An 84,328-nucleotide genomic window follows, 5' to 3' on the forward strand; every position below is an offset into this window, starting at 1 on the left:
AATATGCATCAACGCCCCATAGACCACTTCCCCATAAACCACTAGCAGCATCTCCTTGTCCAGCTACTACACTTTCTATTGGATAATACTCTGATTTATTCCCGTTTTCGTACAGGAAAATAATTTTATTATCATCATTTATGGAGAAGACTTTCCCGCCATTTAAAACCATTTTAATATTAAGCTGAATAGTCCCATTAATCTTAACGAAACCGTAATTGACAGTTGATTTATTTTGAAGCCAAGAACTACCTTTACTAATTAGTGTGTTAGAATTAGTCTTAATAATTTTATCTCCGGTAAATTCATCAACTTTATTTTCTATTATCTTTTGAGCAGCAACAAATTGAATAAGGAATATTAAAATAGTTGATATGAATAGATTTTTTTTCATTTTACATCTGTCTTTTGATAATTCGGAAAATTTGATAAACCTCGTTCAGATTTATTGAAAATTGTTTTACAAACTCCCTATTGTTATTTCTGCTTTCGCAAACTATATCTCCTGATTCCTTATTAAAATCTACTATGTCTTTATGATAAATACTGTCTTTGCATAATATAATGAATCCGTGTTTTGCATCGTGAAATCCATCTTTCCAGTGATGTCTCCCTATTTCCCTAGCTAAAACTAAAGCTCCATCCGGGACATCGTCAATCATCCCACTATTCATACTTTCTCCTTTAATTTTAAATGCTTTATAATTTCCTCTACCGTAGCGATCAACGTTGAATACAACTTTCTCGAAATCTTCATGAACACTCGCTTCCTCTAAACTCTCCAAATAACTAGCGTAAGCATCAAAGGGTATTAGGTTTACTTCTATATCAAAACTCCCATCAGGTTTTTCAAAAAACTTGTTACCGTTAGAATTTACTAACTGATCATATAAGGAACTATTATTATCAGAAACAGAATAATTATCAGCATTACTGTCTTTTTCAAAATAAGACAGCAATAGGTCAATAGTTTTTTTCCTTGGATTTTTAGAAACACCGTTCAAAATTTTTCCAATCCCCGATTCTGTCAACCCTGTAGCTTTCGCTACCTCATAGGCTGAAGTATCAGTATTATTGAAGTAATGTAGAATCCTTTCTAAATCAGACTTCACGAATTTTACAATTTAGAATTATTACAAATAGACAGTATATACTAAACTTTAACAATTTTACTGTCTTTTAATACTGTCTAGTACAGTATATTTGCTAGACAAAACAAATAACACAACGAGACAAATATACTTTAAATATTAGTCTTAAGCATTAATAGATAGCTATGATAGACCCTCAGACAAAAGATTTATTTACCGATACCCTAGGGCACGGTTTCCTTCAAAAGTTAGCTGATTACGCTCAAGAGAAAGAATTGAAAAATCGCAAAGGTGAGTATTACACGGTACATACTTTCTCTAAAGTTCTAAATGGTGACAGAAATATGCCAAAAATTGAAGACATCATAGTTGATTGTGTAGACCATTATCGCCAAGAAAATGAAAAGCGCGAAAAAAGAAAAACTGAATTAGCTAAGAAGCTACAAGTCGCATAAAAAAGCCCTGTAGCTGTAACTACAAGGCCAACACATAAATCTCAATTATTCACAATTAAAATTTCAAGTTATGCACCACAAAAGTACTACAACCGGAAACTTACCACAAGCAGTTGTTGCAGGGTTAGATCTTAAGAACCCAGTAGATTTAGAATTCGTCGGAATCAAAAAGGATATGACCGTCAGATTTTTTCAAGGAGGTAAATGCTTTCCTTTTAAAAAACTGCAAGCATCATATTTCGCTTTAATTCTTAATGAGTTTTACAAAGATAAGCCGGCTCAGAACTTCTTCAGAATACTTGAAAAAGAGGAAGGGGTAAAATTAAGCACTACACGAAAGGTTGAATTGTACACATACTATATGTGGGGCGGATTGGACCATCAACCAGATATCAAAAACGGAGAGCTTCAGCCTTCAGAAAACTTCCGCCACATTGAGAATTGCCCTTCTCTTGCTTTTGCAAATAAAAGTCTACGAATTAACGGTGCCGAACTCAACAGCAGAGATCTACTGATCATAGATATGTCTGCCAGAGGATGTACAGATTATGAAATAGCTGATGCTTTAAACATCACTGTTATAACTCTAAACCATCACAAAAAGAACCTATTTACCAAGACCGGCACCGACTGCAAATTAAGTCTGGTTTCAGCCTCTTACAAATCTCAAATCCTAGCATAATGAAAGCACTACATATCAAATATCAATTTATGACACCTTCTGAGATAGAAACTCAGATTGAGAAAACAGCCATCGAGGTAATGAAGTTTATGCGCGTAGGATATGCAGATGCTCTTCACTACGTAGAACGAGTTGTTGAGGCTGAAGCTAAAGGAATACCAGTTCAAAATGTTATTGATCTCAAAATAGTAGAAACTCTTCGATCAGAAAACTATAGCAAAGCGATGAGTGCCAAGTCAGCCTTGGAAAATCACAAAATGTACAGAGCACAAGCATAATGAATCCTTACCTGCAAATAGCAAAAGATCATTTATCTATCGAGGAATTACAAGCCTTGTTAGACGAAAAAGCAGGTAAGCCAAAAACAATGTCTTATGAGCAACAACGCGCAGCTTACTACTGTGAGCAATTCAAAAAACTTTCAAGGGCTCAAGTTAGAAGCAACAAAGGAAAACGGAAGATGGCTGGTTAACGGTAAAAAATTAGCTGACGCATCAGATATAGAAAAGGAATTTATGAATCAACTCTTCTGTGAGTTTAAAACTAAAAACAATGAACAAGCCTAAAATTGATCCAAAAGACTTTAGTGAAGACAGCTACAACCTAGGAGAATCAGCCGGTAAACAACTTGGTGTAATTATGGGTTTCTCGTTCGCGGTTTTTTTGTTCGCAGTCTACTTATTCTTTCAACTATGAAGGATTCGATATTCAATAACCTACTAGCTAAAGCAAAGCTTGACACTGGTAATGATCTCGAAACAGTTGGCTTCACCGCTAAACTGAATCAATACGAAATGAGCTTCTATGCAGAAATGGTAACCGGTCACAATGTTACCATAGAAGATTTCGGTCACAATTATGGCAGCAGCTGGAATCAGATGGAGCCTACCCAGGAGCAACGACTGGCCTTACAGCTATTAATGAATGAAACGGTTGAAAAACTTGAAGTGCAAGAAGATCAACCCGAATTAGAATACTGCGATCCTTATACAGAGTTCGGAGTATCAGAATCAATGTTTTTTAACCAAAATCAATTTTAAAATGAGTACAGCAGTAGCAGAAGTTCAAGTAATCGATCTTGACAATTTAGAAGCAAATCTTCTACCGGAATTACAAGGATGGAGAGAAAAACAATTGGCCATCGTAAATGATAATCCCTATGTAGCAATCGAGGATAACTCAACCTACGAGGAAGCTAAAAAGGCCCGTACCGCTTTGGTAACAGCACGTACAGATGTACAAAAGCAGGAAAAAACCATAGCATCAAAATTAAAGGCATTCAGAACTAAGGTTTCTGAAGCTTCACAAGAGCTTATTGATATCACACTCCCTCACGAAGAAAAACAGCAGGATGAAGTTCGACGATATGAGGCGATCAAAGAAGCCGAAAAAGCAGAGAAGGAGCGTATAGAGCAGGAGCGGAAGGATAAAATATTGAGTGGTATTGATGCCTTTTATCAGAGTTGGAAGCAGAAAATATCTCAAATGACTTTCAATCAGCGAGGAGATGTAGGAACCGGTTTTGAGACCCAAGCGCAAGAGTTTTCAGAAAAGGAACTGGAAGAATTTGAAATGGATTTTGCTGAGAAGAAAAATCTTCTTGAAAAGCAACTTGACGAACGTGTAGCATTCCTAACTGAGCAGGAAGAAGCTCGTGTTGAACGTGAACGCCTTGCTGAAGAACGTGCAGCGTTTGAAAAACAACAGGCTGAAGCTCGTGCACAGGCTGAAAAAGAAGCGAAAGCAAAAGCAGAACAGGAAGCTAAAGAGCGTGAGGCTCGCGAAGCGGCAGAAGCTAAAGCAAAAGCTGAGAGAGAGGCCGCAGAAGATAAATTGCGGAAGGAACGCGAAGAACTTGAAGCTGAAAAGAAGCGTATTGCAGATGCCGAAGCTAAACGTGTAGCTAAGATTGAAGCAGAACGAAAAGCCGCTGAAGAAAAAGCCGCTGCTGAGAAGGCAGAGCAAGAAGCTAAAGAACGTGCAAAAGCTGAGGCAAAACGTCTGGAAGAGTTGAAGCCTAGCAAGGAAAAGGCCGTAGCGTTTATCGGCAAAATGGAATTTCCAAAATCAGTACCTGACTTCGGCAAACCAGAAGTAAATGATTTGGTTCAGGAATTCTTCAATGAGGTCAAGGAAATGCAAACGGAGTACTTACAACGCTTAAACGACCTTAAATAATGTATTTCACAGCAGCCAATGTAACTATCGACAAGAGAATGGAAGAAGGCAAAACACTTCTATTCCCAGTAACAGATCCTGACTACCGTCAGAAGGCGGAGAAGTTCGCAAAGCAAATCAGAAGCTATTGCTATGATGCTTTCAAAATTGAAAATAAAAAAACGGTTCTCGCAGGAATCGCGGTGCCTAGATAATTAACCATTTAATATTAAAACAATGTCACAAGAAAAACCAGAATTGAAACCAGTAAACGGCGAAGTAACTTTTATGATGCCTTCAACCAATGCACTAGGAGCATTAAAAAAGGCTGAAAAAGGACGTCAGCTCACTGTGAGCTATAAAAAGAAAGAAGAGTGGCTCGGTCAAATTGGGCAACCAGTTAAATGTTTCTTCTTAGGTCTTAAAGAGGCTACAGATGGAAAAGGTGACACCTATTTCATTGCAAAGCTTCACGATGGTGAGAAAGCGTTCGTATGTGCACAGACTGTACTTGTACAATCATTAATGAGTACAGAACTCGGACAAGGTGTTGAAATCACCTGTACAGGATCAAGTAAAACCAATGGCAACGAAATACCACTTTTTGAAGTGGTTGAGTTAAACATCAATATTACCAAAGGTGATGAATAGTGCACTTGCAGAAATCACAATTCAAGCTAAGGCGGAACACGAAGCCGCCTTAGCTAAAATTCAGGAGATCCAAAAAGAAGAGCAGTGGCGCCAAGATCGCAAAACTCGATTTACTTCTTCTGAGTATGGAAGGCTTATGGGTTATGAAGATGATCCGAAGTATGATAAGGTACTGACCAAGGGCGGAATGAGTTACGCTTATGCTAAATATCTGGAAGAGATCAGTACAGAGCACAAAACATTTTCAACCGGTTCCACTGATTGGGGTAATGAAAATGAAGCTGGAGCAGCAGAACGCACAATGGAAGAAACCGGACTTGTAATTACTAATTACGGGAAGGAACAGGAATTTATTGAACTAGGTAATGATTTAGGATGTACGCCAGATGGTTTGATTGGCAGTGACGGAGGGTTTGAAAGCAAGTGCCCAGACAGTAAAACACACGATACGTATTTGAATACTATCCGTGACGTGGAAAGCTTCAAAAAGACGTGCGCAAATTACTATTGGCAAGTGCAAGGTTCAATGTATATCACAGGTCGAAGCTACTGGCTATTTGTCTCCTATGATCCAGCAATGAAGCGTGAAGAAGATCAGATACTCATTTTAAAAGTGCCTCGCAATGATCAAGATATTGAAAAACTAAAAACCAGATTAAGACTTGCAATTGCTTATAAGAATAAGCTTTTGAAGCAACGTGAAAACCGGAAACCTTTAAGAATAGTATAGATGCCACTACCTAAAAAAATTGACATACGATCAGAAATACACAACGGCAAATTTACACGTAACCGTGATGTTATTGTTGATGCTATTGCTCAATATGAGGGTAAAGAGGTAACACTTTCGATCAAGCGCTATTACAAGAAGCGAAGCAATGATCAAAACGCGTACTATTTCGGGGTAATTGTCGAGCACTGGAAAAACCTTTTAAGAACTGAATGGGGGGAAGTTTTGACTAAAGACCAGGTACACGAATTTCTTAAGCAGAACCTAAGCTTCGAAGAAAAGGTAAACGAGGAAACCGGCGAACTGATTTTTAACCCGATTAACGGAAGGCCCATAGTAAAACAGAAGTCCACCACTTCAAACGACACTTGGGACCAAGAGCAATATCATAAAGCAGCCCGGGATCTTGCTTATGAAATGTTTCAATACGAGATCCCGCTACCAAATAAAGAACTAAAAGCAACTTATTAAAATATTCCAATGATACAATTTGAAAATGCAATAAGCAGATATAACAAAATAATACTTGAAGACCTAAAAAACGCAGGGGTTAAGTGTTGGATAGCTGGAGGCGCTCTTCGCGATTACTTTATGGGTGTACCTATAAAAACAGATTATGACTTGTTTTTTCCAGATGAAAAGGAATACGATAAGTGTTCAATTTACTTCAAGTCTAAAGGGGCAGAAGTTAAATGGGAATCTGATAACGGAATGAAGGTAAAGATTGAAGGTAGAACATTTGATTTAGTTAAGAAATTCTTTTCAGGTCCTCAAGAAACCATCAACGCATTTGACTTTACTGTATCAATGTTTGCGGTGGATAATAAAAATCTGTATCACGGTGAATCAACCTTCATAGACTTGGCTAAACGTCAATTAATGATCAATCAAATCACTTTTCCCGCTTCTTCAATGAGTAGGGCATTCAGATACTACAAAAAAGGATTTTGGATGTGTAAAGGTGAAATGAAAAAGTTGGTAGAGGCTATTCAAGAAATGCCTAAGCCAGATTCTGAAAATCCAAACCAAGAAGAAGAACCTCCCTCTGGTGATGATGGTTTAAATGAATTTTTTAGAGGAATAGATTAATAAATCAAATAATTAAACAATGGCAGGAACATTAAACAAAGTAATGCTAATCGGTCACACTGGAGATGATGTAAAGATGCACTATTTCGAAGGTGGTGGCAGCGTTGGTAGATTTTCAATTGCTACTAACGAAGAGTACACCAACAGGCAAACTGGAGAGAAAGTAAGCTCTACAGAATGGCACTCTTGCATAGTGCGTAATAAAGGTGCTGAGATATGCGAGAAGTATCTTAAAAAAGGAGATAAGGTTTACGTAGAGGGCAGGATCAAGACCAGAAAATGGCAGGACACTAACGGCACTGAAAGATTTTCAACCGAAATAGACGTAAGCGAATTCACTTTTTTAACACCGAAAACATGACACCACGAATCAAAGCATTACTCGATCAGGTAAAATCAGGAAAGCTTCAAACAGATATGGCCAGAGTCCTCCACCACATTAAAACTAAGCCATACACAACGCTTTCTGAATTGGAGCGCAAACTTAATATGAAGCACCAGACAGCTTCAGCCAGAGTAAGTGATCTATTGGATATGGGATTGATTGAAGAGCAAGGAACTAAAAAATCACACCACAGTTTCCAGACTTACTTCAAGTATCAACCTAGCAGCCTAAAGCAAATCCATAATGCCCGAAAGCGCAAGAAAGCTAAATACGAACACTGGTTAAAAAAGGGATTGAGCCAGTTTGAAGAGTACATCAACCCATCACTAAAACAGGAATTATCAAAAACAACTTAGAATGAAAAAAGTAGCAGAAGATTACAGACCAAATGAAATTGTATTTACCGCGGAGTCAACACGAGTTCCGGCAGTATTAGGACAATTTGAAACCGAGGAAGATGCTCGTGTTTTTATGAGTTCTAACCTATTGGCAATGGGAACCAAGCTCACTACCACACGCTTTATGGATGATTTTGAACTGGAGCAGATCCGGGATGAATATTCCGAGGAGCTTGAAGATGTGCTTCCAAGATATAAGTCTGATCACATGAAAAAGCTTGAAGACCTAGAGCACGCAAAACAAGTTGAAAAGGAGGCTAAGGAGATGGTTAACGCCAGTTTAAATAAAATTCAGCAGTTAGCAGCTGAAGCAAACGAGCGTATTACAGAAATAGATCTTGATCCATCATTGACATGGGAAGTTCCTTATGACGGCAAGCGCTATTACTATACGCTTATTGATGCTGAATTGAAGCTTGCAAAAGTGCGTGAAATCCCGCAGTTCGAAATTGAAGATCTTCTTACCAGTTGCGATAAGAATGCTAAGTATTTCGACAAGCTAAAAAAGGTGGCTAACGAATAGTGGGCCGATTAAATCATCGCAGAGGAAGGCCTTCGAATTACCGAAAATCTCTTAAGGATAATCCCTACTGGGAAAAGGTAAAACGCAAAGTCAAAATCCGCGATAAATTCCAATGTATCATTTGTGCCGCAAAAATCAGACTGGAAACACACCATATCCGGTATGAAATCAACGGCACAAAGATATTTGGAAAAGAACTTGAATTTTTAGAATGGCTCTGCTGCCTTTGTGAAACCTGCCACCAACACGTTCACAATAATCCAAAGCATCCACTCAATCCGAATAACCCTAACAAGAAAAGCATCAACGATTTCAAATAACTATAAGGCAAATGTAGCCCAGAAATCGAGGTAGCGCAATAATAGATACCTATGAAGATTTATACAGGAATAATTGTCAATATATCAGAATTAGATCCGGATGGAACCGGTCACCAGAAAAAGAAAGTACAACTAGAAGAAGAAATAAATCAAACATCATTTATTGAATTTAACGGCTCTAGAATGCTCGCGCTTCTCTCAGAGTTCAAAGAAGGAGACAACGTCCTTATAGGTGCCGTAAATAAAGGAAGTATATCCAGAAGCGGCGCGAAGTACAATAACATCATCGCTAAGTCAATTCAAGCGGTGAAAAATCAAATAGCATGAAAACAATTTTCAATTCAGAGTTTTTCCCAACACCGGCACCGGTAATTGAAGAAATGCTATTTGGTTTAGATCTTACAGGAAAAGTAATCCTAGAACCATCGGCTGGAAGCGGTCATATAGTCGAAGTATGTCAAGAACGAGGAGCGAAGCAAGTATTAGCCTTTGAAGAACTGGAAGACTTAAGAGCCATACTAGGTTCAAAATGCAAGGTGATAGGAGAAGATTTCTTGCAATGTAGACCGGAGCAGATCAGCCACGTGGATTTCATTATTATGAATCCACCATTTAGCAACGCTGACAAGCATATTCTAAAAGCTTACGAAGTAGCACCTGAAGGTTGCCAGATAATTGCTTTATGCAACTGGGAAACGATAAACAATTCATTCTCCAGAAATCGCAGACAACTTGAAGTATTAATCAAAGAAAATGGAAGCTCAATAAATTTAGGTCCTGTATTCACTGAAGCAGAACGAACCACAGGAATAGACATTGGTCTTATTAAGTTGATCAAGCCGGTTATTTCAGATCAGACCAAGTTCGAAGGCTTCTATTTGGATGCAGACGAAGAGTTTGGAGGGCAGGACGGTCTTTTACCATACAACGAGGTAAGAGACATCGTTATGCGCTACATAGGAAGCTTGAAAGAGTTTGACGAATTCGTAGAACGCGCCAATAGATTAGACGCATATATCAAACCGGTGGGAATGGGAGGTCAAATAGGAATTTCATTAACACATCGAAAGTCAACGCTTGACAAAGAGGAATTTTCTAAAGAGCTTCAAAAGAAGAGTTGGGAATGGATCATAGGTAAACTCAAAATAAAAAAGTTTGTCACCTCTCAGGTGATGAATGATATCAACAAGTTTGTAGAGCAGCAGACACACATCCCGTTCACCCAGAAGAACATTTATCAAATGATGGATATGATTGTTCAGACACGGGGGCAAACGATGAATAAAGCCATAATTGAGGCTTTTGATGCTATTACGAGTTACTACCACGAGAACCGCTATAATCTACCCGGATTCAAGACTAACAAGCATTATTTGGTGGGTGAGAAATTCATTTTTCCATATATGATTAAAGAGAGTTTTCACGGACAGCCAGAAAGCAATTGGAGTTCAGATAACAAAATGGATGACATCAATAAAGTCTTATGCTATTTAACTGGTAGAAACTGGGATGAAATGCTTAGTTATCATCAACGTATATCTGTAAGTAACTGCTACGTTTCTGTTGAGGGTAAAACGATCACAGATGCAATTTTAGCTAGGCTTAATTATCGTGAACCTGGAAGATATAACCACCCTGTTTCATTCACTACAAATGAAGCTTTGGAATTTATTGAAAAGTTCTATCCAGATAAACAATACAACTTGTTTAAGCGTCCTCAATGGGGGCAATGGTGCGACTGGGACTTCTTTGAATTCAAATGCCATAAGAAAGGCACTGTTCACTTCAAATTTAAGGACCGCGATGTATGGGCCTTATTCAATCAACGTGTGGCGGAAATAAAAGGTTTCCCGCTACCAGAAAAACTATAAGAATGGCGAAAAGATTTATTGAGACAGGCTTTTTTAAAGACCCTTTTGTAAGGGGCTTGAAAGGGGCTTACAAGGGGCTATATGTGTACCTTTTTTTGGATTGCTCAAGTGCCGGAATTTGGAATGTTGAATTAGATGTTGCTAAAATCCGATGCGGACTTGATCCCAACATATCAGATGAAGATGTCAGAGAAGTATTTAAAGATAAAATTGTTGAGATAGAAAATGGTGAAAAATGGTTTATAAAAAACTTTCTTAAGGTCCAGTATAACGGCGTTTTAAAGCAAAACAACAAAGCTCATACATCAGCTATTAATGAGCTTTTGAAATATGAATTAATTGAAGAGTTTGAATCAGGAGAATATCGTTTATCAGATAAAATAATCAAGGGGCTTCCTAGGGGCTTACAAGACCCTAAGGTAATAGTAAAAGTAAAAGATAAGGTAAAAGTAAAGGTAAAAGAAGAAGGTAAAAGCGAAATCGCAAAAAATGAAGAGCCCGAATTAGTTTTTCCGTTTGAAACCAAAAACTTCAAAGCCCAATGGGATCATTGGAAAGTCTTCAAGAAAAAAGAATTCAGATTTAATTATAAATCCCTCCAAAGTGAACAGGCTGCACTCACAGAGCTTGCAAACAAATCCAACGGAGACGAAAAGACGGCAATTGCAATTATGCACCAGTCGATGGCCAATGGATGGAAGGGATTTTTTGAACTAAAGAAAAATAAGAATGAAGCAGTTAGCAAAACCAACAAGCAAATCTTTGACACCGCAATGGAAAGCGAAATTGGAAAGAACTTTAGGTTTAAGTAGATCGATAATTCAGCAAGAATCTGGAGTTCTTGTTTCTCAAGAAATGAATTTAAGCATTCAAGACACTTTTTCAGAACCAAACATCAGAAGCGTTTTTAAAGGTGATCACGGAGGAATTGGCTTTAGTGTTGTGAATGTACTGGTAACCCGATTCATTGATTCTTTTGCTTTCAGCAACAAAATGAGTGCTTCTCAAATAGAAATGCTAACCGTGGATTGTCTCGAAAACTTTTCTTACGAAAGTCTTCAGGATATTATTCTGTTTTTCAAAATGGCGAGATCTGGAAAGTTTGGAAGTACTCACCGGAGCCCGGACAACAATTTAATTTTTGGTGAATGGTTTCCGAAGTATTTAGAAGAAAAGGCAATGATACGCGAACAGAATTACGACCGGCAGAAAAACGAACATAACAAAAAGCAGGTAAGCATTGAGGATGTAAAGAAAACTTACGCAGAAATTGAAGAAAAAAATCTGCATCAAAAGCGTTTGAACTACATCGAAAAAATCACTCAAGATATGGACCGGCAGATTTTGGAGGACACAATCACAGACTGGGAAAAAGATGAAAAGCGCAAGCCGTATGTGAAATATCTCAAGGAAAAGAGAAAAAAAGTTTAGAAGATGATTGAGTTAAAAACAATACTAGAAACGGTTGAAAATGAAACTGGTTTAAAAATAAGAACTCATAAACGCAATAGAAATTTAGTTTACGCCAGATATATTTATTACCGACTCGCAAAAGAAATCACAGACACCAGCTTGGATGAAATTGGAAAAGTAGTAAACAGAGATCATTCAACAGTTATTAACGGTCTCAACAAATTTGAGGAAACCATCTTAGTTGATCAGGATTGGTATTTAGTTTATTTGAGAATTAAGCAAAAATTTCAAGGACTTACGGAAGAAGAACGAGAAAAAATTGAAGTCAAAGATCAAGTAGCATTACTAAATCAAAATCTAAGAGCTGCACATCAAAAGATAATTGAACTTCAAAAGCTCACCTCCGATTCAGAAATTTTAAGGTGGATATCATTGCTTTCTGAAGAAGATATGGAAGATTTTAAAGCAAACAGACTTAAGCCTTATTTGATGATAAGAAAATTGATATGAGAAAGAAGCTCACAAAAAAAGATAGAGAATTCATAATCTCAAACAGAATCCAGCTTACAAGTGTAGAGATAGCTGAGAAAATAGGTTTTCATAAATCTACCGTGCAACGCGTTCTAAGAGAAGAAGGATTACAAGTATCAAAGAAATTGCGATACCAAAGAATGGCAAAGAAGATGACCGGCCGTACTTCATTTACACCTGAAATGGACGCATTTTTAATCGAAAACTATCTTAAGATGCCCGTTAAGCCTTTGGGCGAAAAAATCGGAAAGAGTTTCACCGGAGTTATGATTAGGCTAAAGCAATTAGGTCTTAAGATTCCTAGAGTAATAGTAGAAAAGCGCAAGAGGGAAAGTAGAATTCAAAAAGGGACCGTACCACCAAACAGGGGTAAACCTCAAAAAGAATGGCTATCTGGACAATCATTGAAGAATGTTCAAAAAACGCAATTTAAAAAAGGTCAAGATCCGCACAACACTAAATACAACGGACACGAGCGAATTTCTAAAGACGGATATATCGAGATCCGCATTAAAAAAGGAAAATATGTTTTAAAGCACCGACATATCTGGGAACAGGTAAACGGAAAAATACCGGATAAACATATTCTATCCTTTAAAGATGGCAACCCTTTAAACTGCCAAATCGAAAACTTAGAAATCAAATCGATGAGAGAAAATATGATCGATAACTCATTGATGCGTTATCCAAAACCAATACGTAAATCACAAAAATTAATCTGGGAGATATCCCATAAAATCAAACAAAATGGCAAAGAATAAATTATCAGATTTAAACGATCACCTTTTCGCACAATTAGAGCGTCTGAACGATGAAAATATCAAAGGTGAGGATATGGAGCAAGAGATCAGAAAATCTAAAGCAGTTACCGCAGTAGCCGCACAAATCGTAAACAATGCACGGGTAACTCTGGAAGCAGTTTCGTTAGCTGCCAGTGGAAAGTTTGACAGTCACAAGCTTCCGGAAAACTTTGGAGTTAAGCAATTAGGGAAATAACTTGAAACATTAAATTAATCGAAAACTTTTAAGCCTAAAAACTAGGAATAATCACAAGGTTTTCGCATCTTGCATACTCCTTACCAATCTTCCTAAGTCCTGTTAATCAGGCAACAATTTTCAAGAATACCACTTACCAATTTTCCGATTAGGCTAACGCCTTCAATATTCCTTTACGGGCATTTTGTGTCCTTTTGATTTTACATTTCTGCCAACTGGCAATTAAGATTATATGAAAGCGATAGCTAGCTTATTGATGTTGTTGGTCTGTATGATCAGCTTCACGGGATTCAGTAATACTACAACTGACCTGAGCGAGAATTCAAGCGCAACTGAAATCCATAAGGATCAATCTGTGCAAGTGGTAGCCGCTGTTTCTGTTTCTCAGGAATTGCAAGTGAATTTAAAAACAGAACCAGTTGATTTAACTCCGGTGCTTAATGATTTTGAAAAAGCCGAGAAATTAAAATCAACTCTTGTTCAATCCTATGCAGTAGCCCTCACCCCTGAAGTTTATAGGTCCGCAAGAGACGGGCTCAATTGCAGCAATGAATAGCACATATTAAAAATTGAAAGCCTCGCTTAGTAGGTGAGGCTTTTTAAATCGTGGGATAGAGCAGATGGTCAGCTCGCCGGGCCCATAACCCGGAGGCCGCTGGTTCGAATCCAGCTCCCGCTACGGAAATCCAACCTCTGAGTTGACGAACACAGGAGAAGGGTAAAATACGATGACGATTATTCTGCGGAAAAGCCCAATAGTCAATAAGCGTGTTCAAACCCAGATAAGGCTTGAGTAATTCAAAAATCAAGCCTCTGGGTTTTTAAAAAATCGAAAATGAAAATCTCACAATGCGAATTAGTAATAAATCTCGATAAGGCAATTATAAGCCACGAGAATATGATTCTAGGAAACGCAAGTGAGAAAGCAAAGCAACCATACCGCGAGCGGTTGGAGAAACTAAAGGGAATAGGGAAATGAAGAATCACGTCAAGATTTACTTTGAAGCCTTAGGCTACGAGAAAGGAGATTTCATCCCTAGCGAGATCAGCGGAGATAGAGCTGTTGATATAGCACACATAGTTTGCAGGGGTATGGGAGGGAATCCAGACGGAAACCTTGACCGAATCGAAAACTTAATGGCCCAGACAAGAGCTGAGCATTTAGAACTTGGAGACAAGAAGCACACAACCGCAGAACAGTTTAGAAAGCATAGAGATTTCCTTGAACTCAACGGAGTTTCTTTTGATTACGCTTGGATGGATGCTCAGATAGCCAAGTATGAAGTTTACGAAATGGATGCAGTATGAGCGCAGTATTAACCATAGTAGCCACAGGAATAGTTTGCGGAGGAATCGCGGCAGGAGCTTGGCACTTGATATTGATTAGGAAATGATTGTCTCCACCCTGTGAGAGAGTGAGACTAAAGCATTAATTATCAAATAAATATAAAATGAGCAGTTTAGAGGAATTAAGAGAAAATTATCCAGATCTAGTAGAAGAATATTCTGCTATGGATAAAGAGCAACTATTGGAGCAGATATGTGCGGAGGTTCTTGACTTGCATAGGATGGATGAAAGAGTTCAAGTGTTTATGAATGAGTGCACTTTGAACATGAGCAAAACTAACTACACTCCTGAGGTGATAAAGACTTTGATTTCTGCTAAGCAAGAACACGACATTAATGAGTTTTGCTCTGATATGTTAGCAGAATACGAAGATGATCCAGACGAAATGATTAATCAATTAGAGGCAAGAGCCGAAGAAATAATTCGATAGTTATGAAAATTAAAGTCACTGAAAAGTTCATCGATAAGATCACCGGAGAAACCATTCTCCCACAATCTACAATCGAGAGAAGCAAAGAGCGCGGAGAGGAAATCATAAACGCTGGAAAGGGAGTTGAGATAAAGCCGAAGGCTAAAAAGGAAAAGGACAATGAAACCAAATCAACCAAATAGCATTTTTGACGCTTAGTTGTCGCTAATCGTGGCCGTGATAATGATTGATTCAAAGCTTAGGGTATTTGGTTGAGAGTATATGCAACCCGGCAAATTATCACAAGACTGGCTTGGCAGTAAAAAGCAACTGCAAAATGAGAGAGGCTGCGAATAGGCGATCGCACCAGATACTGGCAGAACAATAAGCTATACGCGAGTAGCTGTTCTTTGAAGGTTCGATTCCTTCCCTCTTTCCGAAATAATTGAATTATGAGCTTAGATAAAACTGTTTACGTAGGCAGAAGAGAATATCCTTATGGAAGGATGCTTATGAGTCATATGGCAAGTGCAGATATTGAATCACTTCACAAAATGGCAGATGCTATTGGAGTTAATCGCAAATGGTTTCAAAACAAAAAGAATCATCCTCATTACGATGTTTCAAAAGGGATGAAACAAAAAGCTGTTGAGTTAGGAGCGGTTGAAGTGAGCGACAAGGAAATCATTAGAAAGTGCTATCCAGTCCTATCTAAATTAATGGATGAATGATGAGCAAACTCAATCACATAAAAAGCTATCCAGATACTCAAAGAGATAATCCTGTCTTGAAGAAGTTAGCTGATATCGTAAAAGATCATGATATGGCTGGGGCTATTTTGATAGTGATTGAAAAAGACGAAGAAGAAGATTTTCTGTTTCTGTCATATCACAGACCAGGATTCAGACACAGAGTAAGAACAGCAATTCAAAAAATAGATTCCTTCATTGGTTATTTGTGGACCAGAGGCGAAAGATTTAGATAATGACTAAAAAAACCTTTGAAAAATATAAAGCAGTTATAGACCAATGGTTCGTTAATGGATTTAACGGAGCAGAGGCTTATAGAACGCTTTATCCAAAGGCTAAAAGAGCAGATGACAGCTTTTCTAAAATCCAGAGAATACCAGAGGTTAAAGGCTATATAAAAGAAAAGCAGAACGAAGCTAAGAAGAAACTCAGGACAACACATGAGGTTCTACTTGAAGAATTAGAGAATTGGGCATATTCGGATATAACTGAAACTATTCTTTTGAGCCCTGAGCAAATAAAGGAATTACCAGAAGAAATGAGAAGGTTGATCAGCAAGTATAAGCTGACCTCAAAATCATACAAGGACGGGGATAAGGTTGTTACTGAAACTTTTGTAGAGTTATCATTTGTTAGCAAGGAGAAAGCAATGGAAATGATACACAAACACACTGGTTTCTACGAAAAAGACAACACTCAGAAATCAACTAACATCACAATGTTTGAAATACCAAACAATGGGAGAAGTAAAAAGGATTAGACCGCAAGAAGGTTATCAGATGATGGCTTTGGCTAGTCCTGCAGATATCGTGATTGGAGGCGGAGCCGCAGGTGCTGGCAAAACATTTTGTCTGTTACTCGATCCGCTTAGAGATGTAGATGATCCAGACTTCGGGGCTGTGATTTTTAGAAGACTTACAACCCAGATAAAAGCACAAGGAGGTTTATGGGATGAAAGCAATAAACTTTATCCATTAGCAGGAGCAAGTTCAAACAAAACTGAATTACAGTGGAAGTTTGATAGTGGTGCAAAGGTCAAGTTCTCGCATTTAGAGCACGAGAAAAATGTTACGAGCTGGCAGGGATCGCAGATTCCATTCATAGGTTTTGACGAGTTAACACACTTTTCAAAACAGACGTTCTTTTATTTATTGTCGCGTAACCGCTCAAACAGTAAGATTAAACCTTGTGTTAGGGCCACTTGTAACCCGGATCCTGATAGCTGGGTTTATGAATTGATAAGCTGGTGGATTGGGGAAGATGGATTTCCTATTCCAGAAAGACAAGGAGTAGTCAGATACTTTGTCAAGGATGGAGATACAATGATCTGGGGAGATACGGTTGAAGAATGCTTAACGAAAGCCGCATATTTTATTCAACCACTTGTGGAAGCTTCGGGGATAGATGCCAAACATTTTGTCAAATCAATCACATTTATAGGCGGTTCTGTTTACCAGAATAAAGAGCTTCTAAAGAATAACCCTGAGTACCTGGCAAACCTTGCTTCTCAAGATGAGGATTCTAAACGCCAATTGCTTGACGGAAACTGGAAGGTTTCAATCAATCCGGCTGATGTCTATGATTACAACGCTTTTAAAGATGTATTCACTAACAATTTCGTAAAAGGCGGTAAGAAATACATAACAGTCGATGTCGCAATGAGCGGTCAGGACAAGCTTATCATTTACGTATGGGATGATTTCAGGATTACTGATGTGAGCATTATTGATAAGTCCACCGGTAAAGACGTCACCGATGCTATTATAGCAATGCAGGAGAAACACGGAGTACCTAACCGTAATGTGGCGTATGATGCCAATGGAGTAGGAGCTTTTATCGGAGGAACGAATAACGCATTCATTCCTAACTCAATTCCATTTGATAACGGAAGTAAACCACGTGACACGAAAGACGGGAGAAAGTTTAAGAATCTGAAAACGCAATGTTTTATCCTGAGCGGTGAGCGTGTTGCAAAGAATGAAGTTTGGGTGATGCCTCAAGTGGCAAATAAGATGTTTGATGAAAAACAAACAGTTCGTCAGCGAATGATGGCTGAACGTAAAGCGATAAAGAAAAAGAAAAAATTGGATGAAGAGCCAGAGGCTTTGATTCCAAAAGCAGAAATGAAACAAAAGTATCTCAATGGGGAGAGTACCGATTTACTAGACCCGTTTATGATGCGAGAAATATTTGAACTGGTTGTACCTACGACTGTTTCAAAACCAACAAAACCCAAAGGATTAAACTTTGGATCATAGATTATGGAAGAAGAATTTGACTTTGATTTCACCGACGCGCAAAAGGTAAAAGATTACCTAGCAACTCAAGATGGGCGTCAGAAGAAAATAACCGAATACGCGAAGGAGTACAGCGGAAGCGACGAAGGCCGAAAGCTACGCGACCTGCAGATCGGAAAACGAGAAGATTATACGCAAGGCACCAAAGCTGTTAAAGCCGAGCGTATCAAAGTACAGCTACAAAAGAAGATCGTGAATACTGCGGTTTCTTTCTTGTTTGGTGACGCGCCAACCATTTCTGCTAATGACGCAGATAATGCGAACGCAATCGCAATCCTAGATGTGTACAAGAAGAACAGGATCAGCAACAAGCTTCAGGACTTTGCGGAGAGTGTAATGAGCACAACAATCGGAGTATTCATCTTCTCAATGATGCAAGGTCAGACTGGCAAAGAAATCAAGTCGCGATTCTATACGACCGAAAACGGAAAGTACACGCCTCAATACGATGTATATGGTGATCTGGTTGCTTTCTACTGGGAATTTGTGATTGATGAAGTAGAGCACTTATGGATTTTTACAGATAAGGAGATTCACAAGTACCAAGATGAAAAGTACCAAACATCAGATGCTCACGAGTTCGGTGTGATTCCAGTTGTGTTTGTCGAGCAGGAAGAGCCGGAATGGTTTATTGTTAAGGAAATGATAGACCGTTACGAGATGCTAAAATCAAAGCTTGCCGGATCAAACAACTATTTCGCATTTCCGATTCTAAAGTTGAAAGGCGGAACCGTGACGAATAAAGAAGGTGAGGAAGAAACGCTTATCGATATAACGGAAGACGGTAAATCTCTTCTACTAGGCCACGCAATTCACGACAACCAAGTTGTTCAGGCGGAAGCAGAATTCTTGCAGCGTGACACCGGCGTTCAATCAATCGAACTGGAAAAGGAATGGCTAAAAGAAGACATTCACAGTATCTCTCAAACTCCTGATCTATCCTTTGACAACGTTAAGGGAATCGGAGCGCTTTCAGGTCGTGCACTTGTATTGATGTTACAAGATGCCATCAACAAAGCTAAACGCAAACGTGGAGCTTATGATACAGCAATCAGCCGTATTCTATCAGTAATCAAAAACGGTTTGGGGATTAAAGATGATGATTTAAGCTTCGATATTGAATTCAATTACTCAATACCTGAGGATCTAGCGGAGCAAATACAAATGCTTTACAACGCGACAGGAGGTAAGGCGACAATGAGCCAAGAGACAGCGGTTCAGAATAACCCGCTCGTGAAGAACCCAAGTGAAGAACTGGATAAGATCAAAGCTGAGGGTGTAAGTAGTATTGGTGAAACTTTTAATGTAAGCTAGATGGTACTCAAGTTAAAAACAGTAACCGATAATCCGGGGGTATACAAAGATTGCTGGATTGAATCAGATCACATCATTGGTTTTTGCTGGACAAGCTCAGAAGAATTAGAGGAAGGAGAATGCATAAATCTATTCTTTACCGGCGACACTATCACAGTTAAGAACGAGAAGCATCTTCAAGATTTTTTAATGGAAAGATTTGTAGAACGAGCAATTAAAGCAAAATAGATATGAATATTAAACCATTTAAAGGCGAACAGGCAGAATCCTTAAAAGACGAAAAGCCTCAGTACAAAATGACCAGACGCGAAAAGCGAGATTTCAAGCGCAAACTGGCAAAGCCCAAGTATCAGAAAATCGCAAAGCGTATAATCAAAAATAAGAAGTAGGATGGAAGAATTTGAAATGGAAATGCCAACCCCTTGTGATAGATGCGGCGATTGGTTCGATCTAAATGATGGAGGTCCCAGTAAAGATGGTAAAATTCAGATATGCAGATCCTGTTCTGATAACGAAAGATACTAAACTATGAAAGCAATTGAATTCCAAGAGCACAACGTAAAAATAGCAGAACACCAACCGGAATACGAAACGCTTCCGGCACTTTACAACAAAGAAGAAGGTTCAATGACTTTCTGTTTTGAGTTAGATGAAGAGGAACTGGAGCAGGTGAAAGCTACCGGTAAGATTTACATTAAGCAACTAACGTTCGGAAAAGCAATGCAGCCAATAGGAGGGAGTTGTTTGAAGGAGGTTTTAATCAAGGAGTAATGAGAAGAAAATATAAATCAAACTTTGAAAGATTGTTTATCAATAATCGATGGAGGCAGAAAAAGTATATGAGAAATGGAGACTGGGTTGTTTTTGGTCTTTCTCAAAAGTATTTCAGCCCTTCCGAGTATTCTTTAAACGTTCACCTTTTCGGAATCGATTTTAGATTTTGGTTTAAAAAGATTTATTAATGCCAAACAACAATTGCGAAAACCGTCTCCTATCAATTCTAAGTGCTCAAGAATGGCACTTGGATAGATTGTATGCGGAATATTCGCGCGAGTTTGGTTTCATCTTTCAGAATTACTCAGGACGTGAAAGCAAGCTGCGAAAAAAACAACTCGACAAAGCCTTGCAGCGTTTCAATGATGATTTGGAGAAACTTCTTGAAGAGCAAATCGGCACCGGATTTCAAGCTTCAAATATTTGCAATGATGAATTTGTAAGTGATTATATCAAAGGTATAGAGGTGCCGGAATCACAGGTCAATCAACTATTCGCTAAGAATAACGGAGCGGCCAAAGCATTTATTAATCGTGCTGAAAAGGGGTTAAGACTTTCCGATCGGGTTTGGAACCTTACCCAGCAGACCGAAGAAAGCTTGAATGTAATTCTCGAAAGTGGGGTAGTGAACGGGAGAAGTGCGGCGGATATGGCTCGGGATCTTAAAACCTATCTAAAGGATCCAGATAAACGCTTCCGAAGAATCAGAGACGAAAATGGAAAGCTTCAACTAAGCACACCGGCGAAGAATTACAAACCAGGTCGAGGTGTTTACAGATCGAGTTATCGCAACGCATTACGATTAAGCCGAAACGAGATCAACATTGCGTATCGAACGAATGACTTTGAACGCAGAAAGAATATGCCGTTTGTGATGGGCCAGAGAATACAACTCAGCGCGGCCCATCCTGCTTATGATATCTGTGACGAAATGGTTGGCACATATCCGAAAAACTTCAAGTTCATAGGTTGGCACCCTAACTGCCTTTGTTTTTCAACCTCGATTCTATTGCCACGAGAAAAATTCAAGAACTATTTAGGCGGTGGTGACATTGATAGTCGACACACCATTAAAAACATTCCTGCAGCAGCGCAAAACTACCTGAACGCTAATGCAGACACTTTGCACAACTATAAATCAAAACCTTATTTCCTAGAAGAAAATTTCAAGTACAGAAACGGAATCTACGTGCCGAAAGTAACGGCACTGGCAAATTAAAAGATATGAAAAGCGTAACGGTCACCGTCTTAGAAACTATCGAGAAAACCCGCAACCGGTTCTTTGAAGAGCACGGCAAGAATGCGGAAGATGAAAAGCGCCTGTTTATTAATTGGTACGTTGAGAATCACAACGCGCCGCTTCGGGTCCTGATCAATGATCTATCCGATTACTATTTGCATATTTCCGAGAACCGCATAATACGCTATCTAAATGAACAGGAATAAGAAATTACTTGAAAAACGTGTGAAGCAGTCCGGAATGTTCTTTGAAATCAAAAAAGCTGCCGGATCAAGTTCTAAACGAGCTATTATTGAAATCTCTCAAGCGCTGGGGGTTTCTGTGAGTGTAACTACTAAAGATTTGGTAAAGTATCGGAAGGGTTTCCAGTCCATTAATAAAATTTTCATTAGTCTTTAATTTTAAAATGAAACCCCACATTAAAGCAGATAGGGACATTGATTTCTTTAATTATGATAATTCCATTTGCTGATAGAATTTTTAAGTTTGGATCAAGTTTAATTATTATATATTTTATAACTCTATTCGATAGTGAATTTAAAAACATATCTTGATTTATATTTATTCGAGATGAATCAATACGCTCTTGAATTTTTTCTGGGTTTAAACTTTTGTCTATAATATTTTTTAATGATAGAGAAGAATCAATAATTTTTTTATCTAAAATTAATCCTCCATCAATTACCATATTTTTTTGAATCTTAACTTTTATATTTTTATAGAGAACTTGGTAATCTGAACTTAAAAGGCCGTACCATTGGATTGAAGATTTGTTCACAATTCCTTTTCGAATTGCTGATAAATAAAGTTTACTCAGATGTTTCTTTGTATTATCTTCCTCTAGGCGTAATTTATAAGTTTCAACAAGTTTAATATCATTATTTTCAATAATAGAAGGGTGAATTGCCCAATTAAGACCATTTAAATTGCTTTCTACCGACGGGAAAACTATGATAGGAATATTAACGTCATCAGACGCATATAATATATTGTGGGAGTAGGCTGAAGTAATATGATATTTAAAATTACCCTTAGTACCATAAAGACTTCCCATTTTTTCGATTGAATACATTAAACTATTTTGATATTCTTGGGGTAAATTTTCAGATAAACTAAAAAACATAGTTTTTAATTTTTCTTGAATAAAACTAAGTTGGTTAGTTATAGAATAGGTTTTTGGATTTATTATAGCAAGTATTGGTGTGTTTTTTTCAACATTTAATTCCCAAATTGATAAATAGAATATTTCTTTTGTTCTAATGCATCCTTTCATTTCTTGAAAGGCTGTGAACGGATCTGACGCTCCGTATAAAACAGGGTAGCCTTCAAGATGGGCTCTTCCATTAGCTCCATCTTTGTTATAAGAAAAATCGTTAGGGTTATTTTCATCAAACGTTGACCAAGTTTTTGTAATTCTGTAAATATTAATTTTGGGCGAGTTAGGTTCTAATGTTATACACGGATAGACGGAATTATGAGTGATATCGCTAAATTTTTTAATTATAGTTTCGAATGACATTGATCCATTTATCTCTTTGTCAATTCTTTTAAATTGTTGATCTATCTCCTGCTTTGTGAAAAATTTCAAGTCTAAACTCTTGTTGTAAATCATAATTCATAAATATTAATTTTTTGTAATAGTTTCAAATTCCAATATTGTTAATTAACTATTAGCAATACCTAAAGTTTAACCTTTTTAGATTATACAATTTACTTCAATCACCTCGCTCATTTGAGTAATATATCTTTAAGAAAGATACTTTTGTAACATTTTCCATACCTTAGATAAATTTTGACAACCGAATTTCACTTGTTTAAAACAATTACGGTTAAGCCTGTCTATAGTTTTCATAAAAACCGGATACCTTGTAACTTTATTGTTGAAAAATTAATTGTTTTTGAGTTTTTTGGAATTATTCCTATTACAATGATGCCGGCTTTTTTATAGTGTAAACCTTGTCAATAATTCTCTTAAAGCCTGCCATATCGGCTTTGGTTATGAGCATTGAGGAGTTGGTCTTAAATTGCAATTAAATGAAAACCTCCATTTCATTTCTTTTTTGTATAAAAGTTCAATGTACTGAAAAGAATAAGTGATGTTTATTCATAAAGGATATTTCATATTAAAACTTCAATAATCGTTTTAACACATTAAAAAGCCTAAATGAGATTCTAAACTTGATAATGATATCGGGTACCATTTGTGACCATCTTCATTTAAAAATTTGAAATGTTATTTCAATTTATTGTCTCTTTTGAGTTGTTAGATATTTTTTTTTTAAAAGCATACCACCTACGCACACCAACCTTTGGTTTTCTAAAATACTTCATCTCACCTAAATATTTTTACGATCTAACGTATTAATCAAAACGATCGTAAGATGACATTAAAAGAATTTATTAAGAAACTCAAACTAGCGGCCCAAGATAAGGAAGCAGCCGAGGAGCTTAAAAAATTTGGCATAGAAGCCGAAACCATTGAGGAATTTGAAAGACTCGATGTACCTACTACTCTAGACGAAGCACTTAAAATTAAAGGAGTGCAGAGCGAATTTGACAAAAGACTTGCAAAGTCTGCTGATACTCGTGAAGCAAAACTTAAAAAGAAGTATGGCTTTGGCGAAGAGGAAGAGGAAGAAGAGGAGGAAGAGGAAGAAATCCAAACGAAAGATCCTGCTATGAAAGCATTACTTGCAAAGCTTACCAAAATGGAAAAGGATCTGGAAGCTCAAAAAGCTGAGAAGCAACAACAAACTGCGGCTCAGAAAAAAGAAGCAGCTCGTAAGTTCCTCAAATCAAAAGGCATTTTACCTGGTTACGCCAGTGAATTGGACTTAGAAAAGGATTTTGAAGAGCAATTTGAAACCGTTAAGGAGAAATTCGAAGCAGACGGTGGTACAATTGTAATCGAAGATACTGATCCGAATCCAAGGCATACTCAGCGATTACCAGTTCCTAGAAACGGCGGGGCTAAAAAACCATCGAAAGAGGAAATATCCAAAATCGTAGGATAATCACTAAAAACCATTACCAATGGCAGTATTAGATTTAAGCGTCGAAGATCAAAAGGAATATTCTGAAGGTATCGACGGCGTTGCTATCAAAAAATACGTTCACGGCCTTGAAGGTGGAGCAGTACTTAATACTACTGGCTTTGCTGACAAATTCATTTTTGAAGGTCATGGCGTAATCAGAGAAGACGGCGAATTTAAGCCGCAGCCGACAGACGGCTCAAAACACACTTTACTCGTTGGGGTTGTTCGTTCTACTACAAGAACAGCAAAACCTTCTACCGGTGTAATGACCGGAGGGTACATCAACAATGAAGTTGTAAAGTATAAGTTTAACCAGAATTCTTTAGATGCTTTAAAAGCTCTTGGAATTTATAATCAACCAGACTACTAATGGCAACACAATCCATATTTAAAGATCTGATTGATGAGTATATGGAATCAGTTGTACTTGCTCAATACGAGAAAGTAAACGGATCTAAGGATGCTCCCAATTATCTGCATGAGCAGTTTCTTACCCCTGAGTATAGTGCTGATATGACTTACAGCTCTATGAGTGGTGATTTTACCCGAATTACGGCTGATATTGTTGCTTTCGATTCTCCTTTACCGGTGAAATCAAGAGCGCGTATTAAAAGTGCTTCCGGAGAAATCCCTAAGATGGGTATGAAGTTCTTGCTCAATGAAAAGGAAATGAATACGCTCCGCATTTTGCGTAGAGATACCGGACGCAAGACCGAATTGGCTCGAAAGGTTTTCAATGATTCTGAAAATGGAATTTTCGGGGTTAAAGAAAAGATCGAGCAAGCAATGTTGATGGGATTATCAGGTGGAGTAGCTCTTGTACCTGAAGAAGAGAACACTGGAACAGCAGTTCGTGTGAACTACGACATTCCAGAAGGAAACCAATTTGGTGTAACTGGTAAATGGAGTGATCCAGATTCAAAACCTTTGACAGATTTACGTAGAATCGTGAAAGCTGCAAAAGGAAAAGGAGAATATCCAAACACTATTTGGATGAATACCGATACTTTGAATAATCTTTTAGAGAATAATCAGATTAAAGCTCAGTTCGCTTGGAATCAGAATTTCTCCGGGGATAATCCAAATATTCCAACCTTGGATCAGGAGCAGTTAACCGCATTATTTACAAGAACAATGCGAATGAATCTTATTGTTATTGATAGAACTTTTGTTCATCAAAAGAACGGCAAGAAGATCGTAACTGAAGGATGGACTCAGGATATGGTTGTCTTAACCACAGGAACCAACATTGGATCTTTGGTATATTCAACTTTAGCAGAGGAAGAATTCCCAGTTGAAGGTGTTCAGTATTCTAAAGCCAATGATTATATCTTGGTTAAAAAGTGGGGTACTACAGATCCAGTTAGTGAAGCAACAGGCGTTGAAGGGATTGTATTTCCAATCCTTCAGAATGTAGAATCTATTTTCTACATCAACTCAGAAGAAGCTACTGCTGCTGAGGATGCACAAACTGAAGGCGATGCAGTTTATACCTACAATGGTACTGACTACACCAAGGCTTCTGTAGTAGCGGGTATTAATGCTGCGGACGAAACTCCAAAAGCAACCGAAGCGCAAACAGACGCAACATTAGCTAAGAAAATCGATAGTCTTTCTGAGGAAGGAGTAGCGAAGTTTGAAGCTGAACTTGTAGAATCTGCATAATGAATAACACTGACTGGCTTAATGAACTCGTTCCTGAGGTTAGTCAGGGCATAAAAACTGCTGTTATGACGGCCAGAGGGGTAGACCCTTTGGCTGTTTATAATGGTAGCGAATCCGTAGAATTAGCTGAAGCTGATTTGTATATGCGGATTTTAATAATGCCAGAATTCTCCGAAGGGAGCCTAAGCATTAAATACGATGCGAGTTCTTTGAAAGATGCTGCGAATAGAATATACCTTAAGTATGATGATGATCGCTATTCAAGCGGTCAGCCAACGATCAAAAGGCAAAAGCTATGAGACGCTATCCGCATACCGCAAAGATTAAGATTGAGACAACAAGTGATGGTCCTATACCAGAGGTAACTACAACTACTATTGATTTAAAGGGTCGATATGAACCAAACAGCCAATCCGGAGGGAACACCTCGCTCGATTATTCGGCTAAATGGTATTGCCCTGTAATTACCGAGGTAGATGTAAATGCAAAAGTTTTAGATGGGAACAAGCTTGAATTCAATGGTTCATTTATTGGTATTTCAAGAGCTTGGAACTATCAAACGCATTGCGAGATATGGCTGGATTAAAACCGATGTTCAACTTAGGAGCGATTAAGAATTATATGCAGGATCAAATTGATCAGATTGCAGATAAGTCTATTCAAGCACTTCAGTATGAAGGTGAATTGTTTGTGACAAGAGCCCGGCAATCGGGAAATTATTCAGACAGAACCGGAAACCTAAGAGCATCCATTGGTTATATCATCTTGCAAGATGGTAAAGTTGTCGATCAGAGCTTTCAAGGGAAAGAAGAAGGCGTTCAAAAAGGCCGAGCATTCGCAAATGAAGTGGCGTTAGATTATCCGAAAGGAATGGTATTGATAGGTGTGGCCGGAATGGGTTATGCAGCGGCAGTAGAAAGCCGCGGCTATGATGTAATTACCGGTAGCGCTCCAAACTCTAATGATATAAAAGATTTACTAGGTGCAATCAACATATAACATATTACTGGCTTTATATGAGGTGCTAAACGTGCCGGTTGTTACCGATGAAATCAAAACCATCAAGTTTGGACAGGTTTCAAAAATTACTCAATCGGAATTTATCGCGCTTAATACGATCAATAATCCGAATCAGTACTTGCAAAACGGATTTGCAAACGTGAACATTCACACGCAGAAACTTTCAGCAGGAGAAGACAATCACAGCAGATTTAAAAAGCTAATTGACATTATAATTCCATTACTGGATGAAACTCAGATCACAACCGAACACGGCACTTTCTATTTCCAGATTGATGACGATAAGGGAATTTTTGATGACCCAGACAGAGACGGAATGAGTTATTACAATTTAAGAATCGAATTTCAGACATTATGAAAACGAATAACATTTTAGGCTTAGCAAGCATTGCACTAGGAACACCTGGTGATGGTGTAATGGGAGCCGCACTTACTGAGTTCACCGATGTTGAAGTAGGCTCTGTGGTTATTGAAGGCGCAAACTCCAACGAAACTACAATTGCTACTGAAGCAGAGGATAGCTACTTGACAGTAGATGATACCGCAGATCCAACCTCATTAACCTTCCGCTTATTTGGAGTTACTCCAGAACAGCGCGTAATGCTTATGGGAGGAAAAGTAGGAATCGCTGAAGACGGCGAAGATGAAGGGAACTATATGGCCCCCGCATCAAAACCAAGCATTTATCTTTCTTTAAAAGCTGTTGGCAAAGCAATCAACGGTAAAAAGGGAGTAATTAAAATCCCTTACGGAAAAGTAAACGCACGTGAGCAAGGTACAATTACAAAAAACGGTCTTCCAGCTGTTGATGTAACTGTAACAGCAAACACTCCTGTATCAGCGGCAGGAGATCAAGGCTCACCTTACATCTTAGGATTTGAGGACGTAGTTTAATATTTATTTTGGTTAATAAATTGAAAGCCTATGCTGTGACCGGTATAGGCTTTTTTTGACATATTGAAAATGAACGACAAACAAAAGCTTATAGCCGCCTTGATCGAACAACCAAGTCGCTATAAAATAGACGTGCAAGACAGCACAATGCTTCCCGACAATTTGAAGCAAAAGAAAGAAATAGAATTCGTGGTTAAACCACCCTCGATGGGAGTCCTTGCACTATGCGCAAGTGAAATCCAGAATTTACCTAACCACCTCACAAAACCAGAGGCACAAATATCTTTTGTAGATGCTTTGCCTTATGCTGATAATATGATCCGAGTGATCTGCATACTAGCACACGCAAAAGAATCAAAATACCCAAACTGGTACGAACCATTCATCAAGAATAATTGCACACCTAAAGAAATCTACCAGATCTTCCAAGAAACAACCCTTAAGATGCAATCTGATTTTTTTTTGCACTCTTTCCAGATTGCAAGTCAGACCAATCCAATGATGATGAATCTGACAAAGCGAAAAGATTAAATCCTTTTCAAACCATTGGGAGTGTGTCTCATTACTACCATTATGACTATCATAAAGTACTCTGGGAAATGAGCTTTCAAACTATCGTACTGTTAAACGCTTCTATCCCAAAATCCAAAGCAGACAAAAAAGAAGAAGAAACCAACGACTTCAATTCACTAATCGCTAAAGCAATGAAAAAATGAAACAGTTATTCAATCATATCTACTCAAGAATTAAGGAAATCAATTTTGAGGAAAATGAACTTTGCAAGCAGTACTGGCTAAAGATTGAGCGGCTCAATGCTAATTTCAGCGATCAAGATGCGATGGAATTATTGTTTGACAATATCGAGTGGCTTATCAATACTGAGGTAGTAACCGGCTTAGCGCTTAAGAAGCTTGGAAACGGATTGTTGATGAAGGAGGCTGGTATTTATTTTGGAGGTGAAGTCAAAATACACAACCGTCAAGCGATTCTTTTCGGAGATACCAAAGCAATAGTAACCGGTCATTCCCGAATCAGAGCGTTTGACAACTCCGAAGTCGAAGCTGATGACAGTACTTTTGTTTCTGTATATCATAATTCAAAGGTAGATGCTAAGAATTGCAAGATTCAAGCTTTCAATAAAGCTCAGGTGAAAAGCCGTGGTTTTTGTTTGATCGAAGATTACACAGATGGAGGGAAGATTGTCTCTGGGTCTAAGGATTTAGTTTATTGAACGATAAAATGTATTAAACGGTAATTATTAGAATATGAAATTTTAAGTTTAGACTAAATTTCTATTCTATGCGATTACTTCTACTTTTCATTGTGTTTATTATACAAACTCTAAGCTTAAATGCTCAAACGACTCTATTAAATATTCGGGTAGACTCAATATCGACTCGTACCCATACAGTCGAGCAAAATCAAGCCATAATTTTATCCGAAATACAAAACTTGGAATCTGAGTTTCAAGAAGTAAATAAAATTAATGATTCATTGAGAGTAGAGCTAGCCCATTATCAAGCTAAAGAAGATTACTTTGCCACTGCATTAGGAACTCAAGCGACGCGATTTAGTACAATGTTGGGCATTATTGTGGGATTAGCCGGTTTATTCTCCTTTGGTGTATTTAAATATGAAATGATTTCTCAAAAGAATCAATTTACAAAACTAATAAATAATCAAAACGAGCTGTTCAATAAGGAATTGATACGATCTCGTGAAATGGAGAAAAAGTTAAGTATTACAATGGCTAATTTAAACGTAACCATTGCCAAAACAGCTTATCCAAAAAGTAAATCTATAGCATTACTTTTCTACCTTAAATCTGTAAATAATTTTATTCAGCATGAAAGAATTAAAAATGATTTAGATAATGATAAATCACCAAATTATACTGTGGCATTGACGAACATCCAATCAGCAAAGAATATTTTGAAGTTATATGAAGAAAATAATTATAGTGATGATTATAAAACAGCTTTTTTAAATAATTATAGTAACTATATAGAAACAATAGGTTCAATGGAGTTTACAGGAAGTGATGATATGAATTTTGCTGTTTCTGAAATTAAAGTAGAATTGAAAAAGGTACAAGATAAATTCAAAAACTAATCATCTATTCTTTTATTAAAATTATCTATTTGCAAGTGTTTAATCTCAACTGGCACTTGAAGAATCTCTCCATTAATATATTTGTCAGCAAATACGGTCTCAAAAGTAACACTATCAGCAATTAAGAAGTCTGGTAGATTTCCTACTATAAACTGCAATTTGGTTTCATCAAAAAAAGGGCAAAGAGAAATTCCTTTATTATTAGCATAGGTTACCAGGTTACTGAAAATATCCTGCTTATTAATTATCCATTTTTTACCCTTCCATTCTCCAAATTGATACCAGTATTTATGCGATTTAAAAAATCCAGCCGGTAAATTGTATTTGACGTTATCCAGTTTCAAACACTCCCAACCGACACCACAACTTCTACCAAGCATTGCTTCATCATAACAGTCACCAACCCAGTGAGCCTGTAAAATGAATTGATAGGGAGCAACCGGTTTTCCGTTATAAGTTGCTGAAGTGCTTCTCCAATTCTGAATGATGCCGAACAGGGTTCTGATGTGCTTATAAGCGTTCAGCAAATCCGAAATCTCTAGCGTAACAGTTGTTCCATCATATTCCGCTCCGAACTCTTTAGCAAGCTTTAGAGCCTCCGGAAAGTGCTTCGATTTGGATTTGCGGAATTGCAAGACATACATAGCCGCAAGTTAGCGAATTATGTTTTGCGGTTGGTTGATAGATTGCTGTTATAAAAGTGTGGCATCTACGCACACTAAAGCTTTAAGTTGAAATTAAATAAGTGTTTGCTGAATAGATTGCTTAGAAATACGAAGCGCTGATAAATTACGAGTTTACCAGCGCGCCTAACAATCACAATAAAAAGCACTTATTATGACTACTTCGCCAAAAGTACAAAAATCTTCTATTTCTGAAATTTGGAAACCCGTAAAAGGTTTTGAAGGATATTATGAATGCAGTAGCTTGGGAAATGTCAAAAGCCTTATTAAGGATAAAATCCTGAGTGGAGGAGTTACTAATCGGAACAGAAGGGTTACTCTTTGTAAAAATGGGAAAAAGAAAGTATACTCTGTTTCTCGGTTGATTGCTTACCACTTCTTACCTGAAAACGTATTAGGCAATATCATTAAGTATAAAGACGGTAACTCTTTAAATAATGCAGCGAATAATTTAGAATGGATATATTCAGAAAGAGAATATCTAAAATCAATTAAAAAACCAGTGCCGCTTCAGTTTAATGGTGAAATTTGGAGAGATATCGAAGGTTTTGAAGGAAGTTATCAAATTTCAAATCTAGGTCGAGTAAAATCATTGCCCGTTCTGAGGACATCTCCTAAAACCGGATTAGTTTACAGAGCTGAAGAAAAAATCCTTAAGCAGCCAAATAGAGCGGGATATTGTTCTGTCAGTTTATTTTGCGAAAAGAAAATTCAAGTCATTATTCTTGTGCATAGATTAATAGCAAGTGCATTTATTCCAAATCCAGAGAATAAACCTCAAGTTAATCACATCAATGGAATAAAAACGGATAATCGAATTGAAAACTTAGAGTGGTGTACTCCTAAGGAGAATTGTGTACATGCTCACGAAACTGGCCTTTCAAATTACAGAGGTGAAGTACATCATCTAACACCTTTCACAAAAGAAGAAATTCTAAAAATAAGAGAAGAATACAAAAATAATGATATTTCACATAGGGAATTAGGTTTAAAATACGGGGTTTCAAAATCAACTATTGGTTGCATTATTAGAAGAAAAACTTGGAAACACGTTTAGAGTTGTAAACATCTAGCACCTACGCACACCCGAAGGCAAAAACAGTCATTTAGAAATCCTGTAATTCTACTTTGCATCAAAACAAAGTAATGGCAGTACGGGGTAGTAACAGCTTGTTTTTTGCAAGTGGATTAGACAATACGCAGCTTCAAAAAGGTGCGATAGATGCGGTAGGTATAGTTCAAAACCTCGCTAGTTCAATTGCTAGTATAAATCCGTTCGCCGCATTAGTTGTCGGTGCCGCATCCGCTTTTGCTGCAATAGCTAATGAAGGTTACAAAATGATGAAAGACTTTGAGTCTGCAATGGCTGAAGTCAAAACAATTGCCGGTCTTCCTGATGCTGCATTTGATGATCTTTCAAAAAAGGTGTTTAATCTCTACAAAGAACTAGGAACAGAGCCGCCAGACGGACTTGCTAGGGGACTTTATGATATCATTGGATCTGGTTACGAAGCTTCTGAGGCTCTTGAGCTGTTGGAGGTTTCCGCCAAAGCAGCAAAAGCCGGTGTGACTTCTACCGCAGTCGCTTCAGATGGTCTTACCACTATTCTAAATTCATTTCAGTTACAAGCAGAAGATGCAGCACGTGTGGCCGATGTGATGTTCGCAGCTGTTGATCGTGGTAAGATTTCATTTGAGGAGCTTGCCAGACAAATAGCGCAAGTGGCGCCACTGGCAGCTGCTTCCGGGTTTTCATTTGAAGAAATTGCCGGGGCGATTGCAACCTTAACCAAGCAAGGTACACCAGGAGCGCAAGCGATGACACAAATTCGTTCTGCAATTGAAGCATCAAACGAAGTACTTGGTGAAGGAGCTTCCAAATCGCTAACCCTTCAGCAAGCTTTTCAAAAGATGTATGACACCGCCGGTGGAAGTCAAAACAAACTTAAAGAGTTGACTGGTAGAGTAGAGGCTGTAAACGGCGTTCTTGCAATTGCTGGCCCTAACCTTCAAGGAGCTACTGAAGATATGCTTGCAATGAGTGATGCGGCTGGTAGTGTTGATAAAGCATTCGACATTATCACGCGCACAACTGCCAACCAGTGGGAAATATTTGGGAATAGACTTCGCGCAAAATCCGAAGAAATCGGTAATGCAGTATTGAGAATGAGCAATGGTATTGCTGAGGATCTAAACCGAATTATCGGCCCCACCGAAAGCCTTTCTCAGAAATACGAAGATCAAGCCAAAAAGGTAAGCGCCCTCTATGCGGAGTACAAAGATTTGAACACCGAAGAAAGTAGAAGAGTTGAAATACTCGAAGAGATACGCGCAATCAATCCATCAATTCTATCCGGAATAAATGATCAGACAGATGCTTACAATAGATTAGGCGATGCGGTGAGACGTTTTAATGATTATGCGCTTAACAAAACAATTGTAGATGAAAAGTTTGGTGATGACATCAACAATCTACAAACAGTCGTAGACCGATTTAGTAAGCAGCAGCGCGAAACTAGCGCCGCACTTTATAATGAATATGCTGAGTTCCTTACCAGCCTTCCAAACCTTACGGCTTCATATCAGAAGGAGCTGATCAAAATAATTGATAGCGAAGATGATCGTCTGGAGAAGATCAGGAAAATACGAGCGTTGATCATCGACAACAACGCTTCCGGACAACAACGACAAGAAATTCCATTTGCAGATTTAAAGCAGTATGACAACCTAGGTCAGACACTTGAAGGCCTTCGCAAAAGGTTAGTTGATACCAAAGATGCAGCGGATGATTTCGCAAGATCACTATCGGATAACGAAACGGATGCATCATTTGTAATTCAGGAAATCCAGAATATAAATTCGCTCCAAGAGCTTGCCCAGAAATACGGAGATTTCGAAACAGCATCTATTAAAGAAGCCGTTAAGGCTAGACGTGAATATCTGAATGAACGCATCAAAATTGAAGGAGTAATTCAGGAAATCAACAGCGTTACAATTGCTCAGTACAAAGAGAACAACGATGTTCTTAAGCAATATTTGCAATCCGATAATGAAGAAATTGTAAAAGCTGCCAAGGCCAGACAACGTGCGCTTAATAGTAATTACACTCCAACAGGAACGGGAGCAGGAGATACAAGCAAGGACGCTTTTGTCGAAATGCTCAAAGCTCAAGAAGAGAAATACAAGGCATATCAGGCAGTTGTGAATCAAATCGGTAAGGAAATAGCCGATAAGCAATTTGAATCCCTAATTAAGCAAGGTGCAGATTACGGGGAGTTCCTTAAAAATAAACTCGCTCAAACTAAATCATTTGCTGAACAACAAAAAATTGCTCTGGCTGCTGAAAACGCAGGTATTGATTTGAATAGAGAAAAAATTGTCTCAGCAAACACGTTGCAGCCTATAACCGTCCCGGTAGATTTTGAGATTGATACAACCTCTGTAATAGCAATTGAACGTGAAATAAATAGACTTCAAGAAAAATTTGACAAATCTCAGATTGATGATGATAAAAAATTATTAGCTGAAAGATTAAAGAACAAAAAGAAGCAGCTTGAGGAGGCTAGGAAATATTTAAAAGAAGAGGAAGATATTTATTCTGACCTAACTAGAAGACTAGATGATTTATCCTATAGAGAGCTGATAAATAGAATTAAGGATTTAAAAGCAAGGGTAAAAGAAGAACGCAAAACTGCAGATGAAATAATTAAAATACAAGGCGAGATCCAATCATCCGAAATCGCTTTAGGAGATAAATTACAAGATACTGCGCAGAGTATTTCATCATCATTTAGCGAAGTCGCTTCACTATTTCAAAAATTCGGAGATGAAGACACAGCTAAACTCTTGGATCAGCTTGCTGGTGTAGCTGCTGGGGCAGGTCAATTGGCTAAAGGAATAGCAAGCGGTAATCCTGCAGATATTATTGGCGGTGGTCTACAAGTCCTTAATTCAGCGCTTACCATAGAAGTAGAATCAGACACAGAAAAGTTTGAAAGAGCTATCAAAGAGCTAAACAAAGCTATTGATAAACTCGACTATGTCATTTCTCAAAGTGTAGGAAAAGAAAAGGTTAATAGTCGTTTAAGTCAAATAGAAGAATTGGCTGATCTCGAAAGACAAGCCAATCTTGCAGCAGAAGCCGAAAAAGAGGCTGAAAAGCAGGTTAAATTACTAGGTATAACTATCGGAAAGAAGGGTAAGGGGAGCGGAACAGATCAGGCAAAGCTTGAAGAATTAGCTGACCAGGCCGAAGAAGCTAGACGTAAGGCTCAAGAATTGCGAGAAGAACTACAGCAAATATATACCGGTACAACTGCTCAGTCAATCACAGATAGTATTATTGAAGGCTTTAGAAATGGAAAGTTAGCCGCTGAAGATTTTGCAGATGATTTTGGAGCCTTAATGAAAGATGCGCTTTTACAAGCATTTCAAATTAAGTATTTAGAAAATGAGGTTACAAAATTTTATGATGAATTTGCTGAAGCAGGTAAAGACGGAAAATATACCTCTTCAGAAATAGAAGCGCTACGAAACTTTTATTCAAGTCTTATCAATGGTGCTCAAAGCGATCTAGATGCAATCAACGCAATACTTGAGGATAGTGGTATTGGTGCGCTTGGTTCTGATGCGTCTCAAAAGCAAGGATTAAGCGGAGCCATTACAGCGATCACAGAAGATACGGCCAATATATTAGCTGGATATCTCAACGCCATGCGATTAGATGTTCGTCAAGGTCTTATTGTAAATCAACAAGCTGTCACCTATTTAGCTCAAATAGAGATTAACACAAGATACAACAGATACCTAGAAAGCATTGACGGGCGATTCGCAAGCATTGAGTCAGCAATTCTACAATTTCAAGCAGGAGGTTAAATGAAAATATACAGATACATAAACGAGGTAAAGACTGAGCTTGAAGATATTAACATCGACGGTCAGACAGAGTTACGTCAAAAAATAGGAGGTGAAGACCTGGTGACCTCACGCTTTACAATTGAAGGCAGAAAGCTTGATTTGCAAATAGGGGATTTTATAGAATTCAAGGATTCAGTGTACACAATTCTTGATGAACCACAGGTGAAAAAATCACAAAACACATTCATCTACAATCTGCAGTTTAAGTCAGATATGTATATCCTGAAAAATGTTCAGGTAATGTTGGATGATGACTCGGAGTTTTACTTATTTGGTGATCCTATTGATGCCATAAGCTTAATCATATGGAATCTTAATCGGGTTTATGGTGAAGGTGTTTTTTACGCTGACTATGTTGAACAGTTAGAAGGAAAGAATCTAAACTTCACCAATGAAAACTGTTTAGCAGCACTTCAAATGCTAGCCACTGAATTTGAATGTGAGTTTCAAGTCAAAGGAAATCAAATCACCTTTCGCAAGAAGATAGGATCTGAAGCGGATTTAAAATTTGAGTATAAGAAGGGGCTTCGGGATATCGAACGCTTAACCCTTCAAAACGCGGAGTTGCTTACTGTTCTATATCCAACGGGTAGTACGCGGAACATTACAAACGAATACGGCAGCAAACGTTTAAAGATACCCAAGCTTCAAAACAATGTTGATGTGTTTGGGACTATTGAAAGAAGTATAACTTTTGAAGATGTCTATCCGCGCTTAAACGGGGTAGTTTCTTCATCCTCCAGCATTTCAAAATTTCGAGATACAGCAATTGATTTCAATATCAACGATCAATTAATAGGCGGAGCTAAAGCAAAAGTAATTTTCAATACTGGGGATCTTGCCGGTCGTGAATTCGAAATTGCTAGTTATAATAATCAGAATAAAGAAATCGAGATAATTCCTTATACGGATGAAACTGATTATAAAACGCCAAACGAAACCTTCAGACCGCGCTCTGGAGATAAGTATGTTCTGGTCAATATCAAAATGCCTCAGGCGTATATCGATAACGCGGAAGCAGAGCTTTTGGAACGCGCAACTGAATATCTAGAGAAGTACAGTCAACCAAATGTGATTTACAAGGTTTCGCCGCATTACCCGTATTTACGCAGAAACCAAACAGAACTGAACATTGGGGATATCATAACGATAACCGATGAAGATTTCGGTATTGATTTTCAGGTTAGGATTTTAAGCCTGTCACAGAAGCTTAATAATCCTTTTGAATACTCACTAGAAATTGGTAGCCAAGTAACAGTAAGCTACATCGCTCAGGTTCTTTCAGATCAACGGAATATTAAGAATACAATTTACTTAAACGAGCAATATGTAAGTGAACAGTTCAACCGTATATATAATAACATCGGAAACTTTAAAGCTCCGCTTTATGTAAATATGGGAGAGTTCGATGCTGAAACCCTTTACCATAACTCTCAGAATCGAGTGGATTATGTTTTCCGATTAAATGAAGAAGGACAAAAAGAATGGTATTACTACATCGGTGAAGATAATCAATCTGCTCAATGGATAAGTGCCAACTGGCAGTTCATAGATGACAATTTTGAAATCATCGCCACTAATACAATACTTGCTGAAAACGCAAACATTGGAGACTGGTTAATTCAAAGCGGTCAGATAGTATCTCAGGCTATTGTTGAAAACGAAACTCCTGAGCTTGTACGGCCAAGAGTGCAATTAGATGGTGAAATTGGATTGGCACGATTCGAGAACAAAACCGTGCAAAACTTTGATGGTGTTCTAAGATATTATAATCAAAGGATCAGTATAGACAGTCAGTACCCGGCTATTAACTGTTTACGAGATGGTGACGAATATATGGAATCTGGTGGAGCTTCGGTAAGCAGTGACGGAATAAACGGTATTTACGCAGGACTGGACACCGTTGTCTTAGGTGGTGCAAAGCCAGTAGCAGGTTATGCAACTATTATTGGAAGGGGACGGGCAAAAGTAGCAAAAGGAAACCCGCAAGGCAGGGCATTTATTGCCGGGCTATTTGGTGTTGCTGAAAATACTGCAGCTGATGGGGTTGATGCTTTTGGGGCCTACGTGTGGGATCTCAAAACACAGGGAAGATTTAAAGGGGTTAAAAGAATTATTCAAAATGTAGACTACACTATCTCTCAGCACGACGAGTACATTTCTTGTTATAACACGGAAGCAATAAATATCTACCTACCTGATCCAACTACGCATCCTGAGGGAAGAGTTTTAAAGATTAAACGCACCGACGCTTCTGTCACCATCAACGGTAACATTTTCAAATCAGAAATAGAAACAGACCTATTAATAAATATAGGTGACGCTTGGGAATTCACAAATGACGGCGTCTACTGGCAAGCCAATGTAACACAAGGTTAATGACATCATTCAATAACATATTACTTGCAGACTTAGGAATCACCGTGCAGTTCATAACCGGTTATCTAGATATGCCAGCGCGACAAGGTGAAACATTCTATGATTGGGGTGATGAAATTGAACCTCTTATCAGTGAGGATGATATTTATTTCGGATCGCGCAAGATAATTATAGAAGCCTTTTATAAAGGAAGCGATTGGTATAACTCAGCTAAGCAATTAGAAGAGGTTACAACTGAAGAAACCCTTACAACACCTTATGGAGATTTTGAAGTAAAACTCAACCAACTCAAAATACTAAAAGATTTTAAAGGTGTAAAAACGTTGAGTATTGAATTCGTTCAACTCAATCCAAACTTATCCGGATCACTACCGAATGTTTCTCAATTGGATGGCATTCGATTGGATGGTCACGATCTTTTTTCGGAATTCGGATTGCTTGTGGAGAATGTTAACGGGTTTAATGCTTCTGAGTTAAAAACAGCTCGAGAAACTTCCGACAAGCTTAATGCATTAAGTGAATTCCGCCAACCTCCTGAAATTAATGTGAAAGTGAATGGCATCTACGCATCAAAAGCGGACATGCAGACTAAAGTCACCGAATTAAATAGGTTATTCGCTAAGGAAGGATTAAGACACTTTGTAAATGCTGGTTATGGATATCAATGCTATTTAACTGATGGTTACAAGGTATCAATAAACAAAAATTGGGTGTCGATTGATCTGAAATTAAGAGTAATGAGCTGGTACAACATAGAAGCTTTAGCGCAAGAAATCATTGATAGGGTTGAAATTGGTATTCGGCCTCAAAGTGATTTATCTGAAACCGATAATACTAAGCCGGAATATGTTTTCGGAAAAGAAAACTTTGTTGCCTCAGATAGCGAAAAGCTTAACGGTCAACCGGCGGAGTTTTACGAAAAAAAGGTAGACGCTACTCTTAAGATTAGTGACACGGGACAAATAGGTCAGAATATTTCAGACTTCAATTTGGATTTAACCTGGAATACTGGAGACTCTACAGTTGTTGATTTACTCCCTGATACCTTTTGGATTAGGGGTGTTTTTATCACAGGGGGTGAGAATAAAGGAGGTAAGCTAACTCCAGTAACAGACTGGTTAATCTCAGATAATCTTTCACAAATCGAAATACTAAAAACTATCGAAGATGGCTCTTACATAAGCATTGAAGGCCAGCGATATATAAATAATTAAAATGGCTACAGATTATTATCCAAGAATAGAATCAGATCAGAAGTTTCAACAGCTTGAAAAAAAGATTAATGATATTCAGTTTGAAGGCGCTAAAACCTACGACACCTTAGCCGATGCAGTAGCGGTAGACCCGAAACCTGCAGACGGCACCGCATTTAAAGTCTCAAAGGTGACCGATGCTGCAAATGCCGGTAATTATACCTTTCAAAGTAATGAAGCTAATGGGGTGCGGTTTGAAAGTGATTTTGGGCTGACTGAGGCTGATAAATCAGAAACAGGTCCTGTCGAAAATGGCACAAAAGTAATTACGGAGGGACAGCTTTATGATGTCAAACAAGCTACGGATCAAAAATTTAAACAGTTAGATGTGACTACTCAGGTTAAGCCTGACTCAGACAATTCGGAATATAAAATATTTTCATTCGGGAGTTCGGGTGGTTATTCCAGAATTAACTCTTGGTATTACGGAAAAAGCACAAAGCCTATAAAAAAAATTGGCGTTTTCGTTTGTCGCGCGACTAGGCTTGCTGCTTCAACAGCAGGACTGCGCGTACAATTAGTAATTAAAAAAGCCTCAGGAGGCTCTGAATCTCGTGTTCTTGATTATACTATACCTCAAGCAGAAATCGATGAAAATTACACATTTGAGACTGAGCCAAGTGACAAGAGCGTATGTGAAAGAATCATTGATCTTGACACACCTATAACTCTTGAAGATGGCGACCAACTATTTTGTAACCAGTCGTCACCTGATCGTTACCTCGCAGTCTATTATGACGGTGATAATTTAGCAAATGAGTCTGGCGAATGGAATAACGGAGCTGGAAATTATGCACGTCAATGGTATGGCAGTTATGTAAATGCCAATTACACAACTGTACCAGGAGCACCTTCAGAGCCTAACTCAAACGTGCTTCACTTTTATGATGCGCAAGAATCTGAAATCAGCTTACCGGATTTAAAGAAGAAAATTGATGAAGGTATACCGGCGCAATCTGATATATCAACCGTTACTGTGCTTCCTAGTAAAATATATGGCTTCAACTTTAATGAAAACACGATCAATTGGCTTTTCAGGCTTCCTGTCGAGGGGGTGTTCAAGCAAGCGTTGAAATCTGCTAGAATTAACGATGCCGCTAGTCCTATTATAGATGTGCAGAGTAGTTCAAATGGCACAACAAACATTTCTGTTAGATTGAGTGCTTATGGATTTGCTACGAACGAATATCAAGTGCCTTATGTTCACAGCTCATTAACGAAGCTGCAAAATCAATCTATCTTTCATCAAAAAATAGCTGATTCATTAGGTGATGGTCCTGAAGCAGGAAGTACTTCAGAAAAAATAGGTCCTGCATCAATCATTGATTTTGTTTCACAAGCTTACAATGAAGATATTGGTAATATTAAAATAACTTGTGTAGGCACAAAATTCAATCCTGCAAACCTCACAAAATTCGGCAAAACTTTCACTGTAAGAGGTTGTGATGAAGCTAGGGGTGGTTGGGCCATCTCTGACTATATTAGAAAAATATTCAACACCCGTCGAAGATATGGAAGTAATAGCGCAACTCGCGTGGTTGGTAAGGTTGCTTGGGATAGTCTTGGATTAGGAACTCAAACACGAAACGGAACGCCGGGCAGATCATACGTAGGTTTCTCCGATACTTCAGCTACCGGTGATCTTATGCGCCTCACTTGCCACGGATATTATGAGGCTGATCCGACACCGGAGTTGTGGGATTGGATTGTTAATACCAATGGTGTTTCTTCATTCACTTTTGACGGAACTACTTACAACTTTGGCGGTAGTTATTCAACCGCAGACGATGCGGCACAAAAGGCTTATATCCTTATGCGCTGCAAGGAGAATGTAACTAATCCGTATTATGACTATGATACGGTACAATCTAGTGATGGTGCATATGCTTTTAATTACACAGCCTATTTAAATAAGTATAAGACACTTGCTGCCGATGGTGTGACGCGATTAGTGGTTGGATCAACCGCAGGAACTGAAGTGACTGATGTTAATGCTTGGGATTTGCGCGAGCCTACACACGTGACTATTGCGATGTGTGAAAATGATATTAATAATGTAAGCAATGGTGCTCTTGCTATTGATGATTATATGTTGATGGGTCAGAGAATTCACGCTCATAATCCAGCAATCAAAATATCTATGGCTACTAATCGCGGCTATGGGGTTTTTAATAGCGGATTATATAGTCATATCGGATATGTGAAGGAGATAGGCGTCGACAATTATAGACTTGCAGCCTATGAAGCCTTGAAAGCGGAGTTAGAGAGCAACTCTGATTTTGATGAGATCCCACTATACGCATTTCAGTCTCCACTTGGAATATCAGGTAAAAAAGCGATAGACACATTTAATGTGAATGAATTAGATCGATTCAACGGTGATGGCCTGCACGCAGAAAGTGTTTGGGGTTATTTAGACCGTTCTATCGCAACAATGGCTTGGATTGCTTCAACATTATAAATATTATAAATGAAAAACCCCATCACCATCATATCGATATTTTTCAATTTTAAGCTACTTGCGCAGATATATACAAAAGATGCCGGGTTGCTTGATCCGGTGTTGACTACCAATGATTACAAGTTTATTCTAATTATGGTGGTAAGTGTAGGTGTGGCTTTATTGATGGATTCAACCGATAAGACTTCGAGCAAATTAACCTTTCCTAAAGCTTTGTTGATTGTATTACTCGCGGTGTTGTTTGTGTTTTTTAGTTATGAATACGCCATCGCTAAAAATATAGCCATCATCATTGCGATGATCGCGGCCTTTTTATTGGGTGTGTTTTCGTTAGATATAATGCTGATCATCAAGCGGCGCGTGCCGGAACTTTTTCACAAAGCAGAAGGATGGATTTTCAAATCAAAAACCCAGAACGATGACCTTTAGAGAATTTGATTTATTTATACAGAGCGCACCAATTTGGGTGCATTTTATAGCCAGCGCGTTGGTACTGGCAATGTTGTCTCACCTAACCTTAGGATTGCGTAATATTTGGAAGAATAAGCGCCGTAGGGTTCGCTGGTATCTGCTGGCTTCCTTAATCTTTATCACATTCATATTTATGGCTAAGTTTTCAAACCCCGGTTATACGATGTGTGATGCCTTCTTACCGGTGTATGTGATTTACTACTTCCACAGCCTACTGGTGATGCAAGCACGGTTCTTTAATTGCTTCAAAAGCTACAATGATTTTCTAAGCTTGTTTAACCTTCCTAAATCTAATGTATGATAACCGAAGCTGAATTTGAGAAAGTAGCTCTTGACTACAATATAGAAGTGGCTACAATCAAAGCTGTTTATGAGGTTGAAGCCAACAACGGTGGTTTTCTGCCAGACGGAAGGCTCAAAATACTTTTTGAAGGTCACGTGTTCTGGCGGCAACTTGTAAAAAAAGGTGTAGATCCTTACAGTATCTTAAAGCAAGAGCATCGCGATGTCTTATACAAGCATTGGACGCGTGATGAATATATAGGTGGCGCTAGAGAATGGGATCGACTTGAAGAGGCTTATGATATGACCGAAGATGATCGTGTGAAAACAGCTGCGGTTGAATCGGCTTCTTATGGTGCTTTTCAGTTGATGGGGTTTAACGCGCAGTTGTTAGGCTTCAAAGATGCGTTTGATCTGTATTTCTTTTTAGCTGAAAAGGAATTGAATCACCTAAAAGTTTTTATCAAATTCTGTGAGGCTAACAACCTTACCAGACACTTACGCTCAAAAAATTGGGCGGCTTTTGCGAAAGGTTACAACGGCCCCGGCTACGCTCAGAATAAATACGACACCAAGCTTGAGAAAGCTTATAACAAATTTGCGAAATGAAACGAGGCGTATCACCCAGCACAATCATATTATCAATTATAGTTTTTGGTTTTTTCGCCTGGGCATACTACTTAGCAATAACAATAGACTGATGAAAAAAAATGCAATTTATATAGGAGTTATAGTAGTTCTGCTGTTTGTCATTTTCAAACAATGCAACTCAGCTACACAGCAACGTCAGTCACAAGAATCAGCAACGGAATTTCTAAATGATACTATTGCGTACTATCAAAACGAGATCGGTCAGCAGGTAGCTGAAAAAAAAGCAATTCAAGGTGATGTAGATGCGCTTGAGATCCTGTTATCTAAACAGATTGACAGCACAGGCCAATTAAAGCGTTTAGTTTCAAAGTACAAAAACATCGCCGCCGCAGGAAACATCACTCAGAAAACGACAATTGACACCGTAGAAATTCCTTATGAAGTGGCCGTACCTTTTGAATTTACGAGAGACTTCACAAAATCAAACGAATACTATTCAATAACCGGGACAAGCAATCAAAGTGGCGTAATCCTTACAGATATTCAAATACCTAACACACTAAGCTTTGCCATCGGGAAAAAGCGCACTGGTTTTTTCAAGTCAGAATACAGGATTGAAGCTGTTAATAGTAACCCATACGTTCAAACCACAGGATTAGATAGCTATACATTAAAAATACCTAACAAACGTTTAGGATTAAGCTTGTACGCTGGTTACGGCTTAGGATCTGATTTCACGTTGCAACCATCAGCAGGTATCGCGCTTACTTATACTATTTTAAGATTCTAATTACTCAATTATATATATTTACACCTCATTAGTTAAAATGGGGAAAAAGAATATTACTGCGAAAGATAAGTTTGGCAATTGGTTGTCATCTAACAGTGGTATGGTTACTACTGTATCTATAATTGCTACAATAATATTTGGAGCCGGTGGATATGCAGTAAAAGTTGTAAAAGATATTGAGATCCAAGATTTAAAAAAAGAATGTAATTCTGAAATTATGCAATTAGAATTTCAGGTTCAAAAACAGGATCTATTAATACAAAGTCTAAAAATAAAAGTCACCAAGGATGAGCCAAAAAATGAAAAATAAATCAGTTGGTGACTTATTTAAAAGTGTAGAAAAACACATTAATAATTCTCCAGATTACGATAAAAAACAACAACTTGTTGAGGAATTTGAAATTCTAAAAAAACAATATTCGAAATTCTTTTATTTTACAACTTTGTTGCTGGTTTTTTCAATTATAACAATTGGATTCATATTGTTTTTATCCTTTAAACTTGAAGATGTAAGTTTTCAGAAAGAAAAGTTAGAAAAGGAGCTAATTAAGACTGAATTTGATTCTTTGATTGAAGATTTATTAGAATTTAAGAAAAGGATAAATGAAGATTCAACGGAGAGCAAGGTTGTTGAATATAGATTAGATTCTTTAGGGAACCCAAAATCCTACTGGACTATAGTTAGAGAAAAAGATTCCATTAGTAAAATATTATTGAAAACTGAACCAAAAGCAGTTCAACTAGATAAATTACTACCAAAATATTACACCCTAAGTAATCAACGTACAGCTGATTCACTTAAATTAGATCTATTAAAGAAAATTATTGGTTTGGAGTTTAGTCAAGAAATAGGGGAAAGAGTAATAAGTGTCGAATTTAAAGGCAGAAAAATAGATAGTGTAAGATCTGGCTACCTATTCCTAAAAAATAATATGTATCTTGATTCTGTAGAGAAGAGATGGTTGATTGATCCGAATAAATACTTACCTAAAAGAAAGCAATAAGAGCTTTATCAAAAAGAAAAGAGTGAGATTCAGCAGTTATAGAAAATTACCCAATCTACCATAGCCTGCTGAAGCGGGATCTCACTCTCAGGCTAAGTTAGTTACATTAGATTATTTATACAAATTGCTGAACTAAGATAATCATTCATTTACATTTAACCTCAATGATCTCATTAAGTCGGGTGCTATAGCGTTTAGATAAATGATTTTGCTGCATTTTCCAGACTTTATTCAGATCCTGCCCGCCAAACTTCACCTGGTCGAAGCAATTTCTATTCAACCGATCAATAGTCTGCATCAAAATTTTATGTCGGGGATCTTCATTATGAAATAAAGCTAATTGTTTTTGTGTATCTGGGGTTAATCCCATTACAATTATGCCAGCTTTTTTATAATGATAACCTTCCCTAAAAATTCGCTTCAACCCGATCATTGTTGCTTTAGTAATAACTAGAGATGAGTTGGTTTCATACGGCATTTGAATACTTATACCGTTGCTGTATTGAGGGAGATCGTCCCGGTGTCTGTTAGTATGTAAAAATAGATAAGCCAATTTGCAGCAGCTATTTTGTTTTCGAAGCTTATAACTCACCTTGCTTGCGTATGTAGCGACCCGTTCACGTAGATCTTCAAAGTCAGTGTACATTTTCTCAAAGGATCTGGTAACAGCAATATTTTTCTTTTTAGCAACTTCTTCCAAATCAAGCGTTGATTCTCCGGATAGATCCCGTTTCAATCTTAGACCTACGATGCTCATTTCTTTTTTTACATAATCGTTTGGAAGCTGTGTGAATTGCCAAGCATTCATAACTTGGATGCTTTGTAGTTTTTTTTCGTACCTCCTACCAATTCCCCAGACATCACCTATTTCCGTCCACTTTAAACCCTTTTGAATTTTTTCCGCAGTATCTAGAACATAAGTTCCTTTAGTTCGTTCTGGAAATTTCTTCGCAATCTTATTAGCGACTTTGGCTAACGACTTGGTAGGAGCTATACCTATACTAATTGGAATGCCAGTTGAGCGTTTAACCAGATCAATCATTTTACAGCCATAATCTGTCAGGTCGTAGAGTTCAAAACCCTCCAGCTTCAAAAAGATTTCATCAATAGAATATACTTCAAGCTCTGGAGAGAAATTGGAGAGTATGTTCATTACACGTGCGCTCATGTCTCCGTAAAGAGCATAGTTTGAAGAAAAGACTTGAATGTTATGTTTATTAAGTAGCTGCTTGATTTGAAACGCAGGAGCACCCATAGGAATGCCTAGAGCCTTTGCCTCATTCGATCGGGCAATTACACAGCCATCATTATTAGATAAGACCACAACAGGTTTGCCATTTAGTGAAGGATTAAATACGCGTTCACAAGAGGCGTAGAAATTATTACAATCGATAAGAGCAAACATTCTACAAGTCCTTAATTACGTTAGTAACCACACCCCAAATAAGAAACTCGTTATCTTTCGTAACCTTTATAGGCTGGTATTTTCGATTTTCCGCAACCAGCCAAATTATATCCTTTTCAATTCGAATTCGTTTAACAGTGAATTCCCCATCTATAAAACAAACAGCTATTTTTCCGTCTCTAGGCTCAAGACTTTTGTCAATTATTAGAAGATCACCGTCAGAAAGACCAGCACCTTCCATAGAATCCCCTTTAACCCGTCCAAAAAATGTAGCATCCTTATTACGAATATAGGCTGAGTTTAAATCTATTCCTTCATCTAAGTGGTCATCGGCAGGGGAAGGAAAGCCACAAGATAAACTGTCAATAAATGGGATCGTAATAGAGTACTCCGTTGCAGGCTTTATTAATTCTAAACACATTGTAGGAAATCTTTAATTTGGAATAAATCCAAAATTATGTAATCAATCCTATTTTTGTATTGTAGGTTCAATTAATTTTTTCCAACAAAGATTCCGAGCAAAATTTTCACTTTGATTTCTAAGATAAAATGTAGGAGCGGGGCCATTATAATTATTATTGCGATTAGCTATGCATAACTCGTAAAGTTTATCCTGATATTCTATACGATACAATGAATACGTGAAATCCTTATCAACCAATTGAATGGTTGAATTCAGATAAAAGTTGTTAGCTAAATCATAAAGTTCTTTGCGGGTACGGCCCAAAGTACATAAAATTAATAAATTAGTTTTTAAATCAGAATTCTATGTGCAACGCAACCAGTTTAACCAAGTTAGAAGAACAGATAGTAAAAACTTCAAAGCGCAAATTTGTTTATCCGGAAGTTTACGAGCCTTACTATCATATAAATGCTTTTGGTGATAAGTTATTGCATATAATTCCTCAGGATGATCCCAAACGGATCTGGCCGGCTGACTGGAAATTGATACCGGATTTTCATCAGGGTGCTCCTTCAGAGTTTCCTTATCACACCTATAATGCTCGCAGCGAAGATATATGGACAAGTAACACGTATAAGAAAAGTGCTGAATCCGGCCGTTGCTTGATTTTGGCTGATGGGTTTTTCGAGCCACATACGTATGTGAAGCCTGGTACCAAAACTGAAAAGAAACAACCCTATTATATCACCCTACCAGAGCAAAAGCTATTCTACTTTGCCGGGCTTTTTAATAAGATCGATGAAGAGCTGTACACCGTTACAATCTTGACGATGGAAGCGAATGATATAATGGCCCAGATCCATAACGCGAAAAAGCGTATGCCATTAATACTAGAGGAGCAGTTTACCGAAAATTGGATTGATCCTAGTTTAAATGAAAAGCAGATTAAAGAATTAATCAATGTGAGTTTCACTAATGAAGCATTGAAGTATCATCCGGTAAGCAATGCAATCTACAAACGAGGCATTGATACCAATACTCCTGAAATATTAAAAGCGGTCCCCGCGATAGATCCAGAGCTTAATGGCTCTAACCAATCGACTTTATTCTAAATAACCTATATAGAGTATAATTCTATTTATATACTAAATAAGTTATTTACGAAATATCTTGCTAAGCCACGAACAGAACCGTTCCCAAGAGCTTGGATAATAAATTTTACAATGCTCGCAGAAAACTGGTGGATCTACTCCTCTAATTCCAAGTTTGTCACCACACTTTTTGCAGAATTCAGCCATTTTTTTCAGGTCGTACTAATGGTTCGCAATAAGTCTTGTTTACAACCTTATCACGCATACTGGCTTTATTATTAAAGTTTCGCGAAATATTTCTAACGATATCACTGTAATTGTCTGTACCATCTTCTCTTAAATGGTAATATGGTTTTATAGAAACACAATTCTCGTGCTCAAATAAAGTATTAAGCATTGTACGGTCAGAAATACCACAAGAGTGACCGAAAATACATATTTGGTATTGATCGGAATTTATATATTGTAAAAGCTTTTTGTAATTATCAGTGTCGGAATACCTAATAGACTTAATATTTTCTAGATATTTATTATCATTTAGCTTTTCAATTTTGGAGTAGTTGTCATCGAGTTCATCCCCGAAACCAAATATTATAGGGTTTTTATTATCATTAAGAGCACCGTGAATATGATTTATCTCTGGCCATTGAAATTTACAATCATTATCTAGATGACTTTCAGTAAAATGGTTGCTGTATAATAAGGAAACATTAGTATAATTGAAATTAAGTACAAATATACTTTCTGGACTTAAATCGAATAGATTGTGAGCGTCTTTTGATATTAAAATTTGAAAAATTTCATCATAATAATCCTCAATTGTACCTTTTTGTATTTTGGCATTATTTCTTAAATAATAGCTTAAGGTTTCAACGAACTGGTCATATTTAGAAAAGTCCTTTTTCGGATCATCATTCATTATAAAATCAAATAACTTTTCAGATTCCTTCTTTGCAATTTCATTAACAGCTTCTTCAGTAAAATCCTGAATATTTATGTCACTATAAATGTGTCTGGCAATATCATCTATGTAATATTTCTCAAAAACTTCATTTAAATTTTCATTTGAGAAATCAGGAGAACATTGCAATAAGTATTTTATAAATAAACCTTTTAGATTTGCAAAGTCATCATTTAGTTTGGTGATATTAATTTCTTGGTCATTAATACTTTTTATAACTAATCGATAATATTCATCCTCTAAGTCTACCCAGTTTTGAATGCTCTGATTCTTACATATAACTTCTATCAGTTCATTAGTGAATGTATATTCAACCTTATAATTCTCACAATATTTAAAGAAGTTTATGTAACTACTTTCCTCAGGCAATCCATTATCCCAAAATGCTTCAACAGTTAATCCATCAAGATCTATATAACCTCCTAAACTATTCCTTAAATTATCAAATATATTTTGCCAATAATGATTTATAAAATCATTATAACTAGTTTTTAATTTATGAGCTAAATCAAATCCGTTACCAACTAGAATTATTCTATTCATCTGAGATTTTTATATTTCACAATTTAAAGTAAAATAATTTAAAAATAGTTTTCATAATGTAAACTTTTAATTTATCTTTACATCAGTAATAAGCAAGGGTTCTTTGACATATGGATTAACAAAACAAGTTATCAAAATGGAAAACTTAATTGACCGAGTTTGGGAATACTCAAAAAACAATCCTGAAGGTTTCACTTTAAATATTGAAACTCTAAAAGCTGTGAAATTTGGAATTGTAGTTGCCTACAACGACACTCAAAACAGCTTTGGCAAAGAAGCCTTAAAACAAGTTATTAATCACGCTCTTAAGCATAACAAAATAGTAGGGGGTTGGCTAAATGAAGACAACAAAATGTACTACTTTGATTCAATAAGAGTCTTTAAAAATTCAGAATTACAACTAGCGATTGAGTTTGCAAAGCAAAATAAACAGCTTGCAATATTTGATCTAACTAACTTAATAGAAATTAAAATTAAATAGGGGAGATAATCTCCCCGCCCTTGCTTTTAATTTATAATCAAATGGAAAATAATCAAAAACAATCCATAGCGAATTACAAGCGAATGGGAATCGAGATTGAGGTATTAGATGATGATCGAGTAAAGATCAGCCAAACCAAACTTCTCAATGGCTTAATCTTAAATCAAAAGGAATTAGTAGAACGGGCTCGTGCAATATTCCCGGGCGCCAAAATTGTACCTGTAGTTTTTTCTTTAGACGTAGATTCTATAGACATCAACTGGATCGAAAACAGAATGCAAGAATTTGGAATCAAGCGAAATGATTTGATTAAACAGTTAGCCTTAAGTAAGTCTTACCTTAGTAGAATATTTAATAAGGTGCCAGGTAAAAGTGCTCAAGATGACAACAATGTGGCTTTATCTAAACCAATGAAAGCTACATTCTTCTATTACTTCTTAACCTATGAGTTAAACAGAGATTTTAGGGAGCATCTTAATTCAAATACTTAGAATAGTCTTCGGGTAGGTCTGCATCAATTACGTGTATATAGTCTAATAACGCTTTACTTTCGTGGCCTGTAATGCTTGAGAGTAGATCCAAAGTTTTATCCTTGTCATGCTCTTTTCTCAAATTTCGATATACGCGACTTATAAAGGTGTGACGAAAAGAATAAATGGTGTACCCAGATTCTATTCCCATCTTCTTTTTAAGTCTTCTGTATTTTAGAGTGAAGTAGGAACGGCGGCCATCCAGATCCCGATCCCATTTACCCGGACCATCCGGGGTGAAAACTAAATCTTCAGGACTTGATCCTACCAGATAATCTTTGAGTTCGTTAAAAATGATCTCAGGGATTATTTTGGTTTTACTGCCTTTGGTTTTAGTCTGCTCAGTAATCAAACGCTGTTCAAGGTTGATATCTTTGACTTGGAGTCTGCAGTTTTCTTTTGGCCTCCAGAAAAGGTAAGAAACAAAGTAAATGAACATAAGCATCACTTTGTCATCTTTCAAGTATTCGATTATGTTTTCGACTTGCGCGTCTGAGTAAGTCTGGTCCCGTTTTTCGGTAGTCTTTAATTGCGGAATATCGTGAGCAATGTTTCTTTCCAGGTACTCATTTTGAATAAGAGTTTCAAAAATCACACCTAGAGAAGTTTTGTAGTTATTACGGGTACGGTTTGAGGTGGTTTCCGAAATATGTATCAAAAATCGATTGACCAGGCGCTTTGAAACTTTCTTGATCGGTGTATTCGCGTATCCATTATTCTGGATCCACTCAATGAACTTGTTTACGTGAACTTCGTAAGTAGAATATGTACGTTCACCTACTTCTTTTTGTTTGACCGAAAGCGCGTACTTAAGAGCATTGACGAGGCTAATTTCTCCCTCAGCTAATTCATCATAAGGGTCAAAGCCTTGCTGTAGAGCGTCAGTGATTCCCTGTTTCATTATATGAATTTCACGATAACGATCATCGAAATCAGGAAAATCCCGATTGACATTTAGGTAAATGGGGCGCTGTCTAACGTATTTATTGGTTCCAGGCTCTTGAAAAGAATAATATACATACCATCGAAAACCCTTTCGAGTTAGCTCTTCTTTCTCCTTTTCAGTAAATTTTTGAAGTTTTCTTTTGTCAATTACTTTAGGATAAATCGATATGTTCCTAAATTTTGACATATTCAAATCGTTTTCTTTGTAGTATTCGATTCGGTATTCGGAAAGTATTTTTTGAAGATTTGGAGCCATTAGGAATGCTTTGAATGCTGCATTCCCGCTGGTTCCAACTTAAGTAGCGAGAGGGGGGCACGATCCCCCGACCTCCGGGTTATGAATCCGACGCTCTAACCAACTGAGCTACCTCGCCAAATTTTGATCTTAAAAAGAAAGCCGAAGCTTTTTTCCTAAGCGGGTGCAAATATAATAACATTTATCAAGTTGGCAAGCATCTTAATATTAAAATAAAAAATTAGTGCTAATCTTTTTTACTCTGTAATTAATATTTATATTGGCAGCCCAACCTAGTAAAGAATCAATGGAAGAAAAAGTAAAATTTGAAATAGAGTTCCCTATACAGGCCTCACCGTCGTTATTATATCAATATATGTCTTCACCATCAGGAATGTCTGAGTGGTTTGCCGATAACGTGAATTCACGGGGCGAGTATTACACCTTCATCTGGAATGGAAGTGAAGAAAAAGCAAAGTTATTAGGAAAAAAGAGTGATGAGCGCATCAAATTCAGATGGATGGATGACGTAGAAGATGAGAATCTTTACTTTTTTGAACTGCGTATTGTAGTGGATGAGATCACAAAAGATGTGTCTTTGATCGTCACAGATTTTGCCGAGGAAGATGAGATCGACGAGGGGAAAATGTTTTGGGAAAATCAGATTTCAGAATTAAAACATATCATAGGTTCAAACTAAATAACCTATTCTTAAATTATATATTTGTCCCTTTGAAAAAAGGGACTTTTTTTATGATCAATTTTAACGGAACACTTACCGAAACGCCGCAATTTTCTGCACACAATAGGGGAATGCTTTACGGAGATGCAGTTTTTGAAACCATTCGGTATTCTGGTGGAAAATTATTTTTTTGGGAAGATCATTACTTTAGACTTATGGCTTCTATGCGTATCCTGCGTATGGAAATCCCAATGGGTTTTACGCTTGAAGATTTACAGGACGAACTTCTAAAAGTAGTGGAGGCCGAAAATCTTAAGGATAAAGCAGCAAGTCTCAGACTCACGGTAACCCGCAATGAGGGCGGAAAGTATTTACCCGAAGATAACAACGTTTCTTTCTATATTTTTGCTAAAGAGCTAAAGGATCCCTTTTTCACCTTAACGGAAGACTATTACGAGGTAGAACTATATAAAGATCATTACGTCAATGCAGATCTTCTTTCTACATTAAAGACAGCAAATAAAATCATTCACGTCACCGGAAGCATTTTTGCCAAGGAGAATGATTATGCCAATTGCTTATTGCTCAACACGAACAAGTCGGTAGTTGAAGCGTTAAATGGAAATCTATTTCTTGTAAAAGGATCTACGATTAAAACGCCGCCTCTTGATGAGGGATGTCTTCGCGGAATTATACGTAAGCAATTGATTGAGATCATTGCTAAATTAGACGAGTTTACAATAGAGGAAGCAGCGATATCTCCTTTTGAGCTCCAAAAGGCAGATGAGTTATTTATTACAAATGCTATCGTAGGGATTCAGCCAATTAGCAAGTATCGTAAGAAAACATACACTAATACAGTAGCTAAAAATCTATTAGGTAAATTGAATGCAAAAGCGCGCTTAGGTTAAGAAAGCAACTAGTTATTACTAGGATTTTCAGGAGCGTTAGACCATAATAGGTATTCACCGCCAAGCTCTAACATTTTTTCCTTCCATAATTCAGGAAAGCATTTGTTGATGATTTCTTTATCATAGGTATTATCAGTGACGATCCAGGCGTTTGCATCCAATTCGCTATCCAGCTGATTGCAATCCCATCCTGAATAACCTAAAAAAAACCGAATTTCATCGGTTGATATTTTATTGGAAGCGATTAGATCTACGACGGTATCAAAATCACCGCCCCAATAAATTCCGTTAGAAATCTCAATACTCTCAGGGATGAGGTCTGGCACTTTGTGTAAGAAATAAAGGTTGTCTTGTTCAACGGGACCGCCATTGTAGATTTGCATAGCGTCACCTTTAATCTCCGGAATTAATTCGTTAAGGGTAAATGTAAGAGGCTTATTAAGAATAAAACCAACAGAGCCTTCTTCATTATGATTGGCAAGAAGTACGACAGATCTATTGAACGAAACATCGCCTATAATCGCCGGTTCTGCTATCAAAAGTTTTCCTTTTTGAGGCTTATTGGTCGTCATGAACATCTTTTGTTCTAAACTAATCTATTTTTTTTAATTAACAAAAAAATAACACTTAATAAAAAAGCCCCGATCACTCGGGGCTTTTAAAAGTATATAAACTGTAAGAATTAGTTTACAGCGTCAGATAAATCTGAACCAGCTTTAAACTTCACTACATTTTTAGCAGCGATTTGGATTGTTTTTCCAGTTTGTGGGTTTCTTCCTTCGCGAGCTGCACGCTTAGATACAGACCAAGAACCAAAACCTACAAGAGAAACGCGGTCGCCACCTTTCAATGATTTTTCGATATTTCCTAAAAATGATTCCAATGCTTTTTTAGCTGCTGCTTTTGTGATTCCAGCATCTTCTGCCATTGCATCAATTAAATCTGATTTGTTCATAATTTTAAAATTTTAAAAAAATTAAATGTCGGTTAAACTTTTGTTTATTGTCCTAACAAATTTAGACGGATATTTCGTTCACGCAAGCAATAGCGCAGGAAATCACGGTTTATGTTGATAACTTTAACGTTTTGTTGATAACGGCAAGCATTTTTAACACAATTAAGGCAAATTCCCCGTAGGTCTAGTATTACAACGTTTTAGCTTCGCTTTGGATGCTAAAACCATTTAGCAAATCTTTGACCGGCATTCGCTTTTTGCCAGAGAGTTGAACTTCATCTAATCTAACCCACCCATCTTCGGCTGAAACATACAGTTTGTCGTGATTTACTTTTATTTTACCGACACTAGGGTTGCCTAATTCATTCGATTCTTCAACTGAAGCCAGTGTCGCCTTATAGACTTTTAATTGGTGCTCTTGAGCATCTCCATTAGTAAAAAGCGTCCAGGCCACAGGATACGGACTCAATCCTCTTATATGATTGTATACTTGTTTTGCAGGTTGATCCCAGTTGATACGCGTGTTTTCTCGATTGAGTTTATAAGCCGTATGCAATTGTTTTTGTTTAGGCTGAGCGACCGTTTCAACCGGACCTTCCGCTATTAGTTTTACAGTTTTAAGAATAACCTCGCTACCTAAATGCATAAGCCTGTCGTGCAATTCTCCCGCATTTTCTGCTTCAGAAATAGCTACTTTTTCTTGAAGAATGATAGCGCCGGTATCTATCTTTTCATCTATAAAAAAGGTAGTCACTCCGGTTTCTTCTTCCCCTTTTATAATTGCCCAGTTAATAGGTGCAGCTCCGCGATAATCAGGCAGCAGTGAAGCGTGCAAATTAAAGGTTCCGTATTCCGGCATTTGCCAAACCACTTTAGGAAGCATTCTAAATGCGACTACGATGTGTAGGTTAGCATTCAGACTTTTTAATTCTTCTAAAAAAGCTTCAGACTTTAAGTTGGTAGGTTGTAAAACCTTAAGGTCTTGAGATAAGGCATACTTTTTTACTGCACTCTGTTGAATTTTTTGTCCGCGTCCTGCAGGTCTGTCCGGAGCCGTGATGACGCCTACTACCGTATAATTATTTTCGACAAGATTCTTTAAACCGGCAACAGCAAAATCAGGTGTTCCCATAAAGACTATGCGTAAATCTCTCATATTCGTTGGTATAAATTTGAAGGGGTTATTTTAATTTTCTTCTGCATTAATAGCAGTTTTAAGCTGTTTAATAGGTCTTCTTCACGCGCTATTTTTAAAACTTCCAAGAGCGTTTTAGACGAGCAAGCGCCTTGATTCAAATGTTTTAAAATTTGATCCTCGAGCGCCAGGGGAGCTTTTGATTTCATTTTCTTTTGGCAAATATCGCAGATTCCGCAGGCTTCTTGTTGATGTTCTTCAAAATAAGCTAGCAATTGTTTACTGCGACACACCGGCGTTTCAATATAGCGCAGCATACTTTTTACCTGATCTACTTTACGCGTGTTTTGCGCGGTTATCGCTTTTGAAATGCGATTGATCACAAGATCATCTTCACGCTGCAGTAAAAAAGTTACGGCAGTATCAGCGTGGGAGTGCTCATAAACAGCCACATCATCTTTATGTAATTGCAAAAGCGTTTGATGAATTTTAACCAAAGGAACTCCCGCCTTTTTAGCGATCAATGCATGGTCAATAGTAATGGCATTATCATAAATTCCGCTATAGGTGCGCAACAAACTTTTTACGATGGAATCAATTCCCGGATTGCGAATAAGATAATAAGTAAGATTAATGGCAGAAACCGAAAATTGAAGCGTAGCTCTTCGATAAAATTCCTGACTCAATAAGAGCACACTGTTGCGATCAAGTAACTGAAGCGCATTATAGGTTAGCAGCGTATTGAAATCATAGGTTTTACAGAATTCGGTAAAATCAAATCGAAAGGTTTCGTGCTCACCTTCTCCGTAAGAAATTTGAAAATAGCTATTGAGCTTTTTGTATACCTTTTTAACAAAAGAAACCGAAGGTAATACCTTCAAAAACTGATTGGTTAAACGGTCTTTATCGCTATTATTAAACAGAATCACACTGGTTGCGTGCTGACCATTTCTTCCGGCTCTACCGGCTTCTTGAAAATAGCTTTCGAGACTTTCGGGTAGTTCTACGTGTATTACGGTTTGCACATCAGCTTTGTCAATACCCATCCCAAAAGCGCTGGTTGCTACCATTACTTGGGTTTTGTTTTGAGACCAAGCTGCAAAACGTTCTTGGCGCTCGCCATTGCCTAACCCGCCGTGGTAAAAATGTGCCGAAATCCCGTATTCGTTTAAAAACTGGGCAAAATAGTGTGCACTTTTTCTACTACGTACATAGACAATTCCGCTTCCGGGATGTTGCTTAAAAAGCTGAACGATGCGCTGTTGCTTGCTTTCTTCGTAGAGTACTTTATATGCGAGATTATTCCGCTTAAATGAATCTTTAAAAGTGCTTACCTCTTTTAGCGCCAGCTGGGTAATGATATCTTGCTGTACGGCAGCCGTGGCGGTAGCAGTAAGCGCTATACACGGAATTTCTTGAAACTGTTCTCTAAACGCTTGAATATTGCGGTAAGCCGGTCTAAAATCGTGACCCCATTGTGAGATACAATGAGCTTCATCAATTGCCAGCAAATTGATGTTCATTTGTTTGAGGCGTGCTAAAACGAGTTCGTTTTGCAAGCGCTCAGGAGATAGATACAGCAGTTTGTAATTGCCATAAATGCAATTATCTAATAAAACATCAAGCTCTTGATATTTGATTCCGCCGGGAATGTGCAAGGCTTTAATTCCTCTTTTTTCAAGCTGAACCACTTGATCTTTCATTAAAGAGAGCAGGGGAGAGATCACTAGGGTAATTCCCTCTTTGATCACTGCCGGAATTTGATAACAAAGTGATTTTCCGCCTCCGGTAGGAAGCAACGCAAAGGTGTCTTTGCCGTTTAAGACACTTGTAATGATCTCAAGCTGTTTTGACCGGAATGATGCATAGCCCCAGAACTTTTGTAAAGCTTCTTGAGGAGTGGTCATCATAGGGTCATATGCTTTAAAATAAAATCCAGGCGATCTTCGACCGGCACTTTGGGCACTTCAATAGGAGTATAACCACAAGAACGATACGTTTTTAAAAGTTCGTCTTGAATTTTTACCGCTTCCTCAAAACTTTCGTAGCGCTCTTTGTCAGTTACGTGAATATCGCGCCACAACGGAAGTAAGAATGTCTTATCGTAGCGATACGTTGAGTTCGCTTTAGTAAATCGGTCAGGATACTCCTGCCCAATAAAATCCATATAAGCAGACACATCAGGAATACCGCGGTCTATAAAAACATATTCAGCATCAAGGGCACCGGCATCCAAGTATTGCTGTATACGACGTTCTAGCAGTTTATCGCTAAACAGCAAGGGTTCTGTAAGAAATAATTGCTCAATACCTTCTTGCTGTGCAGCTTTGATCACCTCGCGCGACACTTCATCAAGGCAAGGATATCCCTTTTCTTTTAGAGCGTTGAGTAAGGTTGTTTTTCCGGTACTGGGGCCTCCTATTAAAACAATGCGTTTTGCTGTCAAGATAAATGCTTTAGGTCTTTCGTAATTGGCGGTAAAAATACTCAAATACAAACCGATTAAAAAATTAGCTTTAGAATGGTATCTTTGCACCTCAAAAGAAGGCTATGAGCACAGATAAAAACTCTGAAGAATTTTACAAGAAATTAAAAGGCAGACTTGAAGAAACCACACAGTGGCCATCAGCCTACCTTTATAAATTTATCGTCCCGTCTGATAACCAGAAGATTGCTCAAATTGAAGAGATCTTTGATAATATGGGAGCGGTAATCAATACAAAAGAATCAAGCAAAGGTACTTATACAAGTGTTTCTATAAATGTGCGTATGCAGGATCCTGATGCAGTTATTGCAAAATATAAAGAAGTAGCAAGCGTTGAAGGTGTTATTTCACTGTAATCGCATAAAATCAGCTTATAAATTACATTAATTTAATTTTGGCCTGTGGGCCTTTCTACAATTTTTAGTACTTTGCCTTATCGTTTCTTTTTAAGAAACTACTTCACTTAAATTTTTACAGTTGATAGATCAATTAGAATATAATACAGAGCGAGAGAAGCTTATTATTCCCGAGTATGGGCGCCATTTACAAAAGATGGTTAATCAAGCCGTTGAAGAAGAAGATGAAAAAAAGCGCAATATCATAGCGCGCAGTATTATCGCGGTGATGGGTAATCTACAACCACACCTGCGTGATGTGCCTGATTTTCAGCATAAGCTTTGGGATCAATTGTTTATCATGAGTGATTTTAAACTAGATGTGGTTTCTCCTTATGATAAGCCTTCTAAAGAAAAATTAGAAGAGCATCCAGATCCTTTAGACTACCCGCAAAATCATCCTAAATACCGTTTCTACGGAAACAATATTAAACGTATGATAGATGTGGCGGTGCAATGGGAAAAAGGTCAAAAGCGAGAGGCATTAGAGTTTACTATCGCAAACCACATGAAAAAATGCTTCCTGAACTGGAATAAGGATACCGTAGATGACGAAGTGATCTTTAAGCATTTGTTTGAATTAAGTGACGGGCAGATCAATCTTGCCAAAAAAGACGAAGATCTCAAAGAAGCGCAAAAACTTATGCGCAACAAAAAATCAGGTAAGTCATACCGAAAAAAATCTGGACGCGGTAAAAAGCGTTACTAATTTTTAGCAACACATTTTAATGGGAACATTTCAGATAGAAGGAGGGCATCAGCTCAAAGGATCCATCCAGCCTCAAGGTGCAAAAAATGAAGCCTTACAAATACTTTGCGCGGTTTTATTAACTCCGGAAAAAGTAGTCATTGACAACATCCCTGATATTGTAGATGTCAATAAGCTCATCACTATTTTGAGCAATCTGGGAGTAAAAATTCAAAAACTAGGTAAAGGCAAATACTCTTTTAAAAGTGATGCACTGCACTTAGAGTATTTAGAAAGTGAACAGTTTAAAAAAGAAGGTGGTGGTCTGCGTGGTTCTATAATGATCGTTGGGCCTTTACTAGCACGCTTCGGTAAAGGATATATTCCGCGTCCGGGTGGTGATAAAATTGGACGTAGACGTCTGGATACCCATTTTGAGGGAATGATCAAACTGGGCGCAAAATTTCGATATAATAAAGAAGAGCGCTTTTACGGCGTAGAAGCTCCTGAAGGTTTACGCGGAACGTTTATGCTCTTGGATGAAGCTTCGGTAACCGGTACAGCAAATATTGTTATGGCTGCGGTAATGGCCGAAGGAGAGACCACAATTTATAACGCGGCTTGTGAACCTTATTTACAACAGCTGTGTAAAATGCTCAACAAAATGGGCGCAAAGATTAGTGGTATTGGTTCAAATATGCTTAAGATCGAAGGTGTAAAAGCACTTAATGGCTGTGAGCATAGCATTTTGCCTGATATGATCGAGATCGGTTCTTGGATCGGGCTGGCAGCAATGACTAAAAGTGAAATCACTATTAAAAATGTAAGCTGGAATGATTTAGGACTTATTCCTGCGACCTTTAGAAAGCTGGGGATCACCGTTGAAAAACGAGGTGACGATATTTTTATTCCTGCGCATACTGAAGGCTATGAAATTGAAACTTTTATTGACGGGTCGTTTATGACCATCAGCGATGCGCCCTGGCCGGGATTCACTCCAGACTTATTGAGTATTGTTTTGGTAGTGGCAACGCAAGCCAAGGGTGAAGTATTGATTCATCAAAAAATGTTTGAAAGCCGTCTGTTTTTCGTAGATAAATTAATTGATATGGGTGCGAAGATCATTCTTTGTGATCCGCATCGCGCTACGGTTATTGGGCACGACTTTAAATCAACTTTAAAAGCTACCACGATGAGTTCGCCAGATATTCGGGCGGGGATTTCTTTGTTGATTGCGGCATTGAGCGCCAAAGGCACTTCTACTATTCATAACATTGAGCAAATAGATCGCGGTTATGAGAATATTGATGAACGTCTGAGAGCGATTGGAGCAAAGATCATCAGAACCGCTTAACGTCGAAAACGTATACAAACAAAAAAATCTCGGTAACAAGCCGAGATTTTTTTGTTTTATATAGTTCTAACCAGTTACAGTAATAAATCAGCGATATCCTGCCAGGTATCGGCACGGTCAAAACCGTTAGTATTTACATTGTGTGGTGAGGTAAATTGAATACCACGACCTTCAAAAGCTGCTAAATTGTAAGAGCGATCATCTATTAAAACATCACCGCGTAGCACGTGTTTATGACCGCACAAAATGCGATTTTGCCACGGAATAAAAGGGAAATGTTTATCAAGCCAATCTGCTTTTTCCTCAAGGCTGGTTTTAAATTGCATAGCTGCAGAAGCAATATATAAGTCGTGTTTGTCGTGTAGTTCACGCATAACCTCCTGGCTGTCTTTCATCACTTTCAGATCAATAAAAAAGCCACGCTCATTGGCGTGATTGCGCACATAACCTTGATGAGGCTCGGGCACCATTTGCCACACTTCGTGACCTAAGCAGTCTTCTTTTTTAAGAGTTGCGTTGTATTTGTTGTTGTAGAGGTCAATGTGCGCCTGATAAGTATCGGCGATCACCTCGTCCATATCTACGAATATTGTCATTGTGTAAGGGTTTTGATAAAATGCCAAAATACGGCATAGCATTGAAAACTAGTTTAAATTCACCTTAAAAAATCAGTAACCCGAGGTAACGCAAAGGTTTTAAATAGTTATTTTTAAAAAGAAGCCAATATATGTGGAAATTTTATCGTGATATTACCCGTTTTGCTGCATTGTTTGCGTTGGTCTGCATTCCCATAGGAAGTTTAACCAGTGCAACCGTGCTCTTTGGGATCTTAGGCACTCCCGTAGGATTGTTGATGTTTCATTATTATCAAAAGGAAGAATTCTATGGATATTACAATCTGGGATATACTAAGCTGAAATTGATAGGGACTACTTGGTTGGTTAATCTGGCGCTGACCCCCGTACTTTTACTAGTTTCATTTATAATTTTAAAATTGGTACGCCTTGGCGCTATTGCAAGTTAATAACATTAGCAAAAGTTTCGGGAAGAAACCAATTCTAGAATCTGTAAATTTTCAGTTGGCAACCGGAGAGATTTTAGGAGTTTTTGGGCGAAATGGTAGCGGGAAAAGCACGTTGCTCACCATTCTATTCGGTACTCAAACTGCTAAAACCGGAACTATAAAGGTCAACGAAACGCAGTATTCCGTCAGGAAACACTTTTGGAATAAAAACCCTATTGTCGCCAATGAACTTATTGGGTATTTACCACAATTCAGTTTTTTATCGCAATCCTCAAAAGTTTGGGATTTAATTCCCAGATATTTTGAAGGGGCAGCACAAGATTTAATTTTTAGAGCGCCACGAATGTCTAAAATCGCAAATCGTAAAGTAAACGAACTTTCTTTAGGCGAGCGGCGCTATCTCGAGGTTTTGATCGTTGGTAATTTAAAGCATCCATTTCTTTTGCTCGACGAACCTTTTTCTATGGTTGAGCCTTTGTTCAAAGAATTGATCCACGAGTTTTTAAGTTCGTTAAAATCAAAAAAAGGTATTTTACTCACTGATCATTACTATCAGGATGTGTGGCAACTGGCAGATCGCAACCTTGTTTTAAAGGATGGAAAATTGAAAACTGTAAATGCTTTAGAAGACTTGGTTAACGCCGGTTATTTACGAAGTATGTAAACGCTTATTATGAAAGATAATTTTTCAAACCACGCACAAGATTATGCAAAGTTCAGACCTAAGTACCCAAAAGCGCTATTCGAATTTTTGTATGATTTACTTCCGGAAAAATTAAATGCTTGGGATGTTGCGACCGGTAATGGGCAAGTCGCTGTTGAGCTTGCAACAAAGTTTCAAAATGTTTTGGCAACCGACTTGAGCCCGCAGCAAATTGCCGAAGCGCCACAGCTGAAGAATATAACGTATCGAGTTCAAACATCAGAATCAGCATTTGATTACGATGCAAAATTTGATCTTATTACTGTTGCTCAGGCAATTCATTGGTTTGATTTTGACAAATTCTATGCGAATGTAAAAGTACACTTAGCACCTCACGGTATCGTAGCGGTGATAGGATATTCGGTTTTTGAAACTTCAGGAAAATTAAACGAAGTGATTCAGCATTTTTATAAAAACATTACCGACAAGTATTGGGATCCTGAGCGGCGGTATCTTGATGAACATTACCAGACGATTCCCTTTCCTTTTCAAGAAATTACCGTTCCAAAATTTGAGATGGAAGTCCGTTGGACCAAAGCTCAGTTTCTAAATTATTTGAACACGTGGTCTGCGGTTAAGCATTATATAAAGGCAAACGGTCAGAATCCGCTTGAATTGATCAATAAAGATGTTGACGCAACTTGGGGAAATGCGGTCATACGCAAGTTTAGTTTTCCGTTACTTATTAGACTAGGGATGACCACCTAATTCTTCTTATTCTTGTTTTTCTTTTTTTGTTGTCCCGGAGCAAAAGCTTTTGCACTTTGAGCTCCATATACTTTTTTGACCTGGCCGGGTGCACTATTATTAGCATTTCTAGAGGTACGATAGCTAGAGCAAGAAGCTGAGGATAAAATCATTGCGCCTAGCGCCAATAGTAAAACAAGCTTTTTCATAGTAATTTTCTTTTAGGTAAAGATAAAAGTGCAAAAGCGTAGTTTTTTGCGATTTAAGTATTGCTTAATAAAGGTTTAGGAATTTTTAGCATTAGGATACCGCAGCTTTATACGTTTTGAGACAGCGCTCCCGAGCCTCTTTATGGTCTACCATTTTTTCGGGATAATCATCGGTATCAAATTCCGGCACAAACTCTTTGATGTATTTTTTGTCTTTATCAAACTTATCGACCTGTGTCATCGGGTTGAAAATTCTAAAATAAGGCGCTGCATCTACACCGCTTCCGGCTGCCCATTGCCAGTTACCTACATTACTTGATTGCTCATAATCCAGAAGTTTTTCGGCAAAATAGGCTTCGCCCCAGCGCCAATCGATCAATAGGTGTTTGCATAAAAAACTCGCTACCAGCATACGCACGCGATTATGCATATAGCCGGTCGCGTTGAGTTGACGCATTCCCGCATCAACTAGCAAATAACCGGTTTCTCCTTTTTTCCATTTTTCAAATTCTTTTTTATTGTTGCGCCATTCAATACGGTCATATTTTGATCTAAAGGCATTATTTACCGTTTTAGGATAATGATATAGAATCTGCATAAAGAATTCGCGCCAAATAAGTTCGCTCCAGAAAACCGTGTTTTTTTCGGCAATTGCTTTTTTTACCATTTTGCGAACACTCACCGTACCAAAACGCAAATGCGGACCCAAATGCGATGTGCCATCCTGTGCAGGGAAATTACGGGTATCTTCATAATTCTGTATCAAGGTCGGGGTGACATCATACTCCGGTATTTCAATAGAAGACTTTTTAAAGCCCATATCGCTCAGATCAAGATTGGGCAATCTGCTGTTCTGGATTAGATTTTCTATATGCTGACTGGTGTAATGAATTTTTAGATGCTCGTCTTCATCAAAAATTTCCTGCCATTTATTTTTGTAAGGGGTGTACACCACATAAGGATCTCCATCGCCTTTGACCACTTCATCTTTTTCAAAAATCGCCTGATCTTTGTATGTTTTAAAGTCGATATCTTCCTTTTTGAGCAACTTTTTTATTTGCTCATCACGCTCAAGGGCATAAGGTTCATAATCGTGGTTGGTATATACCGTGTCAATATCGTAGTCCTTAATGAGTTGTTTCCATACAGTTTCGGGCTTACCGTAAAATAACGCTAGTGAACTGCCGTGATCTTCCTGTAATTCGTTGCGCATTTTCTGAAGCGTTTCATAAATGAATGTCACGCGGGCATCGTCTTGTGGCAGTTCGGTTAAGATTTCCTTGTCAAAAATGAAAATGGGTAAAACCGGATGTGCGCCTTTTAATGCTTCTAAAAAACCTACATTATCATCTAACCTTAGATCCCTGCGGAACCAAAATATTGAAACTGTACTCATAAATTATTTTTTAGGCTTTGTCAAGGCTTTAAGATCCTTTAAGTCGGCCTCGAAATTAAAAATTTGTTCCTGTCGAAAGTCTTGTGGACTTACTTTAGGATTATTTTAGTGAATGTTTAAGGTAGATATTCCGCCATCAATACCAAGAATTTGACCGGTTACCCAGCTGCTTTCTTCACTGAGTAAAAATGCGGCCACCTTAGCAATATCCTGCGGTGTTCCCACACGTTTCAGCGGATGACGTTCATCCATCTTTTCTTTTTTCTTTTCATTGCCCAGTAGGCGAGAAGCTAGTGGTGTATCGGTCAGGCTGGGTGCGATCACGTTGACCCTATATTGGGGTGCATATTCTGCCGCAAGCGCTTTGGCGAAACCCTCAATAGCTCCTTTGGCTGCTGCAACGCTGGTATGAAAAGGCATACCCATTTTTACGGCTACCGTGCTGAAAAACACCAAACTCGCCTGATCTGATTTTTTCAAACGATCCTCAACTGCTTTCAACGATTTAATAAGTCCCATAAAGTTTAACTGAAGATCTTCGTTAAAGGTTTCTTCAGAAAGCATTTTAAAAGGCTTCAGATTAATAGAACCGGGACAGTATACAAATCCGTCTAAAACATCCGGAAGCGTTTCGGTGTCTAAGGCGTCTTGAGTTACATCATACTTGATGTGGGTAACATTTTCGGGTAAATCTTCTTCAGTACGTGACGCAACATAAATCGTGTAGTCACTGTCTAAAGTTTCAATGATGCTCTTGCCGATTCCGTGAGAGCCTCCAATAAGTAGTATATTCTTTTTCATAGTAATTTTAATTTAAGATATCTTCTCTTGAAATGCCCTCTAAATTCCCTTGGGGTTTCGTGTAGGTACCAAATAGTTCTGTGAGTTTTTGTTCTCTGTATTCAAAAATCTCCTGCAGTTTGGGTTTCACTAAAAAAGGCTGCACCAATTGTCCTAAGATCCCTGCCGGAACCTTATAATCCACAATATCTTCCATTTCCACACCTCCCGGAATTTCTTTTAAAAAGTGTTTGTGATGCCATAACGAATAGGGACCAAAACGCTGTTCATCTACAAAATACTCCATATGTTTTACGTGTGTGATCTCTGTCACCCACTTCGTGTTGATACCGGCAATAGGCGTCACATTATACTGAATAATCTGACCCGGAAACATTGGGCGATCTGCGCCCGATAAGATTTCAAAACCCATATAATCTGGTGTGATTACTTTTAGATTTTTAGGATCAGAAAGAAAACTCCACGCTTTTTCTAAGCTAATGGGCAGGTTTTGTTTGGTGTGTAAGGTGTAAATTTTCATAGCATTTCAAACTTTTCAATAAAACGGATTAGGAGTAAACTAGCTTCTAAACCGTTTCTATTGATTTTTAAGTAAATATAAAGGCTATTTTGTTTAACGAAAAGACTATTGAGTTAAACAAAAATTAAAGTTGATTTTAAAAGGTTCTTCCGAAATACTTCAATTTAAAATCCAATCAAAGAATTTTTGAGGTTGAAGCTTGTCACGAACTGTAATTATTTTTCAATTAAAAGCCTCGTGGATTTGGACTTCCGGAAGCAATTTAGATTCAAAAAATAAACAAATCTTAAATTTTAAAACCGACTTAAATCGTAATTTGGTAGCTCAAGTTATAACGTTGTAATTCTATTTATTTTTTAAGTAAATTACAGGTTAATGAATTGAATTTAAACACACTACTAATTAATTGTTTTAAAATGAAAAAAATAATCCTTTCTTGTTTTCTAGCTTTGAGTGCTTTGACTCAGGCGCAAATTCAAACCCCGGCTGCGAGTGCTCACGCCACGTTGACCCAAACAGTGGGACTTACCGAGGTATCTGTAGACTACTCTAGACCTAACAGACGCGGCCGCGAGATCGTGGGTAACTTAGTTCCTTATGGAAAGATCTGGCGTACCGGTGCTAATGCAACAACAAAGTTTACGGTAGATAAACCTGTGCGTATCGCAGATAAAGAGTTGGCTGCAGGTACTTATAGTGTTTATACCGTGCCCGGTGAAGATATGTGGGAAGTAGTTTTTTATACTGATCACAGCAACCCGTTGATCACCGAGTTTGAGGATAGCAAAATCGCATTGCGTACGATGGTAGAACCCATTGAAATGTCTATGAATATGGAAACGTTTACCATAGTGATCGATGATGTTATGGCAGATAGCGCTGTAATGAGCTTTTTATGGGACAACACTATTGTACCGGTAAAATTCTCGGTGAATACTGATGCAGAAGTAATGGCCAATATTGAGCAAGCGCTTCAGGGACCATCGGCGGGAGATTATTATAATGCAGCAGTGTATTACTTAAACAGTGGCAAAGATATTCAACAAGCAAAAACGTGGATGGATGAAGCGATGGCAAAAACCGAAACTCCGCGATTCTGGCAATTACGTCAGCAGTCTTTGATCTTAGCCAAAGCCGGAGATAAAAAAGGAGCTATTGAGGCGGCGAAGGCATCTTTAGCAGGAGCTAAAGCAGCAGGCAATGCTGATTACGTAAAAATGAATACCGATTCACTTAAAGAATGGGGTGGGATGTAAGCCACATCTAATGCTAATTATAAAAGCCGGGTAATCCCCGGCTTTTTTGTTGGTGCTATTTTCAGAATTATTTAGATTTTGCTCTGCGGTTTTTTAGAGTTGCTTTGAGTCAGTTTATACATATTGAAGGTTGATCAGCTCACGGACTTCATCAAGCGTACTGATGAGCAATCTGCTGAAGGCGTAACTCATCAACGGACTCTCTTTTTTCTCCTGTCGAAGGAGCTCAGCAAAATGTTCGATTTCAAAATAGTAGCCTTTGCCGGTGTATGCAAAATCGTGTTCGATTTTAGAGCCCTCAAGAATTGTTGTTACCTTATCAGTTTGATGAAAACGACTGTTTAAGATGAGCATTCCTTTTTCGCAAACAAGTGTTGCTGTGGTTGGGGTTTTCTTTAAAATACTAGAACTTAAAAAAGCTGAAATTCCGGAGTTATATTTAAAGGTCATTTCGGTTTCTTCATCAACCCCTGTCTTTCCAATTTTGGCTTTTGCTTCGATATGATCAGGTTTTCCAAAGAGGGCAAGTGCGCAAAAAATAGGATAGATGCCAATATCAAGCAGCGATCCGCCCCCTAGTGCTTTATTAAATAAGCGCCCTTCCGGGTTAAATTCGGCTTCAAAACAAAAATCGGCTGCTAGGGTTTTAACCGCGCCATAGCGTCCGCTTTCCAATTCCTTCTGTACAAAATTAAAATGCGGCATAAAGCGCGTCCACAACGCTTCCATCAACAACGTATCATTGGTTTGAGCCGTTGTTATCATTTCTTCAACTTGTTGGCGATTCATGGCAAAAGGTTTTTCGCACAAAACCGCCTTTTTATGCTGTAAACAAAGCAAGGTATCCTGATGGTGCCGCACATGCGGAGTAGCGATATACACCGCATCTACATTAGGATCTTTTACCAGTTGCTCATAGCTGTTGTAGCACTGTGTGGCATTGTACTCAGCGCCAAAATGATCTGCCTTATCTTGAGAACGTGAGGCAACGGCATAAAGCACAGAGCCTTCAACCTGTTGCAAATCTGTGGCGAAGCTGTTGGCAATTTTTCCCAAGCCTAGGATTCCCCATCTAATGGTTTTCATAATATTGATTTTTTTCGTTAAGCGGCAGTCGTACCAGTTTTTGAGGTGCTTTGAACCAAAAGACTCCAAGCAATCACCGAAGCACAACCTACAACGTTGAGCCATAAATAAGGCAGTCTGATGATTTCAAATTTATCAAGACCAAACAACGCAAATACGATTAATTGGGTGACGATAGCACCAATAAATACTGCGCGCGATTTGATCTTTTTAATAAAGAATGCAGACATAAAAATCCCTAAAATGGTTCCATAGAACAGAGAACCAATGATGTTGACCAGCTGAATGAGATTATCAAAAAGGTTTGCCGTACACGCGATTAAAATGGCGAGAATTCCCCAACTGAGGGTAAACCATTTTGCAGCATCTACAAAGTGGGCTTCATCCCGATCCTCTTTAAGATTACGCCGGTAAAAGTCAACCGTTGTGGTTGCCGCCAGTGCATTAAGTTCTGAAGCTGTAGAAGACATTGCAGCAGATAGAATAACCGCAAGTAGCAATCCAATCAATCCACGCGGGAGGTTGTTGAGGATAAAATGAATGAAAACATAATCTTTGTCGTTAGTCTCCACATTTTTATCGGCAAGACCAATGAGCATACGTCCCTGATCTCTCAATTTATTTTCCTCATTGTTGATATTAGCCAGCGCTGTTTTGGCGCTTACAGTGCTACCTGTTTGCGCGGTAACTTCTGCCTGAGGATCAGTGACCAAAAGATGACTCAATTCTGATTTATCAGAACGTAATTCGTTGAGCTTAACCTGTAAACCGTTGTATTCTTTTTCAAAGGGAGTCCCATGAACAGCTTTGGTCGCTGCGGGGTTAAAATTAAGCGGTGTAGGATTAAATTGATAAAACACAAAAACCATCACTCCAACCAGAAGAATAAAAAACTGCATAGGCACTTTTAGCAATCCATTGAAGATCATACCCAGCTGCATTTCGCGTAGTGATTTTCCGCTGAGGTAGCGCTGCACTTGGCTTTGGTCGGTTCCAAAATAGGAAAGCATTAAAAAAGTTCCGCCTAGAATTCCGCTCCAAAAAGTATATCTGTTTTCAAAATCAAAAGAAAAATCCAGCACGTTAAGCTTTCCGCTTGCGCCGGCAATTTCTAACGCGTTGTTAAAGTTGATGTCTTCGGGTAAGTAACTTATGATTAGAAAAAACGCAACGAACATTCCTGAGAAAATAATTCCCATTTGTTGTTTTTGGGTAACTGTTACGGCTTTTGTTCCGCCGGAAATCGTGTAAATAACCACGAGCAACCCGATGATGATGTTCAGCGTATTCAAATCCCATCCTAAAACCGCCGAAAGAATAATTGATGGAGCAAAGATTGTGATCCCTGCAGCCAAGCCGCGAGATAGCAAAAACAATGCAGAAGCTAGGGAACGTACTCTGAGGTCAAACCTGCTTTCAAGATATTCATAAGCCGTATAAACATTCAGCTTATAATATATGGGGATAAAGAATATACAGATAATAATAATGGCTATGGGTAACCCAAAATAGAACTGAACAAACCCCAGACCATCATTGTAGGCTTGCCCGGGAGTAGATAAAAATGTGATCGCACTGGCTTGAGTTGCCATTACTGAAAGCCCTACAGACCACCATTTTGACTCGTTACCACCGCGTATATAATCCTGCACATTGCGACGACCGCGGGTTCTGTAAACCCCATACAACACAATAAATGCGAGTGTAACTACCAGTACAATCCAGTCAATTGTTTGCATATTAAGCGGTGTAGTAATTCATTAATAAAAAGAACAGCACGATATATACGGCATTCATCACCAAAACCAAGGTGTAATATTTTGACCAGCCTTCTTTTTTAGGTTGCATCATTGTTTTATTTTCTCGTTGTTTTTGCCCACTGAAAGCATATTAGCAAACAATCTATATGCTCCGGAAACGCCAGCGGGAAGTTCTCTAAAAAAACTCAAACCCGTATAAATATAGTGACCTTTCCCGTATTTTGAGATGAGCAAGCTTCCCTCGCTGGGATCTTCGTTTTTATCGTGTATAGAAAGTACAGGCTTATACGCCTCGTCATAGGTGTCAGGGAAATATAAACCGCGTTCTTGTACCCAACCTTCAAAGTCTTTCTCTGTGATCTTGTTGGGGTAATTTAAAATTTCGGCGTCAGGATCTAAAATAGTAACATCGGCAAATTCATCGGTTACGCGATCGCTGCTTAAATGCAGCGGGTACGGACCTAAATTTTCAAAGCTAAAACCACGTGCGGTGTTGTATTGAACGACCATAGTTCCGCCGTTTTCAACATAGTTGAGTAAAATACGCTGTTTGTATTGTAGTTCTTCAACGACATTATAGGCGCGCACGCCCATCACCACCGCATCAAAATTCTTTAAATTTTCTGCAGTTATTTCTACCGGAGCTATTTCGGCAACTTGATACCCTATCTGACGCAAACTCTCTGGGATCACATCACCGGCGCCGGCAATATAGCCAATGTAGCTGCCTTTTTTTGCAATATCCAGACGCACTAATTTGTTCTGTGATGGTAAAACTAAGGTTTGTAGCGGGATGTGATCATAATCAATTTTTACGACCTTATCAGTAATACGCTCACCATTAATGGTCAACTCAGGTTGTAATTCGCCTTCACTAGCACTTTTAGGCGGAGTGACAGTAAAGGATAGACTTTTAGTTTCTCCCTTTTGACTGATTTGTATTTTTTGTGGAGCGCTTACTTTCCAATCTGTAGGAACATTTAAGGCAACGATTGCTTCCAAATTATCAATAAAAGCAGTTACATCTGTTTGAATGGTTTTTGGCTGCGCATCCGCGAAAATAATAACGGGGTCTTTAACAGCTACCGAAGCTTTTGGCACAATTTCAAAAGGTTCATAGACTTCGCCATCCACACGATCATTGTATTTGTAGACTAGTTCAGTCGTGATTGGGATGCTAACACCATTCATAGTTAAATGAAAAACCGCTTTGAATTTTCGAGGTGTTTCGGGTAAACCTATCAGTTTTTGATCGTCTACATTGTACATTCCGACTGAGCCTTCTTCCGTTAGCCAATAGGCAGTGGTGAGCGCAGCATCTACGGTATTGATAGTCAAATCTGTTTTGAAGGTTTCATTTTGATCGAGATCAACAGCCGTCTTAAACTCCTTTTCTTCAGGAAGCAAGGTGATCTGCTCTAAGCGGATAGGAAAAGTGCTTCGGTTAATTGCTTCAACACTTACCACGATATTTTGTTGCGCAATGGCAGTCTGGGTGTGTGTAGCGGCTTCGAGGTACAAACCGGCACAAGCTTTTATAACTTCGGTAATTTGTTTGGTTTTTAAAGTGCGCCAATATGAATCTTCTAGTTTTGTAATCAAATCATAGGCTTTGATCAACTGCGGAAGGCTTGCTGAAGGATTCTGAAAATCATAATTCTTTTGAACATTCATCAAGATAGCACCGATAGCTGCTCCGCCCTGAACACGATTCCAGCTGGTATCAATTCCTTCAAAAAGATTTCCATTTGCCGGAAGATCTCCTTTAAGAAGTTCGAGGTACTCCACCTGTTCTCCGCGAGTTCCGGTATTACCAAAACCTTGCGATTTGTGCTGACTGCGACTCAATGCAGAAATCTCTGTATTGCTGAGTCCGTATGCAGGATAATAGCTTCCTACATCAACCGAAACCAGATTGCTTTTGTCTGCTGCTTCAAATTTTTCACGGCTTCCATAAAACCACCAAGAGGTGTTGAAAAAAAGACGTTTAGGCTGCCAGGTGTTAGTTAAGTCCAGTTGCTCAGGAAAAACATTGGGGTCGCCCACCTTATCAAAGGCAGCAACGCTCAGCATCGCAGAAAGCGTGTGATGCCCGTGCGTGCTTCCGGGAGAACGATGGTCAAAACGGTTGATAATGATATCCGGCTGAAAATTGCGAATGGCCCAAACCACATCTTTTAAAACTTCATCCTGCTCCCAGAAGGTTAATGTCTCTTCTGGATTCTTAGAATAGCCAAAATCATTTGCGCGGGTAAAACGTTGCTCACCGCCGTCGGTGCGGCGTGCTGCAAGCAGTTCTTGTGTACGAATCACTCCAAGAAGTTCTCTGATTTCCGGACCTATTAAATTCTGACCTCCATCGCCACGTGTAAGCGAAAGGTAACCCGTTCTTGCATGAACCTCATTTGCGAGATACGAGATCATTGCAGTATTCTCATCATCGGGATGTGCCGCCAGATAAAGTGCGGTACCTAAAAAATTGAGACTTTTTATTTGCTCAAAAATTTCAGAAGAAGTGGGCTTTTTTGGCTTTTGAGCTTGTACTTGCAGCGAAATGCAACATAGAAAAACGAATAAAAAGCGCATATTTTAGGATGTTTTGTAGTTGAAGGATCACGTTCAAAGATAGCTAAAACGCTACCTCTATACTTTGGTTTTCGGTTTGTTTAACAAAATACAAAACTTCAGTGGTATCGTAGAAATCCTTAAGTTTTTTGCTGAAGCTGTATCAAAAATTACGCCGCAAGAAGCTCCTGAAGCAAATCGTATAATTTTTGTGTAGGCAAGCCCATAACGGTGTTATACGAACCTTCTAATTTCTGAAGGGCGATGTGGCCTATCCATTCTTGAATTCCGTATGCTCCGGCTTTGTCAAAAGGTTTGTAAGTGTCAATATAATGCGCTATTTCTGCAGCGGTAAAGGCTCTGAAATACACCTTAGCAGAATCGTGTGCGACTAATTGCTGTTGCGCGGTAGTCACACAAACAGAAGAGATTACCTCGTGATGCGTGTCGCTCAACAACTGAAGCATTTCTTTAGCTTCGATAGCATCTTTTGGCTTTCCTAAAGCTTTATTGTTTTTAAAAACTAAAGTGTCTCCGGTAATCAAAATCTCATCTGCGGTAAGCTGCGCACTAAAAGCTTCAGCCTTTTTCTTGGCGATATATTCAGCGATCTGTGCAGGCTGCATTCCGTCAGGGTAGCTTTCGTCAATAGGTTTTAGCCTAATTTCAAAAGGAACTTCTAAAGATTTGAGCAGTTCTTGACGACGGGGCGATTGCGAGGCTAAGATGAGTTTTTTGTCGCGGAGTAAGTTTGCTAGCATAGGGGTTATTGTAATATATTCTTTCTATGAAATTCTAAGAATTCTATATTTGGTTGTTTGCGTGATGGTTGTAGGGGTAGATTGTTTAATGGTTCTATTTTATTTCTCAATTGTTCTGATAGATTTTTAATCTTTGGAGATAAAATAACTTTAAAGTCATTTGAGAAAGAGATATATCCTTGATCAAATAGTTTGTCGATTTCACAGTAAAGAGCAATCCCATTGGTGACATCGCCTCTTACATTTTTGTTTAATGACCAAGGTATAATGTGGCTTGCTACTAGAAGATTTTTTTCACTAATACCAGTTAGTGCGCATTTGTTATAAAAGTTCGAGAGGACATTTTTTCTAAATTTCGACTGTCCAATTCGTATGTTTATTTCAGCTCTTGCATTTTCTATAAAATAGTCTTCGTCTAAAATTAGCCTATTTTCTTTTAAAAGTTCCGCCGAATAATATTTCGATACGTCAACCGCATAATTTTTATTACTGTGCATCTGGAATGAGTGGTTGATGATTATAGCCGTCCAGCGATTTTGGTATTTACCAGTTGTTTGATGTTCTTTTGTAAATAAATGTCTTAACGACGAGAAAGGAATACAATAGTAATCATCCTCCATTTCTCTATCTGTCCAGATAACAATATTGAAATCTTCGAATTTGTTTGACAGTTGGGTTATTACAGATTCTTGAAATCCCACCCATTTATTTTTAGGATTACCTTTGAGAACATATGAATTGCCACCCTTATTCCAATTTTTTATGTATAATGCTTTATTCATCTTTAATATTTTAAAGTAAGTGTAAGCACACCCAAAGATAGGATTCCCAGAAGCATAATAAACTTTAATAATTTTGAGAGAAAGCTGAAGTGTTTATGTTTTTCGGCATAGCGTGCTTTTATACAAAAAAACACTAAGGGTATGACGATCGCGATAACAAGATACAAGGAGATCCAGACGTTGGCTTGCAAGTACACATAAATATAACCCAGAACGGTAAAAATGTAAATCACTGCAATATATGCCGAAAGTTTTGCAGTGCGTTCTAAACCTAAAAGAATGGGTAACGACTGAATACCTGCTGCGTAGTCGCCAATAGCGTCTTCGATATCTTTAACGATTTCCCGAAGAAAGTTGAGCATCAACGCAAATACTGCATAATCTTTAAGCACCGAAAGCGGATTGACAAGTTGTTGTTCATTGCCCTGAAGTACGGGGATGGCATCGAAGATCATCACGATACCAATCGCCGAAGCCACAATTGCGCTTACGATAAGATTACCAATAAGCAGTACGCGCTTTAGAAAATTGGCATATACATAGAGTAGGGCAGAAATCAGTACGAAAAGGGTGGCAAAATTACCAAAGCCCATTCGGTAACTTAAAAGAAATCCTAAACCTACGCCGCTGATATTTAAAACTAAATAATAATTAAAAGCACTATTTTGAGAAAAAGGTGCGGGGATATAGGTTTTATTAGGCTTGTTAATACGGTCTATCACCACATCTTGAATGTCATTAATGATATATCCGGCAGCCGCGATGAATAGGGTTGCAAGACTAAGTATAAAAAAATTGAGATCAGAAAGTGCAGTAGGAAGATCAAGTGCTTTTAAAAAGCCATAATGCACCAAAATCTGCGTAAGTGCTATTAAAAGCAAGTTTTTATAACGTATAAATTTGAAGAAGGTCAACGGTATGTTTTTGAAAAGCTTCAAATATAATAAAATCCCTTATGGACGATGCCAAAAGGGATTTTACATATTGTTGGATTTCTGCTAATTCTAGACAGTTTGCCTAAAAGTCATAGTCCGGCGTTAGTAGCAAAACAGATTGCTATTTTTTACTAACGCTTCCTCCCGAACTCTCGTTAACCGCAACTTGTTGAGGTTCTCCCCAATAGTCAATATCTCCACCGCTGGAAGCATTTGTGGTGATTTCTTTTGAAACATAAGTGCGTATACTTCCTGCGCTAGAAGCTTCGGCATTGCAAAATTCAGCTTTAAGATCTTTTGCATTGATCGTAGCAGCAGAGCTTGCATCAAAATCTAGACGCTGTGCCTGACCATTTAGGCTAAGCGTTCCGGCACTGCTGGCATCTGCTTCAACATCTCTGATATCTAAGCCTAATTTAACCGTAGCTGCGCTAGATACATCAAGATTGATCTTATCGCCGGTAAGCACCTCTGCTGCGGTTATATTAGAGGCGCTACTTGCTTTAATGGCTTCTAAAGGTTGTACATAAGTTACGTGAATGAGTCTTGAGCTTGCATTACCAATATTTGAGTTGTCTGTAGATTCAATACGTAAGGTGCTTCCTTCATAATGCACGTCAAGATATTCTAAAAGATTGTCGTCTACTTCTGCAACTACCTTATAGCTACTGCCTTTTTCAAGTATCACATCCCAGCCGTTGCTGCTGTGCACACGTGTAAAATCTTGAGTAAGATTTAGGTCTTGGGTAACTACGTTACCGTTACCTTCAATTTGTCCCATTTGCAAATTAAAATCGCAAGAAGTGAGCATTAGGGCGGCAAAACCGCTGATGAAAAGTTTAATTAATGTAGTCATAACTGTTGATTTTTGATTGATATTTTAATGGTTCCGTCAAGGATACGATAATCTTTGAGTTTCCTTAGTTGATCGTGTCTAACACTTTTAAAACTGTATCGTTTTGAACTTCTGGTCGTACAGCAACTCCATCTTTTTTAGGCTTAGCTTCAGATTTATATTCATAAACAGTCCCTGTCGTTAGCGTGTCTTGTTCTGCCTCATCAGCTTTCCATTGAGATTCTTCAATTTCCTCTAGTTCTTCGAGCTCCTCAATAGGTTCTTCAGGGCAATCAAGGCAGGTCAATTCAGCATTATTCATAAGTGTATGGTAACCCACGTGCTCATAATTTAATAAATCTGAATATCTGTTTCTGTGATAACTCTCGATGTTTTTATCAGTGAATAATACAGTGCCTTCAGGAATAGCAAGAATTAAATCTACTTCCTGACTGCGGTATTTATTTTTGATTCCGCTAATGAAATAGTTATCAAGAAGCAACGTGTTTCCGTCCATTTCAAAATGATATACAATATTGGCAGCACGGTCTTGAGCGGCGTCATATGAATTTCCTTGAGCAGACTTTCTGATCATAAGTTTTGCCTCAGGAGAGTCGCTTTTTTGAACACTTAAATTCACATCACGGTTATACAGTACTTTATTTCCTTCGGAATCAGTACGAATTTTCCAGCTGTCGTTATGGTATTTGTAAGCACCATATTGATTTTGAGTGATCATTTTTATGCTTAGGGTGTCGCCGGCTTTTATAGGAAGCACTTCAGAAACCATAGACTCGCCTTCAACTGCTGTTGCCATTCCTTGTCTTACACCTAAAACTGCAAGTGCCATTATCGCCACAAACCAAACACCAAGCATCGTTAATTTAGCAACAACAGGAATACGTTTTAATGTATTTACTAAAATGCGCAGCCCCAGATAAAAGAGCATAAAAAATGGAATTCCCACTGCAAAAAAGGTTAGTAAACTCAATAACCATAGGGGAGCGCCCGAGGTGTTGACCATATCTACGTAATCTGCAATACTACCATCAAGAAAATCTAACGTTCCTGCAGAAAATAAACCTACAAATAGACCAATAAGTGTTGAACCACCTATAAGTACTAATAGAATACCTATGAACTTTACAAAGACTTTTAAGATAAACATGATGATCTTGCCCAGCGTACCGGCAAGGGAATTTGCTCCTTTACGAGCTTTGTTTCCATACTTAACATAGTCAACATTTTTAACAGAATCTGCAACGGTGTCAAATCCTTCTTTTACTTTACGCTGAATATTGTCTATGTTGACGGGCTTTCCCCGCATTTCCAATTTTTCGGCAGTGCTACGTGCTTCTGGAACAAAAATCCAGAAAGCCGCGTAAATCAAAATGAATCCGCCCCACGAAAATATCGTCAGTAATACCAGAGCGATACGGATCCAAACAGCATCTATTTGTAAATAGTGGCCAAGACCTGTACATACACCACCAATCCACGAAGTATCTGTGTCGCGATACAGCTTTTTTGAAGATGATTTTGTGCTGCTATACGTATTATGTACTGGTTCGTCTTCAAAAAGTTCCTCGTCAATACGGTAATCTTCAGGTTGCCCCATGATATTGATCACTTCATCAACTTCGGTAATACCAATGACTTGACGTTCATTTTTAACACGTTCATTAAAGAGCTCTGCGATGCGGGCTTCAATATCCTGAATGATTTCTTCACGGCCTTGTGCATCGGTAAAAGAGCGTTTTATCGCATCTAAATAGCGCTGCAATTTTGCATAGGCGTGCTCATCTACATGAAAGAAAAGGCCTGCGAGATTAATATTAACTGTCTTATTCATTGTTTTTTGATTTTTGAGTGGTTACCAGTTGAACGGCTTTCTGAAGGTCGTCCCAAGTTGATGATAGTTCATTTAAGAAGAGCTTTCCGGTTTCGGTTAAACCATAATATTTACGCGGTGGTCCGCTGGTTGATTCTTCCCAGCGATAACTCAATAAACCGGCATTTTTAAGTCTGGTAAGTAGGGGGTAAATAGTACCTTCAACTACCAGCAACTTAGCGTCTTTAAGTGTGTCTAGTATTTCAGCTACATAAGCATCTTCATCCTTTAAAATAGAAAGAATGCAATACTCCAGAACACCTTTACGCATCTGCGCCTTTGTGTTTTCAATCTTCATAGATTCTCATTGTTAAGCGATTAATAACTGTTCGTTTTTTGTCCACATAGTGGAATAATTAATTTGATTGTTTTGAGTGATTTTCACTCGGTATTAAAATGAACCTAGCTGACCTCAGTTGATGAGTCTGAAGCTGAATCTACAGTAGAAACAGAACGAGGTTTTAAAAAGTTTATAGTTAATGGGTACTTGTAGTCTTCGCCATTGCTGGCGCTCACCGCTGCAGAGATTACAGAAAAGAGGGTGACCACAAATAAAGCTAATAGTAATAGACCAAAGACTAAGGCTGTAATGATCAATCCGCTAGCGGCGGCATTGGGCAATACAAAATGGTCAAATTGAGTCTCTAGGTCAAAATAGCCTTGAGTGTCTACAATATTTATTATCTGATAAATAATAAAGGGTATGGAAATAAGAACAATACCTAATGCATAGACTAAAGTGCTCATTTGAAAGTTAAGAGCACGTCTACCGTGATTATCTACAAATATCGAATCACGCTTTAAAGCCGCCCAAATAAGTAGTGGCGCGATAAAATTTCCTAACGGAAATATAAATTGAGTAAATACAGATAGGTGAATAAAGGTGGCGGTATTTTTTTGTCCGGTGGTTATGCTATTTTCCATTGCTTATTATTTTCTTATGCAAATATATATACAAAAGCAGGTATTTTGCATTGCATAGTACTTAAATTTAACTATTTATTAACAAAATAAAACTTTAGCAAACTCATTTCTTAAGCCTATTTTTGAAAGAACCAATACTTTAATTATGGCACTTACCCCTAGTAAATTCAACAGTTTTATAATGTTCAAGCTTCCTTCTGCCTGGTTGTGCGGTGTGCGTGTGAAAGAGATTTCAGAAACTACGTGTAAGACGAGTGTTAAACATAAATGGATTAATCAAAATCCATTCAACTCGATGTTTTGGGCAGTGCAAGGGATGGCTGCAGAGTTAAGTACGGGAGCGATGGTGATCAATCAAATTAAAGAAAGCGGTAAAAAGATCTCTATGCTTGTAGCCAACAATAAAGCTTCTTTTACCAAAAAAGCTACCGGCAAGATCATATTTACATGTAAAGATGGTCACAAAATCGCCGATGCAATTGAAAAGACAATAGCCACCGGCGAAGGGCAAACATTCTGGATGCAAAGTATAGGAATGAATGAAGATGGAGTAGTGGTAAGCACTTTTGATTTTGAGTGGACAGTAAAGGTGAAGAGCTGACAAAAGTGCACGGTTGGTTTAAAGACTTTAGATTGCTTGTAACAATTTAATCGATTCACTTACGTATTAAGTAGTATCAATCAAATCAAAAAAATCAAATTATAATGACAGCACACGAAATAGATTACCAGATTTACGGCGAAGAAATGCAATACGTAGAGATCGAACTCGATCCTCAAGAGGGCGTTATTGCCGAAGCCGGCACGTTTATGATGATGGAAGACGGGATCAGGATGGAAACTATATTTGGTGATGGTTCTAAAAACGATTCAGGCTTACTAAATAAGATCTTTGGGGCGGGTAAACGGTTGCTTACCGGTGAGAGCATGTTTATGACGGTTTTCTATAATGATATTGTAGGGAAGAAAAAAGTGAGTTTTGCCTCACCATACCCGGGTAAAATTATCCCTATTGATCTGACTAAAAATGGAGGAAAGTTTATCTGTCAAAAAGATGCATTCTTATGCGCTGCTAAAGGCGTGTCTATAGGAATTGAATTTTCAAGAAAACTAGGTCGTGGACTCTTTGGTGGAGAAGGGTTTATCATGCAAAAATTAGAAGGAGATGGGATGGCCTTTGTTCACGCCGGTGGAACTACTTATAAAAAAGAATTAGGTCTTGGCGAAAAACTAAAAGTTGATACCGGATGTATCATTGGTTTTGACCACACGGTTAACTATGATATCGAGTTTGTTGGCGGGATAAAAAATACCATTTTTGGAGGGGAAGGAGTTTTCTTTGCAACCCTGACCGGGCCGGGAACGGTTTACATCCAGTCGTTACCTTTTAGCCGTTTAGCAAAACGCGTTTGGGCTGCTGCTCCACAAATGGGAGGTAAAGACAAAGGAGAAGGCAGCATCTTAGGAGGTTTAGGGGATTTGCTTGATGGGGATAATAGATTTTAACTTCTAGGAAAGCGATAGGATTTTAAATTTTTAACATATTATTTTGATTTAAAGCCTTATTTTTAACGGAATTCCTAAAAAAACCTGTTTATAGCCCAAAATTACCTAACAAAAATTTTAACCTAAACTAATCAAATATGGCAAGAGCAATGTTTGAGTACACCAAAACTATTCTTAAAAAAGTAAGTTTTGACAGTGTACTTTTTTGCAAGGAACTACAAAAAGCAGCAAAGCGATTACTACCGTATGAAATTGAGGAATTGAAAGAATGGATTGAAGATTTGGTAAAAACAAATCCAGACCTTAATCAATGTATGATTTATCTCAACGCTTAGCACTAAATATTAAAAAAGCGACTCAATTTTGAGTCGCTTTTTTAATAACCAATAGTTTCTTTATTTTCTAAACGCTCCCTGCGTTTGCGGCAACGGACTAATAATTTGTACGTTTTGAAAGGTTATTGCTCCTTTAACCACCCCGGCAATTGTAGCGCGTAACGCTTCAATAATTTGCATTTTTAATTCGCTTTTATGATACAAGAGACTCACTTCGCGAGCAGGTGCTGGTTCTTTAAAGTGATGCAGATACTTTTTCTCCTCGTCTTTAATGTCTAAAGTATGCAAGTAGGGTAATAGCGTCATACCAAGTCCTTCATTCGCCAGCCTTACCAAAGTTTCAAAACTTCCGCTCTCTAATGAAAAAGTCTCCTCTTCATAATTGCGATTGGTCTTGCATAGATTCACAACTCCATCCCTAAAACAGTGCCCATCTTCTAATAACAGCATGTCATTAAGATCTAAATCTGCGGTAGTTAATTTCTCTATGTTATGCAGTGCATGATTTGCAGGAACGTACGCAACAAAAGGCTCATAATATAAAGGACGCTCTTTTATGTCTTCAAGCTGAAGCGGAGTAGCTGCGATAGCCGCATCAAGATGCCCTTCGGCTAAGCGTTCTACAATAGTGTCAGTAGGTAATTCTTCGATCTTCAGTTTAACCTTAGGATATCGGTTAATGAAATTCCGAAGAAACATAGGGAGTAAGGTGGGCATCACCGTTGGGATTACACCGAGTTTAAACTCACCACCAATAAAACCTTTTTGCTGGTCAACGATGTCAGAAATACGATTGGCCTCATTGACAATATTACGTGCCTGTGTAACGATTTTGCTTCCTATATCTGTAAGTTCGATAGGTTTTTTGCTTCTGTCAAAAATCAATATGTCCAGCTCATCTTCTAATTTCTGAATTTGCATACTTAGCGTAGGCTGCGTGACAAATGTCTTTTCCGCAGCCTTAGTGAAGTTTTGATTTTCGGCGACTGCCAAAACATATTTCAATTGTGTGATCGTCATAGTGTCTAATTATATTTCAAAAATAGGGCGACATATTGATTTTCTCTATATAATTATAAATGAATTTCAGACCATAATAGTTACCTGCTTTTTTTAGAATCTAATTTCTAACTCCACAGGTTTTTCAGTCAATTCAAATTTACAATCCTCCCATCGTGGAGGTCCCATAGCCATGACATTATTCGATCCGCCGTATGCTTCGGTAGGCATTCCATTAGTTTCAAAATCCATTTTGCCGTTTCCGTTACTATCATGATAACATAAGATAGCGTAAGTGCCCAGCGGAACATCTTCAAAGGTCACAGTAGTCTTACCGTTGGTGATGTTGCTCTCTGCTGCTTTAATCGGAGCAGCTACCATAAAATTATCTTTAGAATAAAGTCCATAACCTACAATGCCTTTGTCGTTGGGGACATTATTAATAGTAACTGTGATAGAGCTCGTTTCTTGAGAGTAGCTGATTAAGCTGATAAAAGTCATTAATAGTACAACTGTTGTTTTCATGATTGTGATTTTAAATGAATACTGAAGCAAATGTAAAAGCGCTGTAGAATTATGAGTAAATAGAACTACCCAGTTGTCATATTATAATGATGAATTGTTTTTTAGACCCATAAGCGTGAAAATACCCTAGCGGAAGAACTCTTCTTTGTTCTTTATTCTACTACTGAAGCATTCCAATTGCAGCAGAAAGAACTTTTTTTAAAAACTTTAAGAATGTAACTTATTGTAAATAAGGTGTTAGTGAATTATTTTAAAAATACTTTAAAAAAGTGCTTGTGGGGTTAGATAATCGTTCTATATTTGCGCCTCCAAAATCGGATATAAAAAACGGTTTTACGTTCATAGAAATACAGATCAAGTAAACAATCTTAAGGTGAGCTTTTAGGTTGTTTATTGAAAACAAATGTTCGCTTAGAGGCTGTTGATACCTTTTGGCGGGGCCAAAAAATAAAGTTTAAAAAAAGCTTGTTTTGTAAAGGAAAAGGGTGGTATCTTTGCCTCCCGATTTTCGGCAAAAAGTCGGGTTGAGTTCTTTGTAAGATTTCATAAAAAACGGCTTAAAAAAAACTTTAATTTTTATTTGTTTGGTAAGAAAAAAGGTTTGTATATTTGCAGCCGCTTTCAGGGAGAGCAACGCACATTGAAAACGAGATGATTTGGTAATAAAAAGAGAGGTTCGATTCCTTACATCTAACGATAAATGATCTTCTTTAATTAGGGGAGAAGTTAATTGACATATTGAATTGACAACGCGTTCCGATATTATATCGGAATTGAATTAAAACTAGAACGACCATTTTGAGCGCTTCTTTATGAAGTGTGATTAAATTTCCTTATATCGTGGAATATTATTTAAGATACTACGATGAAGAGTTTGATCCTGGCTCAGGATGAACGCTAGCGGCAGGCCTAACACATGCAAGTCGAACGGTAACAGGAATTAGCTTGCTAATTTGCTGACGAGTGGCGCACGGGTGCGTAACGCGTATGCAATCTGCCTTGTACTGGAGTATAGCCCAGGGAAACTTGGATTAATCCTCCATAGTCTATTGATATGGCATCGTATTAATAGTAAAGGTTACGGTACAAGATGAGCATGCGTCCTATTAGCTAGTAGGTGTGGTAACGGCACACCTAGGCAACGATAGGTAGGGGTCCTGAGAGGGAGATCCCCCACACTGGTACTGAGACACGGACCAGACTCCTACGGGAGGCAGCAGTGAGGAATATTGGACAATGGGCGGGAGCCTGATCCAGCCATGCCGCGTGCAGGAAGACTGCCCTATGGGTTGTAAACTGCTTTTATACGGGAAGAATAAGTGTTACGTGTAGCACGATGACGGTACCGTAAGAATAAGCACCGGCTAACTCCGTGCCAGCAGCCGCGGTAATACGGAGGGTGCAAGCGTTATCCGGAATCATTGGGTTTAAAGGGTCCGTAGGTGGACTAATAAGTCAGTGGTGAAAGTCTGCAGCTTAACTGTAGAATTGCCATTGATACTGTTAGTCTTGAATTGTTGTGAAGTAACTAGAATATGTAGTGTAGCGGTGAAATGCATAGATATTACATAGAATACCGATTGCGAAGGCAGGTTACTAACAATATATTGACACTGATGGACGAAAGCGTGGGGAGCGAACAGGATTAGATACCCTGGTAGTCCACGCCGTAAACGATGGTTACTAGCTGTCCGGTCTAATTGAGGGCTGGGTGGCCAAGCGAAAGTGATAAGTAACCCACCTGGGGAGTACGTTCGCAAGAATGAAACTCAAAGGAATTGACGGGGGCCCGCACAAGCGGTGGAGCATGTGGTTTAATTCGATGATACGCGAGGAACCTTACCAGGGCTTAAATGTAGTCTGACAGATTTGGAAACAGATTTTTCTTCGGACAGATTACAAGGTGCTGCATGGTTGTCGTCAGCTCGTGCCGTGAGGTGTCAGGTTAAGTCCTATAACGAGCGCAACCCCTGTTGTTAGTTGCCAGCGAGTAATGTCGGGAACTCTAGCAAGACTGCCGGTGCAAACCGTGAGGAAGGTGGGGATGACGTCAAATCATCACGGCCCTTACGTCCTGGGCCACACACGTGCTACAATGGTAGGTACAGAGAGCAGCCACGTCGCAAGGCGGAGCGAATCTATAAAACCTATCACAGTTCGGATCGGGGTCTGCAACTCGACCCCGTGAAGCTGGAATCGCTAGTAATCGCATATCAGCCATGATGCGGTGAATACGTTCCCGGGCCTTGTACACACCGCCCGTCAAGCCATGGAAGCTGGGGGTACCTGAAGTCCGTCACCGCAAGGAGCGGCCTAGGGTAAGACCGGTAACTGGGGCTAAGTCGTAACAAGGTAGCCGTACCGGAAGGTGCGGCTGGAACACCTCCTTTCTAGAGCTTTGCTGCATAGCAGTTAAAGACGCGACTATAAGGAAAGACGAAGTTTTAGTTTTAGTTGTCAATTCAAGATATTTTTCGGTTGATGATCCTGAGTAAAATCGGGATCATTCTTCTGATAAATAGGACAGTCTCATAGCTCAGCTGGTTAGAGCGCTACACTGATAATGTAGAGGTCGGCAGTTCGAGTCTGCCTGAGACTACTACGCAAGCTAAGCTTGCGATTCAAGGTTTTGAATTTAATATTTAAAAT

At 38.3% G+C, this 84,328-nt stretch carries 103 protein-coding genes, 3 tRNA genes, 1 rRNA gene and 1 pseudogene (1 of these 108 running past the window's edge); 77 read left to right on the forward strand and 31 right to left on the reverse strand.

Annotation, left to right across the window (positions count from 1 at the left end):
- Together HCN54_RS03670 and HCN54_RS03675 are read right to left on the reverse strand one after the other, a co-directional pair.
- On the reverse strand, positions 1–394 hold the 5' portion of the coding sequence (locus tag HCN54_RS03670; protein WP_167596580.1) for a hypothetical protein. The gene continues 164 nt to the left of window position 1, outside the view; the window shows 394 of its 558 coding nt (coding positions 1–394); the start codon lies at positions 392–394; the stop codon falls past the left edge of the window.
- Between the two features lies 1 nt (position 395).
- Complete coding sequence (locus HCN54_RS03675) at positions 396–1,112, reverse strand: helix-turn-helix domain-containing protein (protein ID WP_167596581.1); 717 nt, start codon at positions 1,110–1,112, stop codon at positions 396–398.
- Between the two features lie 164 nt (positions 1,113–1,276).
- Here HCN54_RS03675 and HCN54_RS03680 point away from each other — a divergent pair, with 164 nt between their 5' ends.
- The 37 genes and pseudogenes from HCN54_RS03680 to HCN54_RS03855 all read left to right on the forward strand — a co-directional run bounded on the left by HCN54_RS03680 (position 1,277) and on the right by HCN54_RS03855 (position 21,629).
- On the forward strand, positions 1,277–1,546 hold the full coding sequence (locus HCN54_RS03680; RefSeq protein ID WP_167596582.1) for a hypothetical protein: 270 nt from the start codon (positions 1,277–1,279) through the stop codon (positions 1,544–1,546).
- 70 nt (positions 1,547–1,616) lie between these two features.
- Positions 1,617–2,228 carry a helix-turn-helix domain-containing protein gene (locus HCN54_RS03685; protein ID WP_167596583.1) on the forward strand — a complete coding sequence of 204 codons (612 nt, stop codon included), beginning with the start codon at positions 1,617–1,619 and terminating at the stop codon, positions 2,226–2,228.
- A 29-nt stretch (positions 2,229–2,257) separates the two neighbouring features.
- Positions 2,258–2,506: a hypothetical protein gene (locus HCN54_RS03690; protein WP_167596584.1), complete on the forward strand. Its 249-nt coding sequence runs from the start codon at positions 2,258–2,260 to the stop codon at positions 2,504–2,506.
- A gap of 96 nt (positions 2,507–2,602) precedes the next feature.
- Positions 2,603–2,794, forward strand: coding sequence for a hypothetical protein (locus HCN54_RS03695; protein WP_167596585.1), 192 nt, complete (start codon positions 2,603–2,605; stop codon positions 2,792–2,794).
- 126 nt (positions 2,795–2,920) lie between these two features.
- Positions 2,921–3,268: a hypothetical protein gene (locus HCN54_RS03700; RefSeq protein ID WP_167596586.1), complete on the forward strand. Its 348-nt coding sequence runs from the start codon at positions 2,921–2,923 to the stop codon at positions 3,266–3,268.
- 1 nt (position 3,269) lies between these two features.
- Positions 3,270–4,406: a hypothetical protein gene (locus HCN54_RS03705; protein ID WP_167596587.1), complete on the forward strand. Its 1,137-nt coding sequence runs from the start codon at positions 3,270–3,272 to the stop codon at positions 4,404–4,406.
- Positions 4,406–4,600 (forward strand): hypothetical protein, encoded by a 195-nt coding sequence (locus HCN54_RS03710; protein ID WP_167596588.1) that lies wholly within the window; start codon positions 4,406–4,408, stop codon positions 4,598–4,600. The genes HCN54_RS03705 and HCN54_RS03710 overlap by 1 nt, the downstream gene beginning before the upstream one ends.
- 22 nt (positions 4,601–4,622) lie before the next feature.
- On the forward strand, positions 4,623–5,036 hold the full coding sequence (locus tag HCN54_RS03715; RefSeq protein WP_167596589.1) for a hypothetical protein: 414 nt from the start codon (positions 4,623–4,625) through the stop codon (positions 5,034–5,036).
- A complete protein-coding gene (locus HCN54_RS03720) occupies positions 5,029–5,766 on the forward strand; it encodes a lambda exonuclease family protein (protein ID WP_167596590.1) in 738 nt (245 codons plus the stop codon). Before HCN54_RS03715 ends, HCN54_RS03720 begins: the two co-directional genes overlap by 8 nt.
- On the forward strand, positions 5,767–6,237 hold the full coding sequence (locus HCN54_RS03725) for a hypothetical protein (protein ID WP_167596591.1): 471 nt from the start codon (positions 5,767–5,769) through the stop codon (positions 6,235–6,237).
- 9 nt (positions 6,238–6,246) lie between these two features.
- Complete coding sequence (locus tag HCN54_RS03730; protein WP_167596592.1) at positions 6,247–6,855, forward strand: hypothetical protein; 609 nt, start codon at positions 6,247–6,249, stop codon at positions 6,853–6,855.
- A 19-nt stretch (positions 6,856–6,874) separates the two neighbouring features.
- Positions 6,875–7,210: pseudogene (locus HCN54_RS03735) on the forward strand (single-stranded DNA-binding protein); the annotation flags it as partial.
- A 2-nt stretch (positions 7,211–7,212) separates the two neighbouring features.
- Positions 7,213–7,596 (forward strand): MarR family transcriptional regulator, encoded by a 384-nt coding sequence (locus tag HCN54_RS03740; RefSeq protein ID WP_167596594.1) that lies wholly within the window; start codon positions 7,213–7,215, stop codon positions 7,594–7,596.
- A 1-nt stretch (position 7,597) separates the two neighbouring features.
- Complete coding sequence (locus HCN54_RS03745; protein WP_167596595.1) at positions 7,598–8,161, forward strand: hypothetical protein; 564 nt, start codon at positions 7,598–7,600, stop codon at positions 8,159–8,161.
- 371 nt (positions 8,162–8,532) lie between these two features.
- The gene (locus tag HCN54_RS03750; protein WP_167596596.1) at positions 8,533–8,808 is read left to right on the forward strand and encodes a hypothetical protein; all 276 of its coding nucleotides are present in this window, start codon (positions 8,533–8,535) and stop codon (positions 8,806–8,808) included.
- Positions 8,805–10,352 carry a DUF4942 domain-containing protein gene (locus HCN54_RS03755; RefSeq protein ID WP_167596597.1) on the forward strand — a complete coding sequence of 516 codons (1,548 nt, stop codon included), beginning with the start codon at positions 8,805–8,807 and terminating at the stop codon, positions 10,350–10,352. Before HCN54_RS03750 ends, HCN54_RS03755 begins: the two co-directional genes overlap by 4 nt.
- A gap of 2 nt (positions 10,353–10,354) precedes the next feature.
- Entirely contained in the window at positions 10,355–11,164 is an 810-nt protein-coding gene (locus tag HCN54_RS03760; protein WP_167596598.1) for a hypothetical protein, read from the forward strand.
- On the forward strand, positions 11,139–11,783 hold the full coding sequence (locus HCN54_RS03765) for a hypothetical protein (RefSeq protein WP_167596599.1): 645 nt from the start codon (positions 11,139–11,141) through the stop codon (positions 11,781–11,783). The genes HCN54_RS03760 and HCN54_RS03765 overlap by 26 nt, the downstream gene beginning before the upstream one ends.
- Before the next feature lie 3 nt (positions 11,784–11,786).
- Positions 11,787–12,275: a helix-turn-helix domain-containing protein gene (locus HCN54_RS03770; protein ID WP_167596600.1), complete on the forward strand. Its 489-nt coding sequence runs from the start codon at positions 11,787–11,789 to the stop codon at positions 12,273–12,275.
- Positions 12,272–13,057, forward strand: coding sequence for an HNH endonuclease signature motif containing protein (locus HCN54_RS03775; RefSeq protein ID WP_167596601.1), 786 nt, complete (start codon positions 12,272–12,274; stop codon positions 13,055–13,057). Before HCN54_RS03770 ends, HCN54_RS03775 begins: the two co-directional genes overlap by 4 nt.
- Positions 13,044–13,292: a hypothetical protein gene (locus HCN54_RS03780; protein WP_167596602.1), complete on the forward strand. Its 249-nt coding sequence runs from the start codon at positions 13,044–13,046 to the stop codon at positions 13,290–13,292. Before HCN54_RS03775 ends, HCN54_RS03780 begins: the two co-directional genes overlap by 14 nt.
- A 232-nt stretch (positions 13,293–13,524) precedes the next feature.
- Positions 13,525–13,848 (forward strand): hypothetical protein, encoded by a 324-nt coding sequence (locus tag HCN54_RS03785; protein WP_167596603.1) that lies wholly within the window; start codon positions 13,525–13,527, stop codon positions 13,846–13,848.
- Between the two features lie 49 nt (positions 13,849–13,897).
- Positions 13,898–13,971 (forward strand) — tRNA-Met (locus HCN54_RS03790).
- A gap of 156 nt (positions 13,972–14,127) precedes the next feature.
- Positions 14,128–14,271 (forward strand): DUF6965 family protein, encoded by a 144-nt coding sequence (locus tag HCN54_RS17610; protein ID WP_410503578.1) that lies wholly within the window; start codon positions 14,128–14,130, stop codon positions 14,269–14,271.
- Positions 14,268–14,600 carry a hypothetical protein gene (locus HCN54_RS03795; RefSeq protein ID WP_167596604.1) on the forward strand — a complete coding sequence of 111 codons (333 nt, stop codon included), beginning with the start codon at positions 14,268–14,270 and terminating at the stop codon, positions 14,598–14,600. The genes HCN54_RS17610 and HCN54_RS03795 overlap by 4 nt, the downstream gene beginning before the upstream one ends.
- A gap of 143 nt (positions 14,601–14,743) precedes the next feature.
- The gene (locus HCN54_RS03800; protein ID WP_167596605.1) at positions 14,744–15,070 is read left to right on the forward strand and encodes a hypothetical protein; all 327 of its coding nucleotides are present in this window, start codon (positions 14,744–14,746) and stop codon (positions 15,068–15,070) included.
- 2 nt (positions 15,071–15,072) lie between these two features.
- Positions 15,073–15,252: a hypothetical protein gene (locus HCN54_RS03805; RefSeq protein WP_167596606.1), complete on the forward strand. Its 180-nt coding sequence runs from the start codon at positions 15,073–15,075 to the stop codon at positions 15,250–15,252.
- Positions 15,253–15,501: 249 nt separating this feature from the next.
- A complete protein-coding gene (locus HCN54_RS03810) occupies positions 15,502–15,780 on the forward strand; it encodes a DUF4031 domain-containing protein (RefSeq protein ID WP_167596607.1) in 279 nt (92 codons plus the stop codon).
- Positions 15,777–16,034, forward strand: a complete 258-nt coding sequence (locus HCN54_RS03815; protein ID WP_167596608.1) for a hypothetical protein — start codon at positions 15,777–15,779, stop codon at positions 16,032–16,034. The genes HCN54_RS03810 and HCN54_RS03815 overlap by 4 nt, the downstream gene beginning before the upstream one ends.
- On the forward strand, positions 16,034–16,558 hold the full coding sequence (locus HCN54_RS03820; RefSeq protein ID WP_167596609.1) for a terminase small subunit: 525 nt from the start codon (positions 16,034–16,036) through the stop codon (positions 16,556–16,558). Before HCN54_RS03815 ends, HCN54_RS03820 begins: the two co-directional genes overlap by 1 nt.
- Positions 16,536–18,056 carry a terminase large subunit domain-containing protein gene (locus HCN54_RS03825; RefSeq protein WP_167596610.1) on the forward strand — a complete coding sequence of 507 codons (1,521 nt, stop codon included), beginning with the start codon at positions 16,536–16,538 and terminating at the stop codon, positions 18,054–18,056. Before HCN54_RS03820 ends, HCN54_RS03825 begins: the two co-directional genes overlap by 23 nt.
- Before the next feature lie 3 nt (positions 18,057–18,059).
- A complete protein-coding gene (locus HCN54_RS03830) occupies positions 18,060–19,409 on the forward strand; it encodes a phage portal protein (RefSeq protein ID WP_167596611.1) in 1,350 nt (449 codons plus the stop codon).
- Positions 19,410–19,637 carry a hypothetical protein gene (locus HCN54_RS03835; RefSeq protein WP_167596612.1) on the forward strand — a complete coding sequence of 76 codons (228 nt, stop codon included), beginning with the start codon at positions 19,410–19,412 and terminating at the stop codon, positions 19,635–19,637.
- 2 nt (positions 19,638–19,639) lie between these two features.
- Positions 19,640–19,798 carry a hypothetical protein gene (locus tag HCN54_RS03840; protein ID WP_167596613.1) on the forward strand — a complete coding sequence of 53 codons (159 nt, stop codon included), beginning with the start codon at positions 19,640–19,642 and terminating at the stop codon, positions 19,796–19,798.
- A 139-nt stretch (positions 19,799–19,937) separates the two neighbouring features.
- Positions 19,938–20,180, forward strand: a complete 243-nt coding sequence (locus tag HCN54_RS03845) for a hypothetical protein (RefSeq protein WP_167596614.1) — start codon at positions 19,938–19,940, stop codon at positions 20,178–20,180.
- Positions 20,181–20,370: 190 nt separating this feature from the next.
- The gene (locus HCN54_RS03850) at positions 20,371–21,402 is read left to right on the forward strand and encodes a hypothetical protein (RefSeq protein WP_167596615.1); all 1,032 of its coding nucleotides are present in this window, start codon (positions 20,371–20,373) and stop codon (positions 21,400–21,402) included.
- A 5-nt stretch (positions 21,403–21,407) separates the two neighbouring features.
- Positions 21,408–21,629, forward strand: coding sequence for a hypothetical protein (locus tag HCN54_RS03855; RefSeq protein WP_167596616.1), 222 nt, complete (start codon positions 21,408–21,410; stop codon positions 21,627–21,629).
- Positions 21,630–21,811: 182 nt separating this feature from the next.
- Here the strand turns inward: HCN54_RS03855 and HCN54_RS03860 are convergent, their stop codons facing one another.
- A complete protein-coding gene (locus HCN54_RS03860) occupies positions 21,812–23,035 on the reverse strand; it encodes a hypothetical protein (RefSeq protein ID WP_167596617.1) in 1,224 nt (407 codons plus the stop codon).
- A 769-nt stretch (positions 23,036–23,804) separates the two neighbouring features.
- On the opposite strand from HCN54_RS03860, the gene HCN54_RS03870 reads away from it, so the two are divergent.
- The 12 genes from HCN54_RS03870 to HCN54_RS03925 all read left to right on the forward strand — a co-directional run bounded on the left by HCN54_RS03870 (position 23,805) and on the right by HCN54_RS03925 (position 30,149).
- Positions 23,805–24,437 carry a hypothetical protein gene (locus HCN54_RS03870; RefSeq protein ID WP_167596619.1) on the forward strand — a complete coding sequence of 211 codons (633 nt, stop codon included), beginning with the start codon at positions 23,805–23,807 and terminating at the stop codon, positions 24,435–24,437.
- A gap of 19 nt (positions 24,438–24,456) precedes the next feature.
- Complete coding sequence (locus tag HCN54_RS03875; protein ID WP_167596620.1) at positions 24,457–24,828, forward strand: hypothetical protein; 372 nt, start codon at positions 24,457–24,459, stop codon at positions 24,826–24,828.
- A complete protein-coding gene (locus tag HCN54_RS03880; protein WP_167596621.1) occupies positions 24,828–26,123 on the forward strand; it encodes a major capsid protein in 1,296 nt (431 codons plus the stop codon). Before HCN54_RS03875 ends, HCN54_RS03880 begins: the two co-directional genes overlap by 1 nt.
- Complete coding sequence (locus HCN54_RS03885; protein ID WP_167596622.1) at positions 26,123–26,422, forward strand: DUF6706 family protein; 300 nt, start codon at positions 26,123–26,125, stop codon at positions 26,420–26,422. The genes HCN54_RS03880 and HCN54_RS03885 overlap by 1 nt, the downstream gene beginning before the upstream one ends.
- Positions 26,419–26,709: a hypothetical protein gene (locus HCN54_RS03890; protein ID WP_167596623.1), complete on the forward strand. Its 291-nt coding sequence runs from the start codon at positions 26,419–26,421 to the stop codon at positions 26,707–26,709. The genes HCN54_RS03885 and HCN54_RS03890 overlap by 4 nt, the downstream gene beginning before the upstream one ends.
- On the forward strand, positions 26,697–27,122 hold the full coding sequence (locus HCN54_RS03895) for a hypothetical protein (RefSeq protein WP_167596624.1): 426 nt from the start codon (positions 26,697–26,699) through the stop codon (positions 27,120–27,122). Before HCN54_RS03890 ends, HCN54_RS03895 begins: the two co-directional genes overlap by 13 nt.
- Complete coding sequence (locus HCN54_RS03900) at positions 27,106–27,501, forward strand: hypothetical protein (RefSeq protein ID WP_167596625.1); 396 nt, start codon at positions 27,106–27,108, stop codon at positions 27,499–27,501. Before HCN54_RS03895 ends, HCN54_RS03900 begins: the two co-directional genes overlap by 17 nt.
- Positions 27,498–28,037 carry a hypothetical protein gene (locus HCN54_RS03905; protein ID WP_167596626.1) on the forward strand — a complete coding sequence of 180 codons (540 nt, stop codon included), beginning with the start codon at positions 27,498–27,500 and terminating at the stop codon, positions 28,035–28,037. Before HCN54_RS03900 ends, HCN54_RS03905 begins: the two co-directional genes overlap by 4 nt.
- 69 nt (positions 28,038–28,106) lie before the next feature.
- The gene (locus tag HCN54_RS03910) at positions 28,107–28,568 is read left to right on the forward strand and encodes a hypothetical protein (protein WP_167596627.1); all 462 of its coding nucleotides are present in this window, start codon (positions 28,107–28,109) and stop codon (positions 28,566–28,568) included.
- Positions 28,569–28,591: 23 nt separating this feature from the next.
- Complete coding sequence (locus HCN54_RS03915) at positions 28,592–28,753, forward strand: hypothetical protein (RefSeq protein WP_167596628.1); 162 nt, start codon at positions 28,592–28,594, stop codon at positions 28,751–28,753.
- The gene (locus tag HCN54_RS03920) at positions 28,750–29,268 is read left to right on the forward strand and encodes a hypothetical protein (protein WP_167596629.1); all 519 of its coding nucleotides are present in this window, start codon (positions 28,750–28,752) and stop codon (positions 29,266–29,268) included. The genes HCN54_RS03915 and HCN54_RS03920 overlap by 4 nt, the downstream gene beginning before the upstream one ends.
- 68 nt (positions 29,269–29,336) lie before the next feature.
- Positions 29,337–30,149, forward strand: coding sequence for a hypothetical protein (locus HCN54_RS03925; RefSeq protein ID WP_167596630.1), 813 nt, complete (start codon positions 29,337–29,339; stop codon positions 30,147–30,149).
- Here the strand turns inward: HCN54_RS03925 and HCN54_RS03930 are convergent.
- Positions 30,146–30,793, reverse strand: coding sequence for a hypothetical protein (locus tag HCN54_RS03930; protein ID WP_167596631.1), 648 nt, complete (start codon positions 30,791–30,793; stop codon positions 30,146–30,148). The genes HCN54_RS03925 and HCN54_RS03930 overlap by 4 nt on opposite strands.
- Before the next feature lie 193 nt (positions 30,794–30,986).
- On the opposite strand from HCN54_RS03930, the gene HCN54_RS03935 reads away from it, so the two are divergent.
- From HCN54_RS03935 to HCN54_RS03985, 11 genes are all read left to right on the forward strand, one after another.
- On the forward strand, positions 30,987–31,889 hold the full coding sequence (locus HCN54_RS03935; RefSeq protein WP_167596632.1) for an NUMOD4 motif-containing HNH endonuclease: 903 nt from the start codon (positions 30,987–30,989) through the stop codon (positions 31,887–31,889).
- A 71-nt stretch (positions 31,890–31,960) separates the two neighbouring features.
- On the forward strand, positions 31,961–35,707 hold the full coding sequence (locus tag HCN54_RS03940; RefSeq protein ID WP_167596633.1) for a phage tail tape measure protein: 3,747 nt from the start codon (positions 31,961–31,963) through the stop codon (positions 35,705–35,707).
- A complete protein-coding gene (locus HCN54_RS03945) occupies positions 35,708–38,128 on the forward strand; it encodes a phage tail protein (RefSeq protein ID WP_167596634.1) in 2,421 nt (806 codons plus the stop codon).
- Positions 38,128–39,342, forward strand: a complete 1,215-nt coding sequence (locus HCN54_RS03950) for a hypothetical protein (RefSeq protein ID WP_167596635.1) — start codon at positions 38,128–38,130, stop codon at positions 39,340–39,342. Before HCN54_RS03945 ends, HCN54_RS03950 begins: the two co-directional genes overlap by 1 nt.
- 1 nt (position 39,343) lies before the next feature.
- Positions 39,344–41,842 (forward strand): hypothetical protein, encoded by a 2,499-nt coding sequence (locus HCN54_RS03955; protein WP_167596636.1) that lies wholly within the window; start codon positions 39,344–39,346, stop codon positions 41,840–41,842.
- Positions 41,843–41,851: 9 nt separating this feature from the next.
- Complete coding sequence (locus tag HCN54_RS03960; RefSeq protein ID WP_167596637.1) at positions 41,852–42,271, forward strand: hypothetical protein; 420 nt, start codon at positions 41,852–41,854, stop codon at positions 42,269–42,271.
- Positions 42,261–42,614: a hypothetical protein gene (locus tag HCN54_RS03965; RefSeq protein WP_167596638.1), complete on the forward strand. Its 354-nt coding sequence runs from the start codon at positions 42,261–42,263 to the stop codon at positions 42,612–42,614. The genes HCN54_RS03960 and HCN54_RS03965 overlap by 11 nt, the downstream gene beginning before the upstream one ends.
- A complete protein-coding gene (locus HCN54_RS03970; RefSeq protein ID WP_167596639.1) occupies positions 42,611–43,204 on the forward strand; it encodes an N-acetylmuramidase family protein in 594 nt (197 codons plus the stop codon). Before HCN54_RS03965 ends, HCN54_RS03970 begins: the two co-directional genes overlap by 4 nt.
- Positions 43,205–43,295: 91 nt before the next feature.
- Positions 43,296–43,976 carry a hypothetical protein gene (locus tag HCN54_RS03975; RefSeq protein ID WP_167596640.1) on the forward strand — a complete coding sequence of 227 codons (681 nt, stop codon included), beginning with the start codon at positions 43,296–43,298 and terminating at the stop codon, positions 43,974–43,976.
- 37 nt (positions 43,977–44,013) lie between these two features.
- Positions 44,014–44,286 (forward strand): hypothetical protein, encoded by a 273-nt coding sequence (locus HCN54_RS03980; protein WP_167596641.1) that lies wholly within the window; start codon positions 44,014–44,016, stop codon positions 44,284–44,286.
- Positions 44,276–44,980, forward strand: coding sequence for a hypothetical protein (locus HCN54_RS03985; protein ID WP_167596642.1), 705 nt, complete (start codon positions 44,276–44,278; stop codon positions 44,978–44,980). The genes HCN54_RS03980 and HCN54_RS03985 overlap by 11 nt, the downstream gene beginning before the upstream one ends.
- A gap of 145 nt (positions 44,981–45,125) precedes the next feature.
- On the opposite strand, the gene HCN54_RS03990 is transcribed toward HCN54_RS03985, so the two are convergent.
- The gene (locus tag HCN54_RS03990; RefSeq protein ID WP_167596643.1) at positions 45,126–46,385 is read right to left on the reverse strand and encodes a Y-family DNA polymerase; all 1,260 of its coding nucleotides are present in this window, start codon (positions 46,383–46,385) and stop codon (positions 45,126–45,128) included.
- A 1-nt stretch (position 46,386) separates the two neighbouring features.
- On the reverse strand, positions 46,387–46,806 hold the full coding sequence (locus tag HCN54_RS03995; RefSeq protein WP_167596644.1) for a LexA family protein: 420 nt from the start codon (positions 46,804–46,806) through the stop codon (positions 46,387–46,389).
- Positions 46,807–47,153: 347 nt separating this feature from the next.
- On the opposite strand from HCN54_RS03995, the gene HCN54_RS04000 reads away from it, so the two are divergent.
- On the forward strand, positions 47,154–47,900 hold the full coding sequence (locus tag HCN54_RS04000) for an SOS response-associated peptidase (protein ID WP_167596645.1): 747 nt from the start codon (positions 47,154–47,156) through the stop codon (positions 47,898–47,900).
- 178 nt (positions 47,901–48,078) lie between these two features.
- Here the strand turns inward: HCN54_RS04000 and HCN54_RS04005 are convergent, their stop codons facing one another.
- Positions 48,079–49,383 carry an AbiH family protein gene (locus tag HCN54_RS04005; RefSeq protein WP_167596646.1) on the reverse strand — a complete coding sequence of 435 codons (1,305 nt, stop codon included), beginning with the start codon at positions 49,381–49,383 and terminating at the stop codon, positions 48,079–48,081.
- Positions 49,384–49,519: 136 nt separating this feature from the next.
- Here HCN54_RS04005 and HCN54_RS04010 point away from each other — a divergent pair, with 136 nt between their 5' ends.
- Both HCN54_RS04010 and HCN54_RS17470 read left to right on the forward strand, forming a co-directional pair.
- The gene (locus HCN54_RS04010) at positions 49,520–49,864 is read left to right on the forward strand and encodes a hypothetical protein (protein ID WP_167596647.1); all 345 of its coding nucleotides are present in this window, start codon (positions 49,520–49,522) and stop codon (positions 49,862–49,864) included.
- 41 nt (positions 49,865–49,905) lie between these two features.
- Complete coding sequence (locus HCN54_RS17470; protein WP_167596648.1) at positions 49,906–50,355, forward strand: hypothetical protein; 450 nt, start codon at positions 49,906–49,908, stop codon at positions 50,353–50,355.
- On the opposite strand, the gene HCN54_RS04020 is transcribed toward HCN54_RS17470, so the two are convergent.
- The gene (locus HCN54_RS04020) at positions 50,339–51,526 is read right to left on the reverse strand and encodes a tyrosine-type recombinase/integrase (protein WP_167596649.1); all 1,188 of its coding nucleotides are present in this window, start codon (positions 51,524–51,526) and stop codon (positions 50,339–50,341) included. The genes HCN54_RS17470 and HCN54_RS04020 overlap by 17 nt on opposite strands.
- A 113-nt stretch (positions 51,527–51,639) precedes the next feature.
- Positions 51,640–51,713, reverse strand: a tRNA-Met gene (locus HCN54_RS04025).
- A 168-nt stretch (positions 51,714–51,881) separates the two neighbouring features.
- Between HCN54_RS04025 and HCN54_RS04030 the strand changes: the two genes are divergently transcribed.
- Both HCN54_RS04030 and HCN54_RS04035 read left to right on the forward strand, forming a co-directional pair.
- Positions 51,882–52,274: an START-like domain-containing protein gene (locus HCN54_RS04030; protein ID WP_072984836.1), complete on the forward strand. Its 393-nt coding sequence runs from the start codon at positions 51,882–51,884 to the stop codon at positions 52,272–52,274.
- A 53-nt stretch (positions 52,275–52,327) separates the two neighbouring features.
- Entirely contained in the window at positions 52,328–53,167 is an 840-nt protein-coding gene (locus HCN54_RS04035; RefSeq protein ID WP_167596650.1) for an aminotransferase class IV, read from the forward strand.
- 8 nt (positions 53,168–53,175) lie between these two features.
- Here the strand turns inward: HCN54_RS04035 and HCN54_RS04040 are convergent, their stop codons facing one another.
- The 5 genes from HCN54_RS04040 to HCN54_RS04060 all read right to left on the reverse strand — a co-directional run bounded on the left by HCN54_RS04040 (position 53,176) and on the right by HCN54_RS04060 (position 57,742).
- Positions 53,176–53,739: a YqgE/AlgH family protein gene (locus HCN54_RS04040; protein ID WP_167596651.1), complete on the reverse strand. Its 564-nt coding sequence runs from the start codon at positions 53,737–53,739 to the stop codon at positions 53,176–53,178.
- Positions 53,740–53,849: 110 nt separating this feature from the next.
- Entirely contained in the window at positions 53,850–54,122 is a 273-nt protein-coding gene (locus HCN54_RS04045) for an HU family DNA-binding protein (protein WP_009779660.1), read from the reverse strand.
- A gap of 190 nt (positions 54,123–54,312) precedes the next feature.
- A complete protein-coding gene (gene fmt / locus HCN54_RS04050) occupies positions 54,313–55,278 on the reverse strand; it encodes a methionyl-tRNA formyltransferase (RefSeq protein ID WP_167596652.1) in 966 nt (321 codons plus the stop codon).
- Complete coding sequence (locus HCN54_RS04055; RefSeq protein ID WP_167596653.1) at positions 55,275–57,167, reverse strand: ATP-dependent DNA helicase RecQ; 1,893 nt, start codon at positions 57,165–57,167, stop codon at positions 55,275–55,277. Before HCN54_RS04055 ends, fmt begins: the two co-directional genes overlap by 4 nt.
- Positions 57,164–57,742, reverse strand: a complete 579-nt coding sequence (locus HCN54_RS04060) for an AAA family ATPase (RefSeq protein ID WP_410503582.1) — start codon at positions 57,740–57,742, stop codon at positions 57,164–57,166. Before HCN54_RS04060 ends, HCN54_RS04055 begins: the two co-directional genes overlap by 4 nt.
- Before the next feature lie 65 nt (positions 57,743–57,807).
- Between HCN54_RS04060 and HCN54_RS04065 the strand changes: the two genes are divergently transcribed.
- The 3 genes from HCN54_RS04065 to murA all read left to right on the forward strand — a co-directional run bounded on the left by HCN54_RS04065 (position 57,808) and on the right by murA (position 60,179).
- Complete coding sequence (locus HCN54_RS04065) at positions 57,808–58,098, forward strand: DUF493 family protein (RefSeq protein ID WP_072984844.1); 291 nt, start codon at positions 57,808–57,810, stop codon at positions 58,096–58,098.
- Positions 58,099–58,219: 121 nt separating this feature from the next.
- The gene (locus HCN54_RS04070) at positions 58,220–58,846 is read left to right on the forward strand and encodes a DUF4290 domain-containing protein (RefSeq protein ID WP_072984846.1); all 627 of its coding nucleotides are present in this window, start codon (positions 58,220–58,222) and stop codon (positions 58,844–58,846) included.
- A 19-nt stretch (positions 58,847–58,865) separates the two neighbouring features.
- The gene (gene murA, locus HCN54_RS04075) at positions 58,866–60,179 is read left to right on the forward strand and encodes a UDP-N-acetylglucosamine 1-carboxyvinyltransferase (RefSeq protein ID WP_072984848.1); all 1,314 of its coding nucleotides are present in this window, start codon (positions 58,866–58,868) and stop codon (positions 60,177–60,179) included.
- A gap of 74 nt (positions 60,180–60,253) precedes the next feature.
- Here the strand turns inward: murA and HCN54_RS04080 are convergent, their stop codons facing one another.
- Complete coding sequence (locus tag HCN54_RS04080) at positions 60,254–60,775, reverse strand: 5' nucleotidase, NT5C type (RefSeq protein ID WP_072984850.1); 522 nt, start codon at positions 60,773–60,775, stop codon at positions 60,254–60,256.
- Between the two features lie 131 nt (positions 60,776–60,906).
- On the opposite strand from HCN54_RS04080, the gene HCN54_RS04085 reads away from it, so the two are divergent.
- From HCN54_RS04085 to HCN54_RS04095, 3 genes are read left to right on the forward strand one after another with little or no spacing between them, the layout of a single operon-like run.
- Positions 60,907–61,203, forward strand: a complete 297-nt coding sequence (locus HCN54_RS04085; RefSeq protein WP_167596654.1) for a hypothetical protein — start codon at positions 60,907–60,909, stop codon at positions 61,201–61,203.
- Entirely contained in the window at positions 61,184–61,867 is a 684-nt protein-coding gene (locus tag HCN54_RS04090) for an ATP-binding cassette domain-containing protein (protein WP_167596655.1), read from the forward strand. Before HCN54_RS04085 ends, HCN54_RS04090 begins: the two co-directional genes overlap by 20 nt.
- 9 nt (positions 61,868–61,876) lie before the next feature.
- A complete protein-coding gene (locus HCN54_RS04095; RefSeq protein ID WP_167596656.1) occupies positions 61,877–62,614 on the forward strand; it encodes a class I SAM-dependent methyltransferase in 738 nt (245 codons plus the stop codon).
- On the opposite strand, the gene HCN54_RS04100 is transcribed toward HCN54_RS04095, so the two are convergent.
- The 4 genes from HCN54_RS04100 to HCN54_RS04115 form a co-directional block, all read right to left on the reverse strand.
- Positions 62,611–62,802, reverse strand: a complete 192-nt coding sequence (locus tag HCN54_RS04100; RefSeq protein ID WP_072984858.1) for a hypothetical protein — start codon at positions 62,800–62,802, stop codon at positions 62,611–62,613. The two genes, HCN54_RS04095 and HCN54_RS04100, sit on opposite strands and share 4 nt — an antisense overlap.
- Before the next feature lie 91 nt (positions 62,803–62,893).
- On the reverse strand, positions 62,894–64,198 hold the full coding sequence (locus tag HCN54_RS04105) for a cryptochrome/photolyase family protein (RefSeq protein WP_167596657.1): 1,305 nt from the start codon (positions 64,196–64,198) through the stop codon (positions 62,894–62,896).
- Positions 64,199–64,303: 105 nt separating this feature from the next.
- The gene (locus HCN54_RS04110; protein ID WP_167596658.1) at positions 64,304–64,999 is read right to left on the reverse strand and encodes an SDR family NAD(P)-dependent oxidoreductase; all 696 of its coding nucleotides are present in this window, start codon (positions 64,997–64,999) and stop codon (positions 64,304–64,306) included.
- Between the two features lie 7 nt (positions 65,000–65,006).
- The gene (locus HCN54_RS04115; protein ID WP_167596659.1) at positions 65,007–65,519 is read right to left on the reverse strand and encodes an SRPBCC family protein; all 513 of its coding nucleotides are present in this window, start codon (positions 65,517–65,519) and stop codon (positions 65,007–65,009) included.
- 416 nt (positions 65,520–65,935) lie between these two features.
- Between HCN54_RS04115 and HCN54_RS04120 the strand changes: the two genes are divergently transcribed.
- Entirely contained in the window at positions 65,936–66,775 is an 840-nt protein-coding gene (locus HCN54_RS04120) for a DUF2911 domain-containing protein (RefSeq protein ID WP_167596660.1), read from the forward strand.
- Between the two features lie 114 nt (positions 66,776–66,889).
- Here the strand turns inward: HCN54_RS04120 and HCN54_RS04125 are convergent, their stop codons facing one another.
- From HCN54_RS04125 to HCN54_RS04170, 10 genes are all read right to left on the reverse strand, one after another.
- Positions 66,890–67,861 (reverse strand): Gfo/Idh/MocA family protein, encoded by a 972-nt coding sequence (locus tag HCN54_RS04125; RefSeq protein WP_167596661.1) that lies wholly within the window; start codon positions 67,859–67,861, stop codon positions 66,890–66,892.
- Between the two features lie 17 nt (positions 67,862–67,878).
- Complete coding sequence (locus tag HCN54_RS04130) at positions 67,879–69,600, reverse strand: sodium:solute symporter (protein WP_167596662.1); 1,722 nt, start codon at positions 69,598–69,600, stop codon at positions 67,879–67,881.
- A 108-nt stretch (positions 69,601–69,708) separates the two neighbouring features.
- Positions 69,709–72,207: a PIG-L family deacetylase gene (locus HCN54_RS04135; RefSeq protein WP_167596663.1), complete on the reverse strand. Its 2,499-nt coding sequence runs from the start codon at positions 72,205–72,207 to the stop codon at positions 69,709–69,711.
- A 149-nt stretch (positions 72,208–72,356) separates the two neighbouring features.
- Positions 72,357–72,947: a Maf family nucleotide pyrophosphatase gene (locus tag HCN54_RS04140; RefSeq protein WP_167596664.1), complete on the reverse strand. Its 591-nt coding sequence runs from the start codon at positions 72,945–72,947 to the stop codon at positions 72,357–72,359.
- Positions 72,948–72,952: 5 nt separating this feature from the next.
- Positions 72,953–73,729 carry an HNH endonuclease gene (locus tag HCN54_RS04145; protein WP_167596665.1) on the reverse strand — a complete coding sequence of 259 codons (777 nt, stop codon included), beginning with the start codon at positions 73,727–73,729 and terminating at the stop codon, positions 72,953–72,955.
- Between the two features lie 2 nt (positions 73,730–73,731).
- Positions 73,732–74,667: a geranylgeranylglycerol-phosphate geranylgeranyltransferase gene (locus HCN54_RS04150; protein WP_410503579.1), complete on the reverse strand. Its 936-nt coding sequence runs from the start codon at positions 74,665–74,667 to the stop codon at positions 73,732–73,734.
- A gap of 118 nt (positions 74,668–74,785) precedes the next feature.
- Positions 74,786–75,520, reverse strand: a complete 735-nt coding sequence (locus HCN54_RS04155) for a head GIN domain-containing protein (RefSeq protein ID WP_167596667.1) — start codon at positions 75,518–75,520, stop codon at positions 74,786–74,788.
- Positions 75,521–75,584: 64 nt separating this feature from the next.
- Entirely contained in the window at positions 75,585–77,351 is a 1,767-nt protein-coding gene (locus HCN54_RS04160) for a PspC domain-containing protein (RefSeq protein WP_167596668.1), read from the reverse strand.
- Positions 77,344–77,688 carry a PadR family transcriptional regulator gene (locus tag HCN54_RS04165; protein ID WP_072984882.1) on the reverse strand — a complete coding sequence of 115 codons (345 nt, stop codon included), beginning with the start codon at positions 77,686–77,688 and terminating at the stop codon, positions 77,344–77,346. Before HCN54_RS04165 ends, HCN54_RS04160 begins: the two co-directional genes overlap by 8 nt.
- A 104-nt stretch (positions 77,689–77,792) precedes the next feature.
- Complete coding sequence (locus HCN54_RS04170; RefSeq protein ID WP_167596669.1) at positions 77,793–78,314, reverse strand: DUF4870 domain-containing protein; 522 nt, start codon at positions 78,312–78,314, stop codon at positions 77,793–77,795.
- A 145-nt stretch (positions 78,315–78,459) separates the two neighbouring features.
- On the opposite strand from HCN54_RS04170, the gene HCN54_RS04175 reads away from it, so the two are divergent.
- From HCN54_RS04175 to HCN54_RS04185, 3 genes are all read left to right on the forward strand, one after another.
- The gene (locus HCN54_RS04175) at positions 78,460–78,915 is read left to right on the forward strand and encodes a DUF4442 domain-containing protein (protein WP_167596670.1); all 456 of its coding nucleotides are present in this window, start codon (positions 78,460–78,462) and stop codon (positions 78,913–78,915) included.
- A 104-nt stretch (positions 78,916–79,019) separates the two neighbouring features.
- The gene (locus HCN54_RS04180) at positions 79,020–79,820 is read left to right on the forward strand and encodes a TIGR00266 family protein (protein WP_167596671.1); all 801 of its coding nucleotides are present in this window, start codon (positions 79,020–79,022) and stop codon (positions 79,818–79,820) included.
- A 137-nt stretch (positions 79,821–79,957) separates the two neighbouring features.
- Positions 79,958–80,155 (forward strand): hypothetical protein, encoded by a 198-nt coding sequence (locus HCN54_RS04185; protein WP_072984890.1) that lies wholly within the window; start codon positions 79,958–79,960, stop codon positions 80,153–80,155.
- A 60-nt stretch (positions 80,156–80,215) separates the two neighbouring features.
- Here the strand turns inward: HCN54_RS04185 and HCN54_RS04190 are convergent, their stop codons facing one another.
- Positions 80,216–81,175, reverse strand: a complete 960-nt coding sequence (locus tag HCN54_RS04190; RefSeq protein ID WP_072984892.1) for a LysR family transcriptional regulator — start codon at positions 81,173–81,175, stop codon at positions 80,216–80,218.
- 93 nt (positions 81,176–81,268) lie between these two features.
- Positions 81,269–81,679 (reverse strand): DUF2141 domain-containing protein, encoded by a 411-nt coding sequence (locus HCN54_RS04195; protein WP_167596672.1) that lies wholly within the window; start codon positions 81,677–81,679, stop codon positions 81,269–81,271.
- 862 nt (positions 81,680–82,541) lie between these two features.
- On the opposite strand from HCN54_RS04195, the gene HCN54_RS04200 reads away from it, so the two are divergent.
- Positions 82,542–84,069 (forward strand): 16S ribosomal RNA (locus HCN54_RS04200).
- Positions 84,070–84,204: 135 nt separating this feature from the next.
- Positions 84,205–84,278, forward strand: a tRNA-Ile gene (locus HCN54_RS04205).
- Positions 84,279–84,328: the final 50 nt, after the last annotated feature.

Source organism: Leeuwenhoekiella sp. ZYFB001 (assembly GCF_011784865.1).
Lineage (GTDB): Bacteria > Bacteroidota > Bacteroidia > Flavobacteriales > Flavobacteriaceae > Leeuwenhoekiella > Leeuwenhoekiella palythoae.

What these genes read in the sequence shown, in the direction of transcription:
- HCN54_RS03680 (WP_167596582.1), top strand. Translation starts at nt 1,277, where the DNA reads ATGATAGACCCTCAGACAAAAGATTTATTTACCGATACCCTAGGGCAC.
- HCN54_RS03685 (WP_167596583.1), top strand. Translation starts at nt 1,617, where the DNA reads ATGCACCACAAAAGTACTACAACCGGAAACTTACCACAAGCAGTTGTT.
- HCN54_RS03690 (WP_167596584.1), top strand. Translation starts at nt 2,258, where the DNA reads ATGACACCTTCTGAGATAGAAACTCAGATTGAGAAAACAGCCATCGAG.
- HCN54_RS03695 (WP_167596585.1), top strand. Translation starts at nt 2,603, where the DNA reads ATGAGCAACAACGCGCAGCTTACTACTGTGAGCAATTCAAAAAACTTT.
- HCN54_RS03700 (WP_167596586.1), top strand. Translation starts at nt 2,921, where the DNA reads ATGAAGGATTCGATATTCAATAACCTACTAGCTAAAGCAAAGCTTGAC.
- HCN54_RS03705 (WP_167596587.1), top strand. Translation starts at nt 3,270, where the DNA reads ATGAGTACAGCAGTAGCAGAAGTTCAAGTAATCGATCTTGACAATTTA.
- HCN54_RS03710 (WP_167596588.1), top strand. Translation starts at nt 4,406, where the DNA reads ATGTATTTCACAGCAGCCAATGTAACTATCGACAAGAGAATGGAAGAA.
- HCN54_RS03715 (WP_167596589.1), top strand. Translation starts at nt 4,623, where the DNA reads ATGTCACAAGAAAAACCAGAATTGAAACCAGTAAACGGCGAAGTAACT.
- HCN54_RS03720 (WP_167596590.1), top strand. Translation starts at nt 5,029, where the DNA reads ATGAATAGTGCACTTGCAGAAATCACAATTCAAGCTAAGGCGGAACAC.
- HCN54_RS03725 (WP_167596591.1), top strand. Translation starts at nt 5,767, where the DNA reads ATGCCACTACCTAAAAAAATTGACATACGATCAGAAATACACAACGGC.
- HCN54_RS03730 (WP_167596592.1), top strand. Translation starts at nt 6,247, where the DNA reads ATGATACAATTTGAAAATGCAATAAGCAGATATAACAAAATAATACTT.
- HCN54_RS03740 (WP_167596594.1), top strand. Translation starts at nt 7,213, where the DNA reads ATGACACCACGAATCAAAGCATTACTCGATCAGGTAAAATCAGGAAAG.
- HCN54_RS03745 (WP_167596595.1), top strand. Translation starts at nt 7,598, where the DNA reads ATGAAAAAAGTAGCAGAAGATTACAGACCAAATGAAATTGTATTTACC.
- HCN54_RS03750 (WP_167596596.1), top strand. Translation starts at nt 8,533, where the DNA reads ATGAAGATTTATACAGGAATAATTGTCAATATATCAGAATTAGATCCG.
- HCN54_RS03755 (WP_167596597.1), top strand. Translation starts at nt 8,805, where the DNA reads ATGAAAACAATTTTCAATTCAGAGTTTTTCCCAACACCGGCACCGGTA.
- HCN54_RS03760 (WP_167596598.1), top strand. Translation starts at nt 10,355, where the DNA reads ATGGCGAAAAGATTTATTGAGACAGGCTTTTTTAAAGACCCTTTTGTA.
- HCN54_RS03770 (WP_167596600.1), top strand. Translation starts at nt 11,787, where the DNA reads ATGATTGAGTTAAAAACAATACTAGAAACGGTTGAAAATGAAACTGGT.
- HCN54_RS03775 (WP_167596601.1), top strand. Translation starts at nt 12,272, where the DNA reads ATGAGAAAGAAGCTCACAAAAAAAGATAGAGAATTCATAATCTCAAAC.
- HCN54_RS03780 (WP_167596602.1), top strand. Translation starts at nt 13,044, where the DNA reads ATGGCAAAGAATAAATTATCAGATTTAAACGATCACCTTTTCGCACAA.
- HCN54_RS03785 (WP_167596603.1), top strand. Translation starts at nt 13,525, where the DNA reads ATGAAAGCGATAGCTAGCTTATTGATGTTGTTGGTCTGTATGATCAGC.
- HCN54_RS17610 (WP_410503578.1), top strand. Translation starts at nt 14,128, where the DNA reads ATGAAAATCTCACAATGCGAATTAGTAATAAATCTCGATAAGGCAATT.
- HCN54_RS03795 (WP_167596604.1), top strand. Translation starts at nt 14,268, where the DNA reads ATGAAGAATCACGTCAAGATTTACTTTGAAGCCTTAGGCTACGAGAAA.
- HCN54_RS03800 (WP_167596605.1), top strand. Translation starts at nt 14,744, where the DNA reads ATGAGCAGTTTAGAGGAATTAAGAGAAAATTATCCAGATCTAGTAGAA.
- HCN54_RS03805 (WP_167596606.1), top strand. Translation starts at nt 15,073, where the DNA reads ATGAAAATTAAAGTCACTGAAAAGTTCATCGATAAGATCACCGGAGAA.
- HCN54_RS03810 (WP_167596607.1), top strand. Translation starts at nt 15,502, where the DNA reads ATGAGCTTAGATAAAACTGTTTACGTAGGCAGAAGAGAATATCCTTAT.
- HCN54_RS03815 (WP_167596608.1), top strand. Translation starts at nt 15,777, where the DNA reads ATGATGAGCAAACTCAATCACATAAAAAGCTATCCAGATACTCAAAGA.
- HCN54_RS03820 (WP_167596609.1), top strand. Translation starts at nt 16,034, where the DNA reads ATGACTAAAAAAACCTTTGAAAAATATAAAGCAGTTATAGACCAATGG.
- HCN54_RS03825 (WP_167596610.1), top strand. Translation starts at nt 16,536, where the DNA reads ATGGGAGAAGTAAAAAGGATTAGACCGCAAGAAGGTTATCAGATGATG.
- HCN54_RS03830 (WP_167596611.1), top strand. Translation starts at nt 18,060, where the DNA reads ATGGAAGAAGAATTTGACTTTGATTTCACCGACGCGCAAAAGGTAAAA.
- HCN54_RS03835 (WP_167596612.1), top strand. Translation starts at nt 19,410, where the DNA reads ATGGTACTCAAGTTAAAAACAGTAACCGATAATCCGGGGGTATACAAA.
- HCN54_RS03840 (WP_167596613.1), top strand. Translation starts at nt 19,640, where the DNA reads ATGAATATTAAACCATTTAAAGGCGAACAGGCAGAATCCTTAAAAGAC.
- HCN54_RS03845 (WP_167596614.1), top strand. Translation starts at nt 19,938, where the DNA reads ATGAAAGCAATTGAATTCCAAGAGCACAACGTAAAAATAGCAGAACAC.
- HCN54_RS03850 (WP_167596615.1), top strand. Translation starts at nt 20,371, where the DNA reads ATGCCAAACAACAATTGCGAAAACCGTCTCCTATCAATTCTAAGTGCT.
- HCN54_RS03855 (WP_167596616.1), top strand. Translation starts at nt 21,408, where the DNA reads ATGAAAAGCGTAACGGTCACCGTCTTAGAAACTATCGAGAAAACCCGC.
- HCN54_RS03860 (WP_167596617.1), bottom strand. Translation starts at nt 23,035, where the DNA reads ATGATTTACAACAAGAGTTTAGACTTGAAATTTTTCACAAAGCAGGAG.
- HCN54_RS03870 (WP_167596619.1), top strand. Translation starts at nt 23,805, where the DNA reads ATGACATTAAAAGAATTTATTAAGAAACTCAAACTAGCGGCCCAAGAT.
- HCN54_RS03875 (WP_167596620.1), top strand. Translation starts at nt 24,457, where the DNA reads ATGGCAGTATTAGATTTAAGCGTCGAAGATCAAAAGGAATATTCTGAA.
- HCN54_RS03880 (WP_167596621.1), top strand. Translation starts at nt 24,828, where the DNA reads ATGGCAACACAATCCATATTTAAAGATCTGATTGATGAGTATATGGAA.
- HCN54_RS03885 (WP_167596622.1), top strand. Translation starts at nt 26,123, where the DNA reads ATGAATAACACTGACTGGCTTAATGAACTCGTTCCTGAGGTTAGTCAG.
- HCN54_RS03890 (WP_167596623.1), top strand. Translation starts at nt 26,419, where the DNA reads ATGAGACGCTATCCGCATACCGCAAAGATTAAGATTGAGACAACAAGT.
- HCN54_RS03895 (WP_167596624.1), top strand. Translation starts at nt 26,697, where the DNA reads ATGGCTGGATTAAAACCGATGTTCAACTTAGGAGCGATTAAGAATTAT.
- HCN54_RS03905 (WP_167596626.1), top strand. Translation starts at nt 27,498, where the DNA reads ATGAAAACGAATAACATTTTAGGCTTAGCAAGCATTGCACTAGGAACA.
- HCN54_RS03910 (WP_167596627.1), top strand. Translation starts at nt 28,107, where the DNA reads ATGAACGACAAACAAAAGCTTATAGCCGCCTTGATCGAACAACCAAGT.
- HCN54_RS03920 (WP_167596629.1), top strand. Translation starts at nt 28,750, where the DNA reads ATGAAACAGTTATTCAATCATATCTACTCAAGAATTAAGGAAATCAAT.
- HCN54_RS03925 (WP_167596630.1), top strand. Translation starts at nt 29,337, where the DNA reads ATGCGATTACTTCTACTTTTCATTGTGTTTATTATACAAACTCTAAGC.
- HCN54_RS03930 (WP_167596631.1), bottom strand. Translation starts at nt 30,793, where the DNA reads ATGTATGTCTTGCAATTCCGCAAATCCAAATCGAAGCACTTTCCGGAG.
- HCN54_RS03935 (WP_167596632.1), top strand. Translation starts at nt 30,987, where the DNA reads ATGACTACTTCGCCAAAAGTACAAAAATCTTCTATTTCTGAAATTTGG.
- HCN54_RS03945 (WP_167596634.1), top strand. Translation starts at nt 35,708, where the DNA reads ATGAAAATATACAGATACATAAACGAGGTAAAGACTGAGCTTGAAGAT.
- HCN54_RS03950 (WP_167596635.1), top strand. Translation starts at nt 38,128, where the DNA reads ATGACATCATTCAATAACATATTACTTGCAGACTTAGGAATCACCGTG.
- HCN54_RS03955 (WP_167596636.1), top strand. Translation starts at nt 39,344, where the DNA reads ATGGCTACAGATTATTATCCAAGAATAGAATCAGATCAGAAGTTTCAA.
- HCN54_RS03960 (WP_167596637.1), top strand. Translation starts at nt 41,852, where the DNA reads ATGAAAAACCCCATCACCATCATATCGATATTTTTCAATTTTAAGCTA.
- HCN54_RS03965 (WP_167596638.1), top strand. Translation starts at nt 42,261, where the DNA reads ATGACCTTTAGAGAATTTGATTTATTTATACAGAGCGCACCAATTTGG.
- HCN54_RS03970 (WP_167596639.1), top strand. Translation starts at nt 42,611, where the DNA reads ATGATAACCGAAGCTGAATTTGAGAAAGTAGCTCTTGACTACAATATA.
- HCN54_RS03975 (WP_167596640.1), top strand. Translation starts at nt 43,296, where the DNA reads ATGAAAAAAAATGCAATTTATATAGGAGTTATAGTAGTTCTGCTGTTT.
- HCN54_RS03980 (WP_167596641.1), top strand. Translation starts at nt 44,014, where the DNA reads ATGGGGAAAAAGAATATTACTGCGAAAGATAAGTTTGGCAATTGGTTG.
- HCN54_RS03985 (WP_167596642.1), top strand. Translation starts at nt 44,276, where the DNA reads ATGAAAAATAAATCAGTTGGTGACTTATTTAAAAGTGTAGAAAAACAC.
- HCN54_RS03990 (WP_167596643.1), bottom strand. Translation starts at nt 46,385, where the DNA reads ATGTTTGCTCTTATCGATTGTAATAATTTCTACGCCTCTTGTGAACGC.
- HCN54_RS03995 (WP_167596644.1), bottom strand. Translation starts at nt 46,806, where the DNA reads ATGTGTTTAGAATTAATAAAGCCTGCAACGGAGTACTCTATTACGATC.
- HCN54_RS04000 (WP_167596645.1), top strand. Translation starts at nt 47,154, where the DNA reads ATGTGCAACGCAACCAGTTTAACCAAGTTAGAAGAACAGATAGTAAAA.
- HCN54_RS04005 (WP_167596646.1), bottom strand. Translation starts at nt 49,383, where the DNA reads ATGAATAGAATAATTCTAGTTGGTAACGGATTTGATTTAGCTCATAAA.
- HCN54_RS04010 (WP_167596647.1), top strand. Translation starts at nt 49,520, where the DNA reads ATGGAAAACTTAATTGACCGAGTTTGGGAATACTCAAAAAACAATCCT.
- HCN54_RS17470 (WP_167596648.1), top strand. Translation starts at nt 49,906, where the DNA reads ATGGAAAATAATCAAAAACAATCCATAGCGAATTACAAGCGAATGGGA.
- HCN54_RS04020 (WP_167596649.1), bottom strand. Translation starts at nt 51,526, where the DNA reads ATGTCAAAATTTAGGAACATATCGATTTATCCTAAAGTAATTGACAAA.
- HCN54_RS04030 (WP_072984836.1), top strand. Translation starts at nt 51,882, where the DNA reads ATGGAAGAAAAAGTAAAATTTGAAATAGAGTTCCCTATACAGGCCTCA.
- HCN54_RS04035 (WP_167596650.1), top strand. Translation starts at nt 52,328, where the DNA reads ATGATCAATTTTAACGGAACACTTACCGAAACGCCGCAATTTTCTGCA.
- HCN54_RS04040 (WP_167596651.1), bottom strand. Translation starts at nt 53,739, where the DNA reads ATGACGACCAATAAGCCTCAAAAAGGAAAACTTTTGATAGCAGAACCG.
- HCN54_RS04045 (WP_009779660.1), bottom strand. Translation starts at nt 54,122, where the DNA reads ATGAACAAATCAGATTTAATTGATGCAATGGCAGAAGATGCTGGAATC.
- fmt (WP_167596652.1), bottom strand. Translation starts at nt 55,278, where the DNA reads ATGAGAGATTTACGCATAGTCTTTATGGGAACACCTGATTTTGCTGTT.
- HCN54_RS04055 (WP_167596653.1), bottom strand. Translation starts at nt 57,167, where the DNA reads ATGATGACCACTCCTCAAGAAGCTTTACAAAAGTTCTGGGGCTATGCA.
- HCN54_RS04065 (WP_072984844.1), top strand. Translation starts at nt 57,808, where the DNA reads ATGAGCACAGATAAAAACTCTGAAGAATTTTACAAGAAATTAAAAGGC.
- murA (WP_072984848.1), top strand. Translation starts at nt 58,866, where the DNA reads ATGGGAACATTTCAGATAGAAGGAGGGCATCAGCTCAAAGGATCCATC.
- HCN54_RS04080 (WP_072984850.1), bottom strand. Translation starts at nt 60,775, where the DNA reads ATGACAATATTCGTAGATATGGACGAGGTGATCGCCGATACTTATCAG.
- HCN54_RS04085 (WP_167596654.1), top strand. Translation starts at nt 60,907, where the DNA reads ATGTGGAAATTTTATCGTGATATTACCCGTTTTGCTGCATTGTTTGCG.
- HCN54_RS04095 (WP_167596656.1), top strand. Translation starts at nt 61,877, where the DNA reads ATGAAAGATAATTTTTCAAACCACGCACAAGATTATGCAAAGTTCAGA.
- HCN54_RS04100 (WP_072984858.1), bottom strand. Translation starts at nt 62,802, where the DNA reads ATGAAAAAGCTTGTTTTACTATTGGCGCTAGGCGCAATGATTTTATCC.
- HCN54_RS04105 (WP_167596657.1), bottom strand. Translation starts at nt 64,198, where the DNA reads ATGAGTACAGTTTCAATATTTTGGTTCCGCAGGGATCTAAGGTTAGAT.
- HCN54_RS04110 (WP_167596658.1), bottom strand. Translation starts at nt 64,999, where the DNA reads ATGAAAAAGAATATACTACTTATTGGAGGCTCTCACGGAATCGGCAAG.
- HCN54_RS04115 (WP_167596659.1), bottom strand. Translation starts at nt 65,519, where the DNA reads ATGAAAATTTACACCTTACACACCAAACAAAACCTGCCCATTAGCTTA.
- HCN54_RS04120 (WP_167596660.1), top strand. Translation starts at nt 65,936, where the DNA reads ATGAAAAAAATAATCCTTTCTTGTTTTCTAGCTTTGAGTGCTTTGACT.
- HCN54_RS04125 (WP_167596661.1), bottom strand. Translation starts at nt 67,861, where the DNA reads ATGAAAACCATTAGATGGGGAATCCTAGGCTTGGGAAAAATTGCCAAC.
- HCN54_RS04130 (WP_167596662.1), bottom strand. Translation starts at nt 69,600, where the DNA reads ATGCAAACAATTGACTGGATTGTACTGGTAGTTACACTCGCATTTATT.
- HCN54_RS04135 (WP_167596663.1), bottom strand. Translation starts at nt 72,207, where the DNA reads ATGCGCTTTTTATTCGTTTTTCTATGTTGCATTTCGCTGCAAGTACAA.
- HCN54_RS04140 (WP_167596664.1), bottom strand. Translation starts at nt 72,947, where the DNA reads ATGCTAGCAAACTTACTCCGCGACAAAAAACTCATCTTAGCCTCGCAA.
- HCN54_RS04145 (WP_167596665.1), bottom strand. Translation starts at nt 73,729, where the DNA reads ATGAATAAAGCATTATACATAAAAAATTGGAATAAGGGTGGCAATTCA.
- HCN54_RS04155 (WP_167596667.1), bottom strand. Translation starts at nt 75,520, where the DNA reads ATGACTACATTAATTAAACTTTTCATCAGCGGTTTTGCCGCCCTAATG.
- HCN54_RS04160 (WP_167596668.1), bottom strand. Translation starts at nt 77,351, where the DNA reads ATGAATAAGACAGTTAATATTAATCTCGCAGGCCTTTTCTTTCATGTA.
- HCN54_RS04165 (WP_072984882.1), bottom strand. Translation starts at nt 77,688, where the DNA reads ATGAAGATTGAAAACACAAAGGCGCAGATGCGTAAAGGTGTTCTGGAG.
- HCN54_RS04170 (WP_167596669.1), bottom strand. Translation starts at nt 78,314, where the DNA reads ATGGAAAATAGCATAACCACCGGACAAAAAAATACCGCCACCTTTATT.
- HCN54_RS04175 (WP_167596670.1), top strand. Translation starts at nt 78,460, where the DNA reads ATGGCACTTACCCCTAGTAAATTCAACAGTTTTATAATGTTCAAGCTT.
- HCN54_RS04180 (WP_167596671.1), top strand. Translation starts at nt 79,020, where the DNA reads ATGACAGCACACGAAATAGATTACCAGATTTACGGCGAAGAAATGCAA.
- HCN54_RS04185 (WP_072984890.1), top strand. Translation starts at nt 79,958, where the DNA reads ATGGCAAGAGCAATGTTTGAGTACACCAAAACTATTCTTAAAAAAGTA.
- HCN54_RS04190 (WP_072984892.1), bottom strand. Translation starts at nt 81,175, where the DNA reads ATGACGATCACACAATTGAAATATGTTTTGGCAGTCGCCGAAAATCAA.
- HCN54_RS04195 (WP_167596672.1), bottom strand. Translation starts at nt 81,679, where the DNA reads ATGAAAACAACAGTTGTACTATTAATGACTTTTATCAGCTTAATCAGC.